Origin of the sequence: Halomonas sp. S3-1-1 (assembly GCF_023757625.1) — a bacterium.
GTDB lineage: Bacteria > Pseudomonadota > Gammaproteobacteria > Pseudomonadales > Halomonadaceae > Vreelandella.
On sequence record NZ_JALGBZ010000001.1, the window covers coordinates 279322 to 392394 of the forward strand.

General features: G+C 61.0%; 108 protein-coding genes, 1 pseudogene and 1 riboswitch (2 of these 110 cut by a window edge). Of the genes and pseudogenes, 50 read left to right on the plus strand and 59 right to left on the minus strand.

Annotated features, from left to right (window positions below; translation table 11 throughout):
• From hmuQ to MQW23_RS01455, 10 genes are all read left to right on the plus strand, one after another.
• Positions 1–44, plus strand: partial view of a heme-degrading protein HmuQ gene (hmuQ, locus tag MQW23_RS01410; RefSeq protein WP_252106034.1) — the 3' portion only. The gene continues 259 nt to the left of window position 1, outside the view; only the last 44 of its 303 coding nucleotides appear in the window; the start codon falls outside the window, past its left edge; the stop codon is at positions 42–44.
• 873 nt (positions 45–917) lie between these two features.
• Entirely contained in the window at positions 918–1418 is a 501-nt protein-coding gene (locus tag MQW23_RS01415) for an AbiU2 domain-containing protein (protein ID WP_252106035.1), read from the plus strand.
• Positions 1419–1683: 265 nt separating this feature from the next.
• Entirely contained in the window at positions 1684–2403 is a 720-nt protein-coding gene (locus tag MQW23_RS01420) for an HNH endonuclease (protein ID WP_252106036.1), read from the plus strand.
• A gap of 221 nt (positions 2404–2624) precedes the next feature.
• Positions 2625–2984 (plus strand): hypothetical protein, encoded by a 360-nt coding sequence (locus MQW23_RS01425; RefSeq protein ID WP_252106037.1) that lies wholly within the window; start codon positions 2625–2627, stop codon positions 2982–2984.
• Positions 2985–3066: 82 nt separating this feature from the next.
• Positions 3067–3684: a LysE family translocator gene (locus MQW23_RS01430; protein ID WP_252106038.1), complete on the plus strand. Its 618-nt coding sequence runs from the start codon at positions 3067–3069 to the stop codon at positions 3682–3684.
• 261 nt (positions 3685–3945) lie between these two features.
• Positions 3946–4278, plus strand: coding sequence for a hypothetical protein (locus MQW23_RS01435; RefSeq protein WP_252106039.1), 333 nt, complete (start codon positions 3946–3948; stop codon positions 4276–4278).
• A 262-nt stretch (positions 4279–4540) separates the two neighbouring features.
• The gene (locus tag MQW23_RS01440; protein ID WP_252106040.1) at positions 4541–5179 is read left to right on the plus strand and encodes an AMP-binding enzyme; all 639 of its coding nucleotides are present in this window, start codon (positions 4541–4543) and stop codon (positions 5177–5179) included.
• Positions 5180–5419: 240 nt separating this feature from the next.
• A complete protein-coding gene (locus MQW23_RS01445; protein ID WP_252106041.1) occupies positions 5420–5695 on the plus strand; it encodes a hypothetical protein in 276 nt (91 codons plus the stop codon).
• A gap of 120 nt (positions 5696–5815) precedes the next feature.
• Entirely contained in the window at positions 5816–6514 is a 699-nt protein-coding gene (locus MQW23_RS01450; protein ID WP_252106042.1) for a hypothetical protein, read from the plus strand.
• Between the two features lie 90 nt (positions 6515–6604).
• Complete coding sequence (locus tag MQW23_RS01455; protein WP_252106043.1) at positions 6605–6982, plus strand: DUF4160 domain-containing protein; 378 nt, start codon at positions 6605–6607, stop codon at positions 6980–6982.
• A gap of 314 nt (positions 6983–7296) precedes the next feature.
• Here MQW23_RS01455 and MQW23_RS01460 read toward each other — a convergent pair.
• From MQW23_RS01460 to MQW23_RS01485, 6 genes and pseudogenes are all read right to left on the minus strand, one after another.
• Positions 7297–8306, minus strand: a pseudogene (locus tag MQW23_RS01460) (IS30 family transposase).
• Between the two features lie 38 nt (positions 8307–8344).
• The gene (locus MQW23_RS01465) at positions 8345–9763 is read right to left on the minus strand and encodes an amidase (RefSeq protein ID WP_252106044.1); all 1419 of its coding nucleotides are present in this window, start codon (positions 9761–9763) and stop codon (positions 8345–8347) included.
• Positions 9763–11037 carry a Zn-dependent hydrolase gene (locus MQW23_RS01470; RefSeq protein ID WP_252106045.1) on the minus strand — a complete coding sequence of 425 codons (1275 nt, stop codon included), beginning with the start codon at positions 11035–11037 and terminating at the stop codon, positions 9763–9765. The genes MQW23_RS01465 and MQW23_RS01470 overlap by 1 nt, the downstream gene beginning before the upstream one ends.
• A 5-nt stretch (positions 11038–11042) precedes the next feature.
• A complete protein-coding gene (locus MQW23_RS01475; RefSeq protein WP_252106046.1) occupies positions 11043–11867 on the minus strand; it encodes a FadR/GntR family transcriptional regulator in 825 nt (274 codons plus the stop codon).
• 2 nt (positions 11868–11869) lie between these two features.
• Complete coding sequence (locus MQW23_RS01480) at positions 11870–13390, minus strand: sodium:solute symporter family protein (protein ID WP_252106047.1); 1521 nt, start codon at positions 13388–13390, stop codon at positions 11870–11872.
• Complete coding sequence (locus MQW23_RS01485; protein ID WP_252106048.1) at positions 13387–13641, minus strand: hypothetical protein; 255 nt, start codon at positions 13639–13641, stop codon at positions 13387–13389. Before MQW23_RS01485 ends, MQW23_RS01480 begins: the two co-directional genes overlap by 4 nt.
• A gap of 300 nt (positions 13642–13941) precedes the next feature.
• Here MQW23_RS01485 and aptA point away from each other — a divergent pair, with 300 nt between their 5' ends.
• From aptA to MQW23_RS01550, 13 genes are all read left to right on the plus strand, one after another.
• A complete protein-coding gene (gene aptA, locus MQW23_RS01490) occupies positions 13942–15303 on the plus strand; it encodes an omega-aminotransferase AptA (RefSeq protein ID WP_252106049.1) in 1362 nt (453 codons plus the stop codon).
• An 18-nt stretch (positions 15304–15321) separates the two neighbouring features.
• Positions 15322–16818 carry a CoA-acylating methylmalonate-semialdehyde dehydrogenase gene (locus MQW23_RS01495; RefSeq protein ID WP_252106050.1) on the plus strand — a complete coding sequence of 499 codons (1497 nt, stop codon included), beginning with the start codon at positions 15322–15324 and terminating at the stop codon, positions 16816–16818.
• Between the two features lie 130 nt (positions 16819–16948).
• Positions 16949–17569 carry a TetR/AcrR family transcriptional regulator gene (locus tag MQW23_RS01500; protein ID WP_252106051.1) on the plus strand — a complete coding sequence of 207 codons (621 nt, stop codon included), beginning with the start codon at positions 16949–16951 and terminating at the stop codon, positions 17567–17569.
• A 240-nt stretch (positions 17570–17809) separates the two neighbouring features.
• Positions 17810–18475, plus strand: a complete 666-nt coding sequence (locus MQW23_RS01505; protein WP_252106052.1) for a GntR family transcriptional regulator — start codon at positions 17810–17812, stop codon at positions 18473–18475.
• Positions 18476–18735: 260 nt separating this feature from the next.
• Positions 18736–19707: a TRAP transporter substrate-binding protein gene (locus MQW23_RS01510; RefSeq protein WP_252106053.1), complete on the plus strand. Its 972-nt coding sequence runs from the start codon at positions 18736–18738 to the stop codon at positions 19705–19707.
• Positions 19708–19763: 56 nt separating this feature from the next.
• A complete protein-coding gene (locus MQW23_RS01515) occupies positions 19764–20294 on the plus strand; it encodes a TRAP transporter small permease (protein ID WP_252106054.1) in 531 nt (176 codons plus the stop codon).
• Positions 20291–21571, plus strand: a complete 1281-nt coding sequence (locus MQW23_RS01520) for a TRAP transporter large permease (RefSeq protein WP_252106055.1) — start codon at positions 20291–20293, stop codon at positions 21569–21571. The genes MQW23_RS01515 and MQW23_RS01520 overlap by 4 nt, the downstream gene beginning before the upstream one ends.
• Positions 21572–21590: 19 nt before the next feature.
• Positions 21591–22469: a 4-hydroxy-tetrahydrodipicolinate synthase gene (gene dapA, locus MQW23_RS01525; RefSeq protein WP_252106056.1), complete on the plus strand. Its 879-nt coding sequence runs from the start codon at positions 21591–21593 to the stop codon at positions 22467–22469.
• Between the two features lie 8 nt (positions 22470–22477).
• Complete coding sequence (locus MQW23_RS01530; protein ID WP_252106057.1) at positions 22478–25444, plus strand: FAD-dependent oxidoreductase; 2967 nt, start codon at positions 22478–22480, stop codon at positions 25442–25444.
• On the plus strand, positions 25441–26316 hold the full coding sequence (locus MQW23_RS19500; protein WP_252106058.1) for a DMT family transporter: 876 nt from the start codon (positions 25441–25443) through the stop codon (positions 26314–26316). The genes MQW23_RS01530 and MQW23_RS19500 overlap by 4 nt, the downstream gene beginning before the upstream one ends.
• 23 nt (positions 26317–26339) lie before the next feature.
• A complete protein-coding gene (locus tag MQW23_RS01540; protein ID WP_252106059.1) occupies positions 26340–26738 on the plus strand; it encodes an allophanate hydrolase-related protein in 399 nt (132 codons plus the stop codon).
• A 74-nt stretch (positions 26739–26812) separates the two neighbouring features.
• Positions 26813–28234 (plus strand): dihydropyrimidinase, encoded by a 1422-nt coding sequence (hydA, locus tag MQW23_RS01545; RefSeq protein ID WP_252106060.1) that lies wholly within the window; start codon positions 26813–26815, stop codon positions 28232–28234.
• Between the two features lie 108 nt (positions 28235–28342).
• A complete protein-coding gene (locus MQW23_RS01550) occupies positions 28343–29533 on the plus strand; it encodes an MFS transporter (protein WP_252106061.1) in 1191 nt (396 codons plus the stop codon).
• A 42-nt stretch (positions 29534–29575) separates the two neighbouring features.
• On the opposite strand, the gene MQW23_RS01555 is transcribed toward MQW23_RS01550, so the two are convergent.
• Both MQW23_RS01555 and MQW23_RS01560 read right to left on the minus strand, forming a co-directional pair.
• Positions 29576–30430, minus strand: coding sequence for a PhzF family phenazine biosynthesis protein (locus MQW23_RS01555; RefSeq protein ID WP_252106062.1), 855 nt, complete (start codon positions 30428–30430; stop codon positions 29576–29578).
• A 33-nt stretch (positions 30431–30463) separates the two neighbouring features.
• Positions 30464–30622, minus strand: coding sequence for a DUF1127 domain-containing protein (locus tag MQW23_RS01560; RefSeq protein ID WP_252106063.1), 159 nt, complete (start codon positions 30620–30622; stop codon positions 30464–30466).
• A 155-nt stretch (positions 30623–30777) separates the two neighbouring features.
• Between MQW23_RS01560 and MQW23_RS01565 the strand changes: the two genes are divergently transcribed.
• The 4 genes from MQW23_RS01565 to MQW23_RS01580 all read left to right on the plus strand — a co-directional run bounded on the left by MQW23_RS01565 (position 30778) and on the right by MQW23_RS01580 (position 34210).
• Positions 30778–32211, plus strand: a complete 1434-nt coding sequence (locus MQW23_RS01565) for an aminotransferase-like domain-containing protein (protein ID WP_252106064.1) — start codon at positions 30778–30780, stop codon at positions 32209–32211.
• A 104-nt stretch (positions 32212–32315) separates the two neighbouring features.
• Entirely contained in the window at positions 32316–32846 is a 531-nt protein-coding gene (locus tag MQW23_RS01570; protein WP_252106065.1) for a DUF1176 domain-containing protein, read from the plus strand.
• A 143-nt stretch (positions 32847–32989) separates the two neighbouring features.
• Positions 32990–33760, plus strand: coding sequence for a hypothetical protein (locus MQW23_RS01575; protein WP_252106066.1), 771 nt, complete (start codon positions 32990–32992; stop codon positions 33758–33760).
• Positions 33761–33919: 159 nt separating this feature from the next.
• Positions 33920–34210: a putative quinol monooxygenase gene (locus MQW23_RS01580; protein WP_252106067.1), complete on the plus strand. Its 291-nt coding sequence runs from the start codon at positions 33920–33922 to the stop codon at positions 34208–34210.
• Here the strand turns inward: MQW23_RS01580 and MQW23_RS01585 are convergent.
• From MQW23_RS01585 to pdxR, 3 genes are all read right to left on the minus strand, one after another.
• Positions 34207–34899 carry a uracil-DNA glycosylase family protein gene (locus MQW23_RS01585; protein WP_252106068.1) on the minus strand — a complete coding sequence of 231 codons (693 nt, stop codon included), beginning with the start codon at positions 34897–34899 and terminating at the stop codon, positions 34207–34209. The two genes, MQW23_RS01580 and MQW23_RS01585, sit on opposite strands and share 4 nt — an antisense overlap.
• 50 nt (positions 34900–34949) lie before the next feature.
• Positions 34950–35675 carry a phosphatidylcholine synthase gene (gene pcsA / locus MQW23_RS01590; protein WP_353653842.1) on the minus strand — a complete coding sequence of 242 codons (726 nt, stop codon included), beginning with the start codon at positions 35673–35675 and terminating at the stop codon, positions 34950–34952.
• Between the two features lie 142 nt (positions 35676–35817).
• A complete protein-coding gene (pdxR, locus tag MQW23_RS01595) occupies positions 35818–37386 on the minus strand; it encodes a MocR-like pyridoxine biosynthesis transcription factor PdxR (RefSeq protein ID WP_252106070.1) in 1569 nt (522 codons plus the stop codon).
• Between the two features lie 103 nt (positions 37387–37489).
• On the opposite strand from pdxR, the gene MQW23_RS01600 reads away from it, so the two are divergent.
• Together MQW23_RS01600 and MQW23_RS01605 are read left to right on the plus strand one after the other, a co-directional pair.
• A complete protein-coding gene (locus tag MQW23_RS01600; RefSeq protein ID WP_252106071.1) occupies positions 37490–37936 on the plus strand; it encodes a GNAT family N-acetyltransferase in 447 nt (148 codons plus the stop codon).
• Positions 37937–38023: 87 nt separating this feature from the next.
• The gene (locus tag MQW23_RS01605) at positions 38024–38476 is read left to right on the plus strand and encodes a rhodanese-like domain-containing protein (protein WP_252106072.1); all 453 of its coding nucleotides are present in this window, start codon (positions 38024–38026) and stop codon (positions 38474–38476) included.
• Positions 38477–38539: 63 nt separating this feature from the next.
• Here MQW23_RS01605 and MQW23_RS01610 read toward each other — a convergent pair whose 3' ends face one another.
• From MQW23_RS01610 to MQW23_RS01620, 3 genes are all read right to left on the minus strand, one after another.
• Positions 38540–39037: a 6,7-dimethyl-8-ribityllumazine synthase gene (locus MQW23_RS01610; protein ID WP_252106073.1), complete on the minus strand. Its 498-nt coding sequence runs from the start codon at positions 39035–39037 to the stop codon at positions 38540–38542.
• Positions 39038–39124: 87 nt separating this feature from the next.
• Positions 39125–39271, minus strand: a riboswitch (FMN riboswitch).
• Between the two features lie 32 nt (positions 39272–39303).
• Positions 39304–40752 carry an ATP-binding protein gene (locus MQW23_RS01615; RefSeq protein ID WP_252106074.1) on the minus strand — a complete coding sequence of 483 codons (1449 nt, stop codon included), beginning with the start codon at positions 40750–40752 and terminating at the stop codon, positions 39304–39306.
• Positions 40749–41411: a response regulator gene (locus tag MQW23_RS01620; protein WP_252106075.1), complete on the minus strand. Its 663-nt coding sequence runs from the start codon at positions 41409–41411 to the stop codon at positions 40749–40751. Before MQW23_RS01620 ends, MQW23_RS01615 begins: the two co-directional genes overlap by 4 nt.
• 281 nt (positions 41412–41692) lie before the next feature.
• Between MQW23_RS01620 and MQW23_RS01625 the strand changes: the two genes are divergently transcribed.
• Both MQW23_RS01625 and MQW23_RS01630 read left to right on the plus strand, forming a co-directional pair.
• Complete coding sequence (locus MQW23_RS01625) at positions 41693–42742, plus strand: glycosyltransferase family 9 protein (RefSeq protein ID WP_252106076.1); 1050 nt, start codon at positions 41693–41695, stop codon at positions 42740–42742.
• A gap of 47 nt (positions 42743–42789) precedes the next feature.
• The gene (locus tag MQW23_RS01630; RefSeq protein WP_252106077.1) at positions 42790–43101 is read left to right on the plus strand and encodes a hypothetical protein; all 312 of its coding nucleotides are present in this window, start codon (positions 42790–42792) and stop codon (positions 43099–43101) included.
• Between the two features lie 147 nt (positions 43102–43248).
• Here MQW23_RS01630 and MQW23_RS01635 read toward each other — a convergent pair whose 3' ends face one another.
• Positions 43249–43722, minus strand: a complete 474-nt coding sequence (locus tag MQW23_RS01635; protein WP_252106078.1) for a YbaK/EbsC family protein — start codon at positions 43720–43722, stop codon at positions 43249–43251.
• 333 nt (positions 43723–44055) lie between these two features.
• Between MQW23_RS01635 and MQW23_RS01640 the strand changes: the two genes are divergently transcribed.
• Positions 44056–45741 (plus strand): methyl-accepting chemotaxis protein, encoded by a 1686-nt coding sequence (locus MQW23_RS01640; RefSeq protein WP_252106079.1) that lies wholly within the window; start codon positions 44056–44058, stop codon positions 45739–45741.
• A gap of 82 nt (positions 45742–45823) precedes the next feature.
• Here the strand turns inward: MQW23_RS01640 and codA are convergent, their stop codons facing one another.
• The 3 genes from codA to MQW23_RS01655 form a co-directional block, all read right to left on the minus strand.
• Positions 45824–47071 (minus strand): cytosine deaminase, encoded by a 1248-nt coding sequence (gene codA / locus MQW23_RS01645; RefSeq protein WP_252106080.1) that lies wholly within the window; start codon positions 47069–47071, stop codon positions 45824–45826.
• Positions 47072–48349, minus strand: coding sequence for a cytosine permease (codB, locus tag MQW23_RS01650; RefSeq protein ID WP_252106081.1), 1278 nt, complete (start codon positions 48347–48349; stop codon positions 47072–47074).
• 194 nt (positions 48350–48543) lie between these two features.
• Entirely contained in the window at positions 48544–49404 is an 861-nt protein-coding gene (locus MQW23_RS01655; protein ID WP_252106082.1) for an ABC transporter substrate-binding protein, read from the minus strand.
• 265 nt (positions 49405–49669) lie between these two features.
• On the opposite strand from MQW23_RS01655, the gene MQW23_RS01660 reads away from it, so the two are divergent.
• Positions 49670–50446: a class I SAM-dependent methyltransferase gene (locus MQW23_RS01660; RefSeq protein WP_252106083.1), complete on the plus strand. Its 777-nt coding sequence runs from the start codon at positions 49670–49672 to the stop codon at positions 50444–50446.
• A gap of 12 nt (positions 50447–50458) precedes the next feature.
• Here MQW23_RS01660 and preA read toward each other — a convergent pair whose 3' ends face one another.
• From preA to MQW23_RS01680, 4 genes are all read right to left on the minus strand, one after another.
• The gene (gene preA, locus MQW23_RS01665) at positions 50459–51787 is read right to left on the minus strand and encodes an NAD-dependent dihydropyrimidine dehydrogenase subunit PreA (RefSeq protein ID WP_252106084.1); all 1329 of its coding nucleotides are present in this window, start codon (positions 51785–51787) and stop codon (positions 50459–50461) included.
• Positions 51784–53163: an NAD(P)-dependent oxidoreductase gene (locus MQW23_RS01670; protein WP_319022791.1), complete on the minus strand. Its 1380-nt coding sequence runs from the start codon at positions 53161–53163 to the stop codon at positions 51784–51786. The genes preA and MQW23_RS01670 overlap by 4 nt, the downstream gene beginning before the upstream one ends.
• 97 nt (positions 53164–53260) lie before the next feature.
• Positions 53261–54703: a dihydropyrimidinase gene (gene hydA, locus MQW23_RS01675; RefSeq protein WP_252106086.1), complete on the minus strand. Its 1443-nt coding sequence runs from the start codon at positions 54701–54703 to the stop codon at positions 53261–53263.
• A 30-nt stretch (positions 54704–54733) separates the two neighbouring features.
• The gene (locus tag MQW23_RS01680; RefSeq protein ID WP_252106087.1) at positions 54734–55600 is read right to left on the minus strand and encodes a nitrilase-related carbon-nitrogen hydrolase; all 867 of its coding nucleotides are present in this window, start codon (positions 55598–55600) and stop codon (positions 54734–54736) included.
• A 608-nt stretch (positions 55601–56208) separates the two neighbouring features.
• Between MQW23_RS01680 and MQW23_RS01685 the strand changes: the two genes are divergently transcribed.
• On the plus strand, positions 56209–57708 hold the full coding sequence (locus MQW23_RS01685) for an NCS1 family nucleobase:cation symporter-1 (protein ID WP_252106088.1): 1500 nt from the start codon (positions 56209–56211) through the stop codon (positions 57706–57708).
• A 29-nt stretch (positions 57709–57737) separates the two neighbouring features.
• On the opposite strand, the gene MQW23_RS01690 is transcribed toward MQW23_RS01685, so the two are convergent.
• Entirely contained in the window at positions 57738–58679 is a 942-nt protein-coding gene (locus MQW23_RS01690) for a LysR family transcriptional regulator (protein ID WP_252106089.1), read from the minus strand.
• 176 nt (positions 58680–58855) lie between these two features.
• Here MQW23_RS01690 and MQW23_RS01695 point away from each other — a divergent pair, with 176 nt between their 5' ends.
• Positions 58856–61960, plus strand: coding sequence for a bifunctional diguanylate cyclase/phosphodiesterase (locus MQW23_RS01695; protein WP_252106090.1), 3105 nt, complete (start codon positions 58856–58858; stop codon positions 61958–61960).
• On the opposite strand, the gene MQW23_RS01700 is transcribed toward MQW23_RS01695, so the two are convergent.
• The 4 genes from MQW23_RS01700 to mobA are packed head-to-tail and all read right to left on the minus strand — an operon-like array spanning position 61914 to position 65807.
• A complete protein-coding gene (locus MQW23_RS01700) occupies positions 61914–62924 on the minus strand; it encodes a CobW family GTP-binding protein (RefSeq protein ID WP_252106725.1) in 1011 nt (336 codons plus the stop codon). The genes MQW23_RS01695 and MQW23_RS01700 overlap by 47 nt on opposite strands.
• Positions 62925–62933: 9 nt before the next feature.
• Positions 62934–63926, minus strand: coding sequence for a GTP 3',8-cyclase MoaA (gene moaA, locus MQW23_RS01705; RefSeq protein ID WP_252106091.1), 993 nt, complete (start codon positions 63924–63926; stop codon positions 62934–62936).
• The gene (gene moeA, locus MQW23_RS01710; protein ID WP_252106092.1) at positions 63907–65202 is read right to left on the minus strand and encodes a molybdopterin molybdotransferase MoeA; all 1296 of its coding nucleotides are present in this window, start codon (positions 65200–65202) and stop codon (positions 63907–63909) included. Before moeA ends, moaA begins: the two co-directional genes overlap by 20 nt.
• Positions 65199–65807, minus strand: a complete 609-nt coding sequence (gene mobA, locus MQW23_RS01715) for a molybdenum cofactor guanylyltransferase MobA (RefSeq protein WP_252106093.1) — start codon at positions 65805–65807, stop codon at positions 65199–65201. The genes moeA and mobA overlap by 4 nt, the downstream gene beginning before the upstream one ends.
• A 177-nt stretch (positions 65808–65984) precedes the next feature.
• On the opposite strand from mobA, the gene MQW23_RS01720 reads away from it, so the two are divergent.
• From MQW23_RS01720 to MQW23_RS01730, 3 genes are read left to right on the plus strand one after another with little or no spacing between them, the layout of a single operon-like run.
• On the plus strand, positions 65985–66311 hold the full coding sequence (locus MQW23_RS01720; RefSeq protein WP_252106094.1) for a DUF1244 domain-containing protein: 327 nt from the start codon (positions 65985–65987) through the stop codon (positions 66309–66311).
• A gap of 34 nt (positions 66312–66345) precedes the next feature.
• Positions 66346–66855, plus strand: a complete 510-nt coding sequence (gene moaB, locus MQW23_RS01725; protein ID WP_252106726.1) for a molybdenum cofactor biosynthesis protein B — start codon at positions 66346–66348, stop codon at positions 66853–66855.
• Complete coding sequence (locus MQW23_RS01730) at positions 66848–68053, plus strand: molybdopterin molybdotransferase MoeA (protein WP_252106095.1); 1206 nt, start codon at positions 66848–66850, stop codon at positions 68051–68053. The genes moaB and MQW23_RS01730 overlap by 8 nt, the downstream gene beginning before the upstream one ends.
• A gap of 14 nt (positions 68054–68067) precedes the next feature.
• On the opposite strand, the gene MQW23_RS01735 is transcribed toward MQW23_RS01730, so the two are convergent.
• Genes MQW23_RS01735 through MQW23_RS01770 form a run of 8 tightly spaced genes read right to left on the minus strand, consistent with a single transcriptional unit; the run spans position 68068 to position 77579 of the window.
• Complete coding sequence (locus MQW23_RS01735; RefSeq protein WP_252106096.1) at positions 68068–68448, minus strand: hypothetical protein; 381 nt, start codon at positions 68446–68448, stop codon at positions 68068–68070.
• 1 nt (position 68449) lies between these two features.
• On the minus strand, positions 68450–68989 hold the full coding sequence (locus MQW23_RS01740; protein WP_252106097.1) for a chemotaxis protein CheW: 540 nt from the start codon (positions 68987–68989) through the stop codon (positions 68450–68452).
• Positions 68961–70649: a GGDEF domain-containing response regulator gene (locus MQW23_RS01745; protein WP_252106098.1), complete on the minus strand. Its 1689-nt coding sequence runs from the start codon at positions 70647–70649 to the stop codon at positions 68961–68963. The genes MQW23_RS01740 and MQW23_RS01745 overlap by 29 nt, the downstream gene beginning before the upstream one ends.
• Positions 70650–70696: 47 nt before the next feature.
• Positions 70697–71053 carry a response regulator gene (locus MQW23_RS01750; RefSeq protein ID WP_252106099.1) on the minus strand — a complete coding sequence of 119 codons (357 nt, stop codon included), beginning with the start codon at positions 71051–71053 and terminating at the stop codon, positions 70697–70699.
• Between the two features lie 24 nt (positions 71054–71077).
• Complete coding sequence (locus tag MQW23_RS01755; protein ID WP_252106100.1) at positions 71078–73153, minus strand: hybrid sensor histidine kinase/response regulator; 2076 nt, start codon at positions 73151–73153, stop codon at positions 71078–71080.
• Positions 73143–74507, minus strand: coding sequence for a CheR family methyltransferase (locus MQW23_RS01760; protein ID WP_252106101.1), 1365 nt, complete (start codon positions 74505–74507; stop codon positions 73143–73145). Before MQW23_RS01760 ends, MQW23_RS01755 begins: the two co-directional genes overlap by 11 nt.
• Positions 74504–75547, minus strand: coding sequence for a chemotaxis-specific protein-glutamate methyltransferase CheB (cheB, locus tag MQW23_RS01765; RefSeq protein ID WP_252106102.1), 1044 nt, complete (start codon positions 75545–75547; stop codon positions 74504–74506). Before cheB ends, MQW23_RS01760 begins: the two co-directional genes overlap by 4 nt.
• Positions 75548–75563: 16 nt before the next feature.
• Positions 75564–77579, minus strand: a complete 2016-nt coding sequence (locus MQW23_RS01770) for a methyl-accepting chemotaxis protein (protein ID WP_252106103.1) — start codon at positions 77577–77579, stop codon at positions 75564–75566.
• A 375-nt stretch (positions 77580–77954) separates the two neighbouring features.
• Here MQW23_RS01770 and MQW23_RS01775 point away from each other — a divergent pair, with 375 nt between their 5' ends.
• Entirely contained in the window at positions 77955–78884 is a 930-nt protein-coding gene (locus MQW23_RS01775; protein ID WP_252106104.1) for a hypothetical protein, read from the plus strand.
• A 15-nt stretch (positions 78885–78899) separates the two neighbouring features.
• Here the strand turns inward: MQW23_RS01775 and MQW23_RS01780 are convergent, their stop codons facing one another.
• From MQW23_RS01780 to MQW23_RS01805, 6 genes are all read right to left on the minus strand, one after another.
• On the minus strand, positions 78900–80066 hold the full coding sequence (locus MQW23_RS01780) for a glutathionylspermidine synthase family protein (RefSeq protein ID WP_252106105.1): 1167 nt from the start codon (positions 80064–80066) through the stop codon (positions 78900–78902).
• 5 nt (positions 80067–80071) lie between these two features.
• Positions 80072–80683: a DUF1190 domain-containing protein gene (locus MQW23_RS01785; protein WP_252106106.1), complete on the minus strand. Its 612-nt coding sequence runs from the start codon at positions 80681–80683 to the stop codon at positions 80072–80074.
• A 10-nt stretch (positions 80684–80693) separates the two neighbouring features.
• Positions 80694–81104 carry a DUF350 domain-containing protein gene (locus tag MQW23_RS01790; RefSeq protein WP_252106107.1) on the minus strand — a complete coding sequence of 137 codons (411 nt, stop codon included), beginning with the start codon at positions 81102–81104 and terminating at the stop codon, positions 80694–80696.
• A gap of 53 nt (positions 81105–81157) precedes the next feature.
• Positions 81158–81877, minus strand: coding sequence for a DUF2491 family protein (locus tag MQW23_RS01795; RefSeq protein ID WP_252106108.1), 720 nt, complete (start codon positions 81875–81877; stop codon positions 81158–81160).
• Between the two features lie 77 nt (positions 81878–81954).
• A complete protein-coding gene (locus MQW23_RS01800; RefSeq protein ID WP_252106109.1) occupies positions 81955–82647 on the minus strand; it encodes a PspA/IM30 family protein in 693 nt (230 codons plus the stop codon).
• Between the two features lie 15 nt (positions 82648–82662).
• Positions 82663–83124 (minus strand): DUF2170 family protein, encoded by a 462-nt coding sequence (locus MQW23_RS01805; RefSeq protein WP_252106110.1) that lies wholly within the window; start codon positions 83122–83124, stop codon positions 82663–82665.
• A gap of 173 nt (positions 83125–83297) precedes the next feature.
• Here MQW23_RS01805 and MQW23_RS01810 point away from each other — a divergent pair, with 173 nt between their 5' ends.
• Entirely contained in the window at positions 83298–83921 is a 624-nt protein-coding gene (locus MQW23_RS01810; protein ID WP_252106111.1) for a cyclodeaminase/cyclohydrolase family protein, read from the plus strand.
• Here MQW23_RS01810 and MQW23_RS01815 read toward each other — a convergent pair.
• The 5 genes from MQW23_RS01815 to dctP form a co-directional block, all read right to left on the minus strand.
• Entirely contained in the window at positions 83916–85436 is a 1521-nt protein-coding gene (locus MQW23_RS01815) for a malonate--CoA ligase (RefSeq protein ID WP_252106112.1), read from the minus strand. The genes MQW23_RS01810 and MQW23_RS01815 overlap by 6 nt on opposite strands.
• On the minus strand, positions 85433–86791 hold the full coding sequence (locus MQW23_RS01820; RefSeq protein ID WP_252106113.1) for a malonyl-CoA decarboxylase: 1359 nt from the start codon (positions 86789–86791) through the stop codon (positions 85433–85435). The genes MQW23_RS01815 and MQW23_RS01820 overlap by 4 nt, the downstream gene beginning before the upstream one ends.
• A 12-nt stretch (positions 86792–86803) precedes the next feature.
• A complete protein-coding gene (locus MQW23_RS01825) occupies positions 86804–88138 on the minus strand; it encodes a TRAP transporter large permease (protein WP_252106114.1) in 1335 nt (444 codons plus the stop codon).
• 2 nt (positions 88139–88140) lie between these two features.
• Positions 88141–88662, minus strand: coding sequence for a TRAP transporter small permease subunit (locus MQW23_RS01830; protein ID WP_252106115.1), 522 nt, complete (start codon positions 88660–88662; stop codon positions 88141–88143).
• A 94-nt stretch (positions 88663–88756) separates the two neighbouring features.
• Positions 88757–89746 carry a TRAP transporter substrate-binding protein DctP gene (dctP, locus tag MQW23_RS01835; protein ID WP_252106116.1) on the minus strand — a complete coding sequence of 330 codons (990 nt, stop codon included), beginning with the start codon at positions 89744–89746 and terminating at the stop codon, positions 88757–88759.
• A gap of 147 nt (positions 89747–89893) precedes the next feature.
• On the opposite strand from dctP, the gene MQW23_RS01840 reads away from it, so the two are divergent.
• The 4 genes from MQW23_RS01840 (at position 89894) to MQW23_RS01855 (ending at position 93011) form a co-directional block, all read left to right on the plus strand.
• Positions 89894–90577, plus strand: coding sequence for a GntR family transcriptional regulator (locus MQW23_RS01840; protein WP_252106117.1), 684 nt, complete (start codon positions 89894–89896; stop codon positions 90575–90577).
• A gap of 90 nt (positions 90578–90667) precedes the next feature.
• Entirely contained in the window at positions 90668–91666 is a 999-nt protein-coding gene (locus tag MQW23_RS01845; protein WP_252106118.1) for a GlxA family transcriptional regulator, read from the plus strand.
• Positions 91657–92805 carry an MFS transporter gene (locus MQW23_RS01850; protein ID WP_252106119.1) on the plus strand — a complete coding sequence of 383 codons (1149 nt, stop codon included), beginning with the start codon at positions 91657–91659 and terminating at the stop codon, positions 92803–92805. The genes MQW23_RS01845 and MQW23_RS01850 overlap by 10 nt, the downstream gene beginning before the upstream one ends.
• 32 nt (positions 92806–92837) lie before the next feature.
• Entirely contained in the window at positions 92838–93011 is a 174-nt protein-coding gene (locus MQW23_RS01855) for a DUF1289 domain-containing protein (protein WP_252106120.1), read from the plus strand.
• Positions 93012–93039: 28 nt separating this feature from the next.
• On the opposite strand, the gene MQW23_RS01860 is transcribed toward MQW23_RS01855, so the two are convergent.
• The 4 genes from MQW23_RS01860 to MQW23_RS01875 form a co-directional block, all read right to left on the minus strand.
• Positions 93040–94083 (minus strand): ABC transporter ATP-binding protein, encoded by a 1044-nt coding sequence (locus MQW23_RS01860; protein ID WP_252106121.1) that lies wholly within the window; start codon positions 94081–94083, stop codon positions 93040–93042.
• The gene (locus MQW23_RS01865; RefSeq protein WP_252106122.1) at positions 94071–95774 is read right to left on the minus strand and encodes an ABC transporter permease; all 1704 of its coding nucleotides are present in this window, start codon (positions 95772–95774) and stop codon (positions 94071–94073) included. The genes MQW23_RS01860 and MQW23_RS01865 overlap by 13 nt, the downstream gene beginning before the upstream one ends.
• Entirely contained in the window at positions 95774–96751 is a 978-nt protein-coding gene (locus MQW23_RS01870) for an ABC transporter substrate-binding protein (RefSeq protein WP_252106123.1), read from the minus strand. Before MQW23_RS01870 ends, MQW23_RS01865 begins: the two co-directional genes overlap by 1 nt.
• 100 nt (positions 96752–96851) lie before the next feature.
• On the minus strand, positions 96852–97331 hold the full coding sequence (locus tag MQW23_RS01875) for a peptide-methionine (S)-S-oxide reductase (protein ID WP_252106124.1): 480 nt from the start codon (positions 97329–97331) through the stop codon (positions 96852–96854).
• Between the two features lie 344 nt (positions 97332–97675).
• On the opposite strand from MQW23_RS01875, the gene MQW23_RS01880 reads away from it, so the two are divergent.
• Genes MQW23_RS01880 through MQW23_RS01890 form a run of 3 tightly spaced genes read left to right on the plus strand, consistent with a single transcriptional unit; the run spans position 97676 to position 100673 of the window.
• Positions 97676–98542: a putative selenate ABC transporter substrate-binding protein gene (locus tag MQW23_RS01880; RefSeq protein ID WP_252106125.1), complete on the plus strand. Its 867-nt coding sequence runs from the start codon at positions 97676–97678 to the stop codon at positions 98540–98542.
• A gap of 2 nt (positions 98543–98544) precedes the next feature.
• Positions 98545–99198, plus strand: a complete 654-nt coding sequence (locus MQW23_RS01885; protein WP_252106126.1) for a phosphonate ABC transporter ATP-binding protein — start codon at positions 98545–98547, stop codon at positions 99196–99198.
• Positions 99198–100673: a PhnE/PtxC family ABC transporter permease gene (locus MQW23_RS01890; protein ID WP_252106127.1), complete on the plus strand. Its 1476-nt coding sequence runs from the start codon at positions 99198–99200 to the stop codon at positions 100671–100673. Before MQW23_RS01885 ends, MQW23_RS01890 begins: the two co-directional genes overlap by 1 nt.
• Before the next feature lie 36 nt (positions 100674–100709).
• On the opposite strand, the gene MQW23_RS01895 is transcribed toward MQW23_RS01890, so the two are convergent.
• Positions 100710–100994 (minus strand): YrhK family protein, encoded by a 285-nt coding sequence (locus tag MQW23_RS01895; RefSeq protein WP_252106128.1) that lies wholly within the window; start codon positions 100992–100994, stop codon positions 100710–100712.
• Positions 100995–101138: 144 nt separating this feature from the next.
• Here MQW23_RS01895 and MQW23_RS01900 point away from each other — a divergent pair, with 144 nt between their 5' ends.
• The gene (locus MQW23_RS01900) at positions 101139–102380 is read left to right on the plus strand and encodes a GGDEF domain-containing protein (RefSeq protein WP_252106129.1); all 1242 of its coding nucleotides are present in this window, start codon (positions 101139–101141) and stop codon (positions 102378–102380) included.
• A 73-nt stretch (positions 102381–102453) separates the two neighbouring features.
• Positions 102454–103719 (plus strand): S-methyl-5-thioribose kinase, encoded by a 1266-nt coding sequence (mtnK, locus tag MQW23_RS01905; RefSeq protein ID WP_252106130.1) that lies wholly within the window; start codon positions 102454–102456, stop codon positions 103717–103719.
• A 56-nt stretch (positions 103720–103775) separates the two neighbouring features.
• Here mtnK and MQW23_RS01910 read toward each other — a convergent pair whose 3' ends face one another.
• From MQW23_RS01910 to mtnB, 6 genes are all read right to left on the minus strand, one after another.
• Positions 103776–104825, minus strand: a complete 1050-nt coding sequence (locus MQW23_RS01910; RefSeq protein ID WP_252106131.1) for a substrate-binding domain-containing protein — start codon at positions 104823–104825, stop codon at positions 103776–103778.
• Positions 104826–104909: 84 nt separating this feature from the next.
• The gene (locus tag MQW23_RS01915; protein ID WP_252106132.1) at positions 104910–105998 is read right to left on the minus strand and encodes an ABC transporter permease; all 1089 of its coding nucleotides are present in this window, start codon (positions 105996–105998) and stop codon (positions 104910–104912) included.
• A complete protein-coding gene (locus tag MQW23_RS01920) occupies positions 105934–107424 on the minus strand; it encodes a sugar ABC transporter ATP-binding protein (RefSeq protein ID WP_252106133.1) in 1491 nt (496 codons plus the stop codon). The genes MQW23_RS01915 and MQW23_RS01920 overlap by 65 nt, the downstream gene beginning before the upstream one ends.
• Positions 107425–107590: 166 nt before the next feature.
• Positions 107591–108139 carry a 1,2-dihydroxy-3-keto-5-methylthiopentene dioxygenase gene (locus MQW23_RS01925; RefSeq protein ID WP_252106134.1) on the minus strand — a complete coding sequence of 183 codons (549 nt, stop codon included), beginning with the start codon at positions 108137–108139 and terminating at the stop codon, positions 107591–107593.
• Positions 108140–108169: 30 nt separating this feature from the next.
• Positions 108170–108856 carry an acireductone synthase gene (mtnC, locus tag MQW23_RS01930; protein ID WP_252106135.1) on the minus strand — a complete coding sequence of 229 codons (687 nt, stop codon included), beginning with the start codon at positions 108854–108856 and terminating at the stop codon, positions 108170–108172.
• Complete coding sequence (gene mtnB, locus MQW23_RS01935; protein ID WP_252106136.1) at positions 108853–109437, minus strand: methylthioribulose 1-phosphate dehydratase; 585 nt, start codon at positions 109435–109437, stop codon at positions 108853–108855. The genes mtnC and mtnB overlap by 4 nt, the downstream gene beginning before the upstream one ends.
• Before the next feature lie 82 nt (positions 109438–109519).
• Between mtnB and mtnA the strand changes: the two genes are divergently transcribed.
• Positions 109520–110536: an S-methyl-5-thioribose-1-phosphate isomerase gene (gene mtnA, locus MQW23_RS01940; RefSeq protein WP_252106137.1), complete on the plus strand. Its 1017-nt coding sequence runs from the start codon at positions 109520–109522 to the stop codon at positions 110534–110536.
• Between the two features lie 7 nt (positions 110537–110543).
• Here the strand turns inward: mtnA and recQ are convergent, their stop codons facing one another.
• Both recQ and MQW23_RS01950 read right to left on the minus strand, forming a co-directional pair.
• The gene (gene recQ / locus MQW23_RS01945; protein ID WP_252106138.1) at positions 110544–112667 is read right to left on the minus strand and encodes a DNA helicase RecQ; all 2124 of its coding nucleotides are present in this window, start codon (positions 112665–112667) and stop codon (positions 110544–110546) included.
• Between the two features lie 56 nt (positions 112668–112723).
• Positions 112724–113073: the end of a carbohydrate ABC transporter permease gene (locus MQW23_RS01950; protein WP_252106727.1), read on the minus strand. The gene runs 490 nt beyond the window's last position; only the last 350 of its 840 coding nucleotides appear in the window; its start codon lies beyond the right edge, outside the window; its stop codon occupies positions 112724–112726.

Consider the following 113073-nt stretch of genomic DNA (forward strand, 5'->3'; position numbering starts at 1 on the left):
ATCTGGGGCCGCCGAAGTTTGAAGGGTATGAGGTGGTGCTTTAACGACTCGCTCTGGAACCACGTGTTTGATGCTGCCGCTTTTGAGCGGCAGTTTTGTGTTGGGCCTGCTTGGAAAAGCTGGCGAGTGCGGGCCTACGACCTATGGTTGACGATTGTCATCGCATTTATGCGTGGCCGAAGGTAAGTTTGTGGGTAGGGTATGATTGAATCGAGTAAAACGAGCGGGCACGCGAATAATGGATAGACGGCCTGTAAATTGATCGGCGCTAGAGTGATCAGTAGGTTACGGGCTGCAAGCGGGCTGCATAACCTCAATAAACGCGCCGGCGCGATTATTGAGGTTATGTGGATGGGCGAATAATCACTGTTATAAATTGAGGTAGTCCAATGACGGGCCTCGTATCCAGAATCCACCAGGGGCGATATGACTCCGAAAAAGAGCTTTTACGTCTCCGTGACAATGCCTTCAAGAGAGACAGGGTTGATGTCCTAGATGCGGTTCATCAACGGTTGAAGAAAAAATATCCCCTCATTTACCAGAGGCTAGTTGGCCCTCTCACCGATAGAACTCGAGATAAAAAGTTCAAATGCTATTGCAACAACCCGAAGAGTCTCAGCGAGATCTATCTGGATATCATGGCGGGCCACGTTCATTATCATTCCTTGATCTGCGACGATTGTTGGCAAGAAGATCTAACTAAAACGTGGGGCTACTACGGTTGGGCGAGCAAGCTAATTCCGCAAGAGGTGTGGCATGTACTCTGCGAAGAACGGGCGTACGACAAGTACGTTGAGTAATTTATAACAAGGCGCAGCAGTTCGCGGCCGATGGCCGCCGGACGACCTTTCCGTGTCTCCTTTGTCGCCACTCAAAGGTCGCCGCTGTGCTCAGCGTTATGCATTATGGAGTATTCTATGAGTACCAATAAATCTGAAACCCAAATTTATGCTACATATGATGAGTTTTGTAAGGCAAGGGGACTGGCTTTACCACATAGAGTGGAATTCAATAGATCAAAAGTAAAACAAGACGAACTAAAGGTCATAAAAGAATACTTCACCAACTTGTGCTTAGATTTAACTGTATATAGTGACCTCTTCACATATCAAAAATCGATTGATGTATTAAACGAATTCAATTCTTTAGTTTTTGGCAGAATACAAAAGGCATATATTGAAAAGCTCTGCCTTAGTCTTGCTTGTTTGTTGGATCCTGCCCAAACAGGAAGGAACAATGAAAACTTGTCATTAGCAAGAATTATAGCTCAATGTGAATGTCCTGAATTAGATGATAAATATTCAGAGTTGCTTAAGCTCTACGAGTTAACAGGCATTAAAAGCTGGCGTAGCAAATTATTAGCTCACAATGATTTAAATACTTTAATGGGTAGGAAAAAAATTAGATTTGAAATTTAGGAGAAATGACGTAGAAAATATTATTGAATTAATACAAGAGATTTTTGATGATATCTCAGGTTCTACTGCTCAAACTGATATCAGAATTGCATTGCCATTTGATCAAGATGTTAGTCAGTTTTTGAATAAGTTAAAACTTTCATCTAGAAATGCATAGCAAGGTATCCAAGCAGAACAAAAAAACAGTTGATTAAGTTTCGCTTCGCTACATATTTTAACCCAGTATTTTTTCCGCTTAATGCGACGTTAAGTATTCGAGGAAACAATGAGAACACATCAATATCAAAGAAAAAATAGGTTTAATGGAGCTGTATATCACTTTTTCGAGTTGAGCAACGCTGTTCGGGTTATTAGGGTTTTGAATAATGAAGAGTTCGAGCATACTTTCTCGAAGGGAGACTTTGTTCAAGGAAGAACTCTGAAGAAATTTGATTTTGACACGGCTATAGAAAAAGGTCATGCCGTTTATGTGACTAGCGAAGAGTTTCCATCTTCAAATGCTCAAAGTTTAGCTGCTCAAGTTGATTTCATTTACGGTAATAGTGTCGAAGAAAAGTCATCTTTAGAGTCTGATATAGATGAAATTCTTTCAAACCCAATGATCGAGGTTACCGAGAAAGAAAGTTTAATAAAGTCTAGGATAGGTCAGGGTGCTTTTCGTCAAAAACTAATTAATATGTGGGGTGGATGTGCTGTTACTGGTTGTGAGGTTAAAGAGCTACTTGTAGCGAGTCACATTATTCCATGGAGTGCCTCTGAAGCTAATAGATTAAATCCTTACAATGGATTTCTTTTGGTTGCACACTTAGATAAAGCATTTGATTCAGGGCTTATTAGTTTTGATTCAGAAGGTTGTATTATGATATCTTCAGAGTTTAAAGGCTGTAACTTACTTGGAATACATCCTGATTTGTTTATTAACTTGAAACCTGAGCATGAGGAATTTCTTAAATATCATAGATTTAATGTATACAGAAATAAATAAAAACGCTATATATCGATTCGTGATGTTGGCGGTTTTTATTTTTATTTAGCGTTTTCGGTGTGATGATTGAGTTTCGTGGCCAGTGTTGTTAATCACTTAAGCGGGCGTTGTGAGTCATTCAATATCGAGTATAGAAATGAACGATAGAATTAAAAAAAATTGATACACCAGAGAAGTGCGAAATATTTGCCAAGAACTGCATTGAGCGTGGCCATGAAGATTTGGCGCAAGAGGCCAAAGAACGAGCTGTTCAGCTCCGAGCTAAAGCTTACGGAGCAAAATCTGATGCCGAGCGTAAAGCCCTCGAAGCTGTTTACGCATACGAAGAGGTATTAAGTGCGAGGAATGGAAGGAAAACTCGTGCCGGTCGTACATGGCAAATGATAACCCGCCATGGAATTATTGGTGCGGTAGAAAGAGCCGTAAATCGACCTACAGAGACACAAGGTTATACCGCCCTCGTTGAAATGGGTCTTGAAGATTATGCATTTGAAAATGTCATTCTTCGTCACACTGATCTTTTTAGTGATCAGGCGGTAAAAGTTTCAAGAGAACGTATAGAACAGTGGAAAAACTCATAACATGCAAAGGCAGTATCGCCTTTCGGACTGGACGTGCTAACGCGCGCCGCTGCTTTGGACGCTAGACCATATAGAGAAACCAATGAACATCGAAGCCTGGTTGGCATTTACTGCCATTGCATCCGTAGCGACTATAGTGCCTGGGCCGGCGATGCTGCTGGTCGCTACACATAGCTTGAAGTACGGAATTCTTCAATCATTAAAAACGATCCTGGGTAACGTTACGGGGCTGGCCATCCTATCGAGCATCTCCGTTACGGGCTTGAGCGCGGTAATTCTGTACTCTTCGAGCGCTTTTCTGGCGGTTAAAATAGTGGGAGCGCTCTACCTCGCCTACCTTGGCATCAAAATTTGGCGCAATGGCGTCTCGCCCATTAAGGTCGAAGAGGCTGATTCAAATAAGCGTGGTGGGCTCTTGTATCTGCAAGGTATCGCGGTGTCGCTTTCAAACCCAAAAGCTATCGCGTTTACAACGGCGCTCTTTCCTCAATTTATCGAGCCGGGCCACCGCGTGCTTTTTCAGTTTTCAATATTGTTGGGAACGTTTATGGCGTTATCATTTTCCTGCTTATGTGTCTGCTCGATACTGGCACGCAAAGCCTCCCTTGGCGTTTCAGGAAAGTTGCCGCTTAATTTGGGTAAAGTGTTTGGTGGCAGTTTGATTGGCGCGGGTGGTTTACTGATGTTTGCAAAAAACTGAGCTTAACAAGCATCGACAGGGCGATAGCCAACACTAGCTGTCTTTTTATCACGAGAGCGATTAATGGCGCCTCCTGAACGCCTTTAGTGTAAAGCCTGGAAGTGCCTACGAATTCCGGGGCCATGCAGTCAACCAACTTGGCCGGGTACCGCTGATGCAGCGGGCGGGGTATATTAACCCGGCTATGGGGCTGCTCGTGGCGCGAATCATCCAGTCGCGGGTCGTTTGGGTGTGAATCATTGAAAGAAAGAGGAATTGGTTTTGAAATTAGTTAAAAGCTTGCTCGTGGGGCTTCTGCTGCTGGGGTGCTCATCCTTTGCAAGCGCGTCGGATTACTACGTCGATATCACCAACGATACCGGCTACACCATTTTGTACATGTACGTCAGCCCGGCGAAAGCCGAAACCTGGGAGGAAGACGTGCTGGGCAGCAGTGTATTTAGAAGCGGTGAGACCCAGCGCGTCACGCTAACCAACTACGACAGCCCCATATTCGATATTCGCCTGGTGGACGAAGACAAGGACAGCTACACCTTCTGGGATGTGGATGTCTCGCAGCGCGATATCGTGGTCACGCTGGGTGATCTGGATTAAAGCACGGGCGCGGCGTGATGATTACGCCGCCTCGCGCGAACAGCTCGATGATCCATCCAAAGCATTGACCCCCTAAGCGCAAAGTGTAGCCGCTATCGCCACGTTAAAATGTCACCACGCAAAACGGCTTGCCTTCTCACCGGAGGCAAGCCGTTGTCATTTGCTACAGACTGCGGCGCTCAAAGTGGCCTTATCCCTAAAAAACTAACCCACTACTCAGCCACCCGCTATACCCCAACTCAAAAGCTTCGTCTGGCTCAAAATGCTGGTGGCCAAAATGACCGCGCTGGGGCTGACGCCCAAGGTGAGCTACGGCCTCTCGGAAATGGCCAGCCAGGTATGCACCGGCCTGCCCGGCGCCCCCGGCGTGGTCGGCAAGCCACTCTCCGGGCGCGAGGTGCGCATCCACAACGGCGAGATCCAGGTGCGCGGCGAAACGCTCTTCGAGGGCTACCTGCGCGACGGAAAGCTCGACCCCGCACTCGATAGCGAAGGCTGGTTCGCCACCAGAGACAAGGGCCACGTCACCGAACAAGACGAGCTGGTTGTTGAAGGACGGTTGGACAAAGCCTTTATCTCCGGCGGCGAAAACATCCAGCCCGAAGCCATCGAACAACGCCTGGTCAACCACCCCGGCATCGCCCAGGCGCTGGTGGTACCCGTGCCCCACCCGGAATGGGGCGAACGCCCGGTGGCCTTCATCGACTACCACGCGGAGGCAGTGGCCGAAGCCGAACTAAACGCCTGGGTTCGCGAGACGCTGCCCGGTTTCATGGTGCCGGATGCTTGGTTTGTCTGGCCCGAGGGGGTGGGGTTCAAGCCCTCGCGGCGGATGTTTGCGGCGAAGGCCTGCGACTTATGTAGGGCGGATGTCATCAAACTTACGCGTGACCTAAGGTAAGTTTGTGGATAGGGTGTGATTAAATTGGGCAAAGCGAGCGGGCACGAGAATAATGGATAGGCTACATGAAAATTTATCGAATAAATATAGATCAGTAGGTTAGGAGCTACATGGGGCTTCATGACACCAATAAACGCGCCGTCGCGTTTATTGGTGTTATATGATTGGGCATATAATCACTGTTAAGCTTAGCTACCAGCACTAACGGTGTTCTTCTAATTAAGAGAATATGGAGATGTGATGTTCGCAAGTATCAAGGCTCAACAGTTCGCGGAATTCTATGTCCGAGTATATGAGCAACCTGTATTAGGGCTCGATAATGCCGATGTTTATGAATTGGTCAAATCGTCAGTACCAAATGATATAATTAAGAACGTGAATCATCGGCCTGTGGCTATATATAGGCATGTCGCGCTAGACAAAAATGGGATCGGCTATCTGTTCGATTTTGATGCTAAACAGGCTGACGGTTGCTTAGGCCCTTGCGAACTTATTCTAGACAGTGAAAAAACTTAACATAAAGCTGCAATTGACCACCCAATGCGCTGCCGCGCTTCGGGTTCCCTTCGCGGGTTACGACCGCGAAGGCGGCAACTGAACTTGGGCGTTAGGCTCAAAAAGCAGATAAGAGTCAAAATGAATATTGATAATCTCATGTCAGGCATGTCAACCCCCAGAATATCTGACCCCACCGCGCCGCGAAGGGAGTTAAATATTGAGAAAGAAGACGAGCAGATAATAGAAAGTGCTATCGAAAAACTAGATAGGTCAAACCTCAAGACCGAAGATCTTTATGATGTTTTCAGTGATTGGCAGACGAAGAAGACGCTAACGTCTAAACGAATATTTTTTTCGACTTCAATTCTTGTGGTTGCGGCAGCTTGGATTGGTATCGACTATACAGAGTTGTCCTTTTTTGGCTTGGAAGTCGCTAATGGATCTCCTGAAAGATTCATAATCTTTGTCCTTGTATCCATCTTTGCTAGCGGAATCTTATACGAATTATCAAGAAGGATAGATTCAACTGTTAGGAGTGCGAGAATTAAACATGTCAACGGTGATTTAAATAGCTTGGTACAGCCTGTGAAGGCTGTTGATAAAGTTATGGAAAGCAATAACATCGATGATTTCGTTGATTTATACTTTGATTTTCGGTCCCCGTTGAATTCATCGCAGCATGATGCTATTGATGTATATCGAGCCGTCAAGTTTTACAATAGCAATCTTTCAAGAGCAGGGGTTGGCTTGGGTCTTGTAACGTTGGTAGAACAGCTAATAGTTTACTCAATTGCAGCTATTGCTATTTTCTCTTTGGTTCAGCAGCTTGTGTTATAAAGAAAACTAACAGGCGCATGTTGCTGACCTGGTTTTCCGCTCCGTTCCAAATCAGTCGAGAATGCGGGCGTTATATATCTTGGGTGATACATGAGACTTGAAGAAGAATTTAGTGAGTTGCAAAAGCTATTTGCTCAAAGAGACCTGTTAATTGAGCCACGAAAATTATCAGGAAGCGGTTTCATGGAAATTCTCTTGGCAAAAAGAAAGGACATGAAAATTAAAATATATCAAGAAAAAGGGCATCGTCTACCACATATTCACATCGACTATGGGAAGCAGCGGCACGCAGCTAGCTATGCCATAGAAACAGGCGAAAGAATCGAAGGTAAGTTATCTAAGCAATATGATAGCGATGTTTCTAGTTGGTTGGATCGGAATCGAGGTAAGGTTCTAGAAATCTGGAATGCTTTGCAAGCGAGTACACAGCACGAACCACTATTAGCGCAGTTGACTGGTGATGTTTAATAAGTCAATTAACTGCGAGCCTTGGGCGCCGGGCACGCTTAAATGCTCTGGTTGTTAAGTTGTTAAGTTGTTAAGTTGTTAAGTTGTTAAACGTTTAGAGGACTCATGGAAGTATCAAACCCAGATGTTTCAGGTGCAATGAAAAATTGGGGTTCAGATGATTAGCTCCCGCAGAGCACCTGTGCTCGAAATATATCAACAAGTCAGAAATAGGTTTGGTCCTGAGTTTGAGTGTGAAACTCCAAAGGGGATTTTTGGTGAAGAGACGTAAAAAAATAAAACAAGGTTGGCGGTCTCAAGTTTCAAGCGCAACACTATTGAAGAGTGCTCGGGCCTGCGACCGATTTCTTGAGCACCTCGGCGTAAACTTCCAATGGCGTGCGCCAGTCCAGTGTCTGGCGAGGCCGCGTGTTGAGTGAGTAGGCTATCTCGTCGAGTTCATCCTGGCTGTAGACCGATAGGTCTGTGCCCTTCGGCAGGTACTGCCGCAACAGACCGTTGGTGTTCTCATTGGAGCCCCGCTGCCACGGGCTATGCGGATCAGCGAAGTAAATCGCCGTACCGGTCTTTTGCGTGATACCGGCATGCCTGACCATCTCTCTGCCCTGATTGTAGGTCATGGACAAACGCAGAGACCGCGGCACTTCATTGAGCTTGTCACTGAAGCCGACAACTGCCGCCGTGGCCGTAGTGCCATCGACTTTCGCCAACAGGACCAGGCGTGTGGTGCGCTCCACTAGCGTGCCGATAGCAGACCGATTGTTAGCGCCAATGATGAGATCGCCCTCCCAGTGATCGGGCATCAGGCGATCTTCGATCTCAGGCGGCCGCACGTGGATGCTGACCAGGTCGGGGATCTATTGTCGTCGATCCTTACCACGGCTGCGTGGCCGACTCTTGCTGTTCCCCTGACGTAAGCAGGCGATGAGCTCCTTCTTGAGGCTGCCGCGAGGCATCACATGGAGCGCGTTGTAAATGGCCTCATGCGAGACCTGACGACGTGAATCATTGGGAGACATAAGCTTCACTGTGCGGCCTATCTGTTGCGGTGACCAGTCTTGCGCAGTAGATAGACCACTACCTCGAAGCGCTCCCCACCGGGATGCAGTTTGGGACGTCGGCGTGGTCGGTGTCGTGTCAGACTGGCCCTATAGCCTGCCAGGCTGGCATCATAGTCTTTGACCGTGTGGCTAGCGATTTCTCGCGATACGGTACTCGGCGCATGGCCCAAACGAGTGGCGATGGCTCGAATCGAATGAGTCGCTCTCATCATCATGATGGAGGCTCGGTCTTCAGCAGAGAGATGGCGATAGCATTGAGTCATAGCAACATCGTACCTGAGGGGGCATGTGTTCCACTTACTCATTTAGACCGCCCTCCAGGCGGCACCAACCTCGGCAAAACCCCCTCCAACACCCGCGCCACATGTAGCACCTTCATATCCTGATATTTCCCCGCGACCAGATGCAGCCCCACCGGCAGCCCCTGATCATCCAGCCCACAGGGCAGCGAGGCGGCGGGTTGCTGGGTGAGGTTGAAGGGGTAGCTGAACGGGGTCCAGTCCATCCAGTCTTTATACTGGCCGCCGGGCGGCACGTTGTAGCCCGCCTCGAAGGGCGAAATGGGCACCGTCGGGGTGACGAGCAGATCGAATCGCTCGTGGAAGGCAGCCATGTGGGCGGTCAGCTCGCTGCGCGCGCGGCGGGCGGCGAGGTACTGCGGGAGCGAAACGTCCTGTCCGCGCCGGGCGATATCGAGAAAGCCGGGGTCGAGTGCCGCCTGCCGCGCTTCGCTCAGCTTTTCCAGCGCCTGGGTGGCGCCGGCGAACCAGAGCGTGTTGAAGGTCTCAAGCGGGTTGGTAAAGCCCGGGTCGATGCGCTCGACCGTGGCGCCCAGCGCCTCCAGGTGTGCAACGGCTTCTTCCACCCGCCGGGCGATGTCCGGAGCGACGTCCACGTAACCCAGGTTGGCGCTGAAGGCGATGCGGTAGCCGCGCAGGTCCGCTGGCGGTAGGGCGAGCCAGTCCGGCCCCTGCGGGTTGCCCGCGTAGCCGTCGCGGCTGTCGGGCTTTGCCATCACGCTTAACATCAGGGCGCTGTCGGCGGCGGTGCGGGTCATGGGGCCCAGGTGTGAAAGGGTGCTCATGGCGCTGGCGGGCCACTGGGGCACCCAGCCAAAGGTTGGCTTGATGCCGAAGATGCCGGTAAAACTGCACGGAATACGAATCGAGCCGCCCGCGTCGCTGCCCTGGTGAAGAAGCCCCAGGTTCAGCGCCGCCGCCGCGCCTGCGCCGCCTGATGAACCACCGGGCGTTAGCTGCGTGTTCCACGGGTTGCGGGTGATGCCGTGCAGCGGGTTGTCGGTCACGCCTTTCCAGCCGAACTCCGGCGAGGTGGTCTTGCCGATCACGATGGCGCCCGCCTCGCGCAGGTGGCGGCTGATGGGGGCATCCACCTCCCAAGGGCCTTCGGCTGAGGTGGTGGTCGAGCCCATGCGGGTGGGAAGCCCGCGGGTCAGGGTCAGGTCCTTGATCGTCACCGGTACGCCATCCAGCGGGCCGCAGGGCGTACCCTGCTGCCAGCGCCGGTGGGAAGCCTGGGCGAGCTCCCGTGCTTGCGCCGCGTTGACCACGCTGAAGGCGTTGACGCGCGGGTTGTGGCGTTCGATACGCGAAAGGCAGTCATCGACCAGTGCTTCGGGGCTGAGCGAGCCTTCCTTGAAACGCGCAAGCGCCTCGACGGCAGTCAGGGTCTCGAAGGTTTCGGCAGATGGGCTGGTCATCACGCGTCTCCCTCGACCGTTCCCGCCGCGTCCAGCACCGCGTGGAGCAGCACGTTGGCACCTGCGTGAACGTGTTCGGGCTCGGCGCTTTCGGCTTCGTTGTGGCTGATGCCGTCCTTGCAGGGAATGAAGATCATCGCCGCCGGTGCCACCCGGCCGATGAAGATGGCGTCGTGGCCTGCGCCGCTGATGATCTCCTGATGAGAATGGCCCATCGCTTCCGCTCCTCGGCGCACGCGCTCGACACAGGCCTTATCGAAGTACTCCGGCGCGAAGGTAGCGGTGGGGGTCAGTTCCCACTCTAGGCCGTGGCGCTCGCTGATCTCCTCGACCGCTCCGGCTACCTCGCGGCTCATCGCCTCCAGCGCCTCTGACTCCCAGTGGCGCATGTCCAGGGTCATCTTCACCTGGCCGGGGATGACGTTGCGCGAGCCCGGGTGCAGCGCCATGTACCCCACGGTGCCCCGGCCGTGGGGCGCGTGGCTATGGGCAATGCGGTTGAGCGCGTGGGTGACTTCCGCCGCGCCCATCATGGCGTCGCGGCGCAGATGCATCGGCGTGGGGCCGGCGTGGGCCTCGAGCCCGGTCAGGGTCAAATCGAACCATTTCTGGCCGAGCGCACCAATCACCACGCCGATGGTGGTCTCGGTCTCTTCCAGTATCGGGCCCTGCTCGATATGCGGCTCGAAGTAGGCCGCGATCTCGCCCGGTGAGACGTCGTCCTGGCCGCGATAGCCGATGGCGTCCAACGCCTCGCCCGCCGTGACACCCTCATGGTCGGCGCGGGCCATCATCTCGTCGAAGCCGAGTTCGCCGGTGAAGATGCCGGAGCCCATCATGCAGGGCGCAAAGCGGCAGCCCTCTTCGTTGGTCCAGGCGGCAATCTCCACCGGCGCGCGGGTGCGAATGTCGTGCTGATTGAGCGTGCGCACGACCTCGAGCCCCGCCAGCACGCCAAAGGCGCCGTCATACTTGCCGCCGGTTGGTTGGCTATCCAGGTGGCTGCCCATCATGACGGCCTTCGCTTGTGTATCGCTGCCCGGGCGGCGGGCGAAGATGTTCCCCACCCGATCAATGCGAATCGAGCAGCCCTCGGCCCGGCACCACTGGATGAACAGGTCGCGGCCCTGGCGGTCCAGGTCGGTCAGCGCCTGACGGTTGACGCCGCCCTTGGGGGTGGCGCCAAGCTTGGCCATTTCCATCATCGAGGCCCAGAGGCGGTCGCTGTCGGTGGTCATTTGGGTGGTTGGTTGAACGGTCGATTGAGTGGTCATGATGGTTACCTCGCGGAATCAAGCGGTGGGGGTGGCAGGTCGTGCAGTCGGGAGCGCGGGGGGGCGGTGTCCACGGGGCCGGTGAGCATCTGCTCGGCCATTTCCGTTTCCAAGGCGCTCATGTGCTGTTCGGCATCCGCCATGTGCTCGGCCATCAGCCGACGCACTTGGGGCGTGTCTTCGCGGCGGTAGGCCTCGATCAGCCGACGGTGGTAGTCGTGGTTGGCCTGGTCGAACTGCTTGCGCTCGGGGATGTAGGCCTTCTTGATGACGACCAGATCGCGCAGCATGTCGTTGAGAAACCGGCACATGAAGGCCAGCAGCGGGTTCGGGCAGGCCTTGGCCAGAAGCTGGTGAAACTCGAGCTCCAGAAAGCGCTGGTGGCGATGATCCTCGTCGTTGTCGCAGCAGGCGCAGGCGCTCATGTTGGCTTCCAGCAAGTCGAAATCTGCCTCGCCAAGGCGCCCGACCACGGAGGCGGCAAGCTCCACCTCCAGCAGTTTGCGAAGCTGATACACCTGGTGGGCATCCAGCGTTTGAAAGTGCAGAAAGTTGCGCAGCATCCGGCTGGCGGGCTCCATGCCCGGCTGATTGATCACCGCACCGCCCTTCGGGCCGGTCTTCAGCGTGATCAGCCCTTCCACTTCGAGTATCTTGAGCGCTTCGCGGATGGTGCCCTTGGCGCTTTCGTAAAGCGCCATCAGGGCCTTTTCGTTGGGCAGCCGGTCGCCCTCCTTGAGGCCCTCGGCGGCGATCCAGCGCTTGATATCGTCGCTGATCAGCTCGGCCAGCTTCGGGCGCCGGGGGGCGTGAGTGAACGAGGCTGCCATCGCTAGACGCTCTTGCCGGCAGAGGCGCGGTGAGGTGCCGAACTCGCGCGCTCGGGGTGGTACTCGGCGTCGTACTCGCCGCGGGCACGCTCGAAGCGCTCCACCACGTCGCGGTCACGCCGCGTAAGCGCCATGCTCAAGCCCACGAAAAGCGCCACGTTGAGCAACAGCCCCCAGACGCCAGCGTGAAAGCCAAAGGGGGCGGCCAGCGGGCCGAAAGTCATCAGCAGCACGCAGGCAACCCCGCCAAGTAGCCCGACCAGCGCGGCGGTGGGGTGAGCCCTTTTCCAGGTGATCGCGCCGACGGTTGGGACGATGAGCTGGGCGGTGCCGGCCAAAGCCGCAATGCCGATGGTCACCAGCACCCCGGGCACGGCGAGTGCCATGATGTAGGCCGTCAACGAAAACCCGACCAGCGAGTAGCGGCCGATGGTCACGATACGCGCCTGGCTCGCGTCACGGTTCACGTAGCGCTTGTAGATATCCATGGTGACGATGGTCGAGACCGCGTGGATCTGCGAATTGGCGGTCGACATCGCCGCCGAGGCGCCGGCGGCCATGATCAGCGAGGCGAGCAGGTAAGGCGCATACTCCATCAGCATGATCGGCAGGATCTGATCCGGGTTATCCACACCCGGCTCCAGCAGCACGCCTGAATAACCCGAGAGCACCGAGCCCACGTAGGCAAACGCCGCCAAACCGAGCAGAAACGGCATCAGGTTGAACAGCTTGCCGTGCTTGACCGAGTACATGCGCAGCCAGATCTGCGGGCCCATGAAGGCACCGATGGCCGTGACCACGAACAGCGAGAACCACATGGGGTAGCCCATGGTGCCGTTGGGCCCGGGTAGGGTCAGGTGCTCTGGCGAGCTTTGCTGCAACTGGCTGAACAGCGCGACCGGGCCGCCGACCTGCGTTGAGATGTAGTAACCCGCGTACATCATGCCGAAGAAGAGCAGGGCCCCGTAAATGACATCGGTCCAGGCGATGGCACGAATACCGCCGATCCACACGTAGATAATGATGATGAAATAGAACAGCAGCGCCGCCAGCCAGAAAGGAATCAGCCCGTTGGAGGCCACTTCGATGAGGTAGGCACCACCGGTCAGCTGGATTTGCAGATAGGGCACGGTGAAGATCAGCGTAATGGCCGCCACGGTGAGGCGAAGCGCCTCGCTGTTGTAGAAGTCGCCCATCAGATCCGACGGGGTCAGATAGTCAAAGCGTTTACCCAGAAACCAGACCCGCTTGCCGACCCAGTAGTACATGAAACCGAACAGCAGGTTCCAGGCAAGCGCGGTGAGAAAGACCGGCCCGTTGGTATAGAACGTGGCGTTGGAGCCGAGAAACGCGAAGGCGCTCCACCAGGTCGCCGCCACGGTGAAGAAGACCGCGATGCTGCCCATCGCGCGCCCTTGCACGAAAAAGTCCTCGCTGGTGGCCTGGGACTGCCGGGCCGAGACGACGCCCACGATCAACGGAATGATCATGAACGCGGCGATGATCAATAGGCTGCCGCTCATGATGTCTCTCCCGCTGGCTCTTTTGGCTGGTTGGGTGACGCCGACTCGCTACCCCAGTTGGTGAGATAGGCCGCCAGGAACAGCGCGGTCAGCACGAACCACCAAAAGAGATTCCACGCGAGCAGGAAGGGGGCGCCCAGAATCATGGGCTCGATGCGATTGGCCAGCAGGATGAGCGGGCTCTCCAGCATGACAAAACTGATGATGATACCGGCGTAGAGCACCAGCTTGGGTCGGGGCAGGTTTTTCATAAGTCACTCGGCTCGTTGATTTATGTTTGAAAGTGCGAGCTTTTTTTAATCTACAAGCAGGTGTTGAAACTTCGAGGAAGTTATCACCACGAACTTGCTGAAGGGCGTGTCTCATTTTTTATATTTATTCGTATAAATATTATCTTTAGGGCGTTTGAGGTTCAGGGTCAAGGCCGCTCAAGGCTAAAAGACCACTATTTGCGTATGAATTCACTAACGTGAACTAAAGAAAAATGATGTTTTATTGACGTAGCGGGCGGCGCATTCTGATCGGGTATCCAACACTTTGGAGCCTGAATCATGACGGATCTTTCGACCGGCGCTTCGCCGCTGAGCGTGGAGGCTGAGGGCCCGAGCGCCAAGCTCAACCACCACTACTGGATGCCTTACAGCGGCAACCGCGATTTTCGCGCGAACCCGCGGATCATCACCGGCGCCGAAGGGCGCTATTACATCGACGACCAGGGGCGCAAGCTTTTCGATTCGCTCTCGGGGCTCTGGACCTGCGGGGCCGGGCACAACCGCGAAGAGATCCAGAAGGCGGTTTCGAAGCAGCTCGGCTCGCTCGACTTTGCGCCGGGCTTTCAGATCGGCCATCCGCTAGCGTTCGAACTTGCCGAGAAGATCGCAAGCCTCACGCCCGAAGGGCTCGATCACGTGTTCTTCACCAACTCCGGGTCGGACGCGGCGGACACTTCGATCAAGATGGCCAAGGCCTACTGGCGCCTAAAGGGGAGACCTGAGAAGACGCGCCTGATCGGTCGGGCCAAGGGGTATCACGGCGTCAATATCGGCGGCACGAGCCTGGGCGGCATCGGCGGTAACCGAAAGCATTATGGGCAGCTGATGGATGTCACCCATCTGCCGCACACGCTGCAGGCGGGGCACGCGTTTACCCGCGGCCAGGCCGAGACCGGCGCTGAGCTGGCCGATGCGCTGCTCGACCAGATCGCCCTGCACGACGCCTCGAACATCGCGGCGGTGATCGTCGAGCCGATGTCCGGCTCCGCCGGCGTCATCGTGCCGCCGAAAGGGTATCTGGATCGGCTGCGTAAAATCTGTACCGAGCACGATATTTTGCTGATTTTCGATGAGGTGATCACTGCCTTCGGGCGCAGCGGGGCGCGTACCGGCGCCGAGGCGTTTGGCGTCACGCCGGACATCATGAACGTAGCCAAGCAGGTGACCAACGGCGCCGTACCCATGGGCGCGGTGATCGCAAGCCACGAGATCTTCGATACCTTCATGCACGGTGGTGGCCCGGCCCATGCCATCGAGTTTCCCCACGGCTACACCTACAGCGCCCACCCGGTGGCCTGCGCGGCGGGGCTGGCGTCCCTCGGGATGCTCGAACGCGAGGACTTCCCGGCCCAGGTGCGCAGCATTGCCCCGGCCTTCGAGGAAAAACTTCACGCCCTGAAGGGCCGCCCTCATGTGGTGGATATTCGCAACTATGGGCTGGCCGGCGCCCTGCAGCTGGCCCCGCGCGATGGCGACCCGACCATCCGCCCGCGGGATGCGCACCTGGCGCTGTGGGAGGCGGGCTTCTACGTGCGCTTTGGCGGCGACACGCTGCAGTTCGGCCCGCCTTTCGGCACCACCGAGGCCGAACTCGAGCGGCTCTTTGATGCCGTTGCCACCACCCTGGACGCTCTGGCTTAACCAATTGGAGAACACACGATGGATTTAGTGGCCCACCTGATCAACGGCGAATCCGTTAACAGCGCGTCGACGTTTGACGTCACCAACCCCTCCACCGGCGAGGTGATTCGCCAAGTGGCGGAGGGTCGCCGCGAGGACGTCGACCGCGCCATCGCTGCTGCCCAAGCCGCGTTCCCCGCCTGGCGCGATACGCCGCCGGCCAAGCGCGCCCAGTTCATGTACCGTTTCAAGCAGCTTTTGGAAGACAATGCGGAGCGTTTGGTGAAGCTGGTCAGCGAAGAGCACGGCAAGACGCCGGAAGACGCCCTCGGCGAGCTCAAGCGCGGCATCGAGAACGTTGAATACGCCTGCGGCGTGCCGGAGCTCTTGAAGGGCGAGTACTCCCACAACGTCGGTCCGGGCATCGATGCGTGGTCGAACTTTCAGCCGCTGGGCGTGGTAGCGGGCATCACGCCGTTCAACTTCCCCGCCATGGTGCCGCTGTGGATGTATCCCATGGCGATCGCCTGCGGCAACACCTTCGTGCTCAAGCCGTCGGAAAAGGACCCAAGCGCGGCGCACGCCGTGGCGGCGCTGCTGAAAGAGGCCGGCCTACCGGACGGCGTGATGAACGTGGTGCACGGCGGGCGCGAGGCGGTCGAAACGCTGCTGGATGCCAAGGCGATCAAGGCGATCTCGTTCGTCGGCTCGACCCCGGTGGCCGAGGCGATCTACAGCCGCGGCACGGCGAACGGCAAGCGCGTCCAGGCCTTGGGCGGGGCCAAGAACCACGCCGTGGTGCTGCCGGATGCGGACCTTGAAAACGCCGCCAACACGCTGATGGGCGCGGCGTTTGGCAGCTGCGGCGAGCGCTGCATGGCGATCTCGGTCGCGGTGTGTGTGGGCGATGAAACCGCCGACCGGCTAGTCGAGACGATGCTGCCTAAAATCGCCGAGCTCAAGGTCGGCCCCGGCACCGATAAAGGCCTGGACATGGGCCCGCTGGTCACCGCTGAGCACCGCGACAAGGTGCTCAGCTACATCGCAGACGGCGAAAACGCCGGAGCCAAACTGGTTGCCGACGGTCGCGAGCTGTCAGTAAAAGGCCATGAAAACGGCTACTTCGTCGGCGGCTGCCTGTTCGATCACGTCACCGCCGACATGCGCATCTACCAGGAAGAGATCTTCGGCCCGGTGCTGTGCGTGGTGCGCGTGGGCAGCCTCGATGATGCCATGCAACTGATCAACGACCACGAGTACGGCAACGGCACGTGCCTGTTCACCCGCGACGGCGAGGCCGCCCGGCGCTTCACCGACGGCATCGAGGTCGGCATGGTCGGCGTCAACGTGCCGCTGCCGGTACCGGTGGCCTACCACAGCTTCGGCGGCTGGAAGCGCTCGCTGTTCGGCGACCTGCACGCCTACGGGCCGGATTCCGTGCGCTTTTACACCCGGCGCAAGGCGGTCTCTCAGCGCTGGCCCTCCGTGTCTGAGGCGACCCGCGCCGAGTTCTCCTTTCCTGCCAACCAGAGTTGACGTCCTCGTCCAACCAGGACATCGTCTTAGCACCGCCTTCGGGCGGTGCTTTTTTTGGCCGTCCTTTTGCGCACCGAGCGCTGGTGGCCGTTCGTTTTTCATCGTTTCGCGTCAGAGGGCAGAGCCACGCGTGCCAAGAACCCAGGAAGAGATTCGCCAGACCAACGTCAAGAACATCCTTCAGGCCGCCGAACAGCTGTTTGCCGAAAAAGGCTATGCGGGAGCCTCGATGGGCGAGATCGCCGCGCTGGCCGGGCTGCCCAAGTCCAACGTGCACTACTACTTCTCGACCAAAAAAGCGCTTTATCAGGAAGTGCTGCTGTCGCTTCTGGAATTGTGGAAACAGGATGCGCTCTGCTTCGAGCTTTATGACGACCCGCGCGTGGTGCTCTCGACCTACATTCGCGCCAAGATGAACCACTCGCGCTACCGCGCCCACGGCTCGAAGATCTGGGCCATGGAAGTCATGCAGGGCGCGCCCATACTCGGCAAGCGCCTGCGCGAGAACCTCTTCGACTGGGCCAAGCTGAAAGAGGCCAAGATCCGCGAGTGGGTGAAGACGAATCAGATCGCCTCGGTGGAGCCGTCGCACCTGCTCTATATGATCTGGGCCTCGACCCAGCACTACGCGGATTTCGACTACCAGATCGGCCTGCTCAACGACGACCAACCGCTGGATGACCTGCAGTTCGAAAAGGCGGTGCAGACGGTCACCTCGGTGATTTTGCGCGGGATTGGGCTGACCACATGATTCATTCGAAGCAAAAGAAGGTAACCGGCATACACGAGTAAATTATGGCATTTATGGAGGACCATCAAGCTAACCCTAGAATCTTATAATTGAGAAAAGCGCTATCTTTAATGCTTGTAAGCTGTTTATTGTTATAGGTAAAAATAAAACACTAGAACAATGGTATCGGTGATGGTTTCTCCGGGGTTCGCTAAAATATACATTGGATAGCGGACGATATTGCGAATAGAGGAATAATGAGTGTTTCTAGCATTGAACGATAGCGAGCATGGCGAGCGAACTGAAAAGGGTGGCCTATCCAGCGTGGCCTATGAAGCTATCATGCGCATGATTCTCGCGCGCGAGCTCTCGGGTGGCGATATTATCCAGGAGAGACGCTTGGCGGATGAGTTGGATATGTCACGCACACCTGTACGTGAGGCGTTGCGACGACTGGAAGCGGAAGGGTGGCTAATAAGGCTGAATGCGCGCACGATTGGCGTTAAAAAGATCGCGATCAATGAATATGTAGCAGCACTGCAGGTTAGAGAGCTATTGGAGCCCGAAGCGGCTTCCTTGGCGGCGACCAAGTTCGGTACACCGATGATCACCGAGTGGGCAAAAAAGCTCGATGCTATCAGGCACTCGAAACAGGCCGGTCTCAAGCAACAATGGGAATTCGACCAAACACTTCATATGGGCATTGCGCAGGCAACGGGAAATGAGGTGTTGTTCAAAATTATATCGGAACTCAGGAAAACGACTCAGATTTTTGAGAACCAGACCCTGCCAGCTCGTTCTTTCCCAGGCTACGATGCTCACTTGGCGATCATTGAGGCCATCGTGACGGGTGATTCTGATAAGGCGCGACAAGCGATGCAGCTTCATTTACGTGAAACCAGGAAGAATATATTCGAAGCAATCTAATTTCACTTTATATTTGAGGCTCAAATTTGGTGCGTTATACCTTTGTTTAGTAGGCCGTTGCACTACCCAATTCAAAGCCTTGGAAGGCTAAATAACTTTCTGATCGTTAATTAAACGTATTTGTGCACAAGATCTGTGCAAATTAATTCTTAAAGCCACTTTTTGATGCAATGGAGTAAATATCTCTTGTAAGAATCAAAGGTTGACAGCTGGTATACCACTGGTCTACAAATGAATAATAACTTCAAAGAGGAACAATTATGAAAAACTCTATAGCGTTTGGAATTGCTTTGTTTACTGTGACTTGCTCAACTCTTTCCTGGGCTGAGACCTTGACGCTAACGGCGGGTCATTCGGCCAACCTTAGTGAGCCCTATCAGAAAGGGTTGGAGAAGTTCGCCGAGGTTGTCGAGCGGGAAACCAATGGTGATGTCACTGTGCAAATATTCCCCAATAACCAGTTGGGTAATGAGCGTGAGATGATTGAAGGTGTTCTCATGAACACGCTTGATATCGCTGTACCTACCAATGGTGTACTGACCAACTTTGTCTCTGAACTGTCACTTTTCGATCTACCGTTTCTGTTTGACGACCGTCAGCATATGTACGAGGTATTGGACGGTGAAGTAGGGAACCGTTTGGCCTCATCAATGCAGGAAAATGGCTTTCGTCTACTGGGTTTTTACGAGGCAGGGGTTCGCCATATCGTGACCCAAGCGCCGGTCAACAGTATCGAAGATCTGGACCGCCAGAGCATTCGGACCATGCAGATTCCGGCGCATGTGGCCGCATTCAACGAGTTCGGTGCTAATGCGACACCACTGGCCTACAGCGAACTCTATGCCGCGCTGGAATCGGGCGTAGTAGACGGCGCCGAAGCGGCTTTTACCAACTATCAGGCACAGCGCTTTTATGAAGTGGCCCCGTATCTTGCTGAAGTGAGCTGGACAACACTAGTGGCGGACCTCGTGATGTCTGAACAGCGCTTCCAGAGTTTGCCTGAAAACGTGCAGCAAGCCTTGTTAGTAGCTGGTCAAGAGTCTGCAGAGTATGAGCGCCAGGTATATGCGGATATGGATGCGCGTATTCGCGAGGAGCTTTTGAGCGCGGGTGTCGAGTTCACTCAGCCCGACTTGGCACCTTTCCGCGAGAGATCTCAAGCGGTCTATGACGAGTTTGTCGATACGGACCAAAAACAAGAACTCTTGGATGAAATCGAGCAATTACGTTAACCCATAAAGGGCTATTCATTATTCGTTTGAATAGCCCTGCGTATCGGGAATGAATTATGACCCCCATAGTGCAATGGGCAGAGCGTCTGCTCCAGTGTGTCCGGCTATTGATATCGACGTGTGTCATCGTTTTATTTGCCTATATGGTCATTGCGATATTAACGCTTGTAGCGGGCCGATATATTTTCGACTTTTCCATCGCAGGTGCGGCGGAATCGGCTACTTTCGCTCAGATATGGGTCATCTTTTTGGCCGCCGGACTGGCCATGCGTGAACGGCTTCACATCGGCGTCGATATTTTATACGAAGCCTTGCCGGACATTCTCAAGCGCGTTACCGCGCTATTGATACTGGTGCTGGGAAGTTGGTTCTTGTGGTTAGCCATTTTAGGTAGTCAGCGGCTATTGCAAATCGGCCAAATGCAAACTTCTTCGGCGCTAGGGATCCCCATGTGGATTCCCTATCTTTCTCTGCCTGTAGGGCTTGGCTATTTCTTCCTCGAGTTCTTGATCGCCTATTTAAAGAAAATTTTCTTCAAAACATCAATCGATAATGCTGAGAAAGATAAAGAGGGCGCCACGTCATGATAACGGTCATTTTGTTATTCCTGGTGCTTTTGATCCTGGGCGCTCCCATTGTTTTCACCATGGGGGTATCCGCTAGTTTGGTGTTGATGGGAGAGGGAATTCCCAGCAGTATAATTTCACAGCGCCTGTTCGCTGGGCTGGATAGTTTTACCATCATGGCAATTCCCTTTTTCGTTCTGTCTGGGCTGTTGATGGAGCGGGGCGGCATTGCTAAACGTATGATCGACTTCGCGACCGCCCTGGTGGGCTGGATTCGTGGCTCTCTGCTGCTGGTTTCCGTCGTCTCTGGTACAGGACTTGCTGCCGTCTCGGGATCAGGGTCTGCCGATACGGCCGCGACTGCGTCACTCATGCTGCCCGAAATGAGAAAACGCCGTTACGATATCGATTTCGCTGCCGGATTGATGGCGGCGGCGGGCTCTCTCGGACCGGTTATACCGCCCTCTATCATGATGATCGTTCTGGCATCGGTGGGTAACGTTTCCGTAGGCGATATGTTCATCGCAGGCGTAGTACCTGGCTTTCTAATGGCTCTCGGTCTATTGCTGGCGGGCTATTTCCATGCTCGTCGTCACGGCGGCGTTTATAGCCAAGTACAGCCTTTCTCTCTTCGCGAACTGGGTAGCACAGCGCTTAAGGCCATTCCGGCGTTTCTGATGCCGTTGATCATCATCGGCGGGATCATTGGTGGCGTCTTTACTCCGACTGAAGCGGCCTCGGTGGCCGTGGCGACGGGGCTGCTGGTAGGGCTTCTGATCTATCGTGAGTTGAAGCTGCGCGATTTGCCCGGACTGATATTGCGGGCAGCCAGCATCTCTGCGTCCGTGATGATGATTATCGCCGTGGCCAACATCTTTTCCTGGCTGGTGGCTCGGGAGGGTGTGCCTCAACTACTAGTAGAGTTTCTGCAGTCCGTCTCTGATAACCCTCTGATCTTTCTGGCCATGCTCAATGTCGGTCTGATCTTTATCGGAATGTTCATGGAAAGTATTGCCGCGATACTGATTTTGGTACCGGTACTCATGCCGGTGGCTCAGAGCTATGGCATCGACCCACTGCATTTAGGGATCGTCATCATCATCAACCTTTCTATCGGAATGGTCACGCCTCCCTATGGCATTACGTTATTCGTGGCTAGCAGTATCGCCCAGCGTCCAATCATGCGTGTGGCTTCAAAGATCATTCTGCCGCTGAGCTTCATGATCGCCGTGCTCCTACTAGTGACCTATGTGCCTTATATCGTAACCGCCTTACCTGATTTCTTTAGAACCCGTTAACGTTGAGCCGGAGATCCAAATGTCGCAGTTCGCTGGTACTTATAGTGTGCTTATCACACCGTTCGATAACGATTTGAATGTAGATGTCGAAAGATTACGCTCGTTTATTGATTGGCAAATCGAGCAGGGTATCCATGGCTTAATTCCTCTCGGTAGTACCGGGGAGTTTCTCTCGATGACGGATGAAGAGCGCCGCTTGGTGGCCAAGACCGTCATCGATCAGACCGCTGGCCGCGTGCCGGTACTGGTGGGCACCGGGGCGGAAAACACGAATGATGTTGTTCGTTATAGCCGCGAGGCCGAAGAGCTGGGTGCCGATGGCTTGATGATTATCCCGCCTTTCTATAGCTGTCCGACGGAAGACGAGCTTTACCATCATTACAAGCAGGTGTCGGATGCCGTTTCTCTGCCGATCATGATCTACAACAACCCCAACGCGGCGAATGTGGATATGCAGCCTGAAACGGTTGCCCGACTCGCCGAGATCGAGAACGTGTCATATATCAAGGAGTCCACGCTCGAGATAACTCGAGTGCGCGACATCCTAAGACTCTGCGGTGACAAGATCGGCGTGTTCGGCGGCGTGCTGGGCTTCGAGTCTTACGTGGAAGGCGCGATCGGCTGGGTAGCGGTGGGCTCCAATGTGATGCCTGCCGAATTCGCTGACCTTTATACGGCAACAGTCGTGGAAAAGGATCTGGATCGCGCCCGGGAGGTGTACCACCGTATCCTTCCCGTTATCGATTTCGTCTTTGGCCATCGCTATGTATCGGGTACCAAGGCGTTACTTGAGTCGATGGGCAAAAGCGTTGGTCACCCTCGCCCGCCACGGCTTCCTTCGCCCGCCGAAGACAAGGCGTGGGCAGATCGCATCGTTAGCACTCTTTCGCTGAAGTAGGGACTGATATGGACGCGCTGGGACGAAAGGTCGTTAAGAAGGCACCAGAGGTTACCTTCACATTCGAAGGTGAACAGCTAAGTGCTCTGGAGGGCCAGAGCCTGGCTTCGGCACTCGTGGGTACCGGCCATTTGTCTCAGCGCGAGGGTCGCTTGGGTGGTAAGCACGGTCACTACTGCGGTATGGGGGCGTGTTTCGAGTGCCTGGTCAACGTGGACGGGCGTCATGGCGTGCGTGCGTGCATGACACCGGTTCAGCAAGGGCTGGTGGTCAAGCATCATCCCTACAAAAGCCCCTTGGCTTACGAGCCAGCCGAGCCGGCATCCTTCAAAACTTCGCACGAGCGCGTGACGACCGATGTGCTGGTCATCGGCGCAGGCCCCGCCGGTCTGCAAGCGGCGCTCTCGGCCCGACAGACCAGCGCAGATGTTCTTTTGATCGATGAGCGCGCAAGCCTTGGTGGCCAGTATTTCAAGCAGCTCTCATCGGCCTATACAACGGCAAAAGGCATCGCACCCGATAAACAAATGCAGGCAGGTCGCTCGCTGATAGAGACGCTAGTAAAGGCTGATGTAAAGCCTTGGCATAACACGCTCGTTTGGGGCGCGTTTCGAGAGCATCCCGACCAGATAAAGATCGGCGTTGAACGAGAAGGTGTCGCTATGATTATCGAGCCCCGGGCCGTTGTTATAGCGACCGGTGCCACTGAACGGCCATATCCTGTGCCTGGCTGGACACTGCCCGGCGTCATGACCACGGGAGGGTTGCAAACCCTGCTGCGTTCCTACCGAACGGCGCCCCCTGGGCCCGTGCTGATCGCTGGTAACGGTCCGCTTAATCTGCAGGTCGCTGCAGAGTTGGTTTCTGCCGGGGTCGAGGTGGCGGGCGTGGTGGAAAGTGCTAGCCTCACTTCCCTAACCGCGCTTGCTCAAACGGGTCAAGCGACGCGTCACGCGCCCGCGTTGATAGGTGCTGGGCTTGGCTACCTGCTGACGCTCAAACGAGCCCGTGTCCCCATCTTCGACGGCTACACGGTCGCGGCGATCGAAGGGGATGGCGGGGTCGAAAGCGTGGTTATAGCCCCCGTCACCTCGACGGGGGAGCTTGGCGAATCGACCCGACGCCTTCAGGTGAAAGCGATAGGTCTTGGATACGGTTTTCAACCGCAGGCCGAAATTGGTCGGCTGATGGGTGTCGAGCATTTCTATGCGCCCGCCATGGCCTCTGTTACCAAAGTGCTTTCGGCAGATAGGGCGGAAGACGGTAGCTGCAATGTACCCGGCGTTTTCATCGCCGGTGAGGCGGGTGGCTTTGGTGGTGCTCAGTTGGCGCTTGCCCAAGGCGCACTGGCGGGAGCTGCCGCCGCCAAACACTGTGGCTATAAGGTGAGCGCAGACCTTGCGAGCTGGCATGCGCAACAGCGAAAGCATCGACGTTTTCAAAAAGCACTTTGGAGTGCCTTTGCCTCTCCCTTGAAGCCGTTGGCGGGGCTTACCGACGAGACGGTCGTTTGTCGCTGCGAAGGTATTACGGCCGGCGATATTCTTGCCGGGCGCGAAGCCTGTAGTGATGTGGCCTCTATCAAGCGCCAGACTCGAGCCGGCATGGGGCGTTGCCAAGGGCGGTACTGCGCCGCGACGGTCAGTCTTCTTATCGCCAGCGATAGACAAGGTAGCCAATTCGACCTGCCGGCTCCGCAGAATCCAATCAAGCCTGTTGCCATTGGTGCTCTGGCCATCGAGAAGGGCGAGTGGGCCGGACACCGACGCGTAGAGACGCCGAGTGCATCGGGTCATCATGAGATTGACACCTCACAGCCGGCCATCGAGGTCGATGTACTGGTGATCGGTGCTGGTGTGGCGGGAAGTTCAACCGCGATGTCCCTTGCCCGTCAGGGCGTTGAGGTAGCGGTGCTGGATCGCGGATTGCCTAATGGCGAAGCCTCGGGCGGTAACGCGGGCAGTCTGCACGTTCAATTGCTGTCGTTCGATTTCGGGACAAAGGCCGAAGGCGGCGGCGGGCCTGCCGCCAGCACGCTACCACTGCAACAGGCGAGTGCCTCGCTTTGGGAAACGTTGGCCGGTGAGCTCGACGAGGACATCGAATTCAAACGCAGCGGCGGCCTCATGGTGGCGGAAAACGAAACACAGCTGCGTTTTCTGGAACGTAAAGCGGCGCTCGAACGCTCGCTGGGTATCGATACCCGGATCATTGAGCGTGCTGATGTCGAGCGCAAACTGCCCGCTATTTCAGAGGCCGTGATCGGTGGTGCGTGGTGCGCTGAGGAGGGCAAGATCAATCCTTTGTTGGCGACACCGGCTCTGGTCCGGGCGGCAACTTTGGCCGGAGCGCACTTTTACACCGGCGAGGCGGTACAGACGATTGAGCGAGTCAACGGGAAATGGCAGATCGGAACCCAAAGCGGGCGTATCTATCGCGCTTCTCGGGTTGTCAATGCGGCCGGTGCTTGGGCGGGCGACATAGGCAAGTTGGCGGGAATAAACGTTCCGGTACATGCGGCGCCTTTGCAAATGATTGTCACCGAAGCGGCGGAGCCGGTCGTGGATGTGCTTCTTGCACACGCCGACCGACACCTAACGCTCAAGCAGGCGGCGAACGGCAATGTCATTATCGGCGGCGGCTGGCCTGCGGGTCTCAGCATTCCTTTTGGATATCAGCGTCCGTTGCTCGATAGTATCGAAGGCAACTTGTGGGTGGCGCGACACGTGCTCCCGGCCTTGGACCAGTTGCGTGTACTGCGTAGCTGGGCGGCGATCAATATCAATATCGATGGTGCACCGATTCTGGGAGAGGCACCCCAACTTCCCGGTTTTTACAATGCAGTGACGTCCAATGGTTTTACTTTGGGGCCACTGGTGGGTCAGATCACGGCGGATATGATCACGCGTGGAAAAAGCGATTGGAATCTCGCGCCTTTTTCTTTGGAGCGCTTTGAAGGGAAGAATATCTCGTGACGGCAGTAATTGCTGCCACGCAGCGCCCGCTTCGTGGCATTGCATGCATGCTGGCGGCCGCGGCACTGTTCGTTGCGATGGACTCGTTAGCCAAATACTTGGGTGATCGCTACTCCCCTGTACAGCTGGCGTGGTCACGCTACAGCGTACATTTGGTCGTACTGGTGCTGTTGCTTGCCTTGATGGGGCGACTTAACCGTACCGATCTTGCAAGTCAGGCACCTTGGGGGCAGTTAGGGCGAGGACTACTGCTGCTCGGTGCTACGATATTTGCCTATCTGTCTGTTCGTGTGCTGCCGCTTACGCAAGTCTATGTCGTCAATTTCAGTTCGCCGCTAATCGTCACGCTATTGGCGATACCGCTTTTGAACGAACGCGTTGGCTTTAAACGAATTCTGGCGGTTGTGGGTGGATTTTCGGGCGTGTTGATCGCCGTTCAACCCGACGTGGGTGGTTTAAGCAGTGAGCTTTTACTACCCGTAGCCATGGCTTTCTGCTTTGCGCTTTATCAATTGGCGACACGGTATTTTGCCGCCCAGGATTCAGCACTGATCTCTCTGCTTTATACCGCCGCTGCCGGAGGCGTCGTATGCACACTGGCGGTGCCTTTTTTTTGGGTGCCCATTCAGCATCAGGATATCGCTTTGTTCATCCTGATCGGAGTGCTAGGGGCATTAAGTCATTTTGCGTTGATCGAAGCCATGCGCTCGGCGTCAGCGTCGCTGGTCTCTCCCTTTTTATATTCGCAGCTAATATGGGCCACTTTCATTGGCTACTGGTTTTTCGGCGACTATCCCACAAAAGCCACGTTTATTGGGGCGGGGATCGTCGCCTTGGCAGGCGGTTATCTCATTATCAACGAGCGTCATTGACACTAAACGAAGAGGAAATTTGCATGAGCGAGCAATCCAAAACAGTACGTATGTTCGTCAATGGACAGGCAATGTCGGGTGGCAGCATCAATTTTGCGTTAAAGGATGCGAAGTTTCTTGGAGCTATCAGTACCGCTGCCAAGTACCGCTTTTACTCTGTACGTGATGAGTTTCCGGGCCTATGGTCTGTCGAGCAAGGTGGACAATCGATTCCGGGGGAGCTTTACGAAGTGACTTACGCACAACTTCGGGATTCATTACTCCCTAACGAACCCTCCGAACTGGAGCTGGGAGTTATCGAAATGGAAGACGGTAGTGGTTCGTTGAGCATGAAGATGCGAGCTGAGGAAATCGATGCTGAAGGCGTGGTGGATATTACCGATGAGGGTGGATGGCTGAAGTACCTTGCCCGAAAGGCATAACGGTTCGTTGACCGAGTAGCGATAGGACACTCACTGGCTCAAAGCGCTTATTTCACTAGTAAAGGCACTTTTTCATGACTGGATTCGATTTGATCATCCGTAACGGAACCGTGGTCACCGCAAGCGATACCATGCGCTGTGATGTGGGGATTCGAAACGGCAAGATAGTGGCTTTAGCGGAGTCGTTGGATTCGGCCGAGCGCGAAATCGATGCGACCGGTTTGCTGGTCATGCCAGGCGGTATCGACAGCCACGTTCATCTGGCTCAACCGACAAGTGATGGCAGCGTCATGGCGGACGATTTCGAGTCTGGAACCCGTTCGGCGGCCTGTGGTGGTAATACGACGGTCATCGCCTTCTCGCTTCAAGAGCGGGGAGCATCACTGCTTGAGTCGGTCAAGGCGCACCATCAGCGTGCGGCGGACAAGTGCTATATCGACTATGCGCTGCACGCCATCATTACCGACCCGACCGTTCAGGCGCTCGAGCAGGATTTACCCCAAGTAGTTCAAGAGGGAGTCTCGTCGGTCAAGATTTTCATGACTTACCAGGATATGGCGTTGAACGATGCCGAGATATTCAAGGTCATGGAGGCAACGCGGCGTGAAGGTGCGCTGACCATGGTTCACGCGGAGAATTTCGACGCGATCCAACAGATGACCGAGCGTCTTGAAAAAGCTGGCCAGAACGGCCCGCGCGGCCATGCCGAATCTCGACCTATCGTGGTCGAACGCGAAGCGACCCATCGCGCGATCAGTTTTGCCGAACTTGTGGATGTCCCTCTGTTCGTCGTTCACGTTTCCGGTGGGGATGTGATCGAGCAGATTGAGTGGGCCAAGCGTCGTGGCCTGCCCATCTACGCCGAAACGTGTCCGCAGTATCTCACGCTAACCGCAGACGATCTTGATAAAGCCAACATGGAAGGGAGCAAGTACGTATGCAGCCCGCCGCCCCGAGACAAGGCTAATCAAAAAGCTTGTTGGGATGCGCTATCCAGAGACGTTTTTTCGACTTTCACGTCAGATCACTGCCCGTTCATCTATGAAAGCGAGACCGGCAAAAAAAAGGCGGGCTCGGATGCCAGCTTCAAATATGTGCCCAACGGGATTCCCGGCGTTGAAACGCGTCTCCCAATACTCTTTGGCAAAGGTGTCAGCGAAGGGCGTATCAGCCTGAACCAATTTGTTGCCTTGTCGGCGACGAATCATGCCAAGGTGTATGGAATGTATCCCCGCAAGGGCACCATCGCCATCGGATCGGACGCTGATATTGCACTCTGGGATCCTGAGAAGCGCATCACGCTCTCGCAATCCATGCTTAACCATAACTGTGACTACACACCTTACGAGGGCATGGAGCTGAAAGGCTATCCCGTCACCGTAATTTCTAATGGTGAGATAGTTGCAGAAAATGGCCGCCCGGTGGGTAGCGCTGGTAAAGGTACGTTTATCCCCCGAGGTGTATCGAGCCTGATTCCTGATCGAAGCAAATCCTGATGTTGGCAACATGGTCTGTGGCGCGAAGCGCTGACTCATTTAGTCTACGCTAAAGAGCGTTCAGCCCCGCCGGCCACGCGGCGGGGCGCTTGATTGGCAAGGATGTCCATGAGTGTTTCCTCCGCGGCAGCGCCGCATCGCATCGCTATCTTTCTCGGCGCCGCCCTGGCGTTTCTGACCACCATGATGGGCACCACGCTGCCTACGCCGCTCTACCCCATGTATCAGCAGACGATGGGCTTTTCGCAACTGATGGTCACGGTGATTTTCGCCGTCTACGCGGCGGGGGTGATCGCGGCGCTGCTGATCGCCGGGCGCTGGTCGGATCAGTTGGGGCGGCGGCCGATGCTTTTGGCGGGGCTGGCGCTGTCGGCGATCAGCGATGTGGTCTTTTTGCAGGCTGACGGCGTGGGGGCGCTGCTGGCGGGGCGCGTGTTGTCCGGGCTGTCGGCGGGTATCTTCACCGCAACGGCTACGCTTGCGGTGATGGAGCTGACCCCGCCGGGCTGGCAGCGCGCCGGCACGCTGGTGGCCACCGCCGCCAACATGGGCGGGCTGGGGCTCGGGCCCATGGTGGCCGGGTCGCAGGCCTCCCTTTTCGCCGCGCCAATGGTCGTGCCGTTCGGCGCTCATTTCGTGCTGGTGCTGGTGGCCGTTGCCTGTATCTGGCGCGCGCCGGAAACGGTCGAGCGCCCGGCGCGGCCTCGGCTAAGCGTGCAAAAGCCCGGCGTTCCGGCGGCGGTGCGTCCGGTGTTCATTCCGGCGGCCATCGCTGCCTTTGCCGGCTTCATGGTGTGCGGCTTTTATACCGCCGCTTCGCCGGCGTTTCTCGGCCAGGTGCTGGACTATACCCATCCGGCGTTGGTGGGGCTCGTGGCGGGGCTGGTGTTCATCGCCTCCACAGTGGGTCAAATGATGCAGGGGCGCCTGCCCGAAACGTCGCGCCTGCCCAGCGGCTGCGCGGTGCTGCTGGCCGGCGTGCTGATCGTGGCCTGGGGCATGGTCGAGGAACAGCTCGCCGGGTTCATGCTGGGGGCGGTGGTCGCCGGTATCGGCCAAGGCATCGCCTTTCGCGCCGGGCTCGGCGCAGTCTCGGCGGCCAGCACCTCGAAGGATCGCTCAGCGGTGGTCTCCACCTTTTTCGTCATCGCTTATGTGGCGATCTCGCTGCCGGTGGTGGGCATCGGGCTCATGAGTAGCGTGGCCAGCCTGAAGGTCACGGCGCTAACGTTCGACCTGGCCGTAGCGGCGCTTTGCTGCGTGTCGCTAGCGCTGCTGTATCGTCGCAAGCCGGCCTGAGACGTTGGCTGAAAAAGAAAGCAGCGTGTCGGGGCCAGCGGCTTATTCAACGTAGATCTCGCCTTTGCCTACCCGCACCGCGCGGCCGCCGACGCTAATCAGTTCGCCGGCCATGGCGGTTTCGATCACGCTGGGCCGGCCCATCTCCACGCCCTGATGAATGATGCACTGTCGTGTCTCGCTTCGGCGTGCCAGGTAGCCGGTGAGCGCCGCGGCGGCGCTGCCGGTGGCGGCGTCTTCGCACAAGCCGTGTTCGCGGCAGAACATGCGGGTTTGAAGCCTGGCGCTATCGCCGCTCGAGGCCTCGAGAGCGTAGAGGTAGATCTGTTCGGCGCCGCTGGGCGTCACCAGGCGGCCCCAGTCGGCAGCCGAGAGGTGCAGCTGTGCCAGCGCCTCCGGCGTTGCCAGTTCGATCAAATGATACGCCAGCCCACAGGAGGCGAGCACCGGCGTGCCGACGACCTGGTGCGCGTCGAGCCCCAGAAGCGCCGCCGCCGCGGGGCCATCCAGCGGGCTTTCGCTCACGCAGGCGGGGCGGGCGGTGGTAAAGGTCGCCTTGCCGTCTTCGAGTTCGACGACGAGCTCGCCCACCGGCGGCTCGAGCACCAGCGGATGCTTGCCATCAAACAGCCCTAGCTCGTTCAGAAGCCAAGCGGTCCCCACGGTCGGGTGGCCGGCGAACGCAAGCTCCTCGGCCGGCGTGAAGATGCGCATGGGGTAGTGATTCGCCGCGCTTGCCGCCCCCAGAAAGACCGTCTCCGCCAGGTTGAGTTCGCGGGCGACTCTTTGCATGGACGCGGTGTCGAGCGCGTCGGCTTCGAGAAACACTGCCAACTGATTGCCGGCGAAGCGCGTATCGGTGAACACGTCGAGAAGATGGTAGGTCGCGGTTTTCATGGTGACTCCTTGGCGAGCGGGTTGAGAAAAGGGTCAGAAGCGCCGGCGGCTCTCTCGATTTACCTGGGCGCGGCTGATGCCGACATCCTTTAAAAGCCGGTCGTCGAGAGCCAGCAGTTGGCGGCGGCTGCGCCGTCGCTCGAAGTAGCGGTACAGGCGGGCGCGAAAGCGAGCAAGCGTGAAGCGGGGCATGGGCGTTCTCCAGTGGATGACCCCTTCAGATTACCCAGCGCAATCGCCGCCATACAGATATAGAAATAACTGTTTTAACCATACAGGTGGGTGTTATTTTAGCGCTGTACGGTCGTTTTGACGATCAACTGTAAGGTGCCATCGAGGGAAACGCCGTGACACGCTATGAACGAGTCGCCGCTGTATTGCGTGAGCGCATCGAGCACGGTCTTTATGGCCCGGGTGACCGGCTGCCTTCGATTCGCGCCGTGTGCCAGGAGATGGCGGTGGGAATCTCGACCGCCCAGGAAGCGTATCGCCAGCTGATGGACGCCGCACTCATCGAGTCGCGCCCCAAATCCGGCTACTTCGTGCTGGCGGGGCACGCCCCCAGGGTGCTGCCCTCGGTGTCGCGCCCGGCCCAGCGGCCGGTGGACGTCTCCCAGTGGAATCAGGTGCTGGAGCTCGTGGCCACCCAAAATGAGGACGACCGGCTGCTGCTGGGCCGGGGTGTCCCCAATCTCGACTACGCTACGCTCAAGCCGCTGTCGAAAATTCTGGGCGGGCTGCACCGCACGGCCGAACTCAGCGGTTTCAACTACGATAAACTCATCGGAAGTCTGGAGCTTCGCCAGCAGGTGGCCAAGCTGGCGGTCGCCTCCAACTGCCTGCTGCACCCGGACGATATTTTGATCACCACGGGCTGCCAGGAGGCGCTTTCCATCGCGCTTCGCACCCTGACCCAGCCCGGCGACGTGGTAGCGGTGGATTCCCCCAGCTTTTACGGCACTATGCAGATTCTTAAGGCCGGCAGCCTGAAAGCGCTCGAGATTCCCACCGACCCGCAAACCGGCATCAGCCTGGAAGCGCTGGAGCTGGCGCTGGAGCAGTGGCCGATTCGCGCGATACAGATCACTCCCACCTTCAACAACCCGCTGGGCTACACCATGCCCGCCGAGCGAAAGCGCGCGTTGGTACAGCTTGCTCAGCGCTTTGATGTGGCGATCATCGAAGACGATATCTACGGCGATCTGGCGTTTTCCCAGCCCCGCCCACCGACCGTGAAGTCTTTCGATACCGACGGCCGAGTGCTGCTGTGCAGCGGTTTTTCCAAGACCCTTTGTCCCGGGCTCCGAGTCGGTTGGCTGGCGCCGGGGCGCTATCGCGATCAGGCACTGCACATGAAGTACGTTTCCACCGGCGCCTCGGCGACGCTTCCGCAGCTGGCGGTGGCGGCCTTTATCGCCAAAGGGCATTTCGATCGCCACCTGCGCTCGGTCATCCGCCAGTATCAGCGCCAGCGCGACGTGATGATTGACTGGGTGCAGCGCTACTTTCCGGCAGGCACCGGCATTAGCTACCCCCAGGGCGGCTTTCTGCTCTGGGTGGAACTGCCCGCCGCGGTGGACTGCGTGCGCCTCAACGAGCGCCTGGCCGAGCACCACCTGCACGTGGCCCCGGGGTCGCTGTTTTCCGCCTCCGGCAAGTTTCGTCAGTGTTTGCGGCTGAACTACGCCTTTACCCTGACGCCGGATATCGAAGCGGCGGTGCGTACGGTGGGGGCGTTAGCGAAGGTAATGGTGGACGAGATGCGGGCGCCACTGGGCTGAGGGAGCCTTTAGGCGATGCAAATGACTGATCGATATCATCATGCGTTGACGCATTGGAAGTCGGCAATGGCCGGCGCTTTTTTAGCACGCTACAGGAGAAAGCCATGAAGTTACGCACGTTAAGCGGGTGGGTCGTTGTGGCCTTGAGTCTTGGCATCGGCGCCGTCAATGCGCAAGAGCCCCTTGATGAGGCAAACGTGTTACCCGATGACATCGCGGCCATGGTGAGCGATACCTGCGCGCCGCCGGTCGATGACGGGCGTCGTCTTTCGTCGGCGCACTACGCGGTGGAAGGCGACACGAGCGGAGATTTATGGCTCGCCGTGTGCATTGCCGGCGCCTATCAAACCAGCTATGAAGCGATCTATCAGGCTGAGGATACCGCGCCGCGCAAGCTGCTTTTCGCCCAGTGGCGCAATGGCAGCTGGACGGGGACCGATCTGCTTTATAACCCGAGCTACGACCCACACACCGGTGTGCTGACCGACCAGTACAAGGATCGCGGCGCCGGCGGCTGTGGCGGCGAGCGCACTTGGCAGTGGGAGAACGGCGATTTCCGCCTCATCGAGTATCGCGCGGCAGAGGCGTGCAGCGAAGAGAACCTCGAACTTCCCATCATCTTCGAAGCCGAGTGAGGATCACCGTTCTATCGATGAGCGTAAATCGATGAGAGTAAGGTGCAAGCTGCGCGGTGCAAGCGGTGGGAGGGCTTGATGTACCCCCTCACGTAATACGATAAACTCCTTGTTTTTTAGAATCTGCTTAATAAGGAGAAACGGTGAAAAAACTACCTGTCGTCACTCGACTCTACGCGTGGGGGGGAGTGACCTTCTTTAGCTGGATGCTGTATCTATACGTTCATGAACATCATCCGTCGGCAGAAGGCCTGGCGCGGACGAGCTTTCTGGGGTGGCGATTCGATACGGGAGCGTTGCTGACTCTTGTTACGTGCGTTTTTATCGCAACCCTGCTGATGGGAGTAGTGGCCTACTTCATCGAAAAACGATTGGGTCGCATTTGGGGCAGATTTCTTGCGGTGATTCCTGTAGCGGGTATCGGGCTGGCCGCGTACTACAGCCCCTATGCCCTGGAGGAGAGATCGCCGTATGTACCTCATTTTGCCAAGGACTCCACCGTCGACTATCCCCTGAAAAATCAGTATATCTATCCCCCTAATAGTCAGGAGCATCATGCAATGGCTCCTTTACCATTGCTGGTGATGTATGAGAAAAGCTTTACGAACATGGGCGACAAAGTGATGTGCCCCGCGTGGCTTTACGAACGAAAAGGCCCCGTCTTCGTCAAGAGCTACTACACCTATGACCCTGACGAGTATTCCTGGTCTTATGATACCGACGTCAGCGTGTACGAAGCACCGGAGACGAAAGCAAGCGCCTGTGATCAGATACGAAACGAGCTATTCACCAAGTACGATTGGGAGGAGGTCAGCGAGTCGGAACAGCTCGAGCTTGCCAGAATTAATGAAATTTTTAGAGATCTCGGTAGGTTTTCTACAAAACGCGTTTACCGCCCGCGCCAAGCGCGTTAAAGAGGCGCTCGGAGGCCACTCGTCCAAGAGGAATAAGGTCATCAGTCTCTCGAAGTATTCGCCGCTTTTCCATTTCTGAAAAACGGCTTTGAACGTCTGGCGCTACAGGTACGGCGGCTTTATTGCCAGAATGCGCTCTCCACTCCAAAGGAGAACGACATGGCAGCTTATTATCTTTGTGCGCGTATTCGGGCGACCGACCCCGAGCGGTTGAGCGAGACCCGGGAGAGGCTTTCCCAGTTGGAGGCGGTGACCCAAACGGAGCCCGCCTGCCATCAGTTTCAGGTGCTGGAAGACACGGCGCGAGCCGGGGATTTTCTGCTTTGGGAGTGTTGGGAAGGCAAGGCGGGGCTCGAGGCACACTATGACGCCCCGCACACCCAGGCGCTGCTGGCGGAAAAGCTCACCGAGATCGTCGAGATCACGGAGCTGGGCCGGCCGGGCGCTTAAAGCGTCAGGTTATCCGGGCGCACGTTCAGCTGCTCCAGCCGCTTTTTCAAAAGCCCGGGAAAGCGCGTGTACCAGGTCTGGTTGAGCGGCGAGGGGTGGGGCAGCGGGTGCAGGGTGAAGGTGCGCGACTCGCCCCGCGCGTCTTCGAGCGTGACATCGATCGAGTTCGTAAAACGCTCGTCGCTTTTCCAGAACGCCTCCAGCCGGTCGCGCTCCGCCTTCGGGCGGTCGATGCCGAACCATAAAAACGCTTCACGCCCCAGGGTGATCAGGTGCTGGCCGTCCCAGCGCGAGATCAGCACCTCATTCATCACATCATGAAAGTGGCGCTTGACCTTCATCGACCACGCCTTGTTGCCAACCGGCTTGTAAGGCACGGTGTTGATCCAGAAAAAGTGCTCGCCCACCGCTTGTGAGGCCTCGAAATCCGGCAGCTCGTCGCCGTAAAGGTGGCGGTAGAGCGCCTTCCTCACCAACTGGCCGCCGGCGCCGATGAAGGGTGCCTGATAGCGAACTTCCTCCCGGCCCGGGTCGCGGCCGAAAAAGCCGATGCGCAGATTAGCTTTGCCAAGGCCGATGATCGGCTCCAGCGGGTCGCGCTCGAAGCGCGCGTACACATCAAGATCGATACCGTCGATCTCGGCGGCAAGCGCTCTAAAGCGCTCGCGCTGCTTGGCGGTCAGCGGCATCCTTGCCTCCTTTCAAACGGCGTCCTGGGTCAGGTAATCTCAGAACCAAATCAGACGAACCACTCCTGAGCGGTGCGCCAGACGCACATGCCCACGAAGTAGATCGAGGCCACGGCCAAACCCAAAAGCGCCCAGCCAGCGTGCACGGGGCTTGTGAGAATTAATGAGGTGGCACACACGCACCACATCAGCGTGACGGCGATATTGAACGGCATGAAGCGGCGCACCCGGAAGGGGTGGAGGAACTTCATTTTGGTGACGGTGAGAATGGCCAGGAAGATGATGGCCGCAAAGGTGAGCCAGGGCGGGAAATCGAGGATGAAAAAGTAGGCCGCCGCGATGTTCCACGCCGCCGGGAAGCCGACGAAGTAGTTGTCCTGGCTTTTCATGTCGACGTTGCAAAAGCAGAACATCGACGACAGCAATATGGTGAACACCGCCAAAAGCTCGAAGCCCGCCGGTAAATTGACGAAGTAGTAGATGAACAGCGCCGGGATGAACGCCCAGGTCAGGTAGTCGATGACCATATCGAGCGTGGAGCCGTCGAAGTGAGGCAGAATGGTTTTGACCTCGTACTTGCGCGCTAGGGTGCCGTCGAAGCCGTCGATCATCATCGCCGCGCCCAGCCACAAAAGGCAGGCCACCGGGTTATCGTCGATCAGGGCCAAAAGCGCCATGGTACCCAGCAGCACACCGCTGGCAGTGAGCACGTGCACACTCCAGGCCTTGTATCGTGAAGCGTGAGACGGTGGGTGTGAAGAGAGCGGTTGAGCCACGATAACCCCATTGGGAACGCCGGGTTCCCTTGCTGTATTGGTGTATAGACAAGCGTGCGAGACGCTACACTACTATAACAGGTCACGTGGCGTAAGCAGTCAGCCAGGCTCCTTTCAGCATGGCCGCTCCCGCGCGAATCCGCTAGCCGGGCGTGCGCTCTTTCGCGTGAGCGTGCCCCGCTGCTCCTTTTGGGTCCTTTGGCAAGACCTGCCTTTCGGCTTTTGAATGCTTTAGATCGAGCCACGCGGTCGTAAGCCAGCGCCCGGCGCGAAGAATCGCGTCTTCGTTCGCGCCGGCGTAACCCAGCACCAATCCGGCGCGCATAGGGGCCTTCAGGTAATAGCGCGAAAGCGGTGACAGCGTCACGCCGGCCTGGCTTGCTTTTGCCATCAGCGCCTCCTCCTCGGCAACGGATTCGAGCTCGGCGACCAGGTGCATGCCCGCGTGGCCCGAAGAGAGCGTCAGCCCCTCGGCCACCGCCGGGGCCAGCGCCCGTCGCAGGCAGGCCTGGCGCTGGCGGTAACTTGTGCGCATGCGCGCGATATGGCGGGAAAAATCCCCGCGCAGGATGAACTCCGCTAGCGCCGCCTGAATGGGGTAGTGGCCTTCGCGGTGTAGCCTGGCTTGAGCCAGGCGAAAAGCGGGCGCCAGCGCCTCGGGCAGCACGATATAGCCCAGTCTCAGCGCAGGGTAGAGCACCTTGCTGAAGGTGCCGATATAGATCACCCGCGCCTGATCGTCGGGGCCTGCCGCCAGCCCTTGCAGCGACGGCGCCGGCGGGATGTCGTAGCGAAACTCGCTGTCGTAGTCGTCCTCGATCACCCAGGCGCCGTGCGCCGCCGCCTGCTCCAGAAGCGCCAGGCGCTTGGGCACCGGCATGGTGACCCCGCTTGGGTACTGGTGCGACGGGGTGACGTAGATCAGCGTCGGTGAGGCGCTCCCCGCCGGGCGGCGTGCCGGATTGATGCCCTCGTCGTCCACGGGCACGGGCACCACGTCGAGTCCGGCGGCCAGAAAGCTGGTCTGGACACCACCGTAGCCTGGCTCCTCCATCCACACGCTGTCACCGCGGTCGGTCAGAAGCTGTGCGACCAGCTCGAAGGCCTGCTGCGCGCCCTGGGTGATCACGATCTGCTCCGGGCGGCAACGCACCGCCCGTGACAGCGTCAGGTAATCGCACAGCGCTTCCCGCAGTGCCAAAAGCCCGCCTTGGGTCTGGTAGGCGAGCCACTGCTCTTCGGCTTGGCGGTAGTGGCGGCGCAGCAGGCGCTGCCACTGGGCATGAGGAAAGAGATCCAGCCCCGGCACGCCGGGGGCGAACGCCAGGTGGCGCTCGCTCAGCGTGCCGCAACGCTCCAACAGCGCCTCGCCGCGGGCGGAAACGCGCCCCGGCGCCGCCATCGGCGCGGCGGGCAGTGATGTGAGGGGCGAAAGGTCGGCAACGAAGAGCCCGGCGCCTTGTTTCGGTTCCACCAGCCCTTCGGCGATCAGCCGCTCGGTGGCGGCCAGCACCGTGTTGCGCCCAATAGAGAGCCCGCGGGCCAAACGCCGTGACGAGGGCAGCCGGCTGCCGGCGGATAGCTCGCCACGCTGAATCCAGTCGCGAAGCAGCTGGTAAAGCTGGCGAGCCAGCGGCGTGTCGGTACGCGGCGCCAGGCGCAGCGCTAGGGCGTCGATAATCCAATCCGTCGAAGTCGCGCGTTGGGTCACTGGTTCCCTCGTAACGGCTAAAAGTGGCTCTTATGTGGGAGCCACTATAGCGCGAGACTGAGTGGCCCGATACGAGATCAAAACGCGTTCAATGGAGCCAGCGATGCACACGAGAGCCGCCGTACTCAACGACCTGCCCACCCTGACGGCCCTGCTGGACGGTTACCGCCAGTTCTATGGCCAACAAAGCGATGTGGCCGCCGCCCGCCACTTTCTCGAGCAGCGCTTCGGGTTGGGGGATTCGTTTATTCTGGTCAGCGAAGACGATAAAGGCGACATGACCGGTTTCGTGCAGCTTTATCCCGGGCTCTCCACCGTGGGGCTCAACAGCCGCTGGACACTGAACGACCTGTTCGTGGCGCCCCAAGCGCGGGGCCAAGGCGCCGGGCGCGCGCTGATGAACGCGGCAAGCGCGCTTGCCCGCGAGCACGGCGTGCCACGGCTGGTGCTGATGACCCAGGTAGAGAACAGCGCCGCTCAGCGGCTCTACGAGTCATTGGGATGGCAGCGCAACACCGCGTTTTATAGTTATTTGTTGGATGTCGCATAGCTGGATATGGCATGACTGGATGTGACATGGCCGGATGTAACATGGCCGGATATCGCATCGTCAGATATCGAATAAAGGAGCAACCTGATGTCTTCCACCCCTTCCGCGGTTCTCGCGTTTCCACCGGCGGTGCCTGATGCCATGGCGCAAGCGATGTACGACAAACTTTGCCATCACACCGACGCCTGGGATTTGGCCCAGGACCTGGCCGCCGGTGTGGAGGCGATCGTGGTGATCGACACGCGAAGCCAGGCGCACTACCGGACGGGCCATATACCCGGCGCGGTGAGCCTGCCACACCGTGAGATGACGCCCGCGCGGCTTGCCACCCTGGACCCCGAAAAGGTATACGTCACCTACTGCGACGGCATCGGCTGCAACGGCTCGACCAAAGGGGCGTGGAAACTCGCCCAGGCGGGCTTCAAGGTGAAGGAGCTGCTGGGCGGGCTGGATTTCTGGCGCCGGGACGAACACCCGGTGCAGACGGGAGACGAGCGCGGCTCGCTTTCAGGCGAGGCCCGCTCACTCTGCGGCTGCTAGTTCACCTTCCATTTGATCAAACCCGGCATCGCGCCGGGTTTGATCGTAGGGCCAGGTTAAGCCTTAAGCCTCGCTTAGCTTGCGCGCGCGGTGCAGGTTCTCGATCGTATTCAGGCAGGCGCTGGCGGCTTCACGGCCCTTGGTCACGAAGTGATCGAAGTAGAAGTCGTGATGGGTCGTGTGCTCATGGAAGTGGTGCGGTGTCAGCACCACCGACAAAATCGGCACGCCGGTGTCGAGCTGGACGCGCATCATGCCGTCGATCACCGCGTGGGCGACGAAGTCGTGGCGGTAGATGCCGCCGTCGACCACAAAACCCGCGCCAACGATGGCACCAAAGCGCCCGCTCTCGGCCAGCACCTTGGCCTGTAGCGGAATTTCATAAGCGCCGGAAACGGTAAAGACATCGACCTGGTCAGCGCTGAGGCCGTTTTTCTCTACTTCCTCGATGAAGGCGCTGTACGCCTGGCCGACGATGTCGCCGTGCCAGTGGCCCTGAATGAAGGCGATACGCTGGGAGGTGGTATGGCGGGAAAGCTCTAACGGAAAGGTCTGATTCATGGTCATTCTCACGATAATGGGTGCCAGAATCAGGGCATGCGGCGCGGCGCCATGCACGCGCGGGGTTGCCCAATGCGCGTGCGACACGGCCGTTCTCTTTCATCCGGACTATCACCGTCGGCTTCGGAGTCTCACCGAATCTGCTGACCTCCAGCTACCTGGAGCGCTCGCGGGCTCGTGCCGTCAAAGGCCATCACCGCCGGTGGGGACTTTCACCCCGCCCTGAGAACATTGACTGACGAAGCGCAACGCTTCTGTCAGCCCGGTTATCTTACGTGGCCTGGCGAAAGACCGCTAGAGGGCGTGTCGCTGGCCGCCCACAGGATTTGGGCCTCCAGGCCGTGAGGCGAGCGGTTTTCCAGTACCAGCGTGGCCTGCTGGCGCTTGGCCAACTCGGTGACGATGGATAACCCCAGGCCGCTACCGGTCGTGCTCTGGTCGGCGGCGCGCCGAAAGCGTTCGGTTACCTTGCCCAGCAGCGCCTCGGGCAGGCCCGGGCCGGTATCGCGCACGAACAGTTTGGCCGACGTGCCTTTGCGCGCCAGCACGATATCGATGCGCCCGCCTTCCGGGGTGTAGCGAATGGCGTTATCCAGCAAGTTGCGAAACAGGATGCCGACATTGATCTCGTCGGCCATGACGTCAAGCCGGTTCAGGCCTGTCAGCGTCAGCGTTTGATGCCGCGCATGAGCCAGTGGCCACATCTCTGCTACTAACTCGGCGACGACGGGATAAACGTCGATAGTGGTAGGGCATGTCGACGAGGACTGATCCAGACGTGCCAGCACCAGCAGCTGTTCGACGACGCGCTGAAGGCGCTCCACGCCAGTGTAGGCCTTGCCAAGCGAGAGGGTCTCACCTGCCTGGGCATTATCGAGATGGATTCGCAGGGCGGCCAGGGGCGTACGCATTTCGTGGGCGGCGTCGGCGGTAAAGCGCCGTTCGCGCTCAAGCGTTTTTTCGAGCCGGTCGATAAAGCCGTTCAGGGATTGGTAGAGTTCGTCGAGTTCATCAGGCACGGCGCCGTCCAGTCGGCGCAGATCGTTGGCGCCGCGGCTTTTGACCTGGGCGGAGAGCGTGCTGATGGGCGCAAGCCCCCGGCGTATGATACGGCCCATCAACCAGAGCAGCAGCGGTAAAAGCAGCAGCAGGGGAATCAGGTTATTCCACGTTATGCGCTCGACTAACGCGGTATGGAAGCGGCTGCGTAGCCCCATGCTGATCCAGCGATCGCTTCGAGCATCGAACATGCTGAAAACGCGCCAGCGTTTGCCATCGAACGTCTCCCAGCGAAACCCCTCTTGCTGGGGGGCGGGAAATGGGCCGGGGCTGTTCCAGGGGCCGCCCAGTAACACGGGCGCGCGCTGTCGATCCCAAAAGCCCAGTACGAGCTTGCGCTCTTCTTCGTGGTAGAGCCTAGCGGGAACGCCGTCACGGTTGTTGGGGGCGGCAGGAGGCAATGGCTGGCCGTTACGATAGACCAGCGCAGGGTCACCTGGCAGGCTCATGTACGCGGCCAGTTGTAAGAGATCGTCCTGGGTCGGCTGACGGGAAAGCTGGCCGGCAACGAGGCGGCTATGAATGCTGAGCTGGGTATCCAGGATTTCTTCCAGCTCGTGGTCGGTGATCAGGTAAGCCGCTAGGGCGGCGAGACTGATGGCGGCGATGATCGTCAGCGCCAGCGTACGAATGAGATAGCGACGAATGGATCTCATGCGGCGCTACTGTCGAGGCGGTAACCGATGCCGCGAATGTTGACGATCAGGGGTTTGGAAAGCTTCTTGCGCAAATGGTAGATATGCACCTCCACCGCGTTGGATTCGACCTCTTCGCCCCAGCCGTAAAGAAGGTTTTCCAACCGCGGGCGCGACATGACCTTGTCAGCATGGCGCGCCAGCTCCAGCAGCAGAGCAAATTCGCGGCGGCCCAACTTGATCTCTTCGCCTTGCCAGTGCAGACGATGATTGGCTTCATCGAGACACAGCCCCCCGATGCTAAGAAGTTGCGATGCCCGCCCCTCCGAGCGGCGCGTGATGACTCGTAGTCGTGCCAGAAGCTCTTTCAAGTCAAACGGCTTGAGCACGTAGTCATCCGCCCCGGCATCCAGACCCAGAATGCGATCTTCGATGGCATCGCGCGCCGTCAGAATCAAAACCGGCAGCGTCGAACGCTGGCGCAGCATTTGTAACACCTGTATGCCATCCATATCCGGCAGTCCCAGATCCAGAATGACCGTGCTAAAGGCCTCCTGATGCGCCGCGGCGAGCGCCTCGCGTCCTTTCAGGAACCACTCTACGGTATACCCCTCACGTTCGAGAGCCGTCTTGATGCCATCCCCCAGCAACGGGTCGTCTTCGATCAGCAGCGCGCGCATGGCAAACCTCGGGTAATCACGAATAGCCCGTAGTGTGACGATCAATACTTAAGCTTTTCTTAATTGGCGCGCTTTGCTGACGTGCTCGCACCGTGTCGTCGAGTCGAGCGCTTCATTCTTTTTTAAGTCAGCAGGAGCAGACTCTGCCAGGCAGGCGAGGGTAGAGCGTTGCCTGCGTTTAAAGACCTGCCACTGACCCGCTGTCGTTATTCATCGGAGACTGTCACGTGCTGCTATCACGCATTAGAACGAACCCTTTTTTGAAAACCCAAGCGCGTCGAGTGGAGAAGCGTTTCAAACAACTGCTTCTGCTGGCGTTACAGCGAATGATCCGGGTCGCGCCGATAGAAAAAATTGAAGATATCGCAGAGATCAACACCATCCTGCTGATTCGTCCCAACTTCCGGCTTGGCAATACACTCATGAGTGCGCCCGTCATTGATGCTTTTCGCGAGCGCTTTCCCGAGGCGACCATCGATTATCTGACAACTGACTCGGCGCTGCCCTTGCTGCAACACCGCCCGGCGGATCATTTTTACATGCTGTCAAGAAAGGCGATTCTGCGTCCCTGGCAAGCCGTTGCTCTGCTGCGGTGCCTGCGCGCAAAACGCTACGACCTCGCCGTTCAAGTGAGCGGCGGCTCGACGACAGGGCTGGTGGTCACCCAGTTGATCAAGGCGCGCTACACGATGGGGGCGCGAAAGCGTCACGCACGCTGGTACAACCTGGAGACGCAAGGGCGCGCCTTGCACAACTATGACGCCATCGTCGATCTAACGCGCCCATTGGGCGTGGCCTGTCGCAACCGCCCGCTGCTCGAGCTAACGCCGTGGGAGCGTTTAGAGGGTGAGGCCAGGCTGGCCGCGATGTGGACGGCGCAACGCCCAACCGCGCAGGGCCCTGTGGCCATCTTCGTCGGTGGACATGCGGACAAGCGCTGGCCGCTCTCCTTTTGGAAAGAAGTTCTGGCTGCGCTGGAGGCGAGCCAGATTCATCACGTCGTTTTCCTAGGGCCGGAGGAGTTTCGCCTGTCACGCCCACTGCAGGAGCAACTATCGAAATCACGCTACGCCGCGCTTTGCCAGCCGCTACCCGTTCGGCAATTTGCCTCGGTACTCAGTGGTGCCCGTTTGCTGGTCACGCCGGATTCCGGGCCTATGCACCTGGCCGCCGCCCTTGGCATTCCAACCGTTTCGCTGATTCGACAACGCTGTTCTCTGGCGTTCGTGCCGCGTGAGCCTTTCGACATCATGCTGTGGCAGCCCAGCGTTTTGCAGGTCATTAACGCCATTTACGCCTCGATGGGGCAGGGGTACGCCAAGGCGGCATGACCGCTGGCAACGATGCGACGAGACCAGATAAAGAGAGGGCACTGAACATGAAAGCCAACGTTTTATCCAACGCTTACCCGTGTGCCGATAGCGGTACTTTTTGGCCGGCAGGCGGGCGCATTCTCGGTGTTACGGCCGCATTTTTACTGGCCCTGCCCTGGCTTTTGGCCTTGGGAGACGTGGAAGCGTGGTTGGCGCTCGCGGGTGTTGCCGCCGGCGGGGCCGCGCAGTGGCTTGGCAAGGCCACAATGACGTTTACGGACGCCAGTACGTGCATGGATGCCTCGTTTCTGACGCATTTGGAGGCCCTGGGCGCGGCGTGCGTGGGCACTTTACTACTGCTTTATGTACTGGCGTAAGAAAAGCCGGTGGGGAAGCGCTTTACGCCTTGCCACCGGGTCAATTCGCAGCGAGTGCTGTCAGGAAGGATGAGCGCATATGCTCGACCCGTCGTGCTCGGGGGCTATAACGGTGTTGCCGCCTTTTGACGGCAACACCGCCAGCGTTCAGAAAGCAGTAGGGGCGGCGCAGATATTGACCCACTCACCACGAACCAGCTCCGCCAGGCGTGACGGGGCGATACGTACCGCACTGTTCGGCGAGCCCGCCGCCGGCAGCACCTCATCAAAGCGCTTGAGCGAATCATCGCAGTAAACCGGCAGATCAGTGGCCAGACCAAAGGGGCAGACGCCGCCTACCGGGTGGCTGGTCAGCTCCATCACCGTTGCTTCGTTGAGCATTTTTGCCTTGCCGTCGAAGCGCTCGCGAATCTTTGTGTTATCCAGGCGCACGTCGCCGGCGGCGACCACTAGGAAGGGCTGCTCGCCCACCTTCAGCGCCAGCGTCTTGGCGATCTGGCCAGGCTCGACGCCGTGGGCCTTCGCGGCCAGCTCGACGGTCGCGGTGCTCTGTTCGAGTTCGATGATTTCCAGGTCCGGGGCGTGCTCGGCCAGAAACCCGCGCGCGGTATCAATGCTCATAAAACGGCTCCTTGTCGTGAACCGTTTCAGGTTAAACCGCTTTTTGAATCTCGGCCAATTCGGGGAAGGATGACGATGTTTCACGGCTCACGGCGTCGTCGCTGTGCTCTTTCTCTATGCTCTTTCTTTATGCCCTGTCGCTTTAACGGTCTGCGCGGTTACAGCGCCAATTGTTAAAAAAGATGAACTCAATGTTTCGGGTTGAAGGGGAGTTGTAACATTAAAAAGCCCAAAGGAAGTATTAAGGGCGGTCAAGGGGAGAGGGAGTTAATTCCCCTTAATTAAACTAAAAAAAGCGGGAGTATGCATACTCTTGCAGCGAGGCTCGCACGCATGAACCGTGTACTTGGTAATTTATCCGTAAAAACTGGATTGACGTTGGTGTTAGCGATCTTTGCGCTGTTGATCGCGCTGATCGCATTTCTGGGGTATCGAGCGGGAGAGGAGGGTAAAACGTCGCTTGCCATGGTCGACCGTTCGGCCGATCAAATGCGGGCGGTCAATTTAGTGCGATTGGCGGTAGCGGACGCTCAGTTTTTCTACCTGAATAGCTACGTTGCATTGAGCGAGGGCAATGGCTCGGTCGCGCGCGATTACCTGGCGAAAGCGCAGGAGAAGCAGACCCAGTCCCAGAACATATTTTCGAATTTCGATACGGTGAATATTCAAACGCCGCTCATGGGAACGCTGGCGTCCAGTTTCCAGAGTCTGGTCGAGCAGGGGTTGTCGGCTCAGCAATCGTTGCTATCGGCGGGCGATCTGCAGGGGTTTCGTAACGCCAGAGCCGCTGGCAGCGATTTGAATCAGCGCTTTATCGAATCGGCCTCTGCTTATAACGACTACATGTCCGAACGTAACAGCCAGGAAGTAGCCGAGTTTGAAAGCGTCATGCAGCGCCAGGGCTACATCTATATCGCCGTGTTGGCGTTGGCCGCGCTCATCGTCTTTTTGGTACGTACTGCCATGGTGAGCGCCATCGTCAAACCGCTGAACGGCGCCGTCGGGCACTTCGAGCGAATCGCGCAGAACGATCTCTCGGGCACGGTCGATAACCGCGGCCGTAATGAGATCGGCAAGCTCTATAGCGCCATGCAGCACATGCAGAGTAACCTGGCCAAAACGGTGTCGGCGGTGCGCGATAGCAGCGGCTCGATCCATATCGGGGCGCGGGAAATTGCCAGCGGTAACGTGGATCTCTCCTCGCGTACCGAGCAGCAGGCATCGTCTCTTCAGGAAACCGCGACCAGCATGGAGCAGTTGACCGCGACCGTTAAGCAAAACGCCGATAACGCTCGTCAGGCAAGCAAGCTCGCCAGCGACGCCTCGCGCATCGCCGGTAGCGGCGGTGAGGCGGTCGATCAGGTCACGACCACCATGCAGGGGATCTCCCAAAGCTCACAAAAAGTGTCGGACATCATTGCAGTTATCGATTCGATCGCCTTTCAGACCAATATCCTGGCGCTCAACGCCTCGGTGGAAGCGGCGCGCGCTGGCGAGCAGGGGCGCGGCTTTGCGGTGGTGGCCAGCGAAGTGCGCAATCTGGCCAGCCGAAGTGCCGATGCAGCCAAGGAGATCAAGGCGCTGATCGAGGCCTCGAGCGCTCAGGTGAAAGAGGGCTCGGTGCTGGTGGAAAACGCCGGTGAAACCATGCGCGAGGTGGTAGCCTCGGTACGTCGCGTGAACGACATCATGGATGAAATTTCGGCGGCCTCCCAGGAGCAGAGCGCCGGCATCGAGCAGGTCAACCAGGCGGTCGCTCAGATGGATGAAGTGACTCAGCAAAACGCCGCGCTGGTGCAGGAGGCCTCCTCGGCGGCAAGCTCGCTGGAAGAGCAGGCGGCGCGGCTGGAAAGCGTCGTCTCGGTCTTTCGCCTGGCACAGGGAGAGCGCCTTTCGCAGCCGGCCTTGATCGAGCCGCCGAAGCCCTCGCTGAAGCCTTCGTTTCAACCAAAGCTTGCGCGCCCGGCCACGCCTGCCCCGATGGCGGCCAGCGCCAACGCCAGTTGGGAAGCGTTCTAGGCGTCTCTAATCAGTTGCGATGCCGTTCATGCCGACGCCCCCTTTTCGCGAGGGGGCGTCGTTTAAAGAGCGCTTGCGTCTTTTAGCCGATCCAGGGCGGGGTAACGATTTTCGCCGGCTCGCGCTGCATGATGGTCTCGCCGTGGCGCACCGAGAGCAGCACGTCGCCCTGATTGCGCAGCACGCTGTAGTCGTCTTCGCCCTCGAGCAGATTAAAACTGGCCGGTTTGCCCACCTCGATGCCGTAGCGATCTTCGATATTGAGCGTGCGCGCGCTGTTGTCGGTCACGAGTGACAGCGCCTTGCTGAAATCCTTGTAGCCCATCATCTGGCAGATGTGCAGGCCGAAATCGAGCGTGCGCAAAAGTTTGCCGTTACCCAGCGAATACCAAGGGTCGAAGATCGAGTCCTCGGCGAAGCAGACGTTGATGCCCGCCGCGTCGAGCTCCTTGACCCGCGTGACGCCACGGCGCTTGGGATAGGTGTCGAAGCGCCCCTGCAAGTGAATACTTTCGGTGGGGCAGGCAATGAAATTGATGTTCGACTGCTTGAGCAGCCGGAAAAGCTTGGAGCAGTAAGCGTTGTCGTAGGAGTGCATCGCCACTGTGTGGCTGGCGGTAACGCGGGCGCCCAAGTCGTTGAACAGCGCCTCGCAGGCCAGCACTTCGAGAAAGCGCGAGTTGGGGTCGTCGATCTCGTCGCAGTGCACGTCCACCAGCCGGTCGTATTTCATGGCAAGCTCGATCACCCGCTTCATCGAGGCCACGCCAAGCTCCCGGGTGTACTCGAAGTGGGGAATGCCGCCCACCGCGTCGGCGCCGATCTCCAGCGCCTCTTCCATCAGCCGGTCGCCGCCCGGGTAGGAGAGCAGGCCGTCCTGGGGGAAGGCGACCACCTGGATGTCGATCTTGTCCTTGAACTCGTCGCGCAGTGCGCAAAGCGTCTTGAGGCCGACCAGGCTCGGGTCGCTGGTGTCCGCGTGGGTGCGCACGAACTGCACGCCGTTACCGATCAGCAGGTTGAGCGTTTTGATGACGCGCTGGCGGATGTCTGCTTCCGACAGCATTGGCTTGCGCTCGCCCCAGCGCTCGATGCCCTCGAACAGCGTGCCGCTTTCATTCCAGGCGGGTTCGCCGGCGGTCAGCGCCGCGTCCAAGTGGATATGCGGCTCGATGAACGGCGCGCAGGCAAGCTTGCCTCCGGCGTCGAGCTGGTCGGCCGAGGCCTCAATGGGGCCGGTCTGGGTCTCGATGGCGGTGAACACGCCGTTGTCGATCTTGAGCTCGAAAAGCTCGGAACGTTGGCGCAGGCGGGCGTTGACGATATGCATTCAGTGGCTCGCAGAGTGTTCGGCAGAAGAGGAGAGGCGGTCGGCCGGTACCGGTTGGCCCACGCGCAGCAGTAGGGCATAGCTTAGCGCGGCCACCAGCACGCCGACCAGCGGTGGCAGCAGCGGCGAGAAGTAGGCCGCCGCGGCGCCAATGGCGTAAGCAGTGAGGCCGCGATGATCGAAAGCGGGCAGGTTGGCATCAATCAGGGCCGGGTAGCGGCCCCGGTGTTTGAGCCAGAAATCCGCCATGATCACCCCGCCCATCGGTGGAATGAAGGTGCCCAGCAGCACCAGAAACGGAATCAGGTAGTTGTACATGCCGCCGACCGCCAGCACGGTGCCGATCGCCGCGCCCGCCACGGTCACCGTGCGCCGCCGGTCGGTGCGGATCAAATTGCACCCGGCCACGGCGAAGTTGTAGATGGTGTTGTCCTGGGTGGTCCAGATATTGAGAAACAGCATCAGCACCGCAATCGACACGAACCCCTGGGCGATCAGCACGTCGACGATGTCCGCCTGCTGGTAGATCATCGCGCCGAGCGCGCCGGTCAGTACCATCAAACCGTTGCCGACCATGAAGGCCGCAAGCGTGGCGATCACCGCGATGCGCGGGCTTTTGGCGAATCGGCTCCAGTTGGTCGCCTGGGTGCCGCCGCTGATGAAGGTGCCGATGATGACCGTCACGGCGGCGGCCATGTTCATGCTCTCGGTGGGCACCAACCGGGCGAGCCCTGCGGTGCCGCCGACATCGACCAGCCCCGTGATTAGGCTCAGCAAGATGAAGAGCATCATGGCCGGGACGGCGAAGCGCGACAGCCAGTCCATGCCGCGATAGCCGATCATCGCGGTGATGCAGAAACCGAACCCGAAAAGCACCATTAAGGGGATTTCCATCCACGTTTGCATCCCGGTGGTGCGTACCAGCACCACGGCGATGGTGGCGGTGCCCCAGGCGTACCAGCCGATCTGAGTGAAGCCGAGGATGAAATCCGAGAGCTTGCTGCCCTTTTCGCCAAAACAGAAGCGCCCCATGAGCACGGCGTTGAGCCCGCTCTTGCAGGCAATGTAGCCAAGCGCGGCGGCGTAGGCGCCGAGCAGCAGATTGCCGAGCAGCACGATCCACAAAAGCTTGCCGATGGGAAAGGCCTGACCCAGCGAGCCGCCGGCCCACATGGTCGCGGTGAAGAAGGTGAACCCCAGTAATACGACGGACGTAGAGAGGAGTCCCTTGCGGGCGCTGGCGGGCACCTCGCTCAGCGGATAGTCGGACGTTTGCATGCTCAAGGCCTCGTGACGGCGCATCGCGCGCGTTGCTGTAAACACGTTAATAAAGCAATAAACAGGCCAGTTGAGCGTTTTCTAATAAGCCGCAAGATGGCCGGTTCCGGTCGCACGGGGTGGGGCGGGGCAAAAAAACGCCCCCTCGCAGGGAGGGGGCGGGGTCGTTCAAGGCGCTGCGGCAGACCTGGCTATCAGGCCTCGGGCTCGGTGCCCAGCGCGCTCACCACTTCGTCGATCTGAAGCGAGAGGCTCTGCAGGCCGCCGCCGGAGAGATACCAAAGCGCCGGCGAAAGCACGGCGACCTCGGCATTGGCGGCGCCGGCCTCTTCGAGCTGCTGGCGCAGTTCGTCGGCGTCGAGCGGCTGTTGGCCGATGGCGGCGCTGCGGTCAATGACCAGCACGCGCTCCGGGTCGATCTCGGCGATCGCCTCTGGCGAGAGGCGTGTAAAGCTGCGCTCGCCGAAGGTTTCGGTCTCGACGCTTTCCGGCATTTCCTGCTTCTCGACGCCCAGCACGTCATGAACGACCGGGTGCTCGTTGAGCGAGTAGTTGCCGTCGTTGTGAGTCACGACCAGTGTGCGCGGGGCATCCGCGAGCGCTTCGCGCTGGGTCTCGATTTCATTGTGCAGCGTTTCGAGGGCGTCTTCGGCCTCGCTCTCAAGGCCTGCATGTTCGGCCAACGTGCGCACGTTATCATCAAACGCCGCGAGGTAGTCGTCGCCGGTCAGGCCCGCATCGAACAGCGGCGCGATCGCCTCTAACGCTTCCTTGTGTTCGTTTTGACGGCCGGTATAAACGATCAGCGTCGGCTCGCTCTCGGCCAGCGCGTCGAGATCCGGCGTTTTCAGACCGCCGAGATCGGCGTAGTCGCCCTCTTCCAGGCTCGATAGATAGTTGGGCGTGGCCTGTTTGGGATAGCCGACCACCTGATCGCTTGCGCCCAGCGCGACCAGCGTATCCAGGCTTCCCAGATCGAACAGCGCGAAGCGCTCTTCGGCGTGGGCACCGGCGCTGAAGGCCAGAAGTGAGGAAGTGACGAGCACTGATTTCATGCCGGTTTTCTTCATGCCATTCCTTTATGAGAAAGTGTTTTATATGAGATTTATTATCATATTAGTAATAGTTAGGCTTTGTCACTCTTTTTAAAACATCAGTTTCTAAAACATGAGTTTTTTTAGAACATGCGTTTTTCAAAACAGCGGCTCTCGAAAAGAGCGGCAGCGATCGCCGGATAAATTGATATGTTATATTATATTTATTTAACGCGGTGCTTGCCGTCATAATGACTGCAGCCGCAACAGAGCAGGGAGAACCTGGGTGGCATCGGTACTTTTCGAACATATTGAAGCGCTTCAAGGCGAGCGCGAGTGGGGCGACTTTCTGGATGCCGGCACAGGCGTCAACTCGATCAACTGGGTGAGCGGGCTCGACACAACGCGCTGGACGGCGGTGACCGGCGCCGGCGGCATGGCCCACAGCGTCGAGCGCGCCGTTCAGGGCAAAAAGCGTGAGCAGGACCGGCTGGTGCTGGGCAACTGGCAAGACCCGCGCTTTCTCGCCGATGAGCGCTTCGACACCGTGCTGGCGGACTACCTGCTCGGCGCCATCGACGGCTTCGCCCCTTACTGGCAGGACGAGCTTTTCCCGCGGCTCTGCGCGCTAACCAAAAAGCGGCTGTACCTGGTCGGTCTCGAGCCCTACGTGCCGTTCGATGCCACCACCGCGTCGGGCAAACTGGTGGTGGAGATCGGTCGGCTGCGCGACGCCTGCCTGCTGATGGCCGGCGAGCGCACCTACCGCGAGTACCCGAGCGCTTGGGTCGAACGCCAGCTCGACCGGGCTGGTTTCGAGGTCGTCGAGACCAAGCGCTTCCCGATCCGCTACGGCAAGAAGTTCGTCGAGGGCCAGATGAAAATGTGCCGCCAGCGCATGGCGACGATCGCCGACCGCTACCTGGCCCGGGCGATGCTCAAGCACGTCGAGGATCTGGAGCGCCGGGTGCTTGTGCACATCGAGATCGACGGCGGACTTAGCCACGGCGCGGACTACGTGATGGTGGCCGAGCCGAAAAAAAGCGCCCCGCAGGGCGCTTGAAGCGTTTCACGTTTAGCCTGCGGCCTTGAAGGGGTTGCGCGGATCGTTGTCCCAGGCCAGAAAGTCCTTGCCGGTTTCCTGGGGCACCATGGTGATGCAGTTCTCCACCGGGCAGGTGATCTGGCAGAGATTGCAGCCCACGCACTCCTCGTCGATCACTTCATAGCGCCGTCCACCGTCTTCCTCACTGAGCTTGGCGATCGACTGGTGCGAGGTGTCTTCGCAGGCGATATAGCAGCGCCCGCACTCGATGCACAGGTCCTGATCGATATGGGCAATCGTCTTGAAGTTGATGTCCAGGTGTTTCCAGTCGGTGGTCTGCGGGATCGCCTTGCGCGAGAACGCCTCGATCGACGCATAGCCTTTCTCCGCCATCCAGCGCGACAGCCCGTCCTTCATCTCCTCGACGATGCGAAAGCCGTTGAGCATCGCCGCGGTGCAGACCTGCACGCTGCCCGCGCCGAGGGCGATGAACTCCGCGGCGTCGCGCCAGCTCGAGATGCCGCCGATGCCGGAAATGGGCAGCGTCGGAGTGGCCGGATCGCGGGCGATCTCGGCCACCATGTTCATGGCGATGGGCTTGACGGCGCTGCCGCAGTAGCCGCCGTGGGTACTCTGGTGGCCCACGGTGGGCTTGGCGACCATGTTGTCCAGATCGATGCTGGTGATCGAGTTGATGGTATTGATCAGCGACACCGCATCGGCGCCGCCGCGAAGTGCCGCCTGAGCGCCCACGCGAATATCGGTGATGTTGGGCGTCAGCTTTACGATCACCGGTTTGGAGTAGTACTTCTTGCACCAGGCGGTAACCTGCTCGATTAGCTCAGGGTTCTGGCCCACCGCCGCGCCCATGCCGCGTTCCGGCATGCCGTGGGGGCAGCCAAGATTCAGCTCGATGCCGTCGGCGCCGGTGGCCTCGACCCGCGGCAGAATGTAGGCCCAGGATTCTTCCACGCAGGGCACCATGATCGAGACGATCAGCGCCCGGTCCGGCCAGTCCTTCTTCACCTGGGTGATTTCCGCCAGGTTCACCTCCAGCGAGCGGTCGGTGATCAGCTCGATGTTGTTGAAGCCGATGACCTCGCGGTTCTTGCCGTAATGGGCGGAGTAGCGCGACGAGACGTTCACCGCCGGCGGCTCCTCGCCAAGGGTCTTCCAGACCACGCCGCCCCAGCCGGCTTCAAACGCGCGTACCACGTTGTAGGCCTTGTCGGTGGGCGGCGCCGAAGCGAGCCAGAAGGGGTTGGGCGCCTTGATACCGGCAAAGTTGACCGACAGGTCGACACCGTTGACGACGCTGTCGCCGCTGTTGGCTTTATCGGGGAATGGGAGTGTGTTCATGCTGCCTCCTGACGCGCGATCAGCGCCTGGTGAATGGCGTGGGCGGCAAGCTTGCCGTGCTGCACGGCCTGCACGGTCAGATCCTGCCCCGGCACCACGCAGTCGCCCCCGGCGTAGACGCCGGCCATCGAGGTCTGAAAGTGGTCGTCGATGCGGATGCGCTCGCCGTCGCGGGCAAGCTCGGCGGCGGTGGCGTCCGCAAGGCTCTGGCTCTCGAAGCCCTGACCGATGGCCTTGAAGATGGCGTCCGCCGGGATATCGACGTGTTCCCCGGTCAGCGCCAAGCCGCCTTCCTCGGCGCGGGTTCTGGCGAAGCGCATGCCCGACACGCGCCCCTGATCGTCGAGCAGCACTTGATCCGGCTGCGCCCAGGTCAGCATGCGCACGCCGTTGGCCTTGGCGATCTCCTGCTCGTGGTGGGTAGCAGACATCGCCTCCAACCCGCGTCGGTAGACCAGCGTGACCTCGGTGGCACCCAAGCGCGCCATTTGGGTGGCCATGTCGATCGCCGTGTTGCCAGCGCCGATCACGATGCAGCGCCGGGCGACGGGCAGCTGTCCCAGATCGTTGGTCTGGCGCAGCAGCTTGATGTAGTCGACGGCGGCGAGCGACCCCGTGGCGTCTTCGTCACCGAGCATCAGCGCCCGGCTGGCGCCGAGGCCCAGGCCCAGAAACACGCTGTCGAAGCGCTGGTTTAGCGCATCAAGCGTGACGTTCTCGCCCAGGCGCTGGCCGTACTCGATGTCGATGCCGCCAACCTCGAGCAGAAACTCCACCTCGCGGCGGGCGAAGTCGTCGGTCATCTTGTAGCGGGCGATGCCGTACTCGTTGAGCCCGCCGGGCTTCTGTTCGGCCTCGAAAATGGTCACCCGATGACCCAGCAGCGCGAGCCGGTGCGCGCAGGAGAGCCCGGCGGGGCCGGCACCCACCACCGCGATATGACGCCCGGTGCTGGCAGCCCGCTTGAACGGGTGGCCGTCAAACTGCATGTGATCGGTGGCGTGGCGCTGCAAGAGGCCGATGAGCACCGGCTGGCACTCGGCGTCGTGATTACGCACGCAGCTTTGCTCGCAGAGAATCTCGGTGGGGCACACCCGGGCGCAGCTGCCGCCCAGGATGTTGGCTTCCAGAATCGTCTGCGCCGCGCCGTTGACGTTGCCCTCATTGATCTGGCGAATGAAGCTCGGCACGTCGATATCCGACGGGCACGCCTCGACGCAGGGCGCATCGAAGCAGTAGAGGCAGCGCTGGCTCTCGATGATCGCCTGGCGCTGGGTGAGCGGTGGATGAAGGTCGCTGAAATTGCCGCTAAGCGTGGGGCCGTCGTAGGTGCCGACCTCTTGCGCGCTGGGCAGGTAGTCGAGTGGATGGGTCACGGTCATCTCTCCCGATACGTGTGTATCGATCGCTTTTATATCGCTGTTTTTATCAATCGATTTTATATCGATCGTCGTTATATCGATGGGCGCTGTCTCAGCGACTTACCGCCTTGGGGGCGCTTTGCTCGGCGCGCTTTTTGAGCTGCTCGAAGATGCCCGGATAGGCGGGGCGCTCGAGATAGCGTCCGGCGCCGCGCTCGGCGTGCAGCTCCTTGGCGTTGCGCCATACCCACTTGCCCTGGCTGATGGTGTGGCGGGCGATACCGCGCACCGTTTTGCCCTCAAAAATATTGAAGTCGACGTTCTGGTGGTGGGTCTTGGCGGAGATGGTGCGCGTGCCGTTGGGGTCCCAGACGACGATATCGGCGTCGGCACCGACCTGAATCGCCCCCTTGCGTGGGTAGAGGTTGAAGATCTCGGCGGTGTTGGTGGAGGTCAGGGCGACGAACTGCTGCGGCGAGAGCTTGCCGGTGTTCACCCCTTCGTCCCACAGCACGGCCATGCGGTCCTCGACCCCGGCGGTGCCGTTGGGGATCTTGGTGAAGTCCTCACGGCCGTTGGCCTTCTGTTCTTCACAGAAGCAGCAGTGGTCGGTGGCGGTGGTCTGCAGGGTGCCCGCCTGCAGGGCGTGCCAGAGCGCTTCCTGGTGGCCTTTCGGGCGAAAGGGCGGGCTCATCACGTGCGCCGCGGCCGTGGCCCAGTCCGGGTTCTGGTAGACGCTGTCATCGATCATCAGATGGCCGGCGAGCGCCTCGCCGAACACCGCGTGGCCCTGTTGGCGGGCGTAGGCGATCTCGTCCACCGCATCCTTGGTGGATACGTGCACCAGATACACCGGGGCGCCCAGGGTGCTGGCGATACGAATCGCGCGGCTGGCCGCTTCCCCTTCCACCTGGGGTGGGCGCGACAGCGGGTGAGCTTCCGGGCCGGTGATGCCCTGGGCGAGCAGCTTCTGCTGCATGTGGTAGACCAGCTCGCCGTTTTCGGCGTGCACGGTGGGCACCGCGCCCAGCTCCAGGCAGCGTGAAAAGCTCTCCACCAGAATGTCGTCGGTGGCCATGATCGCGCCCTTGTAGGCCATGAAGTGCTTGAAGCTGTTGACGCCGTGCTCGTGTACCAAGGTGCCCATCTCCTCCTTGACGCTGTCGTCCCACCAGGTGATGGCAACGTGAAAGGCGAAGTCGGTGGCGGCTTTCTCGGCCCAGCCCTGCCAGGTCTCGAAGGCCTCCAACAGCGACTGACCCGGGCTCGGGATGACGAAGTCGATGATCGTGGTGGTACCGCCGGCCATCGCCGCGGCGGTGCCGGTGTAGAAGTCTTCGCTGGCCACCGCGCCCATGAAGGGCATCTGCATGTGGGTGTGGGGGTCGATGCCACCGGGCATGACGAGCTGATCCGTGGCGTCGACGATCTCGCAGCCCTCGGGGGTGTCCAGATTCATGCCGATGGCTTCGATCTTGCCATCGACGCAGAGCACGTCGGCGCGGTAGGTGTCGGCGTGGGTGACGACGGTGCCGCCCTTGATGAGTAGGCTCATGGGGTGTCTCCTGCTGTTCCAGTCGCTTGGTTATTCGCCGTCGGTCAGGCGGGTATAGGTCTCGGGGCGGCGGTCGCGGAAGAACTGCCAGTTGTTGCGGGCTTCGCGCACCGCGTCGAGGTCGATTTCGTGCACCAGCAGCTCGTCCTCGGTGGCACTGGCCTGGGCTTCGATCTTGCCGCGCGGGTTGACGATGTAGCTCGAGCCGTAGAAGTCGCCGATGTTCCAGGGCGCCTCGGTGCCGACCCGGTTGATGGCGGCGATGAAGCAGCCGTTGGCGGCGGCGGAGGCGGGCTGTTCAAGCTCCCAGAGATACTGCGAAAGCCCGGCGACGGTGGCGGAGGGGTTGAAGATCACGTCGGCGCCATTGAGCGCCAGCGCCCGCCAGCCTTCAGGGAAGTGACGGTCATAGCAGATATACACGCCGATCTTGCCATAGGCGGTGTCGAACACCGGCCAGTTGGACTGGCCGGGCTTGAAGAAGAACTTCTCCCAGAACCCGGCGACTTGGGGAATGTGGGTCTTGTGGTACTTGCCCAAGTAGCTGCCGTCGGCGTCGAACACCGCCGCGGTGTTGTAGTAGATTCCGGTCTCGGTCTCTTCATACACCGGCACGATGATCACCATGCGGTGCTCGGCGGCGAGCTTCTGCATCATCTGGCAGGTGGGGCCTTCGGGAACCTTTTCGGCCGCGGCGTACCACTTCTCGTCCTGGCTGGGGCAGAAGTACGGCTGGTTGAACACTTCCTGAAAGCAGAGGACTTGCACGCCTTGACTCGCTGCCTGCTCGATCATCGGTAAGTGCGCTTCGTTCATGACGTCACGAATCTGCGCGGGGTCCTGATCGGTACTGGCCTTCAATCCCATCTGGATCAAGCCGATCTTCATCTTTTGCATCTCGAGGCCCTCTCTTTGCTTGCACACACCGTCGCCCTATTGGGCGCGATGACGGTTATCGTTATTGATGATCAAGGCGTGCTGCAAGATTCACTCGCTTGGCAGCGAGGAGTTTTTTGTAGTGGTTGTAAAGCTGTCTATGTTGGCAGCTTTTTTGAGATTAGTGCGAAACGCGGGCGGCTTTCAAGGTTTTTGTGACGTGATTTTAAAGAGCTTCTTAACGCTATGATTTTATTGTTTTTTAGTGATTTATTAATTGCCTTTCGTCACTTTTTTGAGTGCCGGATAACCATGATATTTAGATTTATTTTTAATATAATCAATGATTTATTATTTATGTTGTTTTTTCGTTTTTATTTAAAGAGACTTTTTGGTGCGTTTTTAAGGCTAAGTGCGCTATTTTGGCAATGGCCTTAAAAAGACGATTGTCCAATAACAACAATTCCGAGACTGGTATGAGATTACATGTCGAAAAGGTCAGCTTTAATTCAATAGTTTATGCGCTTTAAACCAGGTGTAGGCATGCTTATTGCTGGGATTAGCGCTGACTCGATTTAAAGCCTGACGCAATAACGATAATCGACAGTGGCTCTGCTGAGGAGAACTCCATGACTGTTACAACATCTCGTATGGTAGATCGAGAGGGGTTGATAGAACTCGAGGTGAACGACGACGTTCGCCAAAGCCCTCGCTTCAACGAGGATATTGCGCCGACCAAAGCAAGCGAACGCACCTGGAGCAAGTGGAACATCGCCGCGCTCTGGGTTGGCATGTCGATCTGTGTTCCCACCTATACGCTGGGCGGCGTGCTAACCGCTTACTTCGGGCTGAGCGTGGGCGAGGCGCTTTTCACCATTCTCATCGCCAACGTCATCCTGCTGCTGCCCCTTACCCTAAACGCCTTTCCCGGCACCAAATTCGGCATTCCCTTTCCTATCGTATTGCGCTCCTGTTTCGGCATTCTGGGCTCGAACGTGCCTTGTTTAGTGCGGGCGCTGGTGGGCTGCGGCTGGTTCGGTATCCAGACCATGTTCGGTGGGCTGGCGATCCATCTGCTGCTGTCGGCGCTGTTTCCCGCCTGGGCGGCGTTGGGCGGCGTTGGTGAAGTGATCGGCTTTTTCGTCTTCGGCGCCATGAACCTCTACGTGGTGATTCGCGGCGCAGAGTCGATCAAGTGGATGGAAACGCTGGCCGCGCCGCTGCTGTTGGCAGTGGGCGTGGGGCTGATGGTCTGGGCCTGGCCGCACATGTCGATGACCGAGCTACTCGCCCAGCCGCCTTCGCGCCCTGAAGGCGCGCCGGTTTACGGCTACTTCTTCGCCGGCTTGACCGCCATGGTGGGATTCTGGGCAACGCTTTCGCTGAACATTCCCGATTTCAGCCGCTTCGCCAAAAGCCAGAAGGATCAGATCGTCGGCCAGATCATGGGGCTTCCGCTCACCATGTTCTTCTTTGCCTCGCTTGGCGTGGTGATGACGGCGGCCTCGGAAACCCTGGTGGGCCAGACCGTGGCGGATCCGGTGCGTCTGATCGGCTTCATCGACAGCCCGTTCTGGGTCATTCTGGCGATGCTGTTGATCATCGTCGCGACGATTTCCACCAACACTGCTTCGAACATCGTCTCGCCCACTAACGACTTTCAAAACATCGCCCCGAAACTGATCAACCAGACCCGTGGGGTGCTGATGACGGGGCTGGTCGGCGTGCTACTGATGGGCTACGACCTGCTGCAAAAGGCGGGAGTGATCGCCCAGGGTGTCTCGCTCGAGCAGATGTATTCGAACTGGCTGCTGGGCTATTCGAGCCTGTTGGGGCCGATCGCGGGGGTCATGGCGGTGGATTATTTTCTGATCAAGAAGCAGTCGCTGGACGTGCCGAGTCTTTACATGGACGGTCACACCTACCCGGCGGTGAACGTCGCCGGCTTCATCGCTTTTGGGGTGCCCGTGGCGCTGACGCTGGTATCGCTGCTAACGGGAACCATGAACTGGTTCTACGACTACGGCTGGTTCACCGGCTCGATCCTGGGAGCGCTCGTTTACTTCGTGGCAAGCACGCTGATGGGGCACGAAAAGTCGCATCGAACGGCCACGGCGGATGTATCTTAAGCGCCATCGTGGCACGACGCTTGCGTGACTCAAGATGGATACGGTTCGGCGACAGTATCAAACCCTCCGCCGGGCCCCGCCCCGCTGACCAGCGCCAAAAACGCATCCACCACGCGATTGGGGCGCCGGTCGCGGCGCGTGATGAGCACAAACGGTATGTGATAGCTTCGCCGCTTGGCATGTAGCGGGCGCATTTTGCCTGCCTCGACCCACTGCGCCGCGACATGCTCGGGCAAAAAGCCGATGTAACGCCCGGTCAGAATGAGAAACGCGGCCCCTTCGCGGTCCGACGCCGAGGCGCGCAGCGTCAGAGCGTCGTGGGCCTGGCGCGCTTTGACCGGCAACGGATAGCGCGGCGCCACCGCCGGCGCTTGGGTGATCTGCGCCCAGGCAGAGGCGGGTGCATCGAAAAGCGGGTGGCCGGCGCCGCAGTAAAGGTAGGAGGGCTCATCGTAGAGCCAGAGCGTTTCAAGGCTGGCGGGCAGGTTGACGTTGGGCACCACGCCGACGTGCAGATGGCCGTCCATGACTTGGCGAATCACCGCGTCGGATGGGTCCATCTGGATATTGACGCTGATATCGTGGCTTTTCGAGGCGAGCTCGCCAAGCGCATCGGTGACGTTCATGGCGGGCAGCGTTACCAGATTGTCGGTGATGCCGATATTGAGCTCGCCCTTGAGCGTGCGGTGCAGTGCGTTTACGCCGCTTTTGAAGGTTTCCAGCGCTGCCAATAGCGTAAGCCCCGCTTCATAAAGCTCCTTCCCCTCTTCTGTGAGGCTGAAACCGCCACGGCCGCGCTGACAAAGCGACAGGCCCACGCGCTTTTCCAAATCGCTCATGTGTTGGCTGATCGCCGAGCGGCTGATGCCCAGCGTCGTTTCTGCGGCGGTAAAACCACCACACTCGACGACGGTATTGAACACACGGATCAAACGAATTTCGTAGTCGCTCATCTGCCCAAGCGATACCATGAGGCTCTCCTGTTCCAGGAAACGATCTTTTCGGGCAGATCGTTTACAATGGCGCCGGTGTCTAAATAACCTATCGTATCGCTTTGGGTCAGGATCACACACCTTGAACGTCAACATACACTTGCCTGGCGCGTTCGAACGCGGTCTGCCGATTTCATGAAGAAGGCATCCACGTAATGTCTCACTCACTGGATAGCGCGCCTTCGGCTGGCCTCGAACCTCCGGGGCCCACCACCACCGGCCGACGCGCCGTGCTTTGTTATGTAGTGGCGCTGATCGTTATGATCGGTGTGTCCAGCGCGATGATGTACCAGCAGTACCGCCAGGAAATCAGCGCCGCCGAAATGCGTATGGAGGCGCGCGCCAGCGTCGTCGCCCAGTGGACCAGCGGTGTGATGGGGCAAAGCGAGCAGGCGCTTTTCAGCCTCTCGGAGCTGGTGTCGTCGTTCGAAAACGACGAGAGCAGTAACCCCGAGGCTCTCAAACAGGCGATCGATAACCTGACTCGCTACGTTACCTCCGTTGACGAAATGGGGGTGCTCGATGCGACCGGGCGTGTGACTCTTGGTAGCGACCAGCGCTACGAAGGACTCTCTTATCGCGATACCGAGTTCTTCGAAGCATTCAAAAACAGTGATCGCGTGCGCGATGTCACCACGCTGCAGCGCTCGCCGGAAAGTGACGAATTCTATCTCTACAGCGCCCGGCGCCGGGACAACCCGCTTGGCGAGTTTGCTGGTATCGTGGTTTCACGTATTCGTCCGCAAGTGTTTGTCGATGCGCTCTCCCGGGTCGGCGTCAGCGAAGGCGAGAGCATCGCGCTCGTCGACACTGACTGTCAGATCATCGCACGCCATTCCCAGCCGCCGCAGCGCGTCTCGATTGGCCAGCGCTTGGAGATGCCCACCACGTGGACGCCGCTCGCCCCTGAAGAGTACTCGCGCACTTTCGTCCTGAGCTCACCCGTCGATCATCGCGAGCGTCTGCTGCATATGGAGCGCGTCGGCGACTACCCTATCTACGCGGTCGTCGGCGTGGACCGGCAGCATCTTTTGAGCGAGTGGCGCGACCGCGTGGCGCTTTTATGCTTCGTGATGGTGTTGATTGCGCTGCTCGGCGCTTGGGGGCTTCGCCACTATCTCAACCGACTGGCGCTGGCGAGGATTTTGCAAACGCGCGTCGAGGAGCGCGAACTCGCCCGGGCGCACGCCCGGGAACGCGACGTGCGCCTCGATGCGCTGGTCAACTCGCTGCAGGATTTGATTTTCGTTTTCGATGAGCAGGGGCGGTTCAACTATGTCCATGCGATCGACCAAAAGCGGCTACTGATCGAGCCGGAGCTCATCCTGGGGCGCCACTTCGCCGATATACTGCCTAAGGATCTGGCCGACGCCTTCCAGATCATTTTCGATCGCGTCAAACGACTGCGCCGAGCAGAGACCTACGAGTATCCGTTGACCCTTGAAGGCCAACTCGGCCATTTTCACGCCACTATCAGCCCGCTGACGGACGTAAGCGGCCAGTTCAGGGGCGTGTTGTCGGTAGTGCGCGACATCACCGAGGACAAGAATCTGCAGGCGGAGCTCGGAATTGCCGCCGCCGCCTTTCAGACCCACCTGGGCATTCTGATCACCGATCGCAAAGGCTACATTCTCAAGACCAACGACACGTTTAAACGCATCACCGGCTACCGCGAAGAGGAGATGGTCGGTAGAACGCCGCGGATGTTCAGCTCGGGCCAGCACGGCGCGGCGTTCTACCGCGAGCTCTGGCAGCGCGTGCATCAAAGCGGCAACTGGGAAGGCGAGATCTGGAACAAGCGTAAAAACGGCGAGCTCTTTCCGCAGTGGATCACCATCAGTGCCACTTACGACGACACCGGCGCGCTTGGCCATTACGTGGCGACCATCAGCGACATCAGCGAGCGCAAGGCCGCCGAGCAGGAGATCCACCAGCTCGCGTTCTACGACCCGCTTACCGGGCTTAGCAATCGGCGCCTGTTCATGGATCGGCTCGAAAACGCCTTGAAAGAGATCAACCGTCATCAGCGTTTTGGGGCGGTCATGCTCTTCGATATCGATAGCTTCAAGGAGGTCAACGATACCCTGGGGTACCACGCAGGGGATCAGCTGTTGCGCGGCGTGTCGCGGCGCCTGTCGCGAATGCTGCGCGATACCGATACCCTGGCCCGACTTGGCGGTGACGAGTTCGCGGTGTTGGTCGAGGGGGTGGACAGTAGCCTCGCGCAAACGCACCAACTGGCCCGCGGCATCGCGAACAAGCTCATGGACACGCTCAGCGAGCCCATCCGCATCAACGACAGCCTGATCACGGTGACCGCCAGCGTCGGGGCGACCATGATGTCAAACGATCAGCAGAACATGGATGACTATCTGCAACAGGCGGACATGGCGCTTTCCCAGGCCAAGGCAAGCGGGCGCCGGACGCTGCGCTTTTTCACCCCGGACATGCAGGCTGAGCTGTTGGCCCGGGTGCGCCTGGAAGCCGATCTACGCCAAGCGGTGATCTTCAAGCATTGGCATATTTTCTACCAGCCTCAGGTCGACGCTGCGGGCACCCTGACAGGGGTCGAGGCGCTGCTGCGCTGGGATCACGCCGAGCGTGGGATTATCTCGCCGGGCGAGTTCATGCCGCTTCTGGAGTCCACGGGGTTGATCAACGAAGTCGGCGAATGGATTCTGGAGCAGGCCTGCTGGCAGCTCATCGAGTGGGCGCGCGAGCCAATGCTTGCCAAGCTTACGATTTCGATCAACCTGAGCCCGCTTCAGTTTCGCGAGCCCAACTTCGTATCCCGAACCGAGAGCGTGTTCGCTCGCACCCAAGCGCCGCTTGAGCGCTTGAAGTTCGAGGTAACCGAGTCGCTGTTCGTTGAGGCGCCGGAGGATGTACGCAATACCATGCTGCGGCTCAAAGCCCACGGCGTGCGCTTTTCGCTCGACGATTTCGGTACCGGCTATTCATCGCTTTCGTATCTGGCCCAATTGCCGCTGGATCAGCTCAAGATCGACCAGTCCTTCGTGCAGCAGGTGCCGGAAAGCTCTGCCAACGCGGCCATCGTGGAAACCACTATTGCGCTGGCGTCGAGCCTGAGTCTTGACGCCATTGCCGAGGGGGTGGAGACCCTTGAGCAGTACGAGTGGCTGTTGGCCCACGGCTGCCACGCCTTCCAAGGGTATCTGTTTGGCCGTCCCATGCCTGTGCCCGCGCTCGAGGCTATTGCGCTGAGCTCGACAGATCGACCAGACGATCCACAAGCGTAAGGTCGCGTTGCGCAAGCGTGTCGGGAAGAATGACCTCCAGGCGCGAGTCCTGACGCCAAGCGCTCGCCTCGACGCTCAACACGCCGTCGGCGCGGTTGAGCCGCTTCCAGCCACTGTCAGTATGAAACACGCCCTTGGCCCGCGCTGCTTTGGGCAGTTCTGATAGCGTGTGGGCGAGCCGGTCGAGATCGAAGCGCTCGTCAGGATGCCAGCGAAGCCCACTGCTGGCGTAGCCCAGTGCCGAGGCGGTTTCGATACGCGGAGAGCCCAGCGGGGGCGGGGCGTCGAAAAATTGGCCCGCAAGCGTGGGGGAGGCAACCAGTGCCCGGTGCGCGTCGGGCATGGCCACACTTGATGCGCCCGCCTGGCCGCCTTGAGTGAGAAGCGACAGCGGTAGCGCCCCGCCCGCGCTGTCGTGGACCCACTTGGGCGCGGGCCAGAGCGCCTCGACGAAGGCTCGGCCACGGGCGTTCTGGGACTCAACCGCTTGGTCGGTCAGGGTGAGCACCACCGCGTCCGCCACGGCGAGCTGGTCGTTGAAAGTCTCGTGCTCGCGCACCCGGGGCTCATCGAGTCTTCGCGGGTCGAGGGTGGCGATGATGTCGCGCACCTCCAGTACGCCCTCAAAAGCTTCGCCGCGCAGCAGATCCAGTAGCCCCGCCGGGTGGCCAAGGCCCGAGGGCTCGATGATCACCCGATCTGGCTTGGCGCGGCGGATCAGGTCGGCCAGCGCTGCCCGCAGCACGAAAGCGAGCTGGCAGCACAGACACCCGCCGGGCAAGCCCTTCACCACCACGTCGTCACGGTGCTCGAACATCGCCTGGTCGATGCCGATTTGGCCGAACTCGTTGACCAGCACGGCCCATGTCTCATCCACAGGCTTTTGCCCGATCAGGCTGTGGATAAGCGTGGTCTTTCCGCTGCCAAGAAAGCCGGTCACCACGTGAGTGGGAATGCGCGTCATCGTCACGTATCAACCGCCGGTCATGTTCATGAAGCGCACTACCTGAACGTCGCCGTCGGTGGTGAAGTGGTGACGCTCGGGCTTGAGCGGAAGCGCATTGATGATCGCGCGCTTGAGCGCGTCCATGTCGCCCGGGTAGCGTCGAAGCACCGCGCGCAGATCCACCGAGTGCTCGTTGCCGAGACACAGCAAAAGCCGCCCTTCGACGGTGACGCGCACCCGGTTACAGCTGTCGCAGAAGTTGTGACTGTGCGGCGATATGAAGCCGATGCGGCTGTCGCTGTCACTCATCTTGAAGTAGCGTGACGGGCCCGGTGTGGTCACCGTGCTCGGCATTAGCGAATAGCGCGCCTCGATCAGCGCCTTGACGTCGTCGCTGGAGTAGAAGGTTTCGGCGCGGGAGTGATCCGACACGTCCCCCAGCGGCATCTCCTCGATGAAACTGATATCGAGGCCTTCCCGGCGGGCGAAGTCGACCAAATCCAACACCTCGTCGTCGTTGCGCCCTTTGAGGATTACCGCGTTGAGTTTGATGCGCTCGAAACCGACCTCTTTGGCGGCGCGAATGCCATCGATCACCTTGTCCAGATCGCCCGTGCGGGTCAGCGCCTTGAAGCGCTCGCGGTCGAGCGAGTCGAGGCTTACGTTGAGCCGCTTGAGCCCGCCGTCGAAAAGTCGTTGGGCGTGCTTTCTCAGACTCGCGCCGTTGGTGGTCATGGTGAAGTCACTGAGCCCGGGCAAGGCACCGATCTCGTCGACCAGCTCGCCAATGTTACCGCGCACCAGCGGTTCGCCGCCGGTGAGACGAATCTTCTCGACACCGAGCTCGGTGAAGGCCCGCGCCACGGTGGCGATCTCTTCGAGGGTGAGCACCTGCGCACGTGGGAGAAAGGTCATCTCCTCGCTCATGCAGTACACGCAGCGAAAGTCGCAGCGGTCAGTGACTGAGATACGTACGTAGTTGACTCGGCGGCCAACGCTGTCAATCAGTTGCTCGGTCATGGCCATCTCTCGAAGCGGTGAATGGGGGCAGTGTAGTCGATGACGGCGCGCGAAGCGGCTGGATCGCGACGACCTCGCCGGCGGCGGCGACATCGCGCTCCTCACTAAGCTCGATCAGACAGTTGGCCGCCACCATCGAGGTTAACATACCCGAGCCCTGGGCCTTGAGCGCCCGTACTCGAAGACCGCCCTGTTCATCGCTTTGGTACACTCCACGAAGCAGATCGAGCCGCCCTTTGCGCCCTTCAATCGGCGAGTCGAGCACCGCCGTCAGGCGCGCGGGCGCGGCGGCGGGCTGGCCTTCCAGACGCGCCAGCAGCGGCGCGACGAACTGGTGAAACGTCACCATCGCCGCCACCGGGTTGCCGGGCAGCCCGACGAAGGGCGTTCGGCGCGCGCCAAGCGTGCCGCAGGCCAAAGGCTTTCCCGGTCGCAGCGCCACCCGCCAGAAGCCGAGCGTGCCCAGCCGCTCGAGCGCGGTGCGGGTGAAATCCTTCGTACCTATTGAGACCCCGCCGCTGGTGAGCACCAAATCGCTCTGTTCGGCGGTTTGGTAAAGCGCAGAGGCGATCGCTTCCGGGTCGTCCGGCAGAATGCCAAGATCAATCACGCGCGCACCGTGCTCCTGCAAAAGCCCCTTCAGCGCGAAACGGTTGGCATCATAAATACCCGCCGGCGAGAGCGCCTCGCCGGGCTCGGTGACTTCGTTGCCGGTGGAAAAAAGCGCCACCCTCGGGCGTTTGACCACGCGCACCGTGGCTTGCCCCAGTGAGGCAATCAGCCCAAGGGCGGCGGGAACCAGGCGCGCGCCCGCCGCCAGCACTAGAGCGCCGGCGGCCAGCTCCTCGCCGGCCAGACGAACGTTTTGTCCCTTCACCACGCGCTCGGGGGCTTTGAGCGTCACGGCGCCGTCGCGCTCATCAAGCTCTTCGCTGGCGATGACCGTGTCGGTGCCTGGCGGCAGCGGCGCGCCGGTGGTGATGCGCACGCACTCGAGTTCAGCGAGCGCGCCGTCAAAGTGCTGGCCGGCGAAGGCGCTGCCGGCCAACTGCCAGCGCGCGGTAAGCGCCTCGCGCCAGCCAAGCGCGACGCCGTCCAGCGCCGCGTTGGTATAGCGGGGTACGTCCGTGGGGGCAGTGATCGACTCATTCAGCCGGCGGCCGAGCGCCTGGTCGAGCCGGACCTCCTCGGTGCCCATCGGTCGGGCGGCGAGTGCGGCAAGTGCCTGACGCGCCTGGTCGACGCTCAGCGGCGCGTCGCTTCGATCCGGCGTCATGGCCGCTCCCGTCGGGCGTCCGCGCGGCCAAGCTCCAAACGCTTAAGCTCCGCTTCGCTGTTGAGGTTGACGAACGCCTCTTTCGCGTCCGAGAAATCCACACGCTTAGCCGCGTGGCGCTCGAACCAGCGGCCGAGCTTGCGCTCGCCGCTGGCCAGAAAGGCGCCGAGATCGTCGGCGAGCGCGGTGGCGATCAGCGCCACCGTTGGATGATCGCGCTCGCCGTCGAAGGCGATCGACGCCTGGCCGCCGTCGAGCCCATCGGCCAGTCGTTCGACCAGTGTGGCGGGCAGAAGCGGCGTGTCGCAGGGCACCACGACGAGCCACGGCGTCTTCGCCGCCAGTAGGCCGCTGTAGATGCCCATCAGCGGGCCGGAAAAGCCGGGCCTGGCATCCTCGATCACGCGCGGACCCAAAAGCGCATAGGCGTCCTGATTGCGGTTGGCGCTGACGAGGATTTCGCTCACGCGCCCCTCCAGGCGCTTCAAGGCGTGGGCGAATAGCGGCAGGCCTTCGAAGGGCTCCAAACCCTTGTCGCGCCCGCCCATGCGGCGACCTTCGCCGCCGGCCAAAATCAGTCCGGTCAGTTGCTGTGACGCGATCATGAAAGTGCCCTGCGCGTAGTGAGTGAAGCCGACGACGAACCCCAAAAAGCGTGGCCTTCGATTGTAGGCCCCGCTTGGTCGCAACGTGTTTAGAGTGTGCCATATTCGCAGTGGCGAAAACGTTTTTAAAGCGACTCTTTTGCTATGCTGAGCACCATTCAACCCCGGAGAGCTTTCATGCACGCCTTCAACGATCTGGACCAGACGACCCAAACCGAACTCGAAGCCGCCGCCTTTCGCCGGTTGCTGAACCATCTGGACGCCAACAAGGACGTTCAAAACATCGACCTGATGATTTTGGCGGACTTTTGCCGCAACTGCCTTTCGAAATGGCTAGTCAGCGCTGCCGAAGAGCGCGGCGAACGCCTCGACTACGAGGCCGCCCGCCAGCACGTCTACGGCATGCCTTACAGCGAGTGGAAAGAGCACCACCAGGCAAAGGCCACGCCAGAGCAGCTCGCCGCGCTCGAAGCGCGCCAGGCGAAAAAGAGCCACGAGGAGTAGCGCTTTGGAAACGCAAAACAGCGCTCCAGAGGCAATGGAGGCACTGAACATCGCGGTGCTGACCGTCTCCGATACCCGCACCGAGGAGAGCGACCGCTCCGGGGCGCTTCTGGTCGAGCGGCTGGAGGGTGACGGCCACCGGCTGGTGGAAAAGCGCATCGTGGCCGACGACATGTACCGTATCCGCGCGGTGGTGGCCGAGTGGATCGCAAGTCCTGAGGTGCAGGTGGTGATCACAACCGGCGGCACCGGCTTTACCGGGCGCGACTCCACGCCGGAGGCGGTATCCGTACTGTTCGATAAAGCCATCGAAGGCTTCGGCGAGCGCTTTCGCCAGCTTAGCGGCGACGAAATCGGCAGCTCCACCATCCAGAGCCGTTGCCTTGGGGGGCTGGCCAACGCCACCGTGATCTTCTGCCTGCCAGGCTCTACGGGTGCGTGTCGCACCGGCTGGGATTGCCTTCTGGCCGAGCAGCTCGACAGCCGCCACAAGCCTTGCAACTTCGCTAATCTGGTGATCCCCGGCCGGGGGCAGCATGGCTGAGCTCGCTCCGATCGAACAAGCCCTCGAGGCGCTTCTGAGTGACGTGAGCCCGCTTGGCGCCGAGGACGTAGCGCTCGATGACGCCGCCGAGCGCGTGCTGGCCGCCGCCGTCACCGCCGCGCTCGACGTGCCCGCCCGCGATAACAGCGCCATGGACGGCTACGCCCTACGCGCCGCGGACGCCGGCGGCTGGCTGCCGGTGTCCCAGCGCATCGCCGCGGGCCACCCGGCCGCGCCGCTTGCGCCCGGCACCTGCGCAAGCATCTTCACCGGCGGCGAGCTGCCCGAAGGTGCCGATTGCGTGGTAATGCAGGAGGAGGTCGAACTCGACGGCGAGCGGGCGAACATTCCCGCCGGTATCGCGGTAGGCAACAGCGTACGCCGCCGCGCCCGGGACGTCGCCCAAGGCGAGGTACTGCTCGAGGCAGGCACGCGCTTGAACGCTGCCGCGCTTGGCCACCTGGCGGGGCAGGGCATCGCTCGGGTGAGCGTGCGCCGCCGCCCGCGGGTGGCGCTTTTGTCCACCGGTGACGAGGTCATCGAGCCCGGCACGCCGCTCGCGCCCGGCCAGCTCTACAACAGCAACCGGCCGATGCTCAAGCGGCTGCTGGAGAGCTTCGGCGCCGAGGTCGTGCATGTCGAAAGCGTGCCGGACAGCTTCGATGAGACCCGCGCCTGCCTGACCCGGGTAGCCCAAGGCGCCGATGTGGTCATCACCACCGGCGGGGTGAGTGTGGGTGAGGAGGATCACGTAAAAAAGGCGCTGGAGGCGCTGGGCCAGCTCGATCTTTGGCGTCTGGCCATTCGCCCGGGCAAGCCGCTGGCGCTGGGGCGATTGCCCCGGGGTGATGGAAGCGTAGCGCGCTTTGTCGGGCTGCCGGGCAACCCGGTGTCGGGCTTTGTCGGCGCGTGGCTGTTTCTGCGCCCGCTCATGGGGGCGCTTCTGGGCTGCCCGGCGCTCGCCACGCTTGCCCGGCTGCCGGCGGTGGCGCGCTTTTCGACCGCCACCGGCCCGCGCCAGCACTATATGCGCGTAAGGCTTTTCTTCATCCCCGGCGGCATCGAAGCGGACGCCTTCGAGGACCAGGACTCCTCGGTGCTCTCTTCCTGCGTGGCTGCCGACGCGCTCGCCGTCATCGATCCGCACGCAAGGGTTGAGGCGGGCGATGCCATTACCTGCCTGTGGCTTCAACCTTGATCGGTCTGAATGAGTTAGTCGGGGCTGGGCGGCGCGAAGGGTGAGAGCCTGTCGGCCTCGAGTAGCCAAAGCGCGACGCGGTGGTCATCGAGTGCGACGCCGCAAAGCGCCGGGAGGGTGCTGCGCGCCAGTACCAGCGGCGGCAGCGGATGTAGCGTACCGGCCGGCCACTCGATGAGTTCGACGCGGCCCTCCACGCCGAGCTGCCAGGCGCCTTCGCGATCATTGAGTGTCAGCCAGCGCTTGGGCGCGTGGTGTCCAGAGGCGCCGAGCAGGGTCGCGGCGACCATGTGGCGCTCGGTGTCGATCTCAAGGCGCTGTCGCTCGACGCGGCTGGCCTCGAGTGCGTAGCGGTAGGGGCCAGCGTCGAACGCCACCAGCGCGACTCGTTTCACGTTAGCCCTGACCGGCCTGAAAGGCGGTGAGCAGCGCGTCGGCATCGAGGACGACGATCGCTTCGCTGGCGCTCTGGTGAATGAGCGCGTCGACGAAGGGCTTGAGCGCCGTGTCCAGCGTCTCTGGCGGCGCTTTCAATGCGCTGAGCGCGACGTCGCAGACATCGTCGAGCTGATCGATGCGCACGCCGGTGCGCAGGCCGGCGGCTTCGACGAGCAGCACCCGCCCGACCCCGTCGCTAGGTGTAAGCCCCAAAAGCGCATGAAGCGCGATGACGGATTCGATATGCCCGCGCAGATGAATGACGCCCTCCACACTGCGGGCCACGCCCGGTACGAAGTAGACCGGCGCCTCGCCGCTTAAAATCTCCCGAACGTGGGCGCCGTCGAACGCGAAGCGCTGCCCGGCCAGGCGAAACAGCACGAGCTGGCGGGTCGGCTCCTCTAGGGCCGTCGGCGAAGCATCTACTCGGTTGTCTTCCAGCGCACGGGAAAGGCTCGCGTGTTCGGCGTCACGGCTCGGTGGTGTCGGCGTGGTCACGATCCGTCTCCTGGCTGATGGCGACCCGGTTGCGCCCCTGGTCCTTGGCCTGGTAAAGCGCGCGGTCGGCGCTGACTCGCAGGGCCTCGGTCGAGGGCTGATCGGGGAAAACGCTGATGCCGGCGCTAAAGGTGCAGCTAAAGCGCGCGCTGCCAGCGTAGAACTCGACCCGTTCGAAATCCTCGCGCAGCGAGTCGATAAGGCGAGCGGCACCTTCGGCAGAGACGTCTCTGAGCAGCACGACGAACTCTTCACCGCCGTAGCGGCCGATGATGTCGGACACCCGCAGGCGAGTCTTGAGCATACGTGCCAGCGTAATGATGACCTGGTCGCCGGCCAGGTGGCCGTAGGTGTCGTTGATCTCCTTGAAATGATCGATGTCGATCATCGCCATGGCGTGCTGGCCGTCGTCACGGTAGGCCTGAACCAGGGTACGGCTGATCAGGTCGGTGGTGGTACTGTGATTGTAAAGACCGGTCATGCTGTCCTGGGTCATCAGCGTGCGCAAATGGCGCAGACGCTCAGCGCGTAGTCGCACCGCCGAGACCAGCTCCTCCGGGATGACCGGTTTGGTGATGAAGCCTTCGGCCCCAGCGGCCATGGCGGTGAACTGCTTTTGGCTGTTGGTTTCGCCGGACAGGTAGATGATCGGCAGTCCCACGTACTCCGGCTGCTGACGAACGATGAGGGCGAGCTCTTCCCCGGAGCAAACAGGCATGTACATGTCCACCAGCATCAAGTCCGGGTTGAAGCGTTCGAGCGCCTCGAACGCCTGCGCCGGGTGGTGGGCCTGCTGGGTGATCATGCCCGCGCGCTCGAGTAACGCGGCGTGGTAGGCGGCCGCTTCGGGGTCATCGTCCACCACCAGCACGCGCAGCGGCTCATCGTCCGGCGGCGAGGTCAGCCCGTCCAGCACCAGCATCAAATCCAACGGCTTGACCGGTTTGGTGAAGTAGCCGCTGCATCCGGCCCGAGCGGCGCTCAGCCGGGAATCGAAATCGCCAAAGGCGGAAAGGACGATCGCCGGTAGCCGCTCGCCGGTGAGCTTGTTTAGGCTGGTCAGCGTTTCGGTGCCGGCGGTTTTGCCTTGGGGAAAGTGGACATCCATGATGATGGCGTCCGGCCGGCGTGTCAGTACGGCGTTGAAGAAGGCTTGCGGTTCGTCGAAGTGGACGACGTCGTGACCGAAACAGCGCAGATGATGCACCAGTTGGCTGAGCGAGTCTGGCTCGTCGTCACACAGATAGATTAACCGTCGACGGTACTCGCCCTGACGCGGCGCAGCGATGAAATCGACGACGTTGAACGCGGGGGGCGGCGCTTTGCCGGCTTGGCGCTGCAACTGTGCCCGCTCCTGAGTGAGCCGCATCAGTAACCGCTCGATGGTGCGATCGATCTCTTCGGGCGGCGACGTCGTGAGCATCTCCTCGCCCTGGTGGGCGAGGGCGGCGATCCGTTCGAAGCCTAGCGAGCGTCCAGTGCCTTTCAGGCTATGGAAAAAGCGGTGAAGCTCCGGCGCCAGCCGTGCCCGGGTATCGAGGCAGCTTTGGCTCTGCTGCCATTGGGAAAGGGTGTGCTCCAGCCGCGTGGAGAGCTGCTCGATAAAGCGTTGACGCAGCTCGTCGAGCTTGTCGTGCAGCGTCATGGCAGGAGAGGTCATGAGAATACCTGTAACGTTAGCGACCCGCGGCGGGCGGTGACACGGGACTATCCACTCAGGGCCTGATCGACGGCCTCGCCGAGCGTGAACGCCAGATCCGCCCGCTTTTGCAGGCACGCTCTAAGCCCTGGCGTATTGCCTGGCATGGGGCCCGCATCGTCACCGGTCAGCAAAATGAACGGCAGCGTCACCCCTTGCTCGCAAAGCATCGTGTAAAGCTCCAGGCCGCTCACCAGCGGCATGTTGAGATCGCTGATGATCAAGGCGATTTCCGGTTCGGCCTCTAGCGAGAGCACCGCCTCCATGGCGTTGTGCGCAATGATCGGCACGTGCTGGCGCGAGGCGACAATCGCGGCCGTCAGCTCAGCGGATAAGGCGTCGTCATCGACCACCAGTATACGCATGTTTATCCTCCTGAACGGGAGCCATCAGCCTAACAGGGCCTTTAGGGTATCCACCAGGTGGTTCTGGTCGAAGCTGCCCTTGACGATATAGGCGTCGGCGCCGACGGCCATGCCGCGCTGACGGTCCGCCTCCTTCTCCCGCGAGGTGACGATCACGATCGGCACCTGACGGTAGCGCTCTTGATCGCGCAGCCGGGCCGTTAGTGTGAAGCCATCCATCACCGGCATCTCCACATCCGTGAGTACCGCGTCGAAGGGCTCGGCCAAGGCCTTGTCGAGCCCGTCCTGGCCGTTCTCTGCCAGTATAACGTGGTAGCCCCAGGCTTCGAGTACGTCCTTTTCGATTTCGCGCGTGTTGAGCGAGTCATCGACGATGAGAATGCGAGGCGCGCTCGGGCGTGCAGCGTTCACTACTGGCGCCCGGCCAGCTCCCTTTGTGACGCACGACAACAGAGCGGGCACGTGCAGCAGGCTAACCAGAGCGTTTCCGCCGGCGCTCGCCATGCCCGATACCAGCGGTATCTCACCCAGATGCTCGGGCAGCGGCTTGATGACCATGTCGCGCTCGTCGAGCACCGTATCGATGGTCAGCGCAAGCTTTTGCGTGCCCTGGCAGACGATCATCAAAAGCAGCCGCTCGCCCGACGGCGTCTCGTCGAGTTCCAGCAGCGTGGCCAGTGACACCACGGGAATGAATTCGTCGTTGTGCACCAGGGTGCGCTGGCCCGCCGTATCGATCAACTGCTCGAGGCGAACCTCGGTCAGGCTGCTCACGTAAGGCGCGGTCACCCCCAGGGTCTGCCCGCCCACGCGAAAGAGCAACACGCGCACCAGCGCGAGTGAAAACGGCAGGCGCAGGGTAAAGGTGCAGCCCAGGCCCTGGCGCTGCTCCAAGCGAAGATCGCCGCTGAGCTCGTCCACCACCGTGCGCCGGACGACGTCCATGCCCACCCCGCGCCCGGACATATCGGTGATCATCGAGCGCGTGGAAAAACCGGGGTTGAAGATCAACTCGAGCAGCTGTTGCTCGCTGGCAAGCGTGAGCTGTTCAGCGCTTGCCAGCCCCTTGGCAAGAGCCTGCTGGCGTACCGCATTGAGGTCGATGCCTGCGCCGTCGTCGCCAAGTTCGATCACGACGCCGCTGCCGTCCTGCCACGCCTTGAGCGTCACCCGCCCCTGGGGCGGCTTGCCCGCCCGGCGGCGTGCCTCGGGCGATTCCAGCCCGTGGTCGAGGGCATTGCGCAAAAGATGAATCAGCGGCTCGGAGAGGCGGTCGATCATCTGACGGTCGAGCTCGATGTCACTGCCCGACAGCGTGCAAGTCGCTTCTTTGCCAAGCGTTTGCGCAAGTTCGCGGGTCATTCTAGCGAGAGGGTCGAACACCACTGCCAGTGGCAGCATGCGCAGCTTGAGCGCGCGGTCGTGAAGCTCGCTCATTAGACTGTCCTGGCCTTGGGTGCTCTGCTTGAAGGCGCGATGAAATGTCGTTAGCGGGCGCTGATGTTCGGCCGGCAGGGAAGCACCAAGCGTACGGGCGCGCTCCACCAGCGCATGTTGCTCGTGATGGTTCGATAGCACCTCGCCCATCAGACGAATCAGATCGTCCAGTTGCTCCATGCGCACGCGCACGGTATCGCTCAAGCGAAGCCGGGTGGGTAGCGCCTGAGCGTTAGGTATCGGCTCGGTCGCAGGCATCGAAATGGGCGCGCCGGGGCTGGCGGCGGTAGTTAGTGCCTGATGAAGCGCCGCGTCTGGGGTAGGAAGTGATTCCGGCGGGTGTCCCTCGGCCAGCAGGTCGATCTGGGTATCGAGCAGGTCAGCGGCTTGTTCCAGCAGCGCCAGGGCATCGGCGTCTGGGGCGCGCGTGCCGTCACGCAGCGCACTCAAAAGCTCCTCCAGCGCGTGGGTCAGCGCACTGATGGCCTCTAAGCGGAGCATGCGCGACGATCCCTTCAGCGTATGTACCGCGCGAAACATCGCGTTGATCTCGCCAGCCTCGGCGCCCTGGGCGAGCGCGGTAATGCCCTCGCGCAGGCGCGGCTGGTGATCGCGCGCCTCTTCGACGAAGCGCTGGATAAAGCGGGTGATGTCAATCGCCACGGCGCGCGCTCCTGACGACCTCGTCGAGATGGGACCTGGCTAAAAAGCACGCGTCGCCCGGCGCCAGCGGCGAGCGAATGTCGGCGAGCCCGCCTCTGGAGGCCGGGCTCGCCGACAGCAGGCGCAGCGTGGCCTCGTAACCACGGCGAGGCTGGCCAGGTGAGTGTGAAAGCTCGCCGGCACGAAAAAGCTCTGCTTGGTAAAAATGCGCCGGCCAACACTGCGGCGCCACGTAGAGCGCGCGCTTGAAGTACGCCTGAGCCTTGGCGGGTTTTTGCTGCCAGCGAGCCACCAGCCCGGCCAGTAGCAGCGCATCGACGTTCCAGGGGTGCTCGTCGAGTAGCGCGTCCAAAAGCACCTGCGCTTGGTCGAAGCGATTGTGATCCAAGTGCGCGTGGGCCTGGTGCAGTTGCTGCGCAAGCGCCACCTCGGGCGTTGCGCTCGGCGCTGGGGACGACACATCGGCTTTCGTCGGTGCCCGCGCGCTCGACACGTTATCGCACCTGACAGGCTGCGGCCGCGGCTCGGAAGGTCGTGGGGCCGTCGCGAGGGGGGCGATTGGCTGATCGGCGTGGTGAAAATAAAACACGCCGTCTCGTTCATTGAGCGCGAGCACCCCCAGGTCGTTGCCGAGGGTTTCGGCGACGCCGCACAGCAAAATGCCGCCGGGGGTCAGACGCTCGCCGAGTCGGCGCTGGATGACGGCGCGGGTTGGCTCGTCGAAGTAGATGGAGACGTTGCGAAACAGGATGACATCGAAGGTGTCGCTTTCATCGGCATCGAGCACGTTGAGCACGCGAAAATCGATCCACTCCTTGAACGAGGCATCGATCTCGTAGTGGCCGTTCGAGAAAGTGAAATAGCGCGCCTTGAGCGTTTCAGGCAGGGCGCGAAACGCCATGCCCCTGTAGCACCCGCACCGTGCGCGGGCCAGTGCCTGCTGATCGACGTCGCCTGCCGTGATGTGAAAGAGCGTGCGCGCACGATCGCCGAAACGCTCGGTCAGCAACATGGCCAGGCTATAGGGCTCTTCGCCGGAAGAGCAGCCTGCGCTCAAGATCCGCAAGGGAGGTGCCTTGTCGCCGAGGCGCGCCGGTAGGTAGCGCTCGGCCAGCCAGCCAAGCGCCTTGGGTTCGCGGTAGAAGTAGGTCTCGTTGACGGTCAGCCGACTGATGAAATCGTCGAACAGTGCCGAATTCTGACGCAGCCGTTCGACGAGGGCAGCAGGCTGCGTCTCGCCAGTGGCGTCTCGAAGGGCTTTGACCGCTTGTACCAATCGCGCCTCGTGTAAGCCCTCGAGGTGAAGGCCGTAACGTTCGTGGACCAGCCGCTTGAACGGTGCGTAGGCGCTCATGAGTGTGATGAACCGAAGTGAAAGCTGCCTTGGGTGGTGGCAATGAGAAGTTCGGGCAACTCGTCGAGCGAGGCCACGCGTTGAACGGCACCGGCGTTGATGGCCTGGCGGTTCATGCCGTAGATTACCGAGCTTGCCTCGTCCTGGGCGAGCGTCATGCCGCCCGCCGCGCAGATTGCTCGCATCCCCTGAACGCCATCACTGCCCATACCGGTCAAGATAACACCGATGGCTTTTCTGCCATAGACCGCCGCCGCGCTGGTCAACAGCGCATCGCAGCTTGGGTGATATAGCGCCCCAATGGGACTTTCGACGAGACGAAAGTGGTGATCGAACGTGATCTCGAGATCGCTCTCCGACGGCGCCAGATAGACCGTTGCGGGCGTCAGCGCCTCGCCGTGGCTGGCCACCCGCACCGGCAAGCGGCAAAGCGAGTCGAGCCACTGGGCCATTCCTTCGATGAAACCATGGCTCATGTGCTGGGCGATGACCACGGGCAGCGCGAAGTTGCTGGGCAGCCGGCTCAAAAGCCGCGCCAGCGCCTGAGGGCCGCCGGTGGAGCAGGCGATGGCCACCACGTGGGCGAGCGAGCGGTGCGTGGGCGGAGCCGCCAATGTCTGGTAGGTCTTGAGCGCGCGTGGACGCAGGCGAGTGATCACCGCGACCCCGGCCAGCAGCCTGACCCGCTCTAAAAGCGAGGAGCTTTCGGTGTCGTCCAGGGCCGGTTTGGGCATCACCTCGAGCGCGCCGAGAGCGAGTGCCTGGCCTGCGATGGCCGCCTCGAAGCGGTCGCTGACCACCAGAATCGGTAGCGCCCGGGTGTGCATGATCTCCTCGATCGCCGCGAGCCCCTCCATGACTGGCATCGAGAGATCCATGGTAATGAGCTGCGGAGCGAGGGTGCGGGCAAGCGCGACGGCTTCATGCCCGTTACGCGCTTCGCCTACGATCTGAATGTCCCCCTCGCGCGTGAGAAGATGGCGAAGCACGTCCCGCGCCACGGGGCTATCGTCGGCGATCAAAACGCGTATAACGCTCATGGCGCGGGCCTTGCCATCAGCGCTCGTCCGTAGGCGGCACGTCGAAGGTGAACTCCTTGACCAGCGCGTTGAGCTCGGCAGACATCCGAATCATCTCCTGGCTGATCTCGGTGATATGGCGGACCGACTGGGCGTTGCGGGCGCTGGCGGTATCGATGTCGCGCAGGGCGGTCACTACCTGACTGCTGGCGGTTTTCTGCTGTTGGGTAGAGAGCGATATCTGCTGCGCGGCGCTGCTGGTTTGGCTTGCGGCTTTCAGCACGGCCTCCAGGTCCTGGGCGGTCGTAAGGCTGACCTCAACACCTTTCTCGATCGAGGCCGCGCCTTTTTCCGAGGTCACGACCAGGCGGCTGATAGCGCGCTGAATCTCCTCGGTATGGTCCTCGATTTCCTGAGTGGAGTCGGTGACACTATCGGCGAGCCGGCGGATTTCGCTGGCCACCACGGAAAAGCGCCGCCCGGATTCGCCAGCGCTCGACGCCTCGAGCGCGGCGTTGAAGGCGATCAGCTTGGTTTGCGCGGCCAGGGTGTTGATCAGCTCCATGACTTTGCTGATCTGCTTGGACTTGGCTCCCAGCGCCATGATGTCGGCAAGGCTTTGCTCGCTGTCGCTGCGGATCGCCTGCATGCGTGACTGTAAATGCTCCATCGCGCCGGAGCCCTTGCGGCTACGCTCGAGCGTCTGGTTGGCCACGTCCACCACCGATTGGGAGTGGTCGGCAATCTGCGTCGAGGACGCGGAGAGTTCCTCCATCGTGGAGGTAATTTCCGCCACTGACGAGGCCATCTCCTCGACGGCGGCGGCCATGGTCTGGTCGGTCTCGAATAGGGGATCGCTGCGGGTCACGCCGGATAGCCCTGCGGTTTGCGCCAGCCGGTCAGCCACGTGATTAAGTGCTAAGGCGTTGTCGGAAACGGCGGTCATGGCGCGGCTTAGGCGCGCCAACAGTTCGTTGGTTTGATCGGCCAAGTCACCGAGCTCGGCACGGTCGTCGGTGGCGACCCGGCGGGTCAGATCAAGGCTCAGCGTGATCTCCTTGAGCTGGCGCTGAAAGCGCGTCAGCGGGCGCAAGAGGCTTACGGTAAGCGGATAGAGCACCACCAGGCCGATCAGCAGAATCAAAAGCCCCCACCCGGTCGAAGCCAGAAAACGTAGTTGCGCGGCCCGTATATATTCGCTTTTGGCCACTTCGATCATCAGGTAGCGACCAAGCTCGGGCACCCAGCGCGTCGCCGTCAGGTAAGGCGTGTCGTCGTGCAGGACTTCGTCGACGTGGGTGCCGCTTCTTGGCAGTACCGTCGGCGCGGGGCCGACGGCCGGGTCGCCCCGTGCGCCGCTATCGCTATTGATCATCAGCTCGCCGGCGGCGTTGAGTAACGCCGCATGGCCGGTGGCGCCAAGTGAAAAATCCTCGATGAGCTGCGCCATCTGGGTGAGGTTCAGTGCCGCGCCGGCCACTACCACCGGGCGGGCGTTGGGCGCCAGCGCTTCGCTGCGAAAGTTTAGAAACACGAAGTCGTCGCCCGGAGTGAATGTGTCGCTGTCCAGATTGAGGTTGTAGGGCGCTTCGCTATCGGTGAACTCGTAATACCAGCGGTCGTCGCTGGTGGGGCCCTGAAGCGGACGCTGTAACAGATCGCCGTCGCGGTACTGAAAGTAATAGGCACCTGCCGGCGACTGCACGGCAAAGAAGAGCAGGTCCGCCTCGAGTTGTTCGACCGGGCGCGCAAGATAGCGAGCGATGTTTAGTCGCTCCTCGACCGGCAGCCCGTCGCGTACCCATTGTTCCAGCACGTAGCTATTGGCAATGCCCTCCGATACCGCCAGCGACGGGCTCAAACGCAGCACCAGGCGCGTAGCCAGAGCCTCGACCCGCTCGGGCAACTCCTCGTTGATCAAACGCTCCAACCGCGCTTGGCTTTGGGCGTGAGCCTGAAGATAGAGCGCCAGCAGTAACGTGAGCGTCAGCACCGCCGCAAAAGAGAGAAACTGTCTCAAACTCAGGGGCAGGGATTTCCAGCGTGCCTTCATCCGGGCGGGACTCCAAAAGGGTCGAACGGCGAGCGGTGACCAGATAATTAATAACGTGTGATTAGTTCTATAGTACCGCTAAATGCGCTGAGCGTTACAGTTACTAAGCGCGCTTTAATTGGTCAATTTTGTGAATTAATGTGAAATCCCGAAAAAAACATAAGGCCATAACCTGATTCAATAATTGTACAGTACCCGTGTTGAGAGGATGGACGGATTCACAAGCGAACCGGGCTTTTAAAGCAAAATATCGCTTATTAAATAGCGTTCGGCAGGATTTTTACCGGTGTGGGCAAAGCGTAATTATTTTGACAAAAGTGATACAGGGAAGTAATTTATAGCGGTCAAAATGACATCTTTGCAGAGGAAGCAATCATGTTGTCACTCTCTCACCGGTCGACGTTGAGCGTTCTTCGCTCGGTCGCGGCTCAGCACCACAAGGTAAAGCATACGGACATGCTGCCCTGTGTCGGCACGCCGGAACGCGCCGGTCTGGCCCACGCGGTTGCCCATCTGTTCGGCACCCAAAAGCTGACGCTGGCGGATACCGCGATCACGCTTGATGAGTGGGCCGGCGCCATCGCCGAGCGCGCGGATATCGAGTATTTAAACCTGTTCGATACCTCGCCCAACGCGTTTTGTAACCGCTTGCAGCGCCCATACCGCCACGCGGGTACGGCGCTGGCGCAGGAGGCCCAGTCGCTCAAAGCGTTTTTGGGGCTGTCTGGCTCCAGTGAGCGCACGTTGATCAGTTGGCTCTCACTGCAAACCGTGTCCGGCTTCATGCTCGGCGTGCTGCTGCCCCAAGCGGGGGGCTGGCAAACACGTTCGCTGTTCGAAAGCGCCAGCGCGCTCTGGGAGCTCAATGCCGGTGACGTCGTGGCCACCGATAGCCAGCGCTGGCACCAGCTCGCCCAGCGTCTGCCGTCGCTGCCCGCCGACATTACCGCGATCGCGACTTCGCCGCTGGACGCCGCCACCTGGCAGGCATTGAAGGAGAAAGGGGTAGCGCATATCGTCGAGCTATACAGCGAGCCGGCGCTGGGTGTGATCGCCGCGCGGCGCTCCCAGACAGAGGCGTTCGAGCTTCTGGCGCACTGGCACCCGACCGAAAGCGACGACTACCTTTTGTGCCTGGCCAAAGGCAGCGAGCCACGGGAAGTCAGGCTCGAGGAGCCGGTCGCCTGGACTGGCGCCCGCAACTTCAAGGCGATCGAGTCCGAGCCACTCACTCATCAGGCGCTTTCCCGTTGGGTAAGCTGCTCGGCGATCCCGAGGCCGCTTCAGGACGCGACGGCCGCGTAAGCGATTTCGCTTAAGTTAAATGATCGCGTGGGGCACGAAGCAGGACGAATCCTTGGTAATGCGCCCCACGTCCTCACGAATGCCCATACCGCAGGCGCGATCGCCCACCACCCAGCTGCCCACCAGCGCGTGAAACTGCCCGAAACGCGGCATCGGGTGGTAAGCCTGTCGAATCCAGGGGCTGTCCACGTAAGGCCCCGCCACGTCTTCGAAATCCCCATCATTGGTCTTGAGCTGAACGTTACTCCCCTCACGGGAGAAAAACGGCTTGCGCACCCAGCCAGGCGTTAGCGCTTTCTCGTCCGGTTTTTCAAAGTAGGCGGGCAGCAGGTTGGGATGATCCGGATACTCTTCCCATAAAAGCGGCAGAATCCCCTTATTGGAGAGCACCGCCTTCCAGGGCGGCTCGAACCAGTGGGTGGAAAGCTCGGGGATGAGTTTGCCGAATTCCTCCTGGGCCAGCTCCTCCCAAGGGTAGAGCTTGAACAGCGCCTTGATCGGCGCCTCACTCAGATCCACGAAGTAGTCGCAGCCGGGCTGAACGCCAATATCCTCGGTATGAATGAACGGTGCCTCGAGGCCCGCCTGCACGGCGATATCCTGCAGGTAGTGAACCGTGGCGCGCTCCTCGACGTTGTCCTTGATGCAGGAGAAGTGGAGCGTGTTATCACTCAGGCGTTGGCCGATATGCGCCAGCGCCCCTAAAAGCTTCTCCTGAATCGAGTTGAACTGATCCGCGTGGCGCGGGATCAGCCCCTGCTCGATCGCCTGCTCGAGCCATACCCACTGAAAGATACCCGCTTCATAAAGCGAGGTGGGTGTGTCGTAGTTGAGCTCCAACAGCTTGGCCGGGCCGTCCCCCGAGTAGGCGAAATCCATGCGCCCGTAAAGATGAGGTTGGCCCGCGCGCCAGGAGTCGAAAATGGCGTCCCACATGAACTCCGGAATGCTCAAACGCTGCATCAGGGCGTTGGAGTGACACACCTTGTCGACGAGCGCCATGCACATCTCGTGAAGCTCCTCGGTCGGGGCTTCGATATCGCGCTCTACCTGTTCAAGGGTGAACTGGTAGTAAGCGCTCTCTTTCCAGTAGGGTTCGCCGTCGATGGTATGAAAATGAAACCCCAGCTCTTGGGCCAGGGCTTTCCACTGCGCGCGCTCCTTGATCTCGACTCTGAGCATGAAGGTCAGGAACCCCAACCGCCGCGGGCGGAGGAGCGCGAGCCGAAGCCGCTGCGCTGGGTCGCTTGGCGGTTTTGCATCGCCGAGGTGCGCATGGTTTGCTGGCGCTGATTGACGCGCTGGCTGGCCTGGTTGGTGGCTGCGTTCCAGTTGCCCTGGTTTTGCCGGTTGCGATAGACAGGCTCCTGATAAAGCCCTTGGCTCGTCGCGCCACGGCTGGTGCGGGACATCATGTTGCCCACCATGTAGCCCATCAGCGCCGGCATGAACCAGCCGCCGCCACCGCCACCGCCGCCGGTCGCGGCCTGGGCCTGCTCCTCGGTCGGCGCCACGCAGGCACCTTCGCCGTGTTCGGCTTCGCAGGCCTCGAGCGAGTCAAAGCGCGGCACTTCCTTGATCGAGGCTTCGTAAGACTCCTCGCAGGCGCTTTGGGTATAGACGTTCGCCTCGACGCACTCCTCGACACTCTGGTAGCTGCGCGGGCTGTCGAAACGGACGTCGGTCACTTCCTCGGGCTGGCCACAGCCGGTCAGCGTGAAGGCGCCGGCGCCCATCAGTGCCAAAGAGAGCCGCGCGCTGCGCTTGCGCGAGGGCAGGTGATTGTCGTGCTGGTTCATGAAAGACTCCTTACCACGTCATCGAGGCGGCGTTGAGTAAACCGACCGCAATGCAAATACTGCCGACCAGAATCCCGTAGGCCATGTGGCCTTCGTTGATATGGGTCGAAAGGCTTTCGCCCTGATTCTGAAGAACGACTTTCAAGCCGAAGAACGTCGCCAGCTGTACGCCGAAGGCGATCACACCCCACAGCAAAAAGTCGATGAAGTTGATCGAGTTCGCCATGGCGCTATAAAGCGGCAGGGTAAAGCCGATGATCGAGCCCGCGTAGGCGGTAGCGGCCGCTGCGTTACCCTGACGAATCAGCGCCCACTCCTTGTGCGGTGTGATGCGGCTGTAGCAGTACATAAACGCGCCCAAAAGAATCAGCGCGCCGATTAGATAGCCGAGAAAGTGGGGCAGGCCTTGCAAATAGTTCATGGTCGAGTCTTCCGAGTTGACGAATGAGGTCTGACAGCATAAGACGCCGGGGGTCAAATAGCATCAATGTCTATCGAGGCGACGTCAACGCCCAGATTCTCTACCAGCATGAAACCATCTTCGCCATCGTCCTCGGCGCTCAAAAGCACGTACTCCATGCGCTCGGCGCCTTCGATGGAGCGCTCGTACAGCATGGCGTGGTGCACCACTTGCCTTGTCATGACGCTTTCCTGAGTCATGACCTGCTCCTCGAACTGCACCGGCGGCGACCACTCGCTTTCCGGCTCGCCCCATACGCGGTCGAAGACGCGCTCGCCTTCGTCTGCGGTCGAGGCCACGGTAAGGCGCTTGACGCCGAGCGTGCTCGTCTGGCCCTCATCCGGGTTCAAGAGCGCGTCGAACTCGTCGTTTGAGAGATGGCTCACCCGGTAGAAGTCGAACACCTTGTACTCGATGACCTGCTTGCCCTCGACGTTGGCCTGAAGCCAGGTATCGTTTTCCAGATAAAAGCGCACCAGGTGCGCGCCCTGGCCCAGCTCCACGTGGCCCACGGCGGCGATGTGGTAATCACGCTCGCTTTCCCACTGAAACAGCGTATCCGGGTAGGCGGCGAGCTCGTTGAGCTTCAGCCGCACCCGCCCATCCAGACGCAGCCCGGCGAAGTCGCTCGACGACATGCCGATGGGAAGGCCAGCGGTGAAATCCGATGACGGCGCTTGCGCTTCAAAACGCTCGCGTTGCCCGCCAAGCAGCGCTTTCAGAGTTTTCAGCATTCGGCTCTCCAAGGGATCGGTCGACGCTCGGCGACGGCCTAGCGGCCATCGCCGTGGGCGTTACGGGTTAAAAGGGCTCACTCGGTGGGCGTCTTTTTTGCCCGAATGCGGGCCAATACGTCGTCCGCGCGGCGCTCGTTGGCACCGATACCTGCGGCCTTTAGGCGGCTTTCGAGTTCGCTTCCGCTCTCTTCGGCGCTGAGCTGCTCGGCGGCCTTCATCTGGGCGCTATCCAGCGCCTGGCGCTCGCGGATACGCTCGAGCGACTCCATCGCGCTACCCATGGCGCTGTTTTGGCCGGAGTGGCGAGCGGCCACGGCGGACTGGGCGCGCTGGGCGGACTCCGTCGCCTTGACCACGCTGACCTGCTGCTTGAGCTGGCGCAGCTGGTTTTCGGTGTTGCGAATGGTGTTGCGCAAACTCTCGATGCTGGTATCGAACTCGCCCACGATCTGCTGCTCGGCCTCGAGCGCCTCGGTCAGGGCAACGATGCGCTCGGCTACCTCGACGGCGAGCTGCTCTTCGCCGCGATCCAACGCCGCTTCGGCGCTGTGCTCGAGCTCATCGATCTTCTTTTCGAGGGTGGCGGCCTTGTCGCTATTGATCTGGCGCTGGCCCATCAGGCGGGCAAGCTCGGTTTTCGAAGCTTTCAGGTTCTGCTCGGCGTCGCGAATCTCCTGGTCGAGGATACGCAGGGCCTGGGAGTCGACGACGGCCTGGCCGGTTTCATTGGCCTTGCCGCGCAGCGCGGTCATGATCTTGTTGAGCATAAAAATTCCTCGGGGTTAACGCGGCGAATGGGAAAAATCGGACTGGATAAGGCGCGCCACTTCCATCGCCGCGCTCGCCGTGGCGTGAAGCTCAGCGCAGATGGAGGCGAGTCGCGAGTCGCCGAAAAGCTGGCCATAAGCCACGTAGTAGTCGCGCCCATCCAGGGTGACGATCCCGACGGAGGCCAGCGGCAGCATCACGCCCTGACGCAGCAGCTCTTCGTTTAGCGCGGTCTGGTCCGGCACGCTGTCGACCGGCGTAATGGTGGTCATCGCCACCCATTCGTCGTCGCTTTTGGAAAGCGTGAGCGTCAGGTTGCCGTAGTCGTGCAGCGCAAAAATGAGGGTATCGTTGTCCTCGTCGAGCTCCATATCGGCTCTGGGCCACTCGAGGGAGCCGTCGTGGGCGGCGCTAGCCACGATGCGCTCGTGAAGTTCGGCCGCGGAGGCGGCGGGTGTGTCGGTAAGCGTCGTCACAAGTGATACTCCCTGATAAAAAGCGTCCATGAATAAAAGCGAAGATCGAAAGACAAGGATAGACCCTGACACTCCGATACGGCGCGGGACAAATGAATTAACCTGAAACGTGTCTTTTTAAGACCCGGCACGCCCGTGCGAGTTCTCGCACCCACCGCTTTCGAGGAACGTTCATGACTCATGATACAGCGCACGCCGGTGTTTGGCAGATGCCGCTCGATGACTTTCGCGACGCCCTGGCCCTAAAACCCATGCCGGGCTGCGGCGCCGCGGCCGCCGTCAGCGCAAGCGTTGGCCTGGCCCTGATACTCAAGGGGCTACACCTTGGCCAGCAGCACGCGCAAAGCGATGACCGTCAGGCGTTGATCGACGAGGGGGAAGCGTTAAAACAGGCGCTGTCGCCGCTGGCCGACGAGGACGTGGCCGCGTTCGAGGCGATGATGGCCGCGCTAAAGCGGCCCAAACGCTCATTTGATGAGAAAGCCGCCCGGCGTGAGGCCATCCACGCGGCGGCCAGCCGGGCCGTTCAGGTGCCGCTGGATACAGCTCGGCGCTGCCTGGAGGCGCTGACGCTTGGCCAACAAGCGCTTTCGCACATCGAGCCGCAGTTTGAAAGCGACGCCACCGCCGGCGCCTATCTGCTTCACGCCGCGGTTCAAGGCGTGCTGCTCAACGTCGACGCCAATCTCGACGCGCTGGGCGACGAGCAGGCCAAACGCCGCGCGCGCGCGGCGCAAGCAGCGATTCGCGAGCAATCCCGGACGCTGATCCAGGCGTTCGAGGCGCGCTCATCATGACCGATAGGTGTTCTCGAAGCGCTGGCGCAGCTGGTTTTTCTGCACCTTGCCCATGGTGTTACGCGGAAGCTCATCGACAAAAAACACCCGCTTGGGCTGTTTGTATTTGGCCAGCCGCCCTTGAAGATGCTCGAGAATCGCTTGCTCGTCGGCTTGGGCGCCGGGCTTGAGCACGACCACGGCGGTTACGCCTTCGCCGAAATCCGGGTGGGGCAGGCCGATCACCGCGGATTCGTCGACCGCCTCGAGCTCGTCGATCAGCTGCTCGACCTCCTTGGGGTAGACGTTGTAGCCTCCGGAGATCACCAAATCCTTGTCGCGCCCGACGATATGCACGTAGCCCTGGGTATCGCGCAGGGCCAAGTCGCCGGTGATGAAAAAGCCGTCGTCCAGTAGCTCCTCGCGGGTTTTTTCCGGCATGCGCCAGTAGCCGATGAACACGTTGGGCCCGCGCACCTGAAGGATGCCGATATCGCCGTCCTCGACATCACGGCCAGACTCGCGGTCGATGATACGGATCTCGACCCCGTCCAGCGGCATACCGACCGTGCCCGCGCGACGCTCGCCTTCATAGGGGTTGGAGAGGTTCATGTTGGTTTCGGTCATGCCGTAGCGCTCGAGAATTGCCTGGCCGGTTTTCTCCTCGAAGGCCTGGTGGGTTTCCGCCGTGAGCGGCGCCGAGCCCGAGACGAACAGGCGCATGTTGGCCGTCGCCTCCGGGGTCAGGCGCGCATCCTGAACCAGCCGGGTGTAGAAGGTGGGAACACCCATCATCACGGTGCCCTGCGGTAGCTCCTCGAAGATCACGTCGGCGTCGAATTTGGGCAAAAACAGCATGCGGGCGCCGGCCATCAGCACCACGTTGCAGGCGACGAACAGGCCGTGGGTATGAAAGATGGGCAGCGCGTGAATCAGCCGGTCCTCGGCGCTAAAGTGCCACGCCTTGGCCAGCGTTCTGGCGTTGGAGGCCAGGTTTTGATGGGTCAGCATGGCGCCCTTGGAGCGCCCGGTGGTGCCGGAGGTATAGAGAATGGCGGCCAGATCCCGGGAAGAGAGCTCGGCGATCTCCTCCTGCGGCGTTGCCTGCGCGGCTTTTTCCCACAGCGTGCCGTCGGCACTTTGCCCCAGGGTCTCCACCGCGGGGCAGCCGGTTTTCTCGGCGATCTCGCGCGCCTGCTCCAGCGAGGCCGGCGCGCAGACGAATAGCGCAGGCTCGGCGTCGCTCAGGAAATAGTCGATTTCATCGCCGGTGTAGCCGGTATTGAGCGGCAGGTAGACGCCGCCGATACGCAGGCAGGCAAGATACAGCAGAATCGCCTCGGGGCTTTTCTCGACCTGTACGGCCACGCGGTCGCCTTTCTTAACGCCTAGGGCGACGAGCGCACCGGCCAGGCGCGCGCTTTTATCATACGCGTCACGGTAGGTGTAGCGTCGGCCTTCGCGGGTAGTGATGAACTCGGCTTCGGCACGCGTGCTCATCGTCGCGGCAAAGGTGTCGAACAGGTTGTGGTTCATTTGGAAATCTCTCCCTTGGCCAGTGTTTTTCGCGCCCGGCGGGCCAGATCGCGGACCTCGCTGGTGCAGGCCACGGCCTTTTTAGCGGTGTAGTTTTCGTGATTGCGCTCGATGTCGTCCAGCACGTAGAGGTAGTTGACCATGAGCCCCGCCGCCTGCTGAACACCCTTGGTCGAGGTGTCGCCCAGCCAGTTGATGCGGTGAAGCTCGGCACCGTTGCCCAGATGAAAGCGCGCCACCGGGTTGAGCGGCAGCCCGCCTGGATGTTTGACATCGACCAGGTAGTGGGCCGCCAGCGGCTTGATCACCTCTTTCAAGCGCTCCTCGCGCTCGCTGTCCGCCGGCCAGCCCGGGGTGTCGAGCGTCTTGAGCGCCGCCTGAACCTCTTCCGACCAGTGAGGGCTTTGGCGCTGCTCTGAAAGCCACTGGGTAAAGCCCGGCACCGGCGAGAGCGTGACGAAGTACTTGAGCGAGGGCAGCTCCTGTTTGAGCTCCTGCACGACCTGCTTGATCAAAAAGTTGCCAAACGAAATACCGCGCAGCCCGGTCTGGCAGTTGCTGATGCCGAAAAAGGCAGCGGTATCGGCGTTGTCCGGCTCCTTCAGGCCGCTCTCCTCACCCTTGAGAATCGGCTGGATGCGGTTGGGCAGGCCCTTGTGTAGCGCCACCTCGACGAAGATTAGCGGTTCGTCGCCGATCGCCGGATGAAAGAAGGCGAAGCAGCGCCGGTCGCGCGCATCGAGACGGCGGCGCAGATCGTTCCAGTCCTGAATCTCGTGCACCGCTTCGTAGCGAATGATCTTCTCGAGGATCGAGGCCGGCGTATTCCAGTCGATGCGCTTGAGCATCAAAAAGCCGCGGTTGAACCAGGAGCCGAACAGGTGGGCGAAGTCCTCGTCGATGGGCGCAAGCGCTGGCTGTTCGCGCAAAAGCCCGAGCAGGTCCTCGCGCATCTTGACCAGCTCGAAAGTGCCGTCGCTTGCCAGGTTCAAACGCCGAAAAAGCTCCTGACGCCGGGGCTCGCAGGCCTCGAACAGCGCCTGAAGCGTGAGGTTGTCGCGCTCTTTCGAGTACGCCGCGTAGGCGGTGTCGATCTGCGCCGGGTCGGCGGCGAAATCCGCGGCCAGGCGCTCGAAGAAAGCGGTTTTCTCGTCGGCAGCGAGGCGCTGGTAGAGCGCCAGCGCTCTACTTGCCAGCGCAATACTCGATGCCTCGCCGTCGCTGGCCATCAAGGCGTTACATGCCTTGATCAGCTGGTGATGATCCGGCGTCGCCGCTTCCGGCTGCTTGCGCCGTAACAGCGCGTCACGCTGGGTGATGTTGTTGAAAAGCTCCTGCAGAAACGTCATGTTCATAATGCGCCTCCTCTAGCCCATGATCAGATTGGGCAGCCACAGGGCGATACCGGGGAAGAGGCACAAAAGCAGGATGCCCAGCACCATGCACAGCGCGTAGGGCAGGCTTCCCAGCAGAATGTCGCGCAGCGAAATATCCGGCGCGATGCCCTTGATGATGAACAGGTTCAGACCCACCGGCGGGGTGATCAGGCCGATTTCCAGATTGATGGTCAGGATGACCGCGAACCAGTAGGGGTCGAAGTCGGCGGCCAGAATGATCGGCAGCAGAATCGGCGCGGTCATCACGATCACCGCCACCGGCGGCAAAAAGAAGCCGGCGACAAGCAAAAACAGGTTGATGACGCCCATCAGCACCCAGCGATTGACCTCCAGATTGGCGATCGCCTCGGCCACGGTCTGGGTGATGAACATCGACGAGAGCGCATAGGCGAACACTTCGGCGGTGGCGATCACCAGCATGATCATTACGCTTTCACGCAGCGAGTCGCGCATGATCAGTTTGATCGGCCCCACCTGCCACATGCGGTAGATGATCACCGCCAGGGCCAGACAGAGAAACGCGCCGACGCCAGCGGCCTCCGACGGCGTGGCCACACCGCCGTAAAGCGCGAATAGAATACCCGCGACCACGGCCAGGAAGGGCAGCACCCGTACCAGTGCTTTCAGGTTGGCATCGACATTCTCCTTGACCGTTTGAGTGAGCTTTTCGGCAGACGCCGCCATGGGGTTGTTATATCCGCCGGCCAGCTTGCAGGCGATCATCGTCCACACCATGAACAGCCCGGCCAGCATGAAGCCGGGTACGACGCCGGCAATGAAGAGCCGCCCGATCGAGGTCTCCGTCGAGATGCCATAAATGATCATGGTGACCGAGGGCGGGATCAGAATGCCCAGCGTGCCGCCGGCGGCGATGCAGCCCGCCGCCACGCCGTCTGGGTAGCCGCGCACGCGCATCTCCGGAATACCCATCTTGCCGATCGCCGCGCAGGTGGCCGGCGATGAGCCGGACAGCGCTGCGAAGATCGAACACGCCCCGATATTGGACACCGCGAGCCCGCCGGGCAGCCGACCCATCCAGAGATCGAGCGAGCGATAAAGATCGCGCCCGGTCGGCGAGGAGGCCACCGCCGCGCCCATCAAAATGAACATTGGAATGGCAACGAAGCCGAACTCGGCGATACGGTCGAAAAAGGTTTCACCGAAGTAGGTAAGCTCTGACGGCCCGCGGTCGTAGAGCAGGGCGAGCAGCGACACGCCGCCGAGGGCAAACGCGATCGGCGTGCCGATCGCCATCAGCACAATCAAGCCCACCGCCACCACGATACCCAGCGTAATCGGATCCATGGCTAGCCCTCCCCGCGCAGAATTTCGGCGACGTACTGAAGCGACAGCAATGTCGCGCCCAGCGCCATGGGTAGAAGTGCCGGCCAGAGCGTCGGGTTCCAGACCGAGCCGGTGGTCCAGCCGCCGTGAAACGCCTCGAGCACGTAGACCCAAGCGCCGTAGGCAAGTGCGGCGCAAAAGCCCAGCCCGAAGAGCGCGGCGACCAGCTGCATCGCGCGTTTGATCACGCCCCCGAGGGCGTCGGGCAAAATGGTGATGGCGACGTGGCCGCCGGTCATCAGCACGTAGGGGCTGCCCAGCAGCATGGCGCCGGTCACGGAGAAGATGGTGAACTCGGTTTGCCAACTGGTGCTCATGCCCAGCGCGTAGCGGATGAACACCATTTGGCAGATCGCCAGCACCCCGGCGATGAAAAGCGCGCAGGCGAGATAAGCAAAAAAGCGCGAGAGCATATCCATGGAGCGGATATACCCGCCGATGACCCCGGCGCGCGCGGCGGGGCGTTGCGTCGTTGTAGTCGTCATAAAGGCCTCATCGAGCTAAGCGGGCGATACCCCTGGTTGGCCACTTCCTGCGTACTGACGCGCGAAGTGGCCAAGGGGGAGCGTGAGTAAGGGCTTACTCGACCGCTAATGCCGCATCGATGATGGCTTGGCCGTTGGGAACGTTATCAGCGAAGTTTTTGTAGGAGGTCTCGCGGGCAATATCCAGCCAGGCGTTGTAATCCTCTTCGCTCATGCTGACGACCTCGACCCCGTTCTCCTCATAGACATCGACCATCTGCTGATCGATCGCCGCGGCCTCTTCGGCGAAGAACGCCTCGGCGGCTTCGCCGGCCTCCATCAGCGCGTTCTGCTGGGCCTCATCGAGGCCCTGCCAGACCTGCTCGGAGATCAGAATGGGCTCGTACATGAACCACAGTGCAAAGTCGCCAGGCTGGGTCATGCAGTCGACCTGCTCAAAAAGCCGGTAGGAGATGAACGACATCGAGGAGGTGTTGGCAGCGTCGAGTACGCCGGTCTGCATGGCGGTATAGATCTCGGAGGAGGGCATCGAGGAGATCGAGGCGCCAGCGGCTTCGAGCATCTCTTCAAACGCCGGGCCCGCCGCGCGGATAATCTGGCCGTCGACCGTATCGGGGGACGTAATACACTGCTCGCTGGAGGCAAAGCCGCCGGAGAGCCAGGCGTCCGCCAGCACGCGGGCACCGCCATCGATGATCACGTCCTTGATCATCGTCATGTACTCGGAGTCGTTGAGGCGCTGGGCGTGAGCCTGGTTGCGCACCAGCCCCGGCATCAGCGTCGCCGAAAACTCCGGGTGGCGGCCGCTGGCATAATCCAGCGGAAGGGACGTGATATCGAGGCGGCCGCGGGTAATGGCGCCCCACTGTTCGCGAGCCTTGAACAGCGACTGACCGGGGTAGACTTCGATGGTCAGGCCCACATCGGCGGCGGCCACGTCGCGGGCCATCATCTGGACCATTTCATCGCGAATGTCGCCCTGGCCACCGGGAAACTGGTGCGAGGCGCGTAGAACGGTATCGGCAGAGGCGGCGGATGCGCAGAGCGCAAGGGCGGTCGCCATCGGGAGTACGATGGGTTTCATGAGGCATCTCCAACGTTTGTTTTTGTGTGTTTGGAAGCGCTTTTTAATGTTCATCAGTGAGACTGATATATATTTCAATAGCGTTTCAGTGTGCTAATGTCAAGAAGCATGCATAACAAAAATAAGTAATAAGCACGAGGAAAAGCCATGGTTTCCACCAAGCGCTCCAGCGCTCAGCGACTACGCGACAGTCTCGAAGACGACATCATCAACGGCCGACGAAAACCCGGCGAGCGGCTCGACCCGGAAGCGCTTGGCCGCGCCTTCAACGTATCGCGCACGCCGGTTCGCGAGGCCTTCCAGCACCTGGTGGCGAGCGGGCTGGTCACCGTGTCGCCCAAAAAGGGCACCTTCGTGGCAAGCGTGGGGCTTGACCGGCTCATCGAGATGTTCGAGGTCATGGCAGAGCTCGAAGGCATGTGCGCTCGGCTGGCAGCGCGGCGCATCACCGAGGCGGAGCTCGACGGTCTGCAGGCTGCCCATCGGCGCTGCGAGGCGGCGGCGCTGGCCGGCGATACCGACGAGTACTACTACGAAAACGAGCGCTTCCACGAGTGCATCTACGCCGCCAGCCACAACACCTTTTTGGCCCTCGAGGCGCGCCAGCTCAAGCAGCGGCTCAAGCCCTACCGACGCCTGCAGCTGCAGGTCCGCCAGCGCATGCGCGGCTCTTTGGCCGAGCATCAAACGATCGTCGATGCGATCACCCAAGGCGACGCCGCCCAGGCCGAGCAGGCGCTTTGCGAACACGTATTGATCCAGGGTGAGCGATTCAGCGATTTCGCCGCCAGCGTTCATCGCCTTCAAGCCCAGGTAGGCTCGACCGGCTAGGGGGATGTCCCGATCGGTGGGGTGATGGTCCTTGCCGACATGGCGCCGGCGACGGACACTGGGCCGACCCTCTCGCTTCGGAGACGCCGCGTGACGCGCCCCATCGCTTTCATCGCCTACCCAGACTGTCAGATGCTCGATATCAGCGGGCCCTGGCAGGTCTTTGCCACCGCCAACAAGCTCAGCGGTGAAACGCGCTATCGCTTGAGCCTCGCGGCGAGCGCCCCGGGCTTGATCACCACCAACGGCGGCCTCGCGGTAAAGGCCGACTGCACCGTGAGTGAGCTTTCGCGTCAGCCGCTGGATACGCTGCTCGTCGTCGGCGGCAGCGGCGTGATGCAGGCGCGCTTTGATCCGGCCCTGACGGCGGCGCTTTGCAAGCTGACACCCCAAGTGCGCCGGCTGGGGTCGATCTGCAGCGGGGCGTTTCTGCTCGCCGAGGCGGGGCTTCTGGACGGCTGCCGCGTGACCACCCACTGGCGCCGGGCAGAGCAGCTGGCGCGCGAATACCCGCGCCTTGCCGTCGAGCCCGACGCGCTGTATCTCGAAAGCCGCGGGCGCTACACCAGCGCCGGGGTCACGGCGGGTATCGACCTGGCGCTTTCGCTGGTCGAGGCCGACCAGGGCGCCACGCTTGCCGGGCAGATCGCCCGAGAGCTGGTGATGTTCTTGCATCGGCCCGGCGGGCAGTCGCAGTTCAGCGAAATGCTGCGGGGCCAGAGCCGCGCCGGGCCGCTCAAGCGCCTGTTGGATGTGCTTCACACCGACCCCGGCGGCGCGCACAGCCTCGAAAGTATGGCGGCGGTCATGGCGGTTTCGCCGCGCCACCTCACGCGGCTGTTCAAGCGCCACCTGGCGGTCACTCCCGGCACCTACCTGGCCCGGCTGCGCCTGGAGCAGACGCGCACGGCGCTGCTCGACGCCCCGAACGTCTCGCTCGAGCAGCTGGCGGGGCGCTGGGGGCTTGGCGGCGCCGAGCAGCTGCGCCGGCTCTTTCAACGCCACTACGGCGTGTCGCCGTCCGTTTATCGCCAGCGCTTTCACCATGGGCGCAGCGACCCCCTTCAAGGAGATACCCCATGCCGCTAACGGTCATCCTGCTATCGCTTTGCCAGGCGCTGCTGGTCAGCGGCAACATTTTGTTGATCGCGGTCTCGCCGCTGGTCGGCGCCGCGCTCGCCCCCAGTGCCTCGCTTGCCACGATGCCGGTGGCGAGCCAGTGGCTGGGGCTGATGTGCGCCACCGTGCCCGCCTCCTTGATCATGGGCAGGCTTGGGCGCAAGCGCGGCTTCGTGCTGGGGAATCTGATCGGGCTTCTGGGTACCGGTGTGGCCATGGCGGCGCTTACACTGGGCCGCTTCCCGCTTTTTCTGCTCGCGACCTTTCTGATCGGCGTGGGCATCGGCTTTGGCCAGCTCTACCGCTTTGCCGCGCTGGAGGCCGCCGAGGCGCGCCACCGCGAGCTCGCCCTGGGACTGGTCATGGGCGGCGGGTTACTCGCCGCCTTCGCCGGCCCCTGGCTTGCCCGGTTCAGCCGCGAGCTCTTTGATATACCGTTTCTGGCAAGCTTTGTGGGGCTCGCCGCGCTCTACGTGCTCGCGCTTGGCCTGCTGCTCGTCACCCGGCTGCCGCCGGCATTCAGCGAGGCGCCGACGGGCGGGCAGCGCCCGCTTAGCATGATTCTGCGCCAGCCCGTCTTCGTAGTGGCGGTCGTCTCGGCGATGGTCGGCTACGCGGTGATGAACCTGGCGATGACGGCAACGCCCTTGGCCATGGCCCATGCCGGCCACGGCTTCGATCACGTGGCGATGACCATTCAGTGGCACGTGGTGGCGATGTTCGCGCCGTCGTTTTTCACCGGCCCCTTGATCGCCCGGCTGGGCGCTCGCAGGGTGATCGTCACAGGCTGCCTGCTACTGGCGGCGAGCACGTTGGCCGCCCAGTTCTCGCTGACCGTTGCCGGCTTCAACGTGGCGCTGGTGCTGCTCGGGCTTGGCTGGAACTTTACGTTTTTGCCGGCCACCGGGCTCGTCGGCCAGGCCTACCGCCCCGCGGAAAAGGCGCGGGTACAGGCGGCCAACGAGTTTCTGGTGTTCGGCACCGTGGCGCTGTCGGCGCTTTTAGCCGGGCCGTTGGTGAGCACGCTTGGTTGGGCGGCGCTCAACGCGTGGCTGCTGCCGGTGTCGCTTTTGCCTATCGCCTTGCTGGCGTGGCAAAAATATCGGTAGGATCACGCTTTTGGACAAGGTGCGCGCCACTCATGGCTCAGACGATCGAAAGCCCCTGTATCGGGGTCTGCAAGCTCAAGAGCGGGCTCTGCACCGGCTGCGGGCGCAACATGGACGAGATCAGCCGTTGGCCCTCCATGAAGCGCCCGGAAAAGATGTCAACGCTCAAGCGCGCCGAGCAGCGGCGCAAAAAGCTCGCGCGCTAATATCTTTTCTGGCGAGTCCCTTTCGCGACTAATCCCTCTCCAGACACCAGCCCTCGGTCAGCGTGAGCGCCACTGATTGGCCGGGCGTCAGCGCGCGCGGGTGGTAGGCCATGAGCGCGGTGCCGTCTTGTAGTTGCAGGTGCAGCTCGAAGCGCTCGCCGCGAAACGTTTGATGCTCGAGGCGGGCGCTCAGATCCCGGGCGGTCGGGGCATCGGCTTTGATGCGAACGTGCTCCGGGCGCACCAGCACCGGCTGAGTGCGTGATGCGAGCGGGGCGGTTAGGCCCTGCATCAATGTGGCCTCAGTCAGGCGCTGGCCCGGGGCGCCGTTGGCGATGTAAAGCTCGCTGCCCTGGCCGATGAAGCCCGCGACCCACTGGCTTTTGGGCTCGCGGTAGAGCGTTTCGGGCGTGGCCCACTGAACGAGGCGGCCCTCGCGCATTACCGCGATGCGATCCGCCAGCGCCATCGCCTCGCTCTGGTCGTGGGTCACGTAGACCATGGTGGCCTGGGTGCGGCGGTGAAACGCTTGAAAGCTCTGCTCCATGGCGGCGCGCAGGTGACGGTCCAGGTTCGCCAGCGGCTCGTCGAGCAGCACCACCGCCGGCTCCACCACCAGACAGCGCGCCAGCGCCACCCGCTGGCGCTGGCCGCCGGAAAGCGCTTGGGGCGTGCGGCTGGCATAGCCTTCGAGCTCTACCAGCGCCAGCGCCCGATGAACGCGTTCGCGGTAGGCCGCACCGCGCACCTTTTTGAGCTTCAAGGGGTAGCCGACGTTGTCCGCCACGCTCATGTGCGGCCACAGCGCGTAGGACTGAAACACCATCGCCATGTGGCGCTGCTCCGGCTCGACGTGGTGCGAGGCGCTTGCCAGCAGCGTGTCATTCAGGCGGATCTCGCCCCGGGAGACCGGCTCGAAGCCCGCCAGCATGCGCAGCATCGTGGTCTTGCCGCAGCCGCTGGGGCCTAACAGGGCGACGAACTCGCCGGGCTCAACGGTAAGCGAGAGATCGTCGACGGCGGCGTGCTCGCCAAAGAACTTGCTGACGCCTTCGATACTCAGCGCTGCCATGGCACGACTCCCTTGGGCAAACGAGGCGCCAGCAGGCTCAGGGCCAGCATCAGCGCGGCGACCAGCATGACCACCAGTATTGATACCGCCGAGGCCAGCACGCTTTCGCCGCCTTCATCCAAATTGAAAATCAGCACGCCTAGGGTTTCGTTGCCGGCGCTCCACAAAAGCGCCGAGACCGTGAGCTCGTTCACCGCGAGTAAAAACACCAACAGTCCGCCGGCGAACAGCGCCGGCGCCACCAGCGGCAGCACGATCGTGGCCATTCGCCGCCAGGGCCCGGCGCCGGCGAGCTGGGCGGCCTCCTCCAGCGACGGGTCGAGTTGAGCGAGACTGGCCGCCACCGGTTTCAAACACACCACCAGAAAGCGCGCTAGGTAGGCGATGAAAATCAGCGTCAGCGTGCCGTATAGCGCCACATCGATGATCGGCAGCGGGCGCACGAACAGCAGAATGCAGGCGATGGCAAGCACCACCCCGGGCAGCGCGTAGGGCAGCTCCACCGCGCCGAGCGCCAGGCTCTGAAGCCTGGGCGGCAGCCGGTAAAGGCGGTAGGCCAGCGGCAGGCTCGCGGCCATCAGCAAAAGCGCGGCGCCGCCGGCGAGCCACAGGCTGTTGCTCACCGCTCGCCAGGTCGCGCCCTGGCGGCTCAGTACCTCTTCATAGGCTGCGAGCGTGGCGGTGGCCGCGTTGAGCGGCACGCCCATGGCGGGCACCAGCGAGCTGATCATAAGGGCAGCGAGCGGGGCGACGAGAATCACCAGCAGCACGGCCACCATCAGTGCCGTGACGGGAAGCTTGAGGCGACCAAGTAAAAAGTCGTGGGCGCGGCCGCTGTGGCCGGTCAGCCCAAAGCGGCTGCGGCGCTGATAGCGCTGTTGAAGCGCCACGCCGAGCAGAGCGATAACGCCGATCAACAGCGACAGCGACGCCATTTCCGGCAGCACCCCGGTGCCGAAGCTCGCCATGCGCTGATAGATCAGCGTGGGCAGCACGTAAATCCCGGCGGGAATGCCGAGCATGGCCGGAATGCCGAAGTTACCAAGACTCGAGATGAACGCCATGGCCGCCCCCGCCACCAGAGCGCCGCGCGTCACCGGCAGCACGATATGACCCCATACCTGGGACTGGCGGGCGCCGCTGATACGCGCGGCCTCGATGAGCTCTCGCGGCAACGCCAACAGAGAGGTGCGCAGCGCCAGAAACACCAGCGGCGCCGCCTGAATGCCGAGCAGCAGCGCAATGCCCTCGGCGGAGTAGAGCGGCTGGGGGCTACCGAGCGCCGGCGCGATACCTAAACTTTTGAGTAGCGGGCTCGCTGGGCCGAAGAGCTGCAGCCAGGCAAGGGCCGTCACCTGAGGCGGAATCATCATCGGCAGCATGAAGCAGAATACCAGTGCCGCCTTGGCGCGAATGTCGGTCAGCGTGATCACGAAGGCGAACAGGCTGCCAAGCACGAGCGCGATCAGCGTCCCCAGCCCCGAGGTGTAGATGCTGTACCCGAGCGCCCGCCAGGTGGCGCCACTTTGAAGCACGCGCACAAGCGGCGCGTCGCTGCCAAGGCTTAAATCCCCCAGCGCCTCGAATAGAAGCCGCGCGCTGGGAGCCAGACTCAAGGTAACGATGACGAGCGTCAGGGCCGTTAAAAGCCAGCGCTGCTGGCCACCGGCACCGATCTCGAAGGCCGCCATCAGCCGCCGAACAACTCGCTAAAGCGCGCCTTCAGCGCCTCTTCCTGCTCGAGGGCATGGGCGGTATCCACCGGCATCAGCTCGATGGTATCCCGCGCGGGGAAGCCGTCTGGCGGTGCCACGCCGTCGCGGGCGGGCAGGTAGCCTTGGTCGCTGACCAGCTGCTGGCCGTCTTGCGAGAGCACGAAGTCGACGAACTGCTGGGCGGCGTCGACGTTGTCGGCATCCGCCATGATCGCCACCGGCTCGGTCACTGCGCTCACGCCCTCGTCGGGAAATACGAACTCGACCGGCGAGCCCTTGGCCGCTTCGCGAATCGGCAGAAAATCCACCACGATGCCGTAGGCCTTGGTGCCCGCGGCGATGGCGTTGAACACGCCGCCGTTGCCGCTTTGCGCCTCGACGCGATTGTCGCGAAGCCCCTCGTAATACGCCTCACCCAGCGCGGGGTTGCCGGTGATTGCCGCCATATGGATCAGCGCCGCCCCCGAGTAGAGCGGGCTTGGCATGGCCACCAAGCCTTCGTAATCGGGGTCGAGCAGGTCCTGCCAGCTCGACGGCCGATGTTCGGCGCCGGTGTTATAGACGATGCCGGTGGTGATCAGCTTGGTGCCGTAGTAGTAGCCGTCCGGATCGAAAATGCTCGAATCGAACGCCTCGCGCTCCGGGCTCTGGTAGGGCTGCAGGTGGCCGTCGCGCTTGAGCGACTCCATGGTCATGCTGTCGGCGATCAGGAGCACGTCCGGATTGCTCATGCCGGCGGCAAGCTCCGAGCGCAGTCTCGTCATCAAGCGCGTGGTGCCGTCGCGCACCCACTCCACCTCGATGTCGGGATGGGCGGCCATGAACGCATCGACGGTCTGCTGAGCGTCGCTTTGGGGCTGGCTGGTGTAGAGCGTGAGCGTGTCAGCGGCGCTGGCGCCGGCAAGCGTAAGGGCCGAGAGCGCAACGGCAAGGCAAAGCGGGCGTTTGAGCATGGGGACGTCTCCAGAAAGGTGAGCGTCCATTAGCCTACGAGCGTTGGCTTACACTTCCATGACAGCGCCGCTTGGGTGAACATCTTTGCTTGAAAACGCGCTAAACGCGATACTTGTGCAGCAGATCGAGCGGGATGTGGCAGTAGTCGTTGGGGTTGAGCGTCAAACGGTCCTGATGTTCCGGGTCGCTTTTGACATAGTTGGAAAGCGGCGCCACTTCGACCGCGATTCGGTCGCTATCGTCACGCGCGTGAATATAGGCCCTGGCCGCCTCAAGGTGCGCCGCTTGTCGGCTGTAGACCCCTGTGCGGTATTTTTCACCGACATCTTCCCCCTGGCGGTTAACGCTGTAGGGGTCGATGATTTCAAAGAAGTACCCCATCAGGGCCGAAACGCCCACCTCGCGCGTATCGAACTCGACGCGCACGCACTCGGCGTAGCCGTCGTAGTTCGAGGCGGTGGTCGAAGACGCGCCGTTGGCCCGACCGGCTTCGGTACCCACGACCCCGGGCAGGTGGCGCATGAACTCCTGCACGCCCCACAGGCAGCCGCCGGCAAAAAAGATCTCGTGTATGGCCATCCGTTTTACTCATCATCCAAATGTCGCCCCCTTAAAAACGAGAGAAGAGGGGCGGCGTTGATTTGATTGAGCGTTTTTTATAGAGACTCTTACAGGGCTTATCAAATTCAGAGTCTAACAAACGCGTCAGCGCCCGGGTGTCGCTTGGGGCTTGGCGCTTTGGCGTGGATACCTTTCATACGCAAGGCGCCCGTCGCCCGATGAGCGTCGACAATCCTTTGACGGTAAAGGATGATGTTTTTAAGCACCGTTTAACTGCCAACGACCGCGATTTTGTTATGCTGTCACGAGGTTTGCTTCGGCGTGCTCGGCGCCGGTTTCTTCATTCATGAAAGGACGCTCTTATGTCTCGCCCACCGCTACTGGCCCGTGCGGCCGTTCTGTTTGCGCTGGTGTCGCCGCTGGCCGCCGCCGATACGCTGGTGTTCACCGCTATTCCCGACGAGGACGAAACGCGCCTGCAGGAGCGTTTTCAGTCGGTGGCGGACTACCTCTCTGATGAGCTCGATGTCGACGTGCGTTTTATTCCCGTGACCTCCTACGCCGCCTCGGTCACCGCGTTTCGCAATAATCAGGTGCAGTTGGCCTGGTTCGGCGGCTTTACCGGCGTACAGGCGCGCGAGCTGGTGCCGGGCTCCCAGGCTATCGCTCAGGGCGTCGAGGACCCGGAGTACAAGAGCTACTTTATCGCCAATGCGTCCACCGGCATCGAGCCGGTCGAGTCCGATACCGCCCCGGAGGCGCTCGAAGGGCTTACCTTTACCTTCGGTTCGCAAAGCTCGACCTCCGGGCGGCTGATGCCGGAGTACTTTCTGACCCGGGATCTGGGTGCCTCGCCGGACGAGCTTTTTTCGCGCGTGGGCTACAGCGGCAACCACAGCCGCACGGTGTCGCTGGTGCAGTCCGGCGCTTATCAAGCGGGCGTGTTGAGCTATACCGCTTGGGAGAACGAGGTCGAACAGGGCAACGTCGACCCGGAGCAGGTGCAGATCGTCTGGGAGTCACCGACCTACCCGGACTACCACTGGACCGTGCGTGGCGACGTCGACGAGCGCTTCGGCGAAGGGTTCACCGAGCGGTTGCAGCAGGCGCTTTTGGACATGGACGACCCGGATCTTCTAGCGAGCTTCCCGCGCTCGGGCTTCATCCCCGCCTCGAACGAGGATTTCCAGCCGATTCATGACGTCGCCGTGTCGCTGGATCTGCTGTAAGGGTGAGCGACTTCGTTTTACAAGACGCCGAGGCGCACTACGGCGCCACGCGGGTGCTCGGGCCGCTTTCGCTGTCGATCGACAAGGGCGAGCACGTAGCGCTCGTTGGCAAGAGCGGGGCGGGCAAGTCCACGCTGCTCTCCTTGATGTATGACCGCTGGCAGAAACAGCCGGTGGCGCTGATGCCCCAGGCGCTGGGGCTGGTGGATACGCTGTCGGTGTTTCACAACGTCTACATGGGGCGGCTCGACCGCCACGCTTGGTGGCGCAACCTGACAACGCTTGCCAAACCCTGGAAGCGCGACATTGATGAGATCGTCGCACTGCTCGATGAGGTGGGTATTGGCGAGAAACGCTGGACCCCCTGCGGTGAGCTCTCCGGCGGCCAGCGCCAGCGCGTGGCGGCGGCCCGGGTGCTCTATCAGCAAGGAGCGCTCTTACTGGCCGACGAGCCGGTCTCAGCGCTCGATGGCCCCCAGGCAAGCAAGATCATGGGCAAGCTGACCCAGGGCTACCCGCGCACGGTGCTGGCGATGCACGATCTGGAGCTGGCGCTTGCGTTCTGCACCCGCATCGTCGGGCTCAAGGATGGCGCCATCGCGCTGGATGCGCCGAGTGAGACGCTCACGACGGCCTCTCTTCAGGATCTCTACTGATGCCGCTCTCCGCCACGACCCGCGTCACGCTCGGGCTCGTTCTGCTGGCGCTGGTGTGCCTGGCGCTTGGCGATTTCGAGATCAGCGCTCACGACCCCTGGCATTCGCTTGGCCATCTCTTTTTAGGCGTGATCCAGCCGGACTTCACCGCCGTGGATTCACTTGGCGAGGCGCTTTTGCGCACCGTGGCGTTTGCCTTCGTGGGCGTCGGGGTCGGGGCGCTGGCCGGGATGCTGCTGGCGCTGGTCTTTCACCGTTGGTGGGTGCGCACCTTCAGCGCCTTCATCCGCGCCATCCACGAACTCTTCTGGGCACTGATCTTTCTGCAAAGCTTCGGCCTGCACCCGCTGACCGGGGTGCTGGCCATTGCCATTCCCTACGCGGGAATCTTTGCCAAGGTCTACGCGGAAATCCTCGATGAAACCGATCCACTGCCCGGTGAGGTGCTGCCGCGCGGGGCCGATCGGGTCTCCAAACTCGTTTACGCGCGCATCAGCCAGGCCTGGCCTCATTTGGTGAGCTACACGGCCTACCGGCTGGAGTGCGGGCTGCGCTCCAGCGCGGTGCTCGGCTTCGTCGGCATGCCGACCATCGGCTATCACCTGATGGCGGCGTTCGCCCAGGGCCACTACCCGACGGTCGGGGCGCTGCTGCTGATGTTCTATCTGCTGATCGGTACGCTACGCCTTTGGGTGCGCCCGAAAATCCTGCCGCTTTATTTGCTTGCAGCGCCTTTCTTGCTGGGCACCGGGCTTCCCATCATGTGGGCGAACGTGACGCGGTTTTTTACCGAGGACATCGTGCCCGCGCCGCTCAGACGAGGGGAGGGGCTTCCCGCAATGTGGGAGTGGTTTACCCGGCTGTTCGTCGACCAGGCGCTGCCGGGCATCTGGAATACGCTGCTGCTCACCCAGATCGCGCTGGTGGCTACCGGAGCGCTGGCGCTGCTACTTTTCCCGCTGATTTCGCGCCACTTCACGGGCCGCTTCGGCGGCGTGGCAGGCCACGTAGTGCTGGTGGTGATGCGCTCGACGCCGGAGTACATGCTCGCGTTCATCCTGCTTCAGCTCTGGGGGCCGTCGATGCTGCCGGCGGTGGTGGCGCTGGCGCTGCACAACGGCGGCATCATCGCGCACCTCATCGGGCGGCGCAGCAACGAGGTGACACTTCGCCAGGATGCCCCGACGGGCGTCGACCGCTACGCCTATGAGATGGTGCCCCGACTTTACGGCCCCTTTCTGGCGCTTTTGTTCTACCGCTGGGAGATCATCATGCGCGAGACGGCGATTCTGGGCATCCTCGGCATCGCCACCCTCGGTTTCTACGTGGACAGTGCGATCCAGGAGATTCGTTTTGACCGCGCGATGGTGCTGATATTGATCACCGCGCTGCTCAACATTGGCGTCGACGTGCTGGCCAGGCGCCTACGCGGGCATTTGCGCCTGCGCCACGGGGTCAACCGCCAGCAGTGCTAGGCGCTCTCTGGCAACGTCGAGTCGCCCGAGCCTTGATCAGGCGTCCTGGTCGGTGTCCGGCAGCCGCCTGAAGTAGATGAAGCGGTGAAGTCGAATGAGCGGGCGGATCAAAAGCTGCACGCTGCCAATCAGAAAAAGCCATACGCCGATGGTCTGTACGCTGCCCTCGAAAAAGAAGCAGACGCTGCCAATCACGAACCAGATACCGATCAGAATATCATTGACGATGCTTAAGGCTTCGTAGCGCTGATGAACGACGAGTTCGCGCTGACCGATGGTAAAAAGCCAGTCGCCACTTTGGGGACGGTGTTGGCGCTGCATGGAAATCTCCTTCATTTAAAAACGAACGTTAATGATAGAACGTGTGTCACATGATGCTATTGCGTGGGCTAGGCGGCGTGTCATTGTCCAAAACGTGCCGTAAAATGTAATAAAAGGTAAAGTGTTACGGGCATGGGAGAGCGTATGGATGACAGGACGTTAGCGAAAGCCGTGGATACGGAACTTTCGCGAAACGAGTTTCGTCTGAACTTTCCTTCTCCGCTTGAAGCGCAGTTCGAAGCCGATACTCAGAGCCGGCGGCGACGCAGCCTGCTGGTTTCGACGCTGATCGCTACCCCCATTTATTTTCTGTTTCTGGCCAACGACTACACGTTTCGCTCCGGCATTTTCGATTTCGTCCTGCTGGTGCGGCTGGGCGCCGTACTGCTGATCGGGGTTCCTGCCTTTTGGATGCTGTATCGGGGGGTAACGCCGTTTTGGCGTGAAACGCTCGTCGCAAATATCGTCGTGGGCGCCATGGTCGCCTCCTGTATCGTGCTACGTGCCTCCCAGGCTCCCTTTTCGTACTACGACGTGTACTGTTTCGGTTTGATTTTGGTGGCCGGCAACACGTTTTTCCCGCTGCGATTTACGTTTGCCTGCGTGACCACGGCGGTATGTATCGCGTTCATGCTGGCGACCCTCGTCGGGTATGAGCCCATGCCGGCAGAGGCCAAGTGGTTAGCGTGCCTGGGAATCTTTTCCACGGCGCTTTTCACGCTGGTCACCTGCTATCGGCTGGAGCGCAACGAACGGCGCGCCTATTTGCTGCTGCTGCGAGAAAGGATTCGCTCCGGCCACTACCGGCAGGATAACGAAAAACTCTCGAAACTTTCGCTGACCGACCCCCTGACCAATATCGGCAATCGACGTCAGTTTGAAGCCGCGCTGGACGCCAGGTGGCAAGAAGCGCTCATCTCTCAGGCGCCGCTGAGTCTCTTGATCATCGACGTGGATCACTTCAAAGCCTACAACGACCATTATGGCCACCCCGAAGGCGATGAGTGCCTGCGACGGATCGCCGCCGCCTTGCAGGCCGAAAGCCGCGAGATCGACCAGGTCGCGCGTATCGGCGGCGAGGAGTTTGCGCTGCTGCTGGCGAACATCTCTTCATACCAGGCGTACCAAACCGCCGAGCGCGTGCGCCGGCGTATCGAAGCGCTACATATTCCCAATCCCGGCGTCGCTGAGTCAGCGATCGTGACGGTCAGCATCGGCGTTGCGGTATCTAGCCAAAGTGAGGTGACGGCGCCAAGCGATCTGCTGACCCTGGCCGACGCCGCGCTCTACCAGGCAAAGCTTGCCGGGCGCAACCGCACCTTCTTGGCCGAAGCGAGTTCCAAACATAGAGTGAATGAGGCGAGCGGGCTTTTGGACACACCATGAATGCCACGCTGTCGATTTGACTTTGCTTTCGCGCCAGGCACAAATAGGCCGATTATTTTCGAAGGAGACGGCTGTGCAGGGCGATCAAAGCGGTAAATCCGACGGTTACGAAGCGCTCGAGGTGGCGACGCTGGGCGCACGGTTAGGGGGCGTCGGCGACGTTGCGCGACGCGTGGGCGGTGACCCCGCTCAGTGGGACGTGCGTGAGGTGGGCGACGGCAACTTGAACCTGGTGTTCATCGTCACCGGCGAGACGGGCAGCGTGGTGGTCAAGCAGGCGCTGCCCTATGTGCGCATGGTCGGCGAGAGCTGGCCGCTGCCGCTTTACCGGGCGCACTTCGAGTACTACGCGCTGGTGCGTCAGGCCAAGCGCGCCCCAGGCGTCGCCCCCGAGGTGTACTACTTCGACAAGGCCCAGGCGCTGATCGTGATGGAGTATTTGCACCCGCACGTCATCCTGCGCCGCAAGCTGATCAAGGGCGAGCGGGTCGAAGGGCTTGGCAAGGTGGTGGGCGAGTTCTGCGCGCGCACCGCCTTTCGCGGCTCGGAGCTTTCGCTCTCGAGCCCGGAAAAGAAAGCCGACGTCGGGCTTTTCTCCGGCAACGTGGCGATTCCCGCCATTACCGAGTCACTGGTGTTCACCGACCCCTATTATGGTGCCGAGATGAATCACCACACGCCCGAGCTTGCCGAGACCGTGGCGGCGCTTCGCGGTAACGCCCTGCTCAAGGCGAAGGCCCAGCGGATGCTTTTGAAGTTCACCGCCAACACCGAAACCATGATCCACGGCGACCTGCACTCCGGCTCGATCATGGCGACCGATGACAGCGTGCGCGTGATCGACCCGGAGTTCTCCCAGTACGGGCCGATGGCGTTTGATCTCGGCATGGCGGTGGCGAACTTTCTGATGGCCTACTTCAGCCAGCCCGCCCACCGGGCGCCGGAAGCACTCGAGGCGTATCAGGCGTGGATTCTCGAGGTGATCGGCGAGTGTTTGAACCGTTTCGATGACGAGTTTCGCCGCCTCTGGCACACCGAGCGCAGCGGCATTCTCTACCCCCGCGCGCTGTTCGAGGACCAGAATCAGGAGAGCGACACCGCCTGCGAAACGCTGCTGTTGGAGCTTCGCGACGACGCGCTGGCCTATTGTGGCATCGAGATGCACCGCCGAGTGCTCTCGCTTGCCCACAACGCGGATTTCGAAGAGATCGAGGACACGGCGCTTCGCGCCAAGCTGGAAACGCGTAATCTCAAGATGGGCGAGGAATTGGTGGTTAACCCTAGCGCGTACCGTAAGGCCCACGCGCTGCTGGCGCTGGCGCGTGCCTACCATCGGTGAGAGGCGAAGACACTAACGATAACGCGGGCCTCGGCCCGCGTTATCGTTTTTGGTCGTTACTGCGCGCCGGTGCCCGGTAGTGGCAGCCAGTCGGCCAGCGCGACATCGGCATGGGCGAACTGCGGCATCTTCTCGGCCAGCGTTTCCATATTAGTGATCGCGTTGTCGTTCAAAAATTCGCGGGTGATCAGCGTGGGCGGCACGACCACCTGTTGGCCCGGGTCTTCGCCGGCCATCAAAAGCGCCAGGGTTCGCAGCGACACTTCGCCGACCACCGTTGGATTGGTGGCGACCGTTGCCGCCCAGGGCGAGCCCGGCTCGCGCATGGCGGCGATGTCCGAAGTGGAGATATCCGCCGAGTAGATCGAGATATCATCGCCCAGCCCCATTTCATCCACAGCGATTTTCACCCCCGCCGCGAACTCGTTGTAGGGCGCGAAGAACACGTCGATCATCGGGTTGGCCTGAATCACCGCGCGGGCCTGGTTGGCGACCGAGTTGGCGATGGGGTTGTCCAGCGTGCCGAAAACGGCGGCCTCGGTGACGCTCGGGTGTTCGGCTTTGAACGCTTCCCAAGCCGCGTTGCGCCGGTCCAGCGGAGCGATGCCTGGCACGTAGACGTAACCCGCTGTGAAGGCGTCGCCGTTGTCCTCGAGGGCCTGGTCGAGTGCGAGTTCGCCGAGCAGGTAGTCGGATTGCTCGATCTGTGGGATGGCCGGGTTGTCGACCTCTACATCAAAGGCGACCACGTCAATGCCCGCCTCGACGGCGCGCGCGGCGGCGGCCTGCATGGATTCCGGCAGGCCGTGCTGGATGATGATCCCGTCCACGCCGAGTGCGATCGCTTGGTCGACCATGTCCGCTTGCAGGGCGGCGTCCTGGCGGCTATCCAGCACGCGCAGGTTCACCCCGAGCGCCTCGGCCTGGGCTTCGACGCCGGACAGATAGGCCTGGAAAAAGTCGCCGGTGGAGATATAGCGAATCAGTGCGATATCGATGTCTTCCGGGGCGTCGAAGGGCGCCGGACGCGGCTCGGCCGAGGCGGTGCCGATACCGGCGGCGAGGGTGGCAGCAGCGGTGAGGTGAAGCGCAAAACGTTTGAGCATGGCGTGTTCCCGTTAGTGTTGTGAGTGGTCTTGATGTTGTGAATGGCCTTGGTGCTGTGAGTAACCTTAGCGCTGTGAGTAGCCTTAGTGGCGTGAAACGGCCCCGCGCCGCGAGGCGAGGTAAAAGGTGAACATCAGCGCGAGCACCAGCACGGCGCCCTTGACGAAATCCTGGGTGTAGTAGGGCGCGTTCATCATCGTCATGCCCTGTAAAAGGATGCCCACGAAGAGGGCGCCCATGGCCGTGCCAAAGGCGTTGGGCCGCGCCGCGCCCAGCACCGCGAAACCGATCAGCGCCGCGGCGACGCTATCGAGCAGCAGGTTGTTGCCGCTGGCGATGTCGCCTCGGCCCAGGCGCGCGGCGAGCAGTACGCCGCCGATGGCCGCGGTGACGCCGGAGATCATGTAAGCCGCGATCTTGTAGCGCTCGACCGGCGCCCCCACCAGCGCGGTGGCGCGCTCGTTGGAGCCGATGGCGTACATCAGCCGCCCGTGGCGGGTGAAGCCTAGAAAGAGCCACACCGCCAGCGCGATCAGCAGAAAAACGACCACCGGTACGGGGATCAGCCGCTCGATCACCAGATCGAAGCGGTGGCGGCCCAGCCACAAAAACGCCTCTGAGAAGATGCCCTGCGCCGTTGAGCCGTCGGTGAGCGTCATGCCGGTAGCGATCGAATTCCCTTGGGTGGGAATACGCTGGAGGCCGATCAAAAGAAACATCATTCCGAGCGTGGCGAGCAGGTCGGGAATGCGGCACTTCACGATCAAAAGCCCGTTGATCAGCCCGACCAGCGCGCCCATCAATAGACACAGCGCCACCGCCACCACGGCGGACTGTTCGAGCACCACCATGACGTAGGCGGCGAGCATCAGCGAGGTGGTGGCCACCGCGCCGATGGAAAGATCGAACCCGCCGACCACGAGCGTGGTGGTCACGCCCAAGGCCAAAATACCGGTAATGGCCACGGACTGCAGCACGAACACCGCCGAGCGCGGGTTGGCGAAGCCGGGCGCGGCCAAGCTGAAGTAGATCACCAGCCCTGCCAGCAGCAGCAAAAAGCCGTAACGAATGGCGAACTCGAGGGCCTGAGCCTTGGCGCTGGCCGTGCTAGCCGTTGCCGGCGGCTTGGGCGACGAGGGTGTCGAGGTCGAGGTTCTGGTTGAGTTGCTCACCGGCAATGGCTCCTTCGTGTAAAACAATGATGCGATCGGCGATTTCGATCGCCTCGTCGATATCGGAAACGAACACTAATGTGGCACGCCCGGGGGCGCTTTCGCGGATATGGCGGCCGATATCCCGACGCGCGCCGATGTCCACGCCCTGAAATGGCTCGTCGAGCAGCAGCACCCGGCAGCGCGTCTGCAGCCAGCGCCCGATCATCACCTTCTGCTGATTGCCACCGGAGAGCGTAGTGATGGGCTCATCCAGCGACTGGCACTTGATACCGAGCGTGTCGACCATCCGTGCGGTGGCGCGCGTTTGGCGGGCGGCGCTCAAAAACGGCCCGTGGGAAAACGCTTTCAGAAAGGGCAGGGTCAGGTTGTCGGTGATGCTGAAATCCTTCACCACGGCGTTGCTGGCCCGGTCCTTGACCGACATGAACACCCCCGCCGCCAGCGCCTCGCGCACGCTGGCGGGGCGGTAAGCGCGGCCATCCAGGCGCATCTGCCCGCTGTGTAGCGGGCGCTGGCCAAACAGGGTCTCGGCCAGTGCTTCCATACCGCTGCCCAGTAGCCCGGTAAAGGCCACCACTTCGCCGTCGCAGGCTTCGACATCGACCGGTGCGGCCTCCGGGGCCAGGCGCACGCCGCTTAGCGACAGCACCGGTGCGCCGGCGGTAACCGGGGTGATCGCGGCGGCGGCCATCGTCTGGCCCAGCATCGCGTGAACCGCGCCGCTGACGTCCAGCGGCGCCTGCTCGAACACGCCAGATACTTGGCCGTCGCGCAGGCAGATGATGCGGTCGGCCAGGCGCTTGATGTCGGACATGCGGTGCGAGATATAGAGAATCGCCACGCCCTGGTCGCGCAGGCGCTCGAGTACCTGGAACAGCCGCTCGGCTTCCCCGGCGGAGAGCGACGAGGTCGGCTCGTCGAGAATCAGCACTTTCGGCGTATGGGCCATCGCCCGGGCAATACCGATCATCTGCCGGTCCGCCACGGTGAGGTCCGCCACCCTGGCGTTGAGATCAAAAGTGAGTCCCATGGTGCGGGCGATCTCTTCGGCTTGCGCATTGAGCGTCCGGCGGCCCACCCACAGGCCGTACTCGCGGGCGGCGAGCCGGTCGAGCATCAGGTTGTCGGCCACGGATAAATCCGGAATGACGCCGTCGTCGATCGACTGATGAACGGTCACCACGCCCCGGTGGATCGCCGCGCGGGCACTCAAGGGGCGGTAGTCGTCGCCGGCCAGAGTCATCTGGCCGGTGCCCGCCGCGTGGTAGCCGCTGATCACTTTCACCAGCGTCGACTTGCCTGCACCGTTGGCGCCCATCAGCACGGTGACCTCTCCGGCCTCCAGGCAAAGGTCCACGCCGCGCAGCACCTCGTTGCTACCGAAGGATTTATGAATCCCCTCGAGATCCAGTACGGTGGGCAAAGGGCGTCTCCTTGTGGTTGGGGAACGAGTCGTTGGGCGCGGGCACGAGCCAATCTCAAGGCGCGAACGTGGGATCGCGCCCGAGTCGAGGGCGAAAAATCATCGTGAAAGGGGCGTGCAAAGTCAACCGCGCGGCGCAGGCCGCGCGGTGAACGGGAGGTTCGCTCTAAAGCTGGTCGAGACGATCGAAACGTCCGGCGATATCGCTCTCGGTCCAGTGCGGCACCCAGCCTTCGACGTTGTCGAAGAAACGCAGCGCGGTGAATTCCGGCGCGGGGCCCATGTCGAACCAGTGCGGGGTGTTGGCCGGCACGCTGATCAGATCCCCCTGGGTGCAGAGCACCTGGTATACCTTGTCGTCGAGATGCAGGCAGAACAGCCCCTGACCCTTGACGAAAAAGCGCACTTCGTCCTCGTGATGACGGTGCTCGTTGAGAAACTTCTGGCGCATCGCGTCCTTCTCCGGATGCGTGGCCACCATGTGCAGCACGTCCACCGTCTGGTAGCCGCCTTCGGCCTTGAGGCGTTCGATGTCCGCTTCATACAGCGCCAGAATCTCCTCCTGGGTGGCGTCATCGGCAATCTCGCCGGGCGTTTCCCAGCGTTCGAACCGCACGCCGACCCGGTCGAGTTCGGCCTTGATCTGCGCGCCGTCCTGGATATCCATCAGCGCGGCCTGCGGGTTCTGGTCGGCAAACACCTTGAGTTGTGACATGGGGCGCTCCTTTGAAATTGGCGTTATCGGTTAAAGGGTAATGTCGTCGAAGCTTGCCACAACGCCGTGCTCGGTGCCCGCCTGCGTGCCTTCGCGCACCAGCTGCAGCGTCTTGACGCCTGCAAGCGCGGCGGCGTCGAGCTCTTCGACCACGTCCGATAGAAACAGGATCGACGCCGGGGCGAGCGCGAGCGCTTCAGCGATGCGCCGGTAGGCATCCGCCTCGCGCTTGTGGCCAATGTGGGTGTCGAAGTGGCCGTCGAACAGCGCCGTGAGATCACCGGCCTCGCTGTGGCCAAACAGCAGCTTCTGCGCCTGCACCGAGCCCGAGGAGTAGACGTAAAGCGCGATGCCCGCATCCTTCCACTGGCGAAGGCGCGGAGCCACATCATCGTACAGATGGCCCTTGAACGCGCCGCGCCCGTAGCCGTCCGCCCAGATCATGCCCTGCAGCGCCTTGAGCGCGGTGACCTTCTGGTCGGTCTCGATCCAGTAGAGCAGCGCCTCGATGACCTCGTCGAGGCTCGCCTCGGGTTTTGCAAGCTCGCGGCGCACGGCGTCGATCTGCTCGGCGACCTCGGGCTGGGCGCTGTGGGTGTTCACGAACTCGGGCAACTGGTCGTGGGCGTAGGGGAACAGCACGTCGTGCACGAAACGGATGTCGGTGGTGGTGCCTTCGACATCCATGACCACGGCGCGGATAGTGGAATTACTCATGAGTAGCGGCTCTCTTCCAGGACACAGGCAAGCAGAAATTCGATCGCTTCCAGATGGCGTCGGCACTCGGCGATGGACGCCCCCACGGCATAGATGCCGTGGCCCTCGACCAGAAAGCCCCAGGGCATCGGCCAACCGGCTTCTACATGACGCGAAAGCTCGGCCATATCCTGAGAATTGGGGACGACCGGCAGCGTGATCGCGGCGGCGTGGGTCGTGTTGCCCGACAGCGCTTTCTGCATCTCGAAGCCTTCGAGCGCAATGCCTTGGGGGAAGCGGCGCGAGAGCACGGTGCTCGCCACGGTGTGAACGTGCAGCACGCAACCGATCGTCGAGTCGAGCCGGTAGAGTGCGGCGTGCAAGTCGCTTTCGGCACTCGGTTTGCCCGTGCCTTCGAGCACGCGGCCGTGCGCGTCGCACAAGAGCAGGTCATCTTCGCGCACGCGGGTCTTGTCGACGCCGGAGGCGGTGACGAGATACCCGCGCTCGGCGCGAACGGAGAAATTGCCGCCGGTGGCCGGGGTCCAGCCGTTGTTGGCGGCCCAGCCGATGGCCGCCAGCAATTCGTCTTTTGAGGTCATGCGCGGTACCGGTCGTTATCCAAAGCGCTTCATTCTATATGATATGCTCCGCGCGTGATAAGCCGCCCTTCAGGAGTTGCCCATGCCCCTCGTTCAATCCCGCAGCCTGCGCGTCGATAGTGAGGCCCTCGAGTACCTGGACCAGACGCGTTTACCCCAGGCGGAGCAGTGGGAGCCCTGCAATACGCCCGAGGCCTGGCAGGCGGCGGTCAAGCGCCTGGCGATTCGCGGCGCTCCCCTGATCGGGCTGAGCGCGGCGTTCGTGCTGGCGCAGTACGCCGCCCGCCACCCGGAAGGCAACTGGCAGGGCGTGAGCGACAACCTTCGCGCCACGCGCCCCACGGCGGTAAACCTGATGTACTGCCTGGACGCCATGGAGGCGTGCTTTAATCAGGGCGCCGAGGCGCTTTGGGCGCGGGCCAACGCGCTGTTCGAGGAAGACCGCGCGCTTTGCCAGGCGATGGCCGAGCGCGGCGCAGATCTGTTGAGCGATGGCGACCGGGTGCTCACCCACTGCAATACGGGGGCACTCGCCACCGCCGGCGTGGGCACGGCGATTGGCGCGTTTTCCGTAGCCAACCGGCGGGGGCTTGGGCTTCATGTCTACGTCAACGAGACCCGGCCGCTTCTACAGGGCGGGCGGCTCACCGCCTGGGAGATGGAAGATCTCGGCATCGACTACCAGCTCATTTGCGACAGCATGGCGGCGAGCCTAATGGCGGCGGGCAAGGTCGACAAAATCATGGTCGGTGCCGATCGCATCTGCGCCAACGGCGACTTCGCCAACAAGGTGGGCACCTACATGCTCGCCGTACTGGCGCACTACCACCAGGTGCCGTTCTATGTCGTCGCTCCCTACACCACGGTGGATGCGGCCTGCGCCACCGGCGCCGAGATTCCCATCGAGCAGCGCGACGGCTCGGAAGTGCGCGGCGTGACCGGCGCCTTCGGCGAGGCGAGCTGGGCACCCAAGGATGCCCCGGTGTGGAACCCGGCGTTCGACGTCACTCCGGCTAAGCTTGTGACCGGTTGGGTGCTGGATACTGGCGTGTTCGACCAAGGCGCCATTGCCCGCGGCGAGCACTGCCGCAAGCGCTAATGGCGCCTCAGCCAGGCGCGTTCATCGCGGCGCGCACGCAGGCCAGTACGTTGTAGTCGACCTGGCCGTCGAGGGCGTCGAACACCGCCCGCATGCCGCCCCCCGCGTGCTCGCGGATCGCGCTCTGAATGCGCTCTAGCGCGCCGGGTTCCAGGGTGATTACCTCATCGAGGGGTAGTGCGCCGCCTTCGATCGCCTCCGCCAAGTGGCGGTAGATGGTATTGACGGTAAAACCGCGCCGGTTCGCGACGTCCTCGACGGTCAGACCCTCCCTTAACATCTCGGCGGACTGCCGAGCGCTGTCACCGACGCTGGCGGGTTGGGCGCTGCCCTTGTGCGCCGCGATCACGGCCAGAATCCCCTCGCCGTAATCCTCGAGCTTGCGCGCGCCGATGCCGGTGACGCCACCCAAGGCGTCCAGGCTTTCCGGGCGGCGCTCGACGAGCTCGTTGAGGGTGGCGTCGTTGAAGATCACGTAAGCCGGCACGCCCTGCTCGTCGGCAAGCGCCTTGCGATGGCCGCGAAGCGCCTCCCATAGCGGGCCGTGGCCTTGGGCGGCAGGTGCGCCTCGGCCGCGGCGCCGGGCAGCGGGCTTGACCGGCTTGCGCAGGGTCAGCGGCTCTTCACCGCGCAGCACGGGCTTGGCTTGGGCGGTCAGATGAATGCCGCCGTGGCCCTCCATGTCCACGCTCAGGTAGCCGCTCGCGATCAGCTGGCGGTAGAGCGCTTTCCACTCGTTGGCAGAGAGCTCGGCGCCGATACCGAAGGTGCTCACCCGGTCGTGGCCAAAGCGCGCGATTCGCTCGTTCGATTTGCCCAGCAGCACGTCGACCAGATAGGTCACGCCGAAGCGCTGCTCGGTGCGAAAGACACACGACAGCGCCTTTTGCGCGGCCACGGTGGCGTCCCAAGTGTCCGGCGGGGTCAGGCAGTTGTCGCAGTTGCCGCAGGGCTTCTCCAGATGGTCGCCGAAGTAGTGCAGAAGCGCCTGGCGGCGGCAGCTGATGATCTCACAAAGCCCCAGCATGGCGTCGAGTTTCTGCTGCTCGATGCGCTTTTGTTGGTCCCCGGCGCTCGAGTCCTGCTGCATCTGACGCAGGGTGATCACGTCCTGCAGCCCGTAGGCCATCCAGGCGTCGGCGGCCAAACCGTCGCGCCCGGCACGGCCGGTCTCCTGGTAGTAGGCCTCGATGCTCTTGGGCAGGTTCAAATGCGCCACGAAGCGCACGTCCGGCTTGTCGATGCCCATGCCGAAGGCGATGGTCGCCACTACGATCACGCCGTCCTCGCGCAGAAAACGGCTCTGGTTCTCCTGGCGCTGCTCCGGGGGCAGCCCGGCGTGGTAGGGAAGGGCGGTCAATCCCTGGCGTTCGAGCCAGGCCGCGGTCTCCTCCACCTTCTTGCGCGACAGGCAGTAAACGATGCCCGCCTCGCCGTCGTGGTTCTCGCGAATGAAGCGCAGCAGCGCCTCTCGCGTGTTGCCCTGATTTTCGGCGATGTGGTAGCGGATATTGGGCCGGTCGAAACCGTTGTTGTAGAGCGCGGCGTTTTGAAGCTGCAGGTGCTCGATGATGTCGCCGCGGGTCGGCACGTCGGCGGTGGCGGTGAGCGCGATGCGCGGGACGCTTGGAAAGCGCTCGTGGAGCTGGGAGAGCTGGCGGTACTCCGGGCGAAAGTCGTGCCCCCACTGGGAAACGCAGTGGGCTTCATCAATAGCAAAGAGCGCAATCGGCGCCTGATCCAGCAGCGCCTGCATGCGCGGGGTGGCCAGGCGCTCCGGGGCGACATAGAGAAGATCGAGCTCGCCGGCCCGAAGCTGGTTTTCCACCGCCATCGCGTCCTGAAAGTCGAGGCTCGAGTTCAGGTACGCCGCGCGCACGCCGTTTTGCACCAGTGCGGCCACCTGATCCTGCATCAGCGCGATCAGAGGCGACACCACGATCGCCGTGCCCTCGCGCAAAAGTGCCGGAATCTGGTAGCAAAGCGACTTGCCGCCGCCGGTGGGCATCAAGACCAGCGCGTCGCCGCCCTGAGTGACGTGCTCGATGATCGCCTGCTGCGGGCCGCGAAACTGATCGAAGCCGAAGACTTCCTGCAACACCGACAGCGCCGGGTGGGGTTCGCCGTGCATCCTCGCTCTCTCCTCGCTCGTTTGCGTTTGCGAGGATTGTCGCACGAAAGCGGGCGCTACCGGATGCCCGCGCGCAGAAACGACTGCACGAACTGGCGCTGAAAGAGCAAAAACGCTACTAAAAGCGGCGCGATGCTCAGAAGCGTGGCCGCGCTGACCGTGGCCCAGTTGACCCCGGTTTCCGGTGCGGAAAAAACGCCCAGACCCACGGTGAGCGGGCGGCTCTCGACCGAGTTGGTCACCACCAGCGGCCACAGGAAGTTGTTCCAGTGGTGGCTGATCGAGACCAGCGCGTAGGCCAGGTACGTCGGCTTGGCCAGCGGCACGTACACCTTCCACAGCACCCCGAGCCAGCTGCAGCCTTCGATGCGCGCGGCGTCCTCGAGCTCGCGTGGGATAGTCTTGA

Coding starts and splice junctions, on each gene's coding strand:
- MQW23_RS01415 (WP_252106035.1), top strand. CDS start 918: ATGAGTACCAATAAATCTGAAACCCAAATTTATGCTACATATGATGAG.
- MQW23_RS01420 (WP_252106036.1), top strand. CDS start 1,684: ATGAGAACACATCAATATCAAAGAAAAAATAGGTTTAATGGAGCTGTA.
- MQW23_RS01430 (WP_252106038.1), top strand. CDS start 3,067: ATGAACATCGAAGCCTGGTTGGCATTTACTGCCATTGCATCCGTAGCG.
- MQW23_RS01440 (WP_252106040.1), top strand. CDS start 4,541: ATGCTGGTGGCCAAAATGACCGCGCTGGGGCTGACGCCCAAGGTGAGC.
- MQW23_RS01445 (WP_252106041.1), top strand. CDS start 5,420: ATGTTCGCAAGTATCAAGGCTCAACAGTTCGCGGAATTCTATGTCCGA.
- MQW23_RS01450 (WP_252106042.1), top strand. CDS start 5,816: ATGAATATTGATAATCTCATGTCAGGCATGTCAACCCCCAGAATATCT.
- MQW23_RS01455 (WP_252106043.1), top strand. CDS start 6,605: ATGAGACTTGAAGAAGAATTTAGTGAGTTGCAAAAGCTATTTGCTCAA.
- MQW23_RS01465 (WP_252106044.1), bottom strand. CDS start 9,763: ATGACCAGCCCATCTGCCGAAACCTTCGAGACCCTGACTGCCGTCGAG.
- MQW23_RS01470 (WP_252106045.1), bottom strand. CDS start 11,037: ATGACCACTCAATCGACCGTTCAACCAACCACCCAAATGACCACCGAC.
- MQW23_RS01475 (WP_252106046.1), bottom strand. CDS start 11,867: ATGGCAGCCTCGTTCACTCACGCCCCCCGGCGCCCGAAGCTGGCCGAG.
- MQW23_RS01480 (WP_252106047.1), bottom strand. CDS start 13,390: ATGAGCGGCAGCCTATTGATCATCGCCGCGTTCATGATCATTCCGTTG.
- MQW23_RS01485 (WP_252106048.1), bottom strand. CDS start 13,641: ATGAAAAACCTGCCCCGACCCAAGCTGGTGCTCTACGCCGGTATCATC.
- aptA (WP_252106049.1), top strand. CDS start 13,942: ATGACGGATCTTTCGACCGGCGCTTCGCCGCTGAGCGTGGAGGCTGAG.
- MQW23_RS01495 (WP_252106050.1), top strand. CDS start 15,322: ATGGATTTAGTGGCCCACCTGATCAACGGCGAATCCGTTAACAGCGCG.
- MQW23_RS01510 (WP_252106053.1), top strand. CDS start 18,736: ATGAAAAACTCTATAGCGTTTGGAATTGCTTTGTTTACTGTGACTTGC.
- MQW23_RS01515 (WP_252106054.1), top strand. CDS start 19,764: ATGACCCCCATAGTGCAATGGGCAGAGCGTCTGCTCCAGTGTGTCCGG.
- MQW23_RS01520 (WP_252106055.1), top strand. CDS start 20,291: ATGATAACGGTCATTTTGTTATTCCTGGTGCTTTTGATCCTGGGCGCT.
- dapA (WP_252106056.1), top strand. CDS start 21,591: ATGTCGCAGTTCGCTGGTACTTATAGTGTGCTTATCACACCGTTCGAT.
- MQW23_RS01530 (WP_252106057.1), top strand. CDS start 22,478: ATGGACGCGCTGGGACGAAAGGTCGTTAAGAAGGCACCAGAGGTTACC.
- MQW23_RS01540 (WP_252106059.1), top strand. CDS start 26,340: ATGAGCGAGCAATCCAAAACAGTACGTATGTTCGTCAATGGACAGGCA.
- hydA (WP_252106060.1), top strand. CDS start 26,813: ATGACTGGATTCGATTTGATCATCCGTAACGGAACCGTGGTCACCGCA.
- MQW23_RS01550 (WP_252106061.1), top strand. CDS start 28,343: ATGAGTGTTTCCTCCGCGGCAGCGCCGCATCGCATCGCTATCTTTCTC.
- MQW23_RS01555 (WP_252106062.1), bottom strand. CDS start 30,430: ATGAAAACCGCGACCTACCATCTTCTCGACGTGTTCACCGATACGCGC.
- MQW23_RS01560 (WP_252106063.1), bottom strand. CDS start 30,622: ATGCCCCGCTTCACGCTTGCTCGCTTTCGCGCCCGCCTGTACCGCTAC.
- MQW23_RS01570 (WP_252106065.1), top strand. CDS start 32,316: ATGAAGTTACGCACGTTAAGCGGGTGGGTCGTTGTGGCCTTGAGTCTT.
- MQW23_RS01580 (WP_252106067.1), top strand. CDS start 33,920: ATGGCAGCTTATTATCTTTGTGCGCGTATTCGGGCGACCGACCCCGAG.
- MQW23_RS01585 (WP_252106068.1), bottom strand. CDS start 34,899: ATGCCGCTGACCGCCAAGCAGCGCGAGCGCTTTAGAGCGCTTGCCGCC.
- MQW23_RS01600 (WP_252106071.1), top strand. CDS start 37,490: ATGCACACGAGAGCCGCCGTACTCAACGACCTGCCCACCCTGACGGCC.
- MQW23_RS01605 (WP_252106072.1), top strand. CDS start 38,024: ATGTCTTCCACCCCTTCCGCGGTTCTCGCGTTTCCACCGGCGGTGCCT.
- MQW23_RS01610 (WP_252106073.1), bottom strand. CDS start 39,037: ATGAATCAGACCTTTCCGTTAGAGCTTTCCCGCCATACCACCTCCCAG.
- MQW23_RS01615 (WP_252106074.1), bottom strand. CDS start 40,752: ATGAGATCCATTCGTCGCTATCTCATTCGTACGCTGGCGCTGACGATC.
- MQW23_RS01620 (WP_252106075.1), bottom strand. CDS start 41,411: ATGCGCGCGCTGCTGATCGAAGACGACCCGTTGCTGGGGGATGGCATC.
- MQW23_RS01630 (WP_252106077.1), top strand. CDS start 42,790: ATGAAAGCCAACGTTTTATCCAACGCTTACCCGTGTGCCGATAGCGGT.
- MQW23_RS01635 (WP_252106078.1), bottom strand. CDS start 43,722: ATGAGCATTGATACCGCGCGCGGGTTTCTGGCCGAGCACGCCCCGGAC.
- MQW23_RS01640 (WP_252106079.1), top strand. CDS start 44,056: ATGAACCGTGTACTTGGTAATTTATCCGTAAAAACTGGATTGACGTTG.
- codA (WP_252106080.1), bottom strand. CDS start 47,071: ATGCATATCGTCAACGCCCGCCTGCGCCAACGTTCCGAGCTTTTCGAG.
- codB (WP_252106081.1), bottom strand. CDS start 48,349: ATGCAAACGTCCGACTATCCGCTGAGCGAGGTGCCCGCCAGCGCCCGC.
- MQW23_RS01655 (WP_252106082.1), bottom strand. CDS start 49,404: ATGAAATCAGTGCTCGTCACTTCCTCACTTCTGGCCTTCAGCGCCGGT.
- preA (WP_252106084.1), bottom strand. CDS start 51,787: ATGAACACACTCCCATTCCCCGATAAAGCCAACAGCGGCGACAGCGTC.
- hydA (WP_252106086.1), bottom strand. CDS start 54,703: ATGAGCCTACTCATCAAGGGCGGCACCGTCGTCACCCACGCCGACACC.
- MQW23_RS01680 (WP_252106087.1), bottom strand. CDS start 55,600: ATGCAAAAGATGAAGATCGGCTTGATCCAGATGGGATTGAAGGCCAGT.
- MQW23_RS01685 (WP_252106088.1), top strand. CDS start 56,209: ATGACTGTTACAACATCTCGTATGGTAGATCGAGAGGGGTTGATAGAA.
- MQW23_RS01690 (WP_252106089.1), bottom strand. CDS start 58,679: ATGGTATCGCTTGGGCAGATGAGCGACTACGAAATTCGTTTGATCCGT.
- MQW23_RS01695 (WP_252106090.1), top strand. CDS start 58,856: ATGTCTCACTCACTGGATAGCGCGCCTTCGGCTGGCCTCGAACCTCCG.
- MQW23_RS01700 (WP_252106725.1), bottom strand. CDS start 62,924: ATGACGCGCATTCCCACTCACGTGGTGACCGGCTTTCTTGGCAGCGGA.
- moaA (WP_252106091.1), bottom strand. CDS start 63,926: ATGACCGAGCAACTGATTGACAGCGTTGGCCGCCGAGTCAACTACGTA.
- moeA (WP_252106092.1), bottom strand. CDS start 65,202: ATGACGCCGGATCGAAGCGACGCGCCGCTGAGCGTCGACCAGGCGCGT.
- mobA (WP_252106093.1), bottom strand. CDS start 65,807: ATGATCGCGTCACAGCAACTGACCGGACTGATTTTGGCCGGCGGCGAA.
- MQW23_RS01720 (WP_252106094.1), top strand. CDS start 65,985: ATGCACGCCTTCAACGATCTGGACCAGACGACCCAAACCGAACTCGAA.
- moaB (WP_252106726.1), top strand. CDS start 66,346: ATGGAGGCACTGAACATCGCGGTGCTGACCGTCTCCGATACCCGCACC.
- MQW23_RS01730 (WP_252106095.1), top strand. CDS start 66,848: ATGGCTGAGCTCGCTCCGATCGAACAAGCCCTCGAGGCGCTTCTGAGT.
- MQW23_RS01745 (WP_252106098.1), bottom strand. CDS start 70,649: ATGACCTCTCCTGCCATGACGCTGCACGACAAGCTCGACGAGCTGCGT.
- MQW23_RS01750 (WP_252106099.1), bottom strand. CDS start 71,053: ATGCGTATACTGGTGGTCGATGACGACGCCTTATCCGCTGAGCTGACG.
- MQW23_RS01760 (WP_252106101.1), bottom strand. CDS start 74,507: ATGAGCGCCTACGCACCGTTCAAGCGGCTGGTCCACGAACGTTACGGC.
- cheB (WP_252106102.1), bottom strand. CDS start 75,547: ATGAGCGTTATACGCGTTTTGATCGCCGACGATAGCCCCGTGGCGCGG.
- MQW23_RS01770 (WP_252106103.1), bottom strand. CDS start 77,579: ATGAAGGCACGCTGGAAATCCCTGCCCCTGAGTTTGAGACAGTTTCTC.
- MQW23_RS01775 (WP_252106104.1), top strand. CDS start 77,955: ATGTTGTCACTCTCTCACCGGTCGACGTTGAGCGTTCTTCGCTCGGTC.
- MQW23_RS01780 (WP_252106105.1), bottom strand. CDS start 80,066: ATGCTCAGAGTCGAGATCAAGGAGCGCGCGCAGTGGAAAGCCCTGGCC.
- MQW23_RS01785 (WP_252106106.1), bottom strand. CDS start 80,683: ATGAACCAGCACGACAATCACCTGCCCTCGCGCAAGCGCAGCGCGCGG.
- MQW23_RS01790 (WP_252106107.1), bottom strand. CDS start 81,104: ATGAACTATTTGCAAGGCCTGCCCCACTTTCTCGGCTATCTAATCGGC.
- MQW23_RS01795 (WP_252106108.1), bottom strand. CDS start 81,877: ATGCTGAAAACTCTGAAAGCGCTGCTTGGCGGGCAACGCGAGCGTTTT.
- MQW23_RS01800 (WP_252106109.1), bottom strand. CDS start 82,647: ATGCTCAACAAGATCATGACCGCGCTGCGCGGCAAGGCCAATGAAACC.
- MQW23_RS01810 (WP_252106111.1), top strand. CDS start 83,298: ATGACTCATGATACAGCGCACGCCGGTGTTTGGCAGATGCCGCTCGAT.
- MQW23_RS01815 (WP_252106112.1), bottom strand. CDS start 85,436: ATGAACCACAACCTGTTCGACACCTTTGCCGCGACGATGAGCACGCGT.
- MQW23_RS01820 (WP_252106113.1), bottom strand. CDS start 86,791: ATGAACATGACGTTTCTGCAGGAGCTTTTCAACAACATCACCCAGCGT.
- MQW23_RS01825 (WP_252106114.1), bottom strand. CDS start 88,138: ATGGATCCGATTACGCTGGGTATCGTGGTGGCGGTGGGCTTGATTGTG.
- MQW23_RS01830 (WP_252106115.1), bottom strand. CDS start 88,662: ATGACGACTACAACGACGCAACGCCCCGCCGCGCGCGCCGGGGTCATC.
- dctP (WP_252106116.1), bottom strand. CDS start 89,746: ATGAAACCCATCGTACTCCCGATGGCGACCGCCCTTGCGCTCTGCGCA.
- MQW23_RS01840 (WP_252106117.1), top strand. CDS start 89,894: ATGGTTTCCACCAAGCGCTCCAGCGCTCAGCGACTACGCGACAGTCTC.
- MQW23_RS01850 (WP_252106119.1), top strand. CDS start 91,657: ATGCCGCTAACGGTCATCCTGCTATCGCTTTGCCAGGCGCTGCTGGTC.
- MQW23_RS01855 (WP_252106120.1), top strand. CDS start 92,838: ATGGCTCAGACGATCGAAAGCCCCTGTATCGGGGTCTGCAAGCTCAAG.
- MQW23_RS01860 (WP_252106121.1), bottom strand. CDS start 94,083: ATGGCAGCGCTGAGTATCGAAGGCGTCAGCAAGTTCTTTGGCGAGCAC.
- MQW23_RS01865 (WP_252106122.1), bottom strand. CDS start 95,774: ATGGCGGCCTTCGAGATCGGTGCCGGTGGCCAGCAGCGCTGGCTTTTA.
- MQW23_RS01870 (WP_252106123.1), bottom strand. CDS start 96,751: ATGCTCAAACGCCCGCTTTGCCTTGCCGTTGCGCTCTCGGCCCTTACG.
- MQW23_RS01875 (WP_252106124.1), bottom strand. CDS start 97,331: ATGGCCATACACGAGATCTTTTTTGCCGGCGGCTGCCTGTGGGGCGTG.
- MQW23_RS01880 (WP_252106125.1), top strand. CDS start 97,676: ATGTCTCGCCCACCGCTACTGGCCCGTGCGGCCGTTCTGTTTGCGCTG.
- MQW23_RS01890 (WP_252106127.1), top strand. CDS start 99,198: ATGCCGCTCTCCGCCACGACCCGCGTCACGCTCGGGCTCGTTCTGCTG.
- MQW23_RS01895 (WP_252106128.1), bottom strand. CDS start 100,994: ATGCAGCGCCAACACCGTCCCCAAAGTGGCGACTGGCTTTTTACCATC.
- MQW23_RS01900 (WP_252106129.1), top strand. CDS start 101,139: ATGGATGACAGGACGTTAGCGAAAGCCGTGGATACGGAACTTTCGCGA.
- MQW23_RS01910 (WP_252106131.1), bottom strand. CDS start 104,825: ATGCTCAAACGTTTTGCGCTTCACCTCACCGCTGCTGCCACCCTCGCC.
- MQW23_RS01925 (WP_252106134.1), bottom strand. CDS start 108,139: ATGTCACAACTCAAGGTGTTTGCCGACCAGAACCCGCAGGCCGCGCTG.
- mtnC (WP_252106135.1), bottom strand. CDS start 108,856: ATGAGTAATTCCACTATCCGCGCCGTGGTCATGGATGTCGAAGGCACC.
- mtnB (WP_252106136.1), bottom strand. CDS start 109,437: ATGACCTCAAAAGACGAATTGCTGGCGGCCATCGGCTGGGCCGCCAAC.
- mtnA (WP_252106137.1), top strand. CDS start 109,520: ATGCCCCTCGTTCAATCCCGCAGCCTGCGCGTCGATAGTGAGGCCCTC.
- recQ (WP_252106138.1), bottom strand. CDS start 112,667: ATGCACGGCGAACCCCACCCGGCGCTGTCGGTGTTGCAGGAAGTCTTC.